The sequence below is a fragment of the Polaribacter tangerinus genome (assembly GCF_038024095.1).
In the GTDB taxonomy this organism is placed as follows: domain Bacteria; phylum Bacteroidota; class Bacteroidia; order Flavobacteriales; family Flavobacteriaceae; genus Polaribacter; species Polaribacter tangerinus.
On sequence record NZ_CP150668.1, the window covers coordinates 1,038,087 to 1,153,429 of the forward strand.

The window sequence follows — 115,343 nt, forward strand, 5'->3', positions numbered from 1 at the left end:
TTGTAGAAGCCTTTTGTTTTGGTAGCATGTCTTTAAATGAATTACTCATATACAATTTATTAAAGTGACTCGTATGCTTTTACAAGTTTTTCTTTAGCTCTTTTAACTCGCATTTTTACGGCGCTTTCTCCAATCTCTAAAATATCCTGAATATCTTTAATACTTCTGTCATCTTGATATTTCATTAATAAAATCATTTTATCAGCTGGAGAAATTAGTGTTAATGCCTCTTTAAGTTTTGCCGTTTTTAAGGCCAAAAAGTAAGAATCTTCAACATCGCTATAAGTGCTTACTTCTCTAATATCATCTGTAATTACAGTTTGTTTCTCTTGCTTTTTATAACTATTTCTTTGTACATAATTTACACAAAAATTGTAAGTAAAAGAATACAACCAAGTAGAAAATTTAGCAGTTCCTTTAAAGGTATTCAATTTTAAAAATAATCTTACAAAAACATCATGCATTAAATCTTCAGCCTCTTCCTTACTCTTAGAAAAACTATAACATTTATTATAAACTACCTTAGAAAACCTGTCGTAAAGAGTTGCAAATAACTCGGTATTGTTTGTCTTAACAATTTCAAAAACCAACTCTTCATCTGAAATTTTAACTGCTACTGTGTTCACGATAACTTAATTTATATGACACAAAAGAACTAAAGAAGTCACAGAATAAAATTTTAAAAAGTCAAACTGCTTAATAGTATCGTTAAATGGTAGATAAATATCTTTTTTAAAAAAAAGATTATTTTTTGTAACATTTTATTCAAATAGAACGTATAACTATATGCAGCAAAGCAATTATAATAAAACGTCATAGTATACAATGAGACAACTTAAAATTACAAAACAAGTAACCAATAGAGAAACTGCTTCTTTAGACAAATATTTACAAGAAATTGGTAAAGTAGACCTAATTACAGCAGACGAAGAAGTAGAATTGGCACAATTAATTAAAGCTGGCGACCAAAGAGCGCTAGAAAAATTAACGAAAGCCAATTTAAGATTTGTGGTTTCTGTTGCTAAACAATATCAAAACCAAGGCTTAACACTACCAGACTTAATAAACGAAGGCAATTTAGGCTTAATTAAGGCAGCCAAACGTTTTGATGAAACTAGAGGTTTTAAATTTATCTCCTATGCCGTTTGGTGGATTCGTCAATCTATTTTGCAAGCGCTAGCAGAACAATCTAGAATTGTACGCTTACCGTTAAATAAAATTGGTTCTATCAACAAAATTAACAAAATGTATGCTTTCTTAGAGCAAGAAAATGAACGTCCGCCAAGTGCAGAAGAAATTGCAAAAAAATTAGATATGACGGTTAATGACGTTAAAGAATCTATGAAAAATTCTGGCCGTCACGTATCTATGGACGCTCCTCTTATAGAAGGCGAAGACTCAAATTTATATGATGTCTTAAACTCCGGAGAATCTCCAAATCCAGACAAACAACTTTTACACGAATCTTTAAGAATAGAAATAAACAGAGCTTTAGAAACACTTACTCCTAGAGAAGCAGATGTAGTAAAATTATACTTTGGCTTGGGTGAACATCAACCAATGACACTCGAAGAAATTGGAGAAACTTTCGATTTAACACGTGAGCGTGTTCGTCAAATAAAAGAAAAAGCGATTAGAAGATTAAAGCATACCTCCAGATCTAAAATTTTAATGACCTACCTTGGTTAGTAATTTTACTTTTCTGAATAAGAATATTTTAAAACTCTCGATTTATTCGAGAGTTTTTTTTTGAAGCCAATACCTGCTTTTCACTATATCTTTTTGTAAAAAACAAAAAGGATGCCGTTTCAATCAGGGCTAAAAATACTTGTTAACTTTTTTAACGCAGAACAGATACACACTTATTAAATTAATTATCTTTGTAAAACATAAAAAAACATACCACTAAACAATGAAAAATTTAATTGCTCCCTCTATTTTAGCCGCAGACTTTGCCAATTTACAAAGAGACATCGAAATGGTAAACAATAGTGATGCCGACTGGTTTCACATAGATATTATGGATGGAGTTTTCGTACCAAATATTTCATTTGGTATGCCGGTTTTAAAAGCTATTACCAAACATGCTACAAAAACAATAGATGCGCATTTAATGATTGTAAATCCAGACCAATACATAGAAACATTTGCAAAATTGGGTGTAGATATTCTTACTGTACATTACGAAGCGTGTACGCATTTACACAGAACCATACAAGCCATTAAAGCTGCCGGTATGAAAGCCGGTGTTGCCCTAAACCCACACACACCAATTGCTGTATTAGAAGATATAATTATCGATTTAGATGTTGTTTGTATTATGAGTGTAAACCCAGGATTTGGTGGACAATCATTTATAGAAAATACTTACAAAAAAGTAACACAACTAAAACATTTAATAGAGTTTTCTAATTCGAATTGTCAAATAGAAATAGATGGCGGTGTTACCAATAAAAATGCCAATCAATTAATAGAAGCTGGAGCCAATGTGTTAGTAGCCGGTAGCTATGTTTTTGGGGCAGAAAATCCGACAGAGACAATTGCAGATTTAAAAAATATAATTCAATAATTTGTATGCTGTTGTAGACATAGAAACTACAGGAAACGGATATAAAGGTCAGAAAATTACAGAAATATCCGCACTTATTTTCGATGGAGAAAAAATTGTTAACGAATTTACCTCTCTTGTAAATCCAGAGCAAAACATTCCAGCATTTATTACCAATCTTACTGGTATTACCAATGCCATGGTAAGAAATGCACCTAAATTTTATGAAATTGCAAGAGAAATAGAACAAATAACTCAAAATACAATTTTTGTTGCCCATAACGTAAACTTCGACTATAATATTATAAGAGATGAATTTAAAAACCTTGGATTCGATTTTAAACGCAAAAAACTGTGTACCGTTCGCCTTACAAGAAAAATAATGCCCGGTTTGCCTTCTTATAGTTTAGGCAATATTTGTTCTAGAGAAAACATTCCTATAAATGGCAGGCATAGAGCAAAAGGAGATGCCGAAGCAACGGTAGAATTATTTAAAAGATTAATTGAAAGAGATTCAAATTTTACCATAAACTCTTTTTTAAACCCTCGTTCTCGTCAAGCAACTTTACCTCCATTATTAGATAAAAAAACAGTCGATAGCTTACCAGAAAATCATGGCGTTTATTATTTTAAAAATAATGCTAAAGAAATCATTTATATAGGAAAAGCAAATAATATTAAGCAACGAGTAATAAGTCACTTTTACGACAAAAAGAAAAAAGAGCAAAAAATGTGCTTAGAAATTGCAGATATCTCTTATACTGAGACAGGTAGCGAGCTTTTGGCATTATTACACGAATCTGAAGAAATTAAAAATAAGTACCCGAAATATAACAGAGCACAAAGAAAAAGCGGAGAAGCTGTTGGTCTTTTCACCTATGAAGACCAAAAAGGAATTATACATTTAGCATACAACAGACTAAAGCTAATTTCTAACCCATTACTTAAATATTATAGTGTATCAGAGGCTAGAAATCATCTAGAAAAATTATGCGCTAGTTTTAATTTATGCCCGAAATATTGCCACCTACAAACCAATGTTTCTAGTTGCTTTCATTATCAAATTAAAGAATGTAAAGGTATTTGTTGTGAAAAAGAATCTGTAGAAGAATATAATTTGCGTGTTAAAGAAGCTATTAATTCTATAGGTATTGGAGCAGAAAATCTGGTAATTGAAGAAACTGGGAGAAATAAAAATGAAATTGGATTTGCACTTATTATAGATAGTATTTACAAAGGTTTTGGTTATATAGACAAAACAAGAGCAACAACACTAAAAAATCCTGAAGACTATATTTTATTTACAACTCCCAAAAAAGATAATAGAGATATTCAACGAATTTTAAATGCATACTTAAGAAAAAAGAACAACGTAACAAGTTAGAAAATGAAGAAATCGGACTATAAAATACATATTATTGGTGCAGGTATTAGTGGTTTAATAGCTGCAAAAGTTTTAGAAGATAATGGCTACAAGCCAACAGTTATCGAAGCTTCTTACTCTGTTGGAGGTCGTGTAAAATCCGACTTAGTTAAAGGATATTTTCTAGATCATGGTTTTCAAGTATTATTAAGTGAATATCCAGCAGCAAAAAAATACCTAAACTTCAATTCGTTAAATTTACAACACCTTTTGCCAGGTGCAATCATTTATAAAAATGGTCATAAAACAATTATTGGAGATCCACTAAGAAATTTATCTTTATTGATGCCTACTTTAAAATCATCAATTGGAACTTTTTCAGACAAATTAAAAATTCTTAAGCTCAACAATACTCTTAAGAAAAAGGAAATTTCTGCAATATTTTCTACCCCAGAAAAAACAACATTACAGTATCTTAAAGACTTTGGATTCTCAGAATCTATCATTCAAAGTTTCTTCAAACCCTTTTTTACAGGTATATTCTTAGAATCTGACTTGGATACTTCTAGTAGGATGTTCGAATTTGTTTACAAAATGTTTGGTAAAGGTTATGCGATGATACCAAAAGAAGGAATTCAAGAAATACCTAACCAACTGAAAAAAAACTTAAAAAACACTTCTTTTAAATTTAATACATTAGCAAAAGAAATAAAGGACAACGAAATTGTTTTGTCAGACAATACTAGTCTAAAAACTCATATAACAATTATTGCTACCGAAGCTACTCAGTTGGTTTCTAATTTGAAAAATCAAGATATAGTATGGAAAAGTTGTGATACTTTATATTTTGAAACATCTGTAAATGCTATTGGTAAACCACTTATAGGTTTAATAGCAGATAAAAGTGCACTGATTAACAACATTTTTTTTCCTACAAGTGTTTCTAAAAATAAAGATGCTAAAAAAGAACTATTATCTGTTACTATTGTTAAAGAACATCACCTGACTGAAGAAGAACTTGTTTTAAAAGTTTCTGATGAATTAAAAAAACATTGTGCTATTAACGATGTTGCATTCCTAAAAAGATATCAAATTAAAAAAGCATTGCCGAAGTTAACTAACTTACAATATGAAATTGCAAGCACTGAAACCAAACTAAAATCGACCATATTTTTAGCAGGTGATCAATTATTAAACGGATCATTAAATGCCGCAATGATTTCAGGAGAAAGAGCAGCAATGGGAGTAATAGGTACTTTAGAAGACAATTTAATTGTAGATGAATTAACTTCTGAATATAAATAATAGTTCAAAAAAGTTTATAGTAAAAAACTATCTCTTTTCATTAAAAGACTAATTATTGGTTTTAAAAAGTGTTAAACTTGAAAAGAAAATGATGATTTAGTTATTTATAATTATTATAAATAATATATTTGCATGAAAAAAATTATTCTATTTTTTTTCTGTAAAAACGAAAGAATCATTGATAAAAAAAACAAAACATAGCCTTAAAAATTTTGTAAGAATTGCTCATTTATGGCTCGGATTTTCTTCTGGAATTATTGTATTTATCATTGCCATCACTGGCTGTATTTTTGTTTTTCAAGATGAAATTAAAGACAATATTTATGATTGGAGGTTTATCGAACCACAAGAAAAGATATTTGTTGGCCCTGCAACTATTTTCGATACTATTAAAAAAAAACACCCCAATAGTAAACCAACAATGGTGGTATATCATAACAAAACAAGGCCAGCAGTGGTGGAAATTCAAATTGATAACACACCCTTTAATATTCATCTAAATCCATTTACTGGAAAAATAATTCATGAACAAAATTTAGAAACAGACTTTTTTTTAGTGGTAGAAAGATTACATCGCTTTTTATTACTGCCCGAAAAAATTGGCAAACAAGTTACAGGAATTGCAACACTTATATTTATGGTTATGCTCATTTCTGGTTTGATACTTTGGTGGCCTAAAAAACTAAAAGGTGCCGCTAAACACTTTAAAATTAAGATGAACGCCAAATGGCGAAGAAAAAATTATGATTGGCATCGTATAATTGGGTTTTATCTAATTTTACCTTCTACAGTTATTGCAATAACAGGGCTAGCTTTTACCTACGAATGGGTAAATGAAGGTTTATTTAAAATCGGTAATATTACAAATAACAAGCCTACTTTTAAAGAACCATCTAGCTTTAAAAATATTAAAAGTGCTTCAGATATTGCGCTAGATACCTCTTTAATTGAAACACAAAATTTAATTCCCGAAAGCGGAATGCTTTTTGTTTGGAATCGAGGAAACGGAGAACCAATCGTAACAGGTTCATATCCTGATGCACTAGAATTCGACCATCAATCAAATTTTTATTTTCACCCAGAAAACGGACGTTTAATAGCTACTCAATATTATAATGATAAAAGCCCAGGAACTCGCCTACAAGAAATGAATTATGGCATACACACAGGTCAATATTTAAATCTATTTGGTAAAATAATGGCTTTTTTAACCAGCTTATTTATTGCTTCTTTGCCAGTAACGGGTACACTTATTTGGTGGGGTAGAAAACGTAAAAATAAAAACAAAAAAATCTCATATTAATCTTGCACAAACTAACATTGGTTTGTAGATTTGCATATTATTTATAATTAGTCTTAATAAATAGAAGATAATAATTACAATAAGATTTGAGAGAGATATTTACCATTTTATTAATTTTTATTATTGGGTGTTTTCATACAATAGCACAAAAAAAAATAACTGGATCTGTAACTGATACTTATGGGAACCCTCTTTTTGGAGTAAATATTGTTATAAGAGAAGTAAATACTGGTGTTGCCTCAGATATTTCTGGTAAATATGAAATTAAAGGCGATTTTAAGGGAAAATATACTATCGAATTTTCTTACCTAGGCTATAAAAAAGAGATAAAAAAAATAGATTTCTCATCAGTAAACCAGATATTGTTAAACACTACTCTATTAGAATTAGCCTCTGATTTAAATAACATAAAAATTGTTACAAAAGGTGCTCTTAGAAAAGCAAGAGAACAGGCATATGCTGTAACTGTTATTAAAGCAGAAGACTTATACAATACGGGATCAAACTTAAATGAAGTATTAAACAGCACTGCCGGGGTTAGAGTTAGGCAAGACGGTGGTTTGGGTTCTAGTTTTTCATTTTCTTTAAATGGTTTTTCTGGAAAACAAGTAAAATTTTTTCTAGATGGTATTCCTATGGATAATTTTGGTTCTTCTTTAACTCTTAATAATTTTCCAATAAATTTAGCAGAAAACATAGAAATATATAAAGGTGTAATACCGATAACTCTTGGTTCTGATGCTTTAGGTGGCGCAGTTAATATTATTACTCGAAAAGATGCTAATTATTTAGATGCCTCATACGGGTATGGATCTTTTAATACTCACAAAACAAACATAAATTATGCATTCACTTCACCAAAAACTGGATTTACCACTAGAGCTAAAGTTTTTTATAATTATTCAGATAACAACTTTAAAGTTAAAGTGGCTCCGATAGATTTACAAACTAATCAAAGATTACCGATTCAATATGTAGAACGTTTTCATGACAAATATCAATCTACTACTGCAAACCTAGAAATGGGTGTGGTAAACAAACCTTATGCAGATAAATTAATTGTGGGTTTAATAGCTTCTAAAAATGATAAAGAAATTCAAACTGGAGTTATTATGGATCAGGTTTTTGGAGCACGTACCACCAACTCAACTTCTCTAATTCCTACTATAAAATATTATAAAAAAGATATTTTTACAGACGGATTAGATATTAAATTAAATGTAGCTTATAATACCTCAAAAAATAAGTTTATAGACACCACAAAAGTTAAGTATAATTGGCTAAAAGATAAAATTAACACCACAAGCGCGGAAGCATATAGAACTCAATTGGAAAATAAGGAAAGTGAAACTATTGTAACTTCAAATATAGCCTACGAACTTACTAAACAACATCAAATATCACTAAACTATCAATTCTCTAATTTTAACAGAGAATCAAAAGACATAGAAAACCCGAATAATATTTCTCTAAAGTTTCCACAAGGTTTACAAAAACAAACTTATGGATTGGCATATCAAGCAAAATTAAAACAATTTAACGGAACTCTTTTTAGTAAATACTATCATCTAAAAGCAAACACATTCAAGCAAGTTTTAGGTTCAACAAATGTAGAGAGCTTAGAAATTGCTCTTAATAATTTTGGTCATGGAGTTGCTATGTCTTACTTTTTGGGTTCTAAAATTCAAATAAAAACTTCTTTAGAGAGAACTTTTAGGCTTCCAGAGGTTACAGACTTGTTAGGAGACGGTCTCTTTATTAGGAGAAATATAGACCTAAAACCAGAAAACAGCTTAAATTTTAATCTCGGTTTGTCTTATGAAAAGAATTTGAATGACCTAAACAAATTAAAAGTAGATGTAAATTATCTACTTCGAAAGTCAGAAAATTTTATTCGATTGGATCAATCTCAATCACAACCAGTAGACCGACAATTTGTAAATATTGGAAAAGTTAATACAACAGGTTATGAAATAAATTTAGAGTATGACTGGAAAAAAAGATTACATATTTCTTCAAACATAACATATCAAAATATCATAGACAAACAGCAGCTCTTATCGAGCACAAACTTATCGGGAACTTCTACTTCACCTAACTTTAACTATAACTTTCGGGTTCCAAATATTCCTTATTTATACGGAAACCTAAATTTGAATTATAATATTTCGAATATAAATTTAAAAAACAAGTTTCAAATAGGATATTCTTTAAATTATGTAAAAGAATATTTTTTTACACCCAATCAATTAGGTGCAAATAACCAAGATAATATACCAACTCAATTGTCTCATAATGCACTTATTTCGTATGCAATAGATAATGGAAAATTTAATATTTCATTTGAAGTCGACAACATAACAAATGAAAATTTGTTTGACAACTATTTATTACAAAAACCAGGTCGTTCCCTTTTTATCAATTTAAGATATTTTATAAGTAAAACAACACAATAATTAAAACTAAATACCATGACAAATAGCCAAAAATTTTACAAACACTTATTTCTAGGGCTTCTTTTAACTTCAATAATGAGTTGTAGTGATAAAAATGAGGATAACCCAACAAACCCTAACAACTCCCCACTCTATGTATTAGGTTTGGGTGTAACTACAACTACCGAAACAACAAACTTTTTATTAGAAGTAGATGATTTAATGACTGGAACAATATCTTTACAAGGCAGAGGAACTCTACAGGATGGATATCGCGATTATGCTTTTGGAGGAAATACTTTTTATAGTATTGGAGGTTTGGGTGTTACCGATGTGAATGCAGTAACAGCAGCAGAAGGAAATGCATTAAACATTTTATCGGGACTTACTTTTCCTTTTCAAATAGATGGTTTTATAGATATTGATGGTACGGGTAAAAAAATGCTTGGAATTTCTCAACCTCAAAGTCCTTCGACGAGTCAAAACATTACTTTTTATGAAGTAGATATTACAACAAACTCAATAACTAAATCTAATTCGATTCCATTAAGAAACGTGTATAGTGAAACCACAGACTGGGCTTTTACATCGGGTATGCAAGTTCGAGGTAATAAAATATTTCAAACATTTTACCCTATAGATAATACAACTTTTTCTACAAATAACACAGATACCCAGTATGTTGCTATTTATAATTATCCAGATTTTACATTAGATAAAGTAATTAGTGATACTCGTTTTGGTCCTGCAGGATCTTTTAATACCAGAAGCGGAATCTTTGCAACAGAAAATGGCGATATTTATACCGTTTCAAATAGTAACTTTGGCTACACTAAAGCTACTAAGCCAGCAGGAATTCTTAAAATAGCTACAGGTACAGAATCTTTTGATACTTCTTATACTTTTAACACAGAAAATGCAGCAAATGGAGGTAAAATAATTCATGCACTCTATATTGGAAACGATAAATTATTTGCCGCTATATCTACTAAAATTTTAGAAGAACCTAACGGATCTAACGGTTTTGGAAATGTATACACAGATTCAAACTTACATTTAGCTATAGTCGACTTAAAAGCTAAATCAATAACCAAAGTTTCTGGAGCACCAGAATTTACGGGAAATGGCGGACGTAGCTTTGCTGCTTTTCAAGACGGAGAAGTAGTATACTCTGCTATTAAAGATGAGAATACTGGAATTGTAAATATTTATCAAACTAACTTAACTACAGCTACTGCAAAAAAAGGAGCAGTTGTAGAAGCTTCATTTGTTGGAGGTATTGCACGATTGAGATAGAAGAAATAATAATATTATCAATGTTTGATATATTCAAAAACATTCAGAAAAAAATCCTTAATTAATTAAGGATTTTTTTTGTGAGTACAGGAAAAATTAAAGTTGGATAAAAACTACTACTATTTTACACAGATAATATTCAGTTTTATAAATCAACTAAGTAGACTATAGTATCAATTCTTTCATTGAAAACTATATATAGTATTAGCGCTTACACCTTAATGTTTTTATTAAAACCAATATAGCCATATTAAGTTCTAGCTAACAGTACTAAAAAAAAGCATGGTGTAAATTACATCTCAAATATTATAAAAGTATTCTTTACCCATATCAAAAATACTAGTATAAAGGTTTTCACTATTTGAAAAACAGGTCTTTGAAAACAAAGGATACAAAGTTGATAAAGGTGGATAAAATATTCCTCATCAGTCATAAATAAACAATAAAAACCATATATATAAGGTTTAAGAATACTTAAAAACTTTAAAAAATGAATTAAAAAAAAATGTGCTATGTAGTAATAACTACATAGCACAAAAATTTGATTATAATTTTCCTTTTCAGAGAATTTTTAAGTAAAAAGATACTTATCTATTAACTCTATACAAATATAGGCTTTTATATGATACGAATTACAAAAATGTTATAAACTGCAAAAAATTGTTATGAAATGCAATTTATACATTACAAAACATAGAAATCAATAAAATAATATTAAAAAAATGTACAGATAGTATAAATATGAATAAATAGATTAAATAAAATAATTAACTAAATACAATGATATAACTACTACGATGTAATTAAATTCATAATAACATAAGTATTTATATAAAAACAGTAATTCTATAAATTCATTAGTTATTGAGAAGTGTTAACAAAAAAAGCCTTGTATCATTTGATACAAGGCTTTTACATATTCTATATAAAGAATATAAGAAAGGCAGCGACCTACTCTCCCACAATAATGCAGTACCATCGGCGCTATTAGGCTTAACTTCTCTGTTCGGAATGGGAAGAGGTGAGCCCTAATGCTATAACCACCCTAAAATTTTCAGCTACGTGTTCACATAACTGTATAAAATTAACATATGGTAAAATAAGATCGTAAGCAACAAACTAAAAAAGAGTGGCTCCCGCCTTGCGGCGGGAAACGTACATAAGTCTATGGGTTATTAGTACTACTTGGCTATGACATTACTGCCTTTACACCTATAGCCTATCAACGTGGTCATCTTCCACGACCCTTTAAAGAAATCTCATCTTGTGGTGGGTTTCGCGCTTATATGCTTTCAGCGCTTATCCCTTCCCGACGTAGCTACCCTGCCATGCTTCTGGCGAAACAACAGGTACACTAGAGGTCAGTCCAACTCGGTCCTCTCGTACTAGAGTCAGATCCACGCAAATTTCTAACGCCCACAGCAGATAGAGACCGAACTGTCTCACGACGTTCTGAACCCAGCTCGCGTGCCACTTTAATGGGCGAACAGCCCAACCCTTGGGACCTTCTCCAGCCCCAGGATGTGACGAGCCGACATCGAGGTGCCAAACCCCCCCGTCGATATGAGCTCTTGGGGGAGATCAGCCTGTTATCCCCGGAGTACCTTTTATCCTTTGAGCGATGGCCCTTCCATGCGGAACCACCGGATCACTATGCTCTTGTTTCCAACCTGATCGACCTGTATGTCTCTCAGTCAAGCACCCTTATGCCATTGCACTCTACGCACGGTTACCAAGCGTGCTGAGGGTACCTTTAGAAGCCTCCGTTACTCTTTTGGAGGCGACCACCCCAGTCAAACTACCCACCAAGCACTGTCCTCATCTCTGAGTTAGACTCTAGATAAGCAAAGGGTGGTATTTCAAGGATGACTCCACAACGCCTAGCGACGCCGCTTCATAGTCTCCCACCTATCCTACACATTACTTATCCAAAGCCAATACTAAGCTATAGTAAAGGTTCACGGGGTCTTTTCGTCCCGCTGCGGGTAATCGGCATCTTCACCGATACTACAATTTCACCGAGCTCATGGCTGAGACAGTGTCCAGATCGTTGCACCATTCGTGCAGGTCGGAACTTACCCGACAAGGAATTTCGCTACCTTAGGACCGTTATAGTTACGGCCGCCGTTTACTGGGGCTTCATTTCACTGCTTCGCAAATGCTAACAACTCCACTTAACCTTCCAGCACCGGGCAGGTGTCAGGCCTTATACATCATCTTTCAATTTAGCAAAGCCCTGTGTTTTTGATAAACAGTCGCCTGGACCTTTTCACTGCGGCCACGCCAAAGGCGTGGCGACCCTTCTCCCGAAGTTACGGGTCTATTTTGCCTAGTTCCTTAGCCATGAATCTCTCGAGCACCTTAGAATTCTCATCCCAACTACCTGTGTCGGTTTACGGTACGGGTTCTTATAACCTGAAGCTTAGAGGTTTTTCTTGGAAGCCTTTAGGCACACTATCCACGCAGCCGAAGCCTTATGGTACTATCAACCTTCTCCAAAATCTGCGGATTTGCCTACAGATCCTATAGATACAGCCTTCAACGAACTATTCCGTCAGTTCGCGGTGCTTTCAATACTCCGTCACCCCATCGCAATTATAAGAAGTACGGGAATATTAACCCGTTGGCCATCGACTACTCCCTTCGGATTCGCCTTAGGACCCGACTAACCCTCAGCTGATTAGCATCGCTGAGGAAACCTTAGTCTTTCGGTGGGGGCGTTTCTCACACCCCTTATCGTTACTTATGCCTACATTTTCTTTTGTAAACACTCCAGCATATCTTACAATACACCTTCTACGCAGTTTACAATGCTCCCCTACCACTTGTATTAATACAAATCCATAGCTTCGGTAATATGTTTATGCCCGATTATTATCCATGCTCGTCCGCTCGACTAGTGAGCTGTTACGCACTCTTTAAATGAATGGCTGCTTCCAAGCCAACATCCTAGCTGTCTGGGCAGACAAACCTCGTTTTTTCAACTTAACATATATTTGGGGACCTTAGCTGATGGTCTGGGTTCTTTCCCTCTCGGACATGGACCTTAGCACCCATGCCCTCACTGCTGAGAAACATTTTATAGCATTCGGAGTTTGTCAGGAATTGGTAGGCGGTGAAGCCCCCGCATCCAATCAGTAGCTCTACCTCTATAAAACTTTTACTCAACGCTGCACCTAAATGCATTTCGGGGAGTACGAGCTATTTCCGAGTTTGATTGGCCTTTCACCCCTACCCACAGGTCATCCAAAGACTTTTCAACGTCAACTGGTTCGGTCCTCCACTATGTGTTACCACAGCTTCAACCTGCCCATGGGTAGATCACTCGGTTTCGCGTCTACTACTACTAACTAAAGCGCCCTATTCAGACTCGCTTTCGCTACGGCTCCAATTCTTAAAATCTTAACCTTGCTAGAAACAGTAACTCGTAGGCTCATTATGCAAAAGGCACGCCGTCACCACATAAATGCAGCTCCGACCGCTTGTAGGCGTACGGTTTCAGGTTCTATTTCACTCCCTTACTTAGGGTTCTTTTCACCTTTCCCTCACGGTACTAGTTCACTATCGGTCTCTCAGGAGTATTTAGCCTTACCGGATGGTCCCGGTGGATTCATACAGGATTACTCGTGTCCCGCACTACTCAGGATACCAATATCAATAACTTATCTTACTTATAAGGGACTATCACCCGCTATGGTCTGTCTTTCCAAACAGTTCTAATTCAATAAGCATCAAATGTCTTGGTCCTACAACCCCAATGCTGCCGTAACAACATTGGTTTGGGCTAATCCGCGTTCGCTCGCCACTACTAACGGAATCACTATTGTTTTCTCTTCCTCCGGTTACTTAGATGTTTCAGTTCACCGGGTTCACTTCTCTTGCGAGATGTCATGTCTTCAACATGACGGGTTGCCCCATTCGGAGATCTACGGATCAAAAGGTATGTGCCCCTCCCCGTAGCTTTTCGCAGCTTATCACGTCCTTCATCGCCTCTGAGAGCCTAGGCATCCGCCATACGCCCTTACTTAACTTATTGTACTTTTTGCTATAGTATCTCTACTACAACGAGCTCTTTTATATTTTTATAAAAAATCGCTTAAAATATTGCTATTCTAAACGCTCTATCTTTTTGATTCTTACGATATCATTTTACCAATATGTCAATGAACGTTACAAATCAAAACCGATAATAATATATCAATCTTGATCCTTACAATACCCTTAAGATAATATACATCATCTCTTGGCATTACCTAGTGGAGAATATCGGAGTCGAACCGATGACCTCTTGCGTGCAAGGCAAGCGCTCTAGCCAACTGAGCTAATCCCCCATTAATTGAAATTCAGAATTACGAATTCAGAATTGACAATGTAGAATTCTCTAGCTTCTAGAATTTCCTATAACTAATTACTTTATAAATTGTAGTCCCGGGCAGACTCGAACTGCCGACCTCTACATTATCAGTGTAGCGCTCTAACCAGCTGAGCTACGAGACTAGAATAGCTTGAATTAAGTAACTTGTTGTATAAAATTAACAGCAAAGAGTAAAAATCCCCTTTTGTAACTCACCATCTTTCTCTAGAAAGGAGGTGTTCCAGCCGCACCTTCCGGTACGGCTACCTTGTTACGACTTAGCCCTAGTTACCAGTTTTACCCTAGGCGGCTCCTCTCGGTGACCGACTTCAGGCACTCCCAGCTTCCATGGCTTGACGGGCGGTGTGTACAAGGCCCGGGAACGTATTCACCGGATCATGGCTGATATCCGATTACTAGCGATTCCAGCTTCACGGAGTCGAGTTGCAGACTCCGATCCGAACTGTGATATGGTTTATAGATTTGCTCTCTGTTGCCAGATGGCTGCTCATTGTCCATACCATTGTAGCACGTGTGTGGCCCAGGACGTAAGGGCCGTGATGATTTGACGTCATCCCCACCTTCCTCACGGTTTGCACCGGCAGTCTCGTTAGAGTCCCCATCTTTACATGCTGGCAACTAACGACAGGGGTTGCGCTCGTTATAGGACTTAACCTGACACCTCACGGCACGAGCTGACGACAACCATGCAGCACCTTGTAATATGTCCGAAGAAAAAACTATCTCTAGTCCTGTCATACTACATTTAAGCCCTGGTAAGGTTCCTCGCGTATCATCGAATTAAACCACATGCTCCACCGCTTGTGCGGGCCCCCGTCAATTCCTTTGAGTTTCAGTCTTGCGACCGTACTCCCCAGGTGGGATACTTATCACTTTCGCTTAGTCACTGAGGTAAACCCCAACAACTAGTATCCATCGTTTACGGCGTGGACTACCAGGGTATCTAATCCTGTTCGCTCCCCACGCTTTCGTCCATGAGCGTCAGTACATACGTAGTAGACTGCCTTCGCAATCGGTATTCTGTGTAATATCTATGCATTTCACCGCTACACTACACATTCTATCTACTTCCATATGACTCAAGTCAACCAGTATCAAAGGCAGTTCCATAGTTAAGCTATGGGATTTCACCTCTGACTTAATCGACCGCCTGCGGACCCTTTAAACCCAATGATTCCGGATAACGCTCGGACCCTCCGTATTACCGCGGCTGCTGGCACGGAGTTAGCCGGTCCTTATTCTTACAGTACCGTCAAGCTGGTATACATACCAGTGTTTCTTCCTGTATAAAAGCAGTTTACAACCCATAGGGCAGTCTTCCTGCACGCGGCATGGCTGGATCAGAGTTGCCTCCATTGTCCAATATTCCTCACTGCTGCCTCCCGTAGGAGTCTGGTCCGTGTCTCAGTACCAGTGTGGGGGATCTCCCTCTCAGGACCCCTACCTATCAAAGTCATGGTAAGCCGTTACCTTACCATCTAACTAATAGGACGCATAGCCATCTCTTACCAATAAATCTTTAAATTAATCCCGATGCCGAAACTAAATACTATAGAGCATTAATCTTCATTTCTAAAGGCTATTCTCTAGTAAAAGGTAGGTTCTATACGCGTTACGCACCCGTGCGCCGGTCGTCATCTGTGCAAGCACAATGTTACCCCTCGACTTGCATGTGTTAAGCCTGCCGCTAGCGTTCATCCTGAGCCAGGATCAAACTCTTCATTGTATATCTTTATAATATGAATGAATAAGTTTCAAAAGAATTTACACTATTATATAATAATGCGGTTATTCTACTCTTTGTTTACGCTGTCAATTTCAATATTTTCAATGAACTTATTTAGTATCCTAAAACACTAAAATTGTAGAAATGTTAGACTCGAACTAACTAACTTTACCTAAATAAAATTATTCCAAAATCCCTTAATGAACTATAGCCGTTTTCTTAGCGGGTGCAAACTTAAAACTTATTTCTTAATACCACAAGAAAAATTAAAAACTTTTTTTTTCGCAAAAAAAACAAACTAAGCAATGAACTTCACTAACCAAAATAAATTGACGTTAGCGGGTGCAAATATACACCCTATTTTAAACCTCACAACTATTTTTAAAGCGTTTTTTAGCCTTTTTTGAAAATAAAATGTAAATAGCTGGTAGGTAGCTTATTATGTTTATTGTTTTTTTTCAATACTAAAAATAATCAGAAAACCTTCTTATTACTGCTCAGGTTTTTGAATAGTTTTCGATACAAATCCTTCTGCTAAAGAAGCTCCCCTTAACTGAGGTACTATAAAAAAATGTTCTTTGTAGAAGTTCAACTGCTCTTTATTTAGCGCTGGCAAAGGTATATTTGAGGTGTACCAAAAATATACCCCTTTGCCTAGCGGAGAGTAATAGCCAAAATTACCTTCTTTTATATATTTGTATGAAAAGGAATATCTACTGTTGTTAGGTGGCTTGAAAATACTTTTTAAATGAAATGGTTCTTCTTGATTATTTACCTGACCATTATTACGGAACTGCATTGGGTTTATTGGAAATAACATCAAAAGGAAACAGCAAAACACCGAAAAATAAAGTAGAGCTTTTACAAGCCTATAACGTATATACATTGCCCTAGTTGCAATTATGCCAAACAACAACATTATCAAATGGAAGAAGAAGCGGTATTGTGGAGAAGTGATAAAAAGTATAAAAAACTGAAATGCAGCATATAAAATCACCAGAAATAGAGCTTTTTTCTTGATAAAAAAAGGAGATGTTAAAAGTAATAGCACCATAACTTTATTAAATAATCCATGAAAACTATCTAAAGTAAGCCACCTTATAAATTTATCGAAAAAACTTAATCTATTGAAAAAAGACTGATTATCAATAGAAAATGAATACATTCTTACAGCACTATAATAATGTTCTTGAACTTTTAAAGGTACTTGCCAATCTACATCTGTAAAGCTGAAAGTTAATGGATATAAAGGGAATCCTGATATGATGTAGTTTTTTAGCAAAAAAGAAATAAAAACAATAAATGCAAAGCTGATAATTACTAAGTTTAATCTTATACCTATTTGTTTATGATGCTTTAAAAAGATAAATACTGGCAAAATAAGTAAAACACACACAGTTACTTTTACAAGAATGAGTAAAAAAATACTTAAGATAAAAGTTAAATATAAGTCTTTATCAAAAGCGTTGTAAAGTTTGAAAAATAAAAAAAATACAAAATAAGAAATTACAAAAACTGGTAAATCTGGTGAAGGAGTGTTTAAAAATCGATATAGAAAGGGTGAGAAAACTGGTAACAAACCTAAGAATAGGTTGCTTTTTTTTCTAGTTACTGTAAAATGATGTAAACTTTTAACACTCATAAAAAAAATTACAACAAGTAAAAAACCATTAATATCATTTAAAGAGTCTGTTAAAAAGCTAAAATTGTAAGCACTTTGTAATATATGCCATCCGGATGTTTGACCAAGAAATAAATGTAGGTTAGCTAGTCCTTTTACCAAACCATATTCATTTAACCACTTAATTGTTTGAATATAGTAAGACTCATTATCTGGCATAAAAGGAATGGTAGCAGACTGCATTAGTGCTGTTAGAAAAATAAAAATGAGTAATAACTTTAACCCTATACTTAACGATGCAATTTCCTTAAATAAAAGTGTAATTAAAAAGAGTAATCTTTTATAATTTATTAGCAAAAGAAGTAATGTAAATAAGCTGTTAACAATATAAAACAGACTATTTATTGGTAAAAAAATTGCGTAGGAAGTGATGAGTAATAATTGAAACAAAAGACCAATTAGAAAATAATGTTCAATTTTTAGAGCTTTTTTTTGAGTAAAAAAATCAATTATTGATCCAAAAGAAGTACACACAAGAAAAATATAAAACCACGATAATAATATAAGTAGCATATTTTTATTTTTTTTTTGTAATGTAAATGTATCATTTTAAAAATAAATACTTCCTTACAAAGATTGTATTAGATATTGAAAATTCAATATCTTTGCATGCTTAAATTATAAGATTAAATGATTAAAATTACCTTACCAGACGGAACTATTAAGGATTTTGCTATAAATAGCACTCCTATGGATGTAGCAAAAAGTATAAGTGAAGGGTTTGCTAGAAATGTAATTTCGGCAAATTTTAATGGAAAAACAGTAGAAACTAAAACTCCATTAACCACAGATGGTTCTTTAATTTTATATACTTTTAATGATGAGGGAGGTAAAAAAGCCTTTTGGCATTCTTCGGCACACGTTTTAGCTGAAGCCATACTTTCCTTTTATCCGAAGGCAAAACTAACTATTGGACCAGCAATTGAAAATGGCTTTTACTACGATGTAGATTTAGGTGATGCAGTTATTTCTGATAAAGATTTTAAGCAACTAGAAGCTAAATTTTTAGAAATAGCAAGAGGTAAGCATGAATTTTCTTTACGAGCAGTTTCTAAAGATGAAGCTTTATCGCTCTACAAAAAAGAAAATAACGAATATAAGGTTGAATTGATTGAAAATTTGAATGATGGAGAAATAACTTTTTGTGATCATAGTAATTTTACCGATTTATGTCGAGGCGGCCACATACCAAATACCGGAATTATAAAAGCGGTAAAAATAATGAGTGTTGCAGGCGCATATTGGCGTGGAGATGAAAAAAATAATCAACTAACTAGAGTTTACGGAATTAGTTTTCCAAAACAAAAATTGCTTACTGAATATTTAGAGATACTAGAAGAAGCAAAAAAAAGAGACCATAGAAAGCTAGGTAAAGAGCTAGAATTATTTACTTTTTCTCAAAAAGTAGGTGCTGGACTGCCATTATGGCTACCGAAAGGTGCTGCATTAAGAGCACGTTTAGAAGACTTTTTGAAAGCTGCACAAAAAAAAGCAGGTTATGAAATGGTAATGACACCGCACATTGGTCAAAAAGAATTGTATGTAACATCTGGACACTATGAAAAATATGGTGAAGACAGTTTTCAGGCAATTAAAACGCCAAAAATGGATGAGGAGTTTTTATTAAAACCTATGAATTGTCCTCATCACTGTGAAGTTTACAACTTTAAACCCTACTCATATAAAGACCTACCAAAAAGATTTGCAGAATTTGGAACAGTATACAGATATGAACAAAGTGGAGAACTACACGGATTAACAAGAGTAAGAGGTTTTACACAAGATGATGCACATATATTTTGTACTCCAGAACAACTAGACCAAGAGTTTAAAGAAGTTATAGATTTAGTTTTGTATGTTTTTGGGTCTTTAGGATTTGAAGATTTTACAGCGCAAGTATCTGTTCGAGACAAAAATAATTTAGAAAAATATATTGGCGACTCACAAACATGGGAAATCGCAGAGCAAGCAATTATTAATGCTGCTACAGATAAAGGTTTAAATTTTGTTATTGAAGAAGGAGAAGCGGCTTTTTATGGACCTAAGTTAGACTTTATGGTAAAAGATGCTTTAGGAAGAAGTTGGCAATTAGGAACTATTCAAGTGGATTACAACCTACCAAAACGTTTCGATTTATCTTACACAGGCTCAGACAATCAATCTCACAGACCAGTAATGATACATAGAGCACCATTCGGATCTATGGAGCGATTTATAGCTGTATTGCTCGAACACACAGGAGGAAACTTTCCACTTTGGTTAACTCCAGATCAAGTTATCTTATTGCCAATCAGTGATAAATATCAAAAATATGCAGAAAAAGTTTTAGAATCGTTAGAAAATTCCGAAATTCGCGCCCTGGTAGATAACCGAAGCGAGAAAACTGGCCGCAAAATTCGTGATGCAGAAGTAAACAAGATTCCATTTATGGTTATTGTTGGAGAGAAAGAAGCAGAAGAAGGCACTGTATCTGTTAGGAAACATGGAGAGGGAGATTTAGGAACATTTACAATAAGTGAATTTGTAAAAATGCTTAAAGAAGAAGAAAACAAGACCTTAAAAACATTTGGTAAAAAATAGAAATCGTCAAATAATATAAATTTTATCTGCTAAAAGATAAAAATATTGATTATTTTTATAATATAAATAGCGTTGATAAACCAACAAATAAGTTAAATTTAAAAATTATTAGTCATAGCAATACGTAGAAGTAGGTCGAGAAGACCGTTGAGAGTAATCAAAGAAGATCAACATAGAATTAATGAAAAGATTAAATATGTTGATGAAGTTCGTCTGGTAGGCGATAATGTAGAAATTGGTGTATATTCTTTAGAAAAAGCTAAAGAATTAGCAGCTGAACAGGAATTAGATTTGGTAGAAATTTCGCCAAAAGCAAAACCTCCTGTTTGTAAAATTATTGATTACAAGAAATTCTTGTATGAGCAGAAGAAGCGAGAAAAAGCCCTAAAATCTAAAGCAACAAAAGTTACTATTAAAGAAATTAGATTTGGACCGCAAACAGATGAGCATGACTATGAATTTAAGAAAAAACATGCTATAAAATTCTTACAAGATGGCGCAAAACTAAAAGCATTTGTTTTTTTCAAAGGGCGTTCTATCATCTTTAAAGAGCAAGGACAAATACTGTTATTAAAACTTGCCCAAGAATTAGAAGAGTATGGTAAAGTAGAACAGTTACCTAAATTGGAGGGAAAACGTATGATTATGTTTATTGCTCCTAAAAAAGTAAAATAAAAAACATTTTAACAATCTTATAAGCAAGATTAAAACGAAGGGAAATGCCTAAAATGAAAACCAAGTCTAGTGCCAAAAAACGATTTAAAGTTACAGGTACTGGCAAAATCAAAAGAAAGCACGCGTTTAAAAGTCACATCTTAACAAAGAAGTCTAAAAAACGTAAATTAAGGTTAACTCATGATGGTTTGGTACACAAATCTGATGAAGCTAACATTATGCAACAATTAAACTTAAAATAAGTTTAAAAAGGGAATTTAATTATTAACCATGGAGTTAGGCAATTTATAAGAAGAATTTTGTTGTTTTACCCTTAATTAGGTAAAAAAACAAAATCGCCTACTACAAAAAACATTGAAATTATGCCAAGATCAGTAAATTCAGTAGCCTCAAGAAAAAGAAGAAAAAAAATCTTGAAGGCAGCAAAAGGTTACTTTGGACGTAGAAAAAACGTTTACACAGTAGCAAAAAATGCGGTTGAAAAAGGAATGCTTTATGCATACCGCGACCGTAAAAATAACAAGAGAAACTTTCGTTCTTTATGGATTGTACGTATTAATGCTGCAGCTCGTTTACACGGAATGTCTTACTCTCAGTTTATGGGAAAAGTTAAAGCCAACAATATCGAATTAAACCGTAAGGTTTTAGCAGATTTAGCGGTAAACAACCCAGAAGCTTTTAAGGCAGTTGTAGCAAAAATAAAATAATTATAAATTACTTGCTTATAATAAAAAACCCAAACGTTTTCGTTTGGGTTTTTTTAGTATTTTTATACTTCAAATACAAAAAACATAATAATGAAAAAAAATACCCTAATATTAATTGCCCTATTTTGTAGTTTTTTTATTCATGCACAAAAAAAACAAACTGAAAACAATACTATAGAAAATCAGTTCGATGCTATTTATAAAAGCTCCTCTACTTACCAGGTTTATAAAGTAATTAGTAAAGAAAAGTATTTAACCTTAAAAGCAAACGTTTTAGATACGATTTTAGAATCTGCCAAGAATATTGCAGATCAGAAAAAAACAATAGCAGAAGAAAAGGAAAAACATTCAAATACTCTAAAAAAATTATCTGAAACAGAAACCACTTTAAACAAACTTAAAGAACAAGAAAACACCATCTCTTTTTTTGGTAAAAATTTGAGTAAGCTAGTATACAAAATAGTTATATGGAGCATTATTATTATACTGTTACTTGCGTTGTCATTTTTTATATTTAAATTTTATAGAAGTAATATTTTAACAAAAAAAGCAGAGAAAAACTTAATTAGTGTAGAAAGAGAGTTTGATATCCACAGAAAAAAAGCACTAGAAAGAGAGCAAAAATTAAGGAGACAGCTACAAGACGAAATCAACAAGCAACGAAATTCGTAAAATTTTGTGGTAAATTAATTGTTTTCTTAAAAGTAAAACAACAGAATCTATTGTATCAATAAACATCTTGTAATAATAAAAATTGGAAGTGTAACTAAGAATAAATTTTGTAAATTTAGAAACTAATCTTCTAATTTTAAACTTTTGAAAATAGTTCATATAAGTGCAGAATGTTTTCCGATTGCAAAAATAGGTGGTTTGGCGGATGTTGTAGGATCGCTGCCAAAGTATCAAAATGAATTAGGTGCTAATAGCGCTGTTATCATGCCCTTTTACAAAGTTCCATTTTCAGATAATCAAGAATTTGATGTTATTTTAAAAGACACCCTTGCACTTGGTCACAACTACCATCAATTTAGAATTTTAAAATTAAAAAACAGCACATTAGGTTTCGAGTTATTTTGTGTAGACATACCAGGTTTATTAGACAAAGAATATGTTTACTCAGAAAATGATACCGAAAGATTTTTAGCATTTCAAATAGCTACTCTAGACTGGATAATAACATTAAAAGAAAAGCCTACTATTATTCATATACACGATCATCATACAGGACTTACTCCTTTTATGATTACACAGAGTTTTAAGTATAGTAAACTTAAAAACATACCCACTATTTTAACCATTCATAATGCTCAATATCAAGGATGGTTTTCTCATGAAAAATCACATTTAATACCACCTTTCAATTATGATAATGTTGGTCTTTTAGATTGGGATGGATCTATAAACCCGCTTGCTACAGCTATAAAATGTGCTTGGAAAGTTACTACAGTATCACCTTCATATATGAACGAGTTGAAAAAAAATGCAAACGGATTAGAACAATTACTTAGCAGTGAAAGCAAAAAATGTGTTGGCATACTTAATGGAATAGATTGGAGTGTTTGGAACACAGAAACCGACATAAAACTTGAAAAGAATTATACTAAGAACACCGTAATCTCAGGTAAAAAAGTACATAAAAAAATACTTTGCAATCAGTTTAAACTGAATACAAAAAAGCCACTATTTGTATTTATTGGAAGACTAGTAGGTGAAAAAGGAGCAGATTTATTTCCTGAAATATTTACAAAAGCCCTTGAAGAAAATGATATTTCAATACTTTTATTAGGTTCTGGACATAAAGAAATTGAAATTGCATTATCAAAAATTACAAATAATAACTACAATAATTACATTGGCTACAGTGAGAACCTAGCGCACACAATGTATGCTGGAGCCGATTTTATTTTAATGCCCTCTAGAGTTGAACCTTGTGGTCTCAATCAAATGTATGCTTTACGATATGGAACTGTTCCAATAGTTAACGAAATTGGCGGATTAAAAGATACTGTTACTGATATTGATAAAAATAATGGTTTTGGCATTACACATAAAGGAGTTACTATTCATAAAGTTGTTGATGCCATAAAAAGAGCCTCAATCTTTTATAAGGATACAGATAAGTTTAGAAAAAACCAAAAGCAAATAATGACAATAAATAACTCATGGACAAATTCTGCAAAAGAATACTTGAGTTTATATAAATCTCTAATTAACTAAACATGATAAACGACAAAGTACTCGGTATTATTTTAGGTGGTGGACAAGGCTCTAGGCTTTATCCATTAACAAAAGACAGGTCTAAACCAGCAGTACCAATTGCAGGAAAATACAGATTGGTAGATATTCCTATCTCAAACTGTATCAATTCTAACATAAAAAGAATGTATGTATTAACGCAGTTTAATTCTGCCTCTTTAAATGCTCACATAAAAAATACTTATCATTTTAGTTTTTTTAGTGATGCCTTTGTAGATGTATTAGCAGCTGAGCAAACTATTAATAGCGATAAATGGTTTCAAGGAACTGCAGATGCAGTAAGACAAAGTATGCATCATTTTTTACAAAATGACTTTGAATACGCATTGATACTTTCTGGAGACCAACTCTATAACATGGATTTTAAAGATATGATAGAGAAACACAAAGAAAGTGGTGCTAAAATTTCTATTGCAACCTACCCCGTTAATGCGAAAGATGCAACTTCTTTTGGTATTTTAAAAACAGATCATACACATAAAATAACTTCATTTATAGAAAAACCTGCAGCAGAATTGTTACCAAAATGGATTTCTGATGTAAGTGAAGAAATGAAAAAAGAAGATAGAAAATACCTTGCATCCATGGGAATCTATATTTTTAATAGAGACTTATTGGAAGAGCTAATGGCTAACCCTAATACTATTGATTTTGGAAAAGAGATAATTCCGCAAGCAATTAAAGAACACAAAACAGTTAGTTATCCTTATGAAGGATATTGGACAGATATTGGAAATATAGACTCTTTCTTTGAGGCAAACATTGGACTTACAGACGATTTACCTAAATTTAATTTATACGACGAAAACAGGGTATATACTAGGGCACGTATTTTACCCACTTCTAAGTTTTCGAACACCGTTTTAAACAAAGCCGTAATAGCAGATGGTTGTATTATTAATGCTAAAAAAATAGAAAAATCTGTTATTGGTATTCGCTCTAGAATAGGTAAAGACACTATTATTACTAATACATATATGATGGGTAGTGACTATTATGAATCTTTAGAGAAAATTAAAGCAGAAAAAATTATTAACCAAATAGGTGTGGGAGATAGGTGCATAATAAACAATTGCATTATCGATAAAAATTGTCGAATCGGAGACGACACAACAATTAATGGAGGCCTACATTTAAAAAATACAGAAACAGCTACTTATTTGGTAAAAGACGGAATTGTAGTTCTTAAAAAAGGCGCCGTTATTCCGAAAGGAACAGTTATTTAAAACAGTTTCACCACATAAAACTACTAAATGTCTAAAGTAATAGCACATAGTTTATTTTCAGATTTTGACATCAGCCTATTTAAAGCTGGTAAGCATTACAAATTGTATGAAAAAATGGGAGCTCACCTTCTTGTTAAAGATGGCATAGAAGGAACTTACTTTGCTGTTTGGGCTCCAAGCGCAAAAAAAGTTGCTGTTATAGGTGACTTTAATTATTGGAACTCAAACGAGCATCAACTTCATGTTCGTTGGGACTCTAGCGGAATTTGGGAAGGTTTTATACCATATGTACAAAAAGGAAATGTTTACAAATATCACATTCTAGGATCAGATGATATGGTTCAGGAAAAAGCAGATCCTTATGCCAAAAGATGCGAACATCCTCCAAAAACTGGTTCTATAATATGGGAAGATAACTACAATTGGAAAGATAGTAGCTGGATGAAGAATAGGAAAAAACACAATGCCCTAAATGCCCCTTTTTCAGTGTATGAAGTTCACTTGAGTTCTTGGAAACAAAAGACAGCAGAAAATCGTTTTATGAGCTACACAGAACTAGCCGATGAATTGGTTAATTATGTGGTAGATATGAACTTTACACATGTTGAATTGATGCCTATTATGGAATTCCCTTACGACCCAAGTTGGGGTTATCAAATTACGGGTTATTTTGCACCAACCTCAAGATTTGGCTACCCAGATGAATTGAAATTTTTAATAGATAAATTTCACGAAAATAATATTGGGGTTCTATTAGATTGGGTTCCATCTCATTTTCCGTCGGATGCTCATGGACTAGGAAATTTTGATGGCTCTTGTCTTTATGAACACCCAGATCCTAGAAAAGGATACCATCAAGATTGGAAAAGCCTTATTTTTAATTATGGTAGAAATGAAGTAAAATCTTTCTTGATTAGTAATGCCCTTTTTTGGCTAGACCAGTATCATGCAGACGGTTTACGTGTAGATGCTGTAGCCTCTATGCTATTTTTAGACTATTCAAGAAAAGATGGCGAATGGGAACCAAATGTATATGGCGGAAGAGAAAACCTAGAAGCTATCTCATTTTTACAAGAAATGAACATAGCTGTTTATGAAAACTTTCCTGATGTTCAAACTATTGCAGAAGAATCTACTTCTTTTCCAAAAGTTTCAAGTCCTGTTTTTGCCGGTGGCTTAGGCTTTGGAATGAAATGGATGATGGGCTGGATGCACGACAGTCTGGGATATTTTTCTAAAGAAACAATCTATAGAAAATACCATCAAAATGAAGTGACATTTAGTTTAAACTACGCATTTACAGAAAATTTTATGCTTCCTTTATCTCATGATGAAGTTGTATACGGAAAAAAATCTATAGTAGATAAAATGCCTGGAGATGAGTGGCAAAAATTTGCAAACATAAGATTACTTTACAGTTATATGTATACGCATCCTGGCGCAAAATTACTTTTTCAAGGTTGTGAATTCGGGCAAATATCTGAATGGAATTTTCAAAAAAGTTTAGACTGGTTTGTCTTAAAATATGATGTTCACAAAGGAGCAAAAAACTTTGTAAAAGATCTAAATATGTTTTACAAGACCGAAAAAGCCTTGTTTGAAAAACAGTTTTCAGAAGATGGTTTTGAGTGGATACATCATAATGACCATGAAAACTCTGTATTGTCTTATATCCGAAAAGGAAAATCTACAAAAGATAATATCATAATCATTTTAAATTTAACACAAATACCAAGAGAAAATTATAGAATTGGTATCCCAAAAAAAGGAAATCTAAAAGAAATTTTTAATAGCGACCTATCCAAATATAATGGCACAGAAAACTTTGTAAATGCTAGTATTTCTTCAGAAAATACTCCTTGGAACTCAAAAGCACAATCTGTTGTACTAAACTTACCTCCTCTGGCTATGATTGCTCTAAAGTATAAAAAAGATTAAAAATATTTAAGTAACAACTACCTAACAGAATGGCGTTATTGTTTTTTTTGTAACTATTTATACGAATTCGTTGTAGTAGAAAAGAGATTATTTAACTACTTTTTTTATATAATTTAACGATTTTTACCTCATAAATCTAACATAAATCATGATTGTAAATACAGAATTAGAACAAAAAGGAAATCTTTTTCCTGCTGAAATAACAGCCTATAAAAAAGATGTAGATACGTTATATTTTACAACAAAAAATAACGTTATTTTACAACTAACTGTAGTAAGAGACAGTGTTTTACGGTTTAGATATGCAACAAGCGGAAAGTTCGAAAAAGATTTTTCTTACGGTATTACCATGCACGCAAGCAGAGGGTATAATTTTTTAAACATATCCGAACAAGACAATTACTACATTGTAACCACTTCTAAATTAATTTGTAAAGTAAACAAAGAAAACTTACATATTTCTATTTTTGATGCAATTAGTAACAAGTTGATTAATGAAGATGAAATTGGTTTTCATTGGGAAGAAAGCTACGAATATGGTGGCGATATTGTAAAAATGAGTAAAACTTGCCAAAAAGCAGAAAGTTTTTATGGCTTGGGAGATAAACCAGTAGATGTAAATTTAAAAGGAAAACGTTTCGAAAACTGGGCTACAGACTCTTATGCCTTTGGTAAAAATACAGATCCTATTTACAAAGCTATTCCGTTTTACACTGCAATACAAGACGATATTTCTTACGGAATATTTTTTGACAATACTTTTAAAACTCATTTCGATTTCGGGCAAGAAAGACGAAATGTAACAAGTTTTTGGGCACAAGGTGGTGAAATGAATTATTACTTTATCTATGGTCCAAAAATGGAAGATGTTGTAGCAAATTACACAGATTTAACGGGTAAACCTCACGCCCTACCTCCTCTTTGGGCTTTAGGTTTTCACCAATGTAAATGGAGTTATTACCCAGAAAGTAATGTTAAAAAAATAACTAAAACATTTAGAGACCTTCAAATACCATGTGATGCTATTTACTTAGACATCGATTATATGGATGGTTTTCGATGTTTTACTTGGGATAAAAATCATTTTCCAGACCCTAAGAGAATGGTAAAAGAATTGGAAGGAGATGGTTTTAAAACCGTTGTAATTATAGATCCTGGTATTAAAATAGATTTGGATTATGAAGTTTTTAAAGAAGCATTAGACAAAGATTATTTCTGTAAACGTGCAGATGGGCCTTATATGAAAGGAAAAGTTTGGCCTGGAGAATGTTACTTTCCGGACTATACCAAACCAGAAGTAAGAGAATGGTGGTCTGGTTTATTTAAAGAATTGATTGAAGAAATTGGTGTAAAAGGTGTTTGGAATGACATGAACGAACCTGCCGTTATGGATGTACCAAATAAATCGTTTCCTGATGACGTTCGTCACGATTTTGATGGAAACCCTTGCTCTCACAGAAAAGCACATAATATTTATGGTACTCAAATGGCTAGAGCCACATATCATGGATTAAAAAAATATGCTTATCCTAAAAGACCTTTTGTAATTACAAGATCTGCCTATTCGGGAGCACAAAGATATACCTCAACTTGGATGGGAGACAATATTGCAAGTTGGGAACATTTGGCGATAGCCAACAACCAAGCACAAAGAATGGCAATGTCTGGTTTTTCTTTTGCAGGATCTGATATTGGTGGCTTTGCCGAGCAACCACAGGGAGAATTATTTGCAAGGTGGATTCAATTAGGTGTATTCCATGCTTTCTGTAGAGTACACTCTTCCGGAGATCATGGAGACCAAGAACCATGGGTGTTTGGCGATGAAATTACCGATATTGTTCGAAAGTTTGTGAATTTAAGGTACCAGTTACTGCCCTACTTATACACGGCATTCTGGAAATATTTAACAGAAGGAACTCCAATTTTAAAATCGTTAGTTCTTTTTGATCAAGAAGACCACCAAACTCATTATAGAAGTGATGAATTTGTATACGGTGAACAATTATTAATTTGTCCAATAACAGAGCCAAACGCTAGAGGAAGACGGATGTATATTCCTAGAGGGAAATGGTATAATTTCTGGACAGATGAATTATTAGAAGGTGGAAAAGAAATTTGGGTAGCTGCAGCATTAGATAGCATGCCAATATTTGTAAAAGAAGGTGCCATAATACCTAAATATCCTATTCAGCAATATGTGGGCGAAAAGGATTTTGATGAAATAACGTTGGATGTATATTTCAAAGAAGGAAAAGAAACATCTAAACTATATGACGATGCCCATGATGGGTATGACTACAAAAAAGGAAGGTTTAGCCTTAGAACTTTTAAGTTAACAGGTAAACAAAATGAACTTATAATTCAGCAACACAAAAGAGGAGATTTTAACGCACACTATAAAAATGTTACTCTTATTTTTCATAACTTACCTTTTAAGGTACACACTGTTCAGTTAGACAATGTTAACATCGATTTAGATAACTTTAACAGTAATAATAATGCTATAACTATTAATAAAGATTTTACAGAACTACACTTAATAGGAGCATAAAGAAAATTTAAAAAGCCATTAACGAAATTTCATTAATGGCTTTTATATATTAAAATGTTTGTACTATTTAAATACCGTCTCCTAAGCTTTTTAACTTTTCAGTGTTTTCTGCCAACATTAATTCATCAATAATTTTTTGAATATCACCATTCATAATATTTGGTAAGTCATACAAAGACAAGCCAATTCTGTGATCTGTAACCCTACCTTGTGCATAATTGTACGTTCTAATTTTTGCACTTCTGTCTCCAGAAGAAACCATTGAACCTCTTTTTAGCGCATCTTCTGCTTGTTTCTTTGCTAATTCCATGTCATACAAACGAGATCTTAACACTTTAAATGCTTTCTCTTTATTTTTATGCTGCGACTTTTGATCTTGACATTGAGCCACCAAACCAGTTGGAATGTGAGTTAAACGAACTGCAGAATAAGTGGTGTTTACCGATTGACCACCAGGACCCGAAGAACAGAAAAAATCTATCCTTACATCTTTCGGGTTTATTTCTACATCAAATTCTTCTGCCTCAGGAAAAACCATACATGTTGCTGCAGAAGTATGAACTCTACCTTGGGTTTCGGTTTGAGGTACTCTTTGTACTCGGTGTACGCCAGCCTCAAACTTTAATATTCCATAAACATCATCTCCGTTAACCTCAAATTGAATTTCTTTAAAACCTCCGTTGGTTCCTTCGGAATAATCTACTGTAGATACTTTCCAACCTTTACTTTCACAATATTTAGAGTACATTCTAAACAAATCTCCAGCAAAAATACTTGCCTCATCTCCACCAGCACCCGCTCGTAATTCTACTACTGCATTTTTACTATCTTCTGGATCTTTAGGAATAAGAAGAAATTTAATTTCATCTTCTAATTGTGGTATTCTGGCATTGGCTTCTTCTATTTCTAACTTTGCCATTTCAGTCATTTCTGCATCAGACCCGTCCGAAATTATTTCTTTTGCCTCTTCTATATTGCTCAATAGAGATTGGTATTCATCTCCTTTTTTTACAACACTCCCTAAATCTTTGTATTCTTTACTTAATTGTGCGTACCGTTTTTGATCCATGATAATTTCTGGCTGAATAATCAAATCAGAAACCTCATCATAACGTTGTTTTACAATTCTTAATTTATCTATCATTTGCTACGCTGTTCTTGGACTGCGAATTTACAATTTTTTATCGAAAAAAGTTTTTATTTTCGATTAACTATATTTGTAATAAACAGAGTTTTCTATGAAATTAATATGGTTTTATTTTTTGGGAACTGTAAAAAATAGGCTAGTATTCAAAAACACCAAACTCACTTTTTATAGTTAATTTTTTCTTTGATGATGCCTCTACACGACCTACAATTTGTGCATTTACGTTGTAAGATTTAGCAATAGCTATCATATCATTTGCAACTTCTGGTGAAACATATAGCTCCATTCTGTGTCCGCAATTAAAAACCTGATACATTTCTTTCCAATCTGTATTAGATTGTTCTTGAATTAGCTTAAACAAAGGCGGCACCGAAAACATATTATCTTTTACAATATGTAAATTATCTACAAAATGTAAAATTTTAGTTTGCGCGCCTCCAGAGCAATGAATCATTCCATGAATATTTTCAGCATTGTATTTGGAGAGTATTTCTTTAACAATTGGTGCATAAGTTCTGGTTGGAGAAAGTACTAATTTACCTGCATCTAAAGGAGATTCTTCTACAGTATCAGTTAGTTTTACATTGCCTGCATATACCAAATTTGAAGGCACAGATGCATCGAAACTCTCTGGATATTTTGTAGCTAAGTAATTATGAAAAACATCGTGTCGAGCAGATGTTAGCCCATTAGAACCCATACCACCGTTATACTCGGTTTCGTAGGTAGCTTGTCCGAAAGATTCTAAACCAACAATTACATCACCAGCTTTTATGTTGGCATTATCAATAACATCTTCTCGCTTTATTCTGGCTGTGACAGTAGAGTCTACAATTATAGTTCTTACCAAATCTCCAACATCAGCAGTTTCTCCACCTGTAGAATGTATTGTTACACCAAACTTTTTTAAATCTTTTATAAGTTCTTCTGTTCCGTTAATAATTGCTGATAAAACTTCGCCTGGTATTTTACTTTTATTACGACCTATTGTAGAAGACAGCATAATATTATCTGTAGCACCCACACATAATAAATCATCAATATTCATTATTAAAGCATCTTGTGCAATACCTTTCCAAACAGAAATATCTCCAGTTTCTTTCCAATACATATAGGCCAATGAAGATTTTGTACCTGCGCCATCTGCATGCATTACCAAACAATAATTGGCATCATTGGTTAGATAGTCTGGTACAATTTTACAAAACGCTTTAGGAAATAATCCTTTATCTATATTTTTAATAGCATTGTGCACATCTTCTTTAGATGCAGAAACACCTCTTTGTGCGTATCTTTTGGAAACTTCTTGACTCATTTTGGCTGTGAATGATGGTTTTTTATTGCAAGCAAAGATATTTATAATAAAAAAAATACCATTGTAATTACCAATAATTATTTTATAAATTTAAAGTTAATTCTTTATATTTGGTTTTTTTCAAACTTTTAAATCCCTAAATATGAAAAGTAACATCTCTTTTTTAACACTCTTTTTGATTTCAATTTTTAGCTTAAATGCTCAAGTAACTGCAGAAAAATTTATCGATTTTATTCCTATTCCTCCTGTTCAATTAAAGTCGGATATTGTGTCTACATCTTCCGATAATAAAATAATAAAAATATCTACTACAGAAATGTCTTTAGATAAAAAAGCGGTTATTAATTTTATGCCAAACGAATCTATGCAAACTACTATTCAGCAATTAACAGATGATGGTAATGTGGCCTATTTTTACTCTGGTCGGTCTGTAAAAAAAGGAACCTATCGACTTACAGTAGATTACAACAAATATATAATTCAAAATACAGAAAATTTCTCTGAAGAGGGATGTTTAGGATATGCTAAAATAGGTGTTGGCCTAAGAATTGTTGCCAACATAAATGCTTTAAAAAACAATATAGATATTAGCAGTCTTGTAGCAATTGGTAATGCAGCAAAGAAAGGTATTATTTCTGGGACTGTCGGCTATGAAGTTATTGGTATAGAATCTAAAGAGATAACTGCAATACTACCCATAAATTCAGAAATTACTTCATCATTAAATCAGGTTTTTTTACAAGCTATTGGCGTAGTAAAAGGTAAGATTTATGATACTAAAACAAGGTTACACCCACAAATTATTGCCATTAAACATACCGGTTGCGATGTTACAAAATTTGTAAGAGCTTTCATGAAAAAATACGCTACTGAAAGCGCTATTAACTCAACTGAATTATTTGTGAAAAACTAATAACGAAAAGCCATACATTTAAATGTATGGCTTTTTTTTTAGAACTTATCTAGTAAATAAAAGCTCTCTGTATTTGGTTAAAGGCCATAAATTATCATCTACCATAGTTTCTAATTTATCACAATGATATCTTATTTGTTTTAAGAAAGGTTTCACCTTAGAATCATAGTCAGCAGCAGATTTTTCGATAACTTTTGTGTTTGCTATTTTACGTGCTTCTGTCATTTGAGATACAAGTGCATTAATTTCTGTTATATGCTTAGAAATAGTCATAATTAACTCTATTTGTTCTTTGGCTATATTTTTATACTCTTCTCCAAAAATTTCTTTTAAATTTTTAGTATTTTCTAGAAGTGTATTTTGATAAATAATAGCTGTTGGCACTACATGATTTCTTGCAATATCGGCTAAAACCCTACTTTCAATTTGTATTTTTTTGGTATATGCCTCTAATTCAATTTCGTAGCGAGCGTTAATTTCTACCTCACTCATTACTTCCATTTCTTCAAAAAGAGAAACTACAGATTTGGCAACTTTTATCTTTAAAGCCGCTGGAGTTGTTTTATTATTTGAAAGACCGCGCTTTTTAGCCTCCTTTTCCCATGCAATTCCATACCCATCTCCTTCGAATCGAATTTTTTTTGAGGCTTTGATATATTCTCTTAAAACATTAAAAATGGCTTCATCTTTCTTAAGGTTTTTAATATCAATAAGCTTATCAACCTCAATTTTAAACTCTTTTAATTGTTTGGCAACTATAGTATTTAAAACAGTCATAGGAGTTGCACAATTAGACCAAGAACCTACGGCTCTGAACTCGAATTTATTTCCTGTAAAAGCAAAAGGAGATGTTCTATTTCTATCGGTATTATCCAATAATATTTCTGGTATTTTACCAATAATATTTAGCTTTAAATCTGTTTTTTCTTGTGGCGATAATTTCCCCTTAGTAACATTCTCTAATTCATCTAAAACTGCAGAAAGTTGGCTACCAATAAAAACAGACATAATTGCAGGCGGTGCTTCATTAGCTCCTAACCTATGATCGTTACTAGCAGAAGCTATTGCAGCTCTTAATAACTCTTCATTTTCAAATACTGCTTTAATAGTATTTACAAAAAAAGTTAAAAATTGTAAGTTCTTCATAGGGGTTTTTCCAGGACTTAATAAATTGGTGCCCGAAGCAGTTTCTAAAGACCAGTTGTTATGTTTTCCAGAACCATTAATTCCCTCAAAAGGCTTTTCATGAAAGAGTACTTTAAATTTATGCCTTTTAGATACTTTTTCCATTACATCCATTAATAAAGAGTTGTGGTCTACTGCCAAATTTGCCTCTTCAAAAATAGGTGCTAACTCAAATTGATTTGGTGCCACTTCGTTATGCCTTGTTTTTACAGGAATCCCAAGCAACATACATTCTTGCTCTAAATCTTGCATAAAACTCATAGCTCTTTTAGGTATGGTTCCAAAATAATGATCGTCTAACTGTTGTCCTTTTGCTGGAGAATGCCCAAGCAAGGTTCTACCCGTCATTAATATATCTGGTCTAGAAATTGCCAAAGCCTCATCAATCAAGAAATATTCTTGTTCCCAGCCAAGTGTTGCACTTACTTTACTGGCATTTTTATCAAAATATTTACAAACAGCCGTTGCATGCGTATCTACAGCTTGTAATGCTCTTAACAAAGGTGTTTTATTGTCTAAAGCTTCTCCTGTGTAAGACACAAAAATTGTTGGAATACAGAGTGTTGTTTCATATACAAAAGCTGGCGATGTTGGATCCCAAGCTGTATAACCTCTAGCTTCAAAAGTATTTCTAATACCTCCGTTTGGAAAACTAGAAGCATCTGGCTCTTGCTGCACAAGTTGCTCTCCGTCAAATTTTTCTACCGCAATACCACCGTTAATCGATTCAAAAAACGCATCATGCTTTTCGGCTGTAGCACCAGTTAGTGGTTGAAACCAATGCGTATAATGAGTTGCCCCCTTAGACATGGCCCAATCTTTCATACTAACCGCTACTTGATCTGCTATTTTTCTATCAATCTTTTTACCATGCAAAATGGCGTCCATTACACTTTCATATGCAGCACTTGTTAAATACTGCTGCATGGCATTTCTGTTAAATACATTTTTTCCAAATATGGTAGACCTTTTTTCTGTCTCTTTAATATTGATAGATTTTCTATGAAGCGCTTCATTTAAAGCATTAAAACGAATCTTTGACATATTACTAAATTTTAATAGATATAATTTTAATTTTACAAATATACCCTTTAAAATTTAGGGATTAAATTATTTTTATAACATTTTTAATTTTTTTACCCCTATTTTTTGGGTAGGTCATTAAAAAATTACATTTTTGCATTGTTATTATCATAAACACAATTATCTATTATGGCAAAAATTAAATTAGAATACATTTGGTTAGACGGTTACTACCCTACTCAAAACATGAGAAGTAAAACTAAAGTAGAGGAACATGAAAATTTTCAGGGTACTTTAGAAGAGATTGGCAATTGGTCTTTTGATGGTTCTTCGACTAGACAAGCATCTGGAGGAGCTTCGGATTGCTTATTAAAACCAGTAGCAATTTACCCAGATCCTGCAAGGAGAAATGGATATTTGGTAATGACGGAGGTATTAAATGCAGATGGAACACCTCATGTATCTAATGGTAGAGCTACTATAGAAGACGAAGATGATGATTTTTGGTTCGGTTTTGAGCAAGAATACTTTATTATGGACACAAAAACTCAACTTCCGCTAGGATTTCCTATTGGTGGTTATCCTGCTCCGCAAGGTATGTATTATTGTTCTGTAGGTGGTAAAAATACACACGGTAGACTTTTAGTTGAAGAACATGCAGATTTATGTATAGATGCAGGATTAAACTTTGAAGGTATTAACCAAGAAGTAGCTTCTGGTCAATGGGAGTTCCAATTGTTTGCCAAAGGTGCAAAAAAAGCTGGTGATGAAATTTGGATTGCAAGATACCTTCTAGATAGATTAACAGAAAGACATGGCTACTATATAGAGTATCACCCAAAACCATTAGGAAAAGATATGGACTGGAATGGTTCTGGTATGCATGCAAACTTTTCTAACAGTGTTTTAAGAAATTGTGGTTCTAAAGAAACCTATGAAAAAATATGTGAAGCTTTTAGACCTGTAGTTAAAGAGCATATAGAAGTTTATGGAGAATTTAATGACCAACGTTTAACTGGTGATCATGAAACTGCCTCTATTCACGATTTTTCATACGGAGTTTCAGACAGAGGTGCTTCTATTAGAATACCAATTATTACTGTAGAAAAAGGATGGAAAGGATGGCTAGAAGACAGAAGACCTGCTTCAAACGGAGATCCTTACAAAATTGCTGGTAGAATTATTAAAACTGTAAAGTCGGCTAATATCAACTAGAATTTTAATATTAATATATAATCCCGAAACAATGTTTCGGGATTTTTTTTTGCTTCAAATACAACAGAATCTATATAGTTATAAAAACAAAAGTTACGTATAAAGTTAAGAGCAAGATTCCTGATTTCCAATTCAGTCGCATTTTTTTAGGCATAAAAACCAACGGTAATAGTAAAAATGAAACTCCTAACATCCAAAAAATATCATTTGTTAGCAACTCCATATCTTTAACTGCAACAGGGGTTATTATAGAAGTTATTCCTAAAACAGCTAAAATATTAAATACATTAGAACCTATTAAATTACCAAGTGATATTGCTTTCTCTTTCTTTAAAACTGCAATTATAGAAGCAGCCAATTCAGGTATACTTGTACCAATAGATACTACAGTTACTCCAATAACACGTTCGCTTACACCAAACTCTAACGCTAAAGAAGTTGCCCCTTTTATTAACAACTCAGAACCACCCCACAAACCTAGCCCACCTAAAATAAGAAAAAGAGCTACTTTATATATTGGTAATATAGCGTCTTCTTCTGGCAACTCATCTATAACTGGTGCCTTTTGAAAACGTAAAAGGAAAATTAAAAAAACAATTAAAAAAGAAACCATTATAATGCCTTCGTATCTATTAATAACTGTATCACCTTGCATAAAAACAAATAACAATACAGACGCCAACATCATTACAGGCCAATCTATTTTATAAAAACTTTCTTGAATTTGCATTGACCCAAAAAGCAATGTAATACCCAATACCAAACCAAGGTTAGCAATATTAGAGCCAATTACATTGCCCAATGCTAAATCTGATGCGCCACTTAACGCTGCATTTATACTTACAATTAACTCAGGTGCTGAGGTTGCAAAAGACACCACAGTCATTCCAATAACTATTTTTGGAATATGCAACTTTAAAGACAACGCAACTGCCGACTTTAAAAGCCAATTACCTCCTAAAACCAATAAAGCTAACCCTCCGATTATAAATAAAAAATTCATGTATCTTATTTTTTTACGAAGATACATTTTTATAAGATTTTGCAGATATATTCCTTTATAAAAGGTCGTTTAATTTAGTAAAAACTAAAAACAACTCATCTGGTTAATTTTTAGTAAATTTGAAATAGAAACAAAAAAATGAAACAAACTTTTTTTATATTCTTAGCAAGAGTAAATAAGGTGATTTTGCCTTCTTTTACAAAAAAAGGTATAGATATTAGTAAAGCCTCTAAGTTTCAGCTTGCCATTATTGGCTGGAGAGCTTTTGTAACCCTTAACTCACTTAAATAATTTTTATGGAAAATAAACATTTTACCATTTTTTCTGGTTCATCTATCATTGTAAAAGGTTTGCAAATTCGTCTTGAAGAAAGTAACATTACTAGCATTATAAAAGACAGAGTAGAATCGGCTCGACTTGGCGGTTTTGGTGAGCACAGAACAGCTGTAGAATTATTAATTTTAGAGAGCGATCGAGAAAAAGCAGCAGCAATAACTAAAGAGTATGAAAAAGAAATTAATTCTTAAAAAGTTGATTATAGATTTCTTAGATTAAAAAAATACTTTATATTTGCACCCTCAAAATGGCCATGTGGCGCAACTGAATAGCGCACTTGATTACGGCTCAAGAGGTTCTAGGTTTGAATCCTAGCATGGTCACTACAAAAATCTTTAGTTTCTTTATTTTTTAAGAAATTGAAGATTTTTTTTTATTTACATAAAAACTTGCTTCACAAAAATGCTCTACACTATATTTAAAGTTGATAAAATACCGGAAGAAGATGAGCATCACTCTACACCTTAAACAACATCGAAATCACCTTTAATTATACCTTTGGTACTAATATCAAATTCGTTATCTCCCCAACAGATTCTAGCTGTTTCATCAAGATAAAACTGTGTAAAAAAAACTAAATTTTGTGTTTTTTAATTAATGGATGTAGACTAGAAGTAATAAATTTCTCCAAATCCATTTCTTTATATGTGTTATTACTAAAATAAATTAGTAACTGATATTTTTTAAAGCAATTTGCAGAAATTATTTTCGTAAAAAGTTAATAAAAAGCAACCAAACCGATTGTTGCTTTCATATAACAATCGGTTTGATGGTATGATTTAGGAGCTACTTTTTTAACTCTAACTTTTCAGCAAAATAGTCACAAAAATCTCTCATAGTGGCGCTCATTTTAAGATCATCGGTAGCGCGCTCGAAACTATCTGCCATAGAAACCAATGTTTGATGATAAAACTGTTTCATTTCATCAACTGGCATATCTTTAGTCCATAAATCCATTCGCAAAGTATCTTTCTTTTTATAATCCCAAACAGATAGCATTATTGCCTTGGATGCCTCATTGTCGATACCGCCATCTTGAGCAGACCAAGAAATTTCTTCAGGAACTTTATTTTCATCTAAACCAACATTAAATTCAATTTTTGAGGTATGTTTTATTGCCATTATTTTTTAGGTTTGTATTTCGATTTATTTAATAATTCGATGCTATTTATTTTTAATAACTCTTGCAAAGATACAGTATTATGACTCATATACGAACGTACAATTTGCCAACCAATCCAAACCCCAATTCTTCCAGGTGAAAGAGTATCATGCTCTAAATAGAATTTAGAAAAAGGAGCTACTTCTATAAAACGTTTGTACAATTTTGTATCTGTACTAAAAAGCAATTCTCTATCTACAAAATAACGCCAAATATCTTCTTCATTAAATTGAGCCCAAGCTAATTTTTGTTGCTCATAACCCATTTTTTCTTTGTCAGAAATAGTTGGCAAATACCTATCTAATAAATACATTTTTTTTCCTTCATAAATTATTTTACCTAGAAAGCTTCTATCGATAGAAGGCGGCATTTGCTTATCTATAATAGCGTTTGCTACTGCAACTATTAGGTGTTCTTTTGAATTATTTTCTTTTATATATTTTGGGTAATCAGCATAAAAAGGATGTTCTTTTCCTAGAAAAACATCTAATGATATTAGCAACAAACTATCGGCATAAATTACACGACTATCGTAGTCTATGTTAGTAAGTAACGTAACTACATCTGGTGAATTAAAATTACTATTATAATATTTAACGTGCTTAAAAAGCTTGGTCAACTGTTTTTTTGATTCAGAAAAATCTTTAAATACTTTTTGAGTTTCGTTAAATAATTCTTGCTCATCTTTATCATTTATTTTTAATAACGATATACTATCTGTCATTGAAACAGGAAACAAATATTGATATTTCTGCTTTAAAGCCGGAAATTTATTTTTAGATGATGTGTAAAAGTCAATATCGAATCTTTTTATATCAAAATTTACAGATACTTCAGAAACATCTACCAAATGTTTGTTTGAATTATTACATCCAAAAAAACTAAATAAAACCATTAAAATCAATAGAAAAAATCTCATAAACTTTGTATCTTGCTTGTAGAATATTTAAGCGTTAAAAATACTAAAATAGTTTGTAAAATGAATGCAGAAAAAGTAACAACTTATATAGTTAACTGGTTAAAAACATATGCAGAAAATGCAGGCGTTAAAGGTTTTGTTATTGGAATTTCTGGTGGTATTGACTCTGCTGTAACCTCTACTTTATGTGCCCAAACTGGCTTTCCTACTTTGTGTGTAGAAATGCCAATTCATCAAGCAGAAAGTCAGGTATCACGTGCAGAAGAACATATTAAACAGTTAAAAAATCGGTTTGCTAATGTTAGCGAAATTCGCACAAATCTTACTAGTACTTTTGAAAATTTTAAAACGGTAGTACCAAGTTCAGAAAATTCTGATACATTAAATTTAACGTTGGCAAATACAAGAGCCAGATTACGGATGACTACCTTGTACTATTTTGCAGGTTTGCACGGATATTTAGTTGCTGGAACAGGGAATAAAATTGAAGATTTTGGCGTTGGATTCTACACTAAATATGGAGATGGCGGTGTTGATTTGAGTCCGATTGCAGATTTATTAAAATCTGAAGTATATGAACTGGCAAGTTTTTTAAAAGTACCTATATCTATACAAAAAGCAGCACCAACAGATGGTTTATTTGGAGATAGCAGAACCGATGAAGACCAAATAGGTGCTTCATATGATGAATTAGAATGGGCCATGAAAGTTCATGATGCTGGTAAAAATGCTGATAACTTTACCGATAGAAAAAAAGAAGTATTTAAAATTTATGACCGATTACATAAAATAAATCAGCATAAAATGAACCCAATACCAGTATGTAAAATACCCGAAAACTTAAAATAATATCAACAAAAAAGCCGTAAAACTTTATGTTTTACGGCTTTTTTCTTCTTTTTCTTCTCTACTTTAAAGCAGATTTGCAGCAATCATCATTTTTTTTATTCTTAAATAAGCTCTTTTTTTAGAACCTTTAGATATTTCAAATGGGAGAAAAATAAACAATTGTACAATTTTTAGTATTTGTAACGTTCTTTTCATTTTTGTGGTATTTTCTTTTAGCACTCGCAATATACAAAAAAAGAATTTTTGGTTACTAAAATTGGTTTGGGGAAAATCCCCCCTTTTTAAATAACCTTATTATACAACTCTATTTAATTTACCAAAAAGCCTGATTCTTAAACCCGTATAGTTTTTGATAGCATCCAAATCTACTGTATTATTTTCTGCTGCTTCTGCTACTAACGCCTCTATTTTTTTTGCTATTAAAACTCTGCGTAAATTAAAAATAGCATCTGTAACTAATTTTGGCAATACCTCTAAAGAGGATTTTACTTCTATATTTTTACTCTGCCAATTGCTTAATTGATGCTTTTCTTCATCCATAATAATAGAAGTAACAGTTGCAGATATTTCTGAATTAGAATGATTAACTAAAGCGTCTACTTCTAGTTGCTCAGACTGATTTAATTGATGTATAATTTCGGTATATATTTCTTGAAAAACAGGATTTGTAAATTCAATTTCATCTTCTTGTAAATGCACATATATTTCAGCAGAAACATTGTTACTATATTTTCTTTGTGAAATAGTAATTTTACCATCTTCGTCCTCACTTTCTACCTCTTCTATAAAATCTGCATCTTCATTACCAAAAACCAATAAAATTCTTATAATTTCTTTTTCTAAAATCGATAGCTGATCTACTTTTCCTGCAGTTACACCACCTTTTACCAAGCCCATTTGTGCTTGTTCTTGCTCTAAAAAATATTCTGGTGGCGGCTCGTTTGGATCTTGTGTTCTGGCGCTTTGTTGTTTGTTTGCTTTGCTCTTTTCTTGCAAACCTTTTTTTAATAATTGTGCCAATTCACTAAACAGAACACGTTCAGATATGTCCATGATTCGAGCACATTCTTGCACGTAAATTTCTCGCTGAATGCCATCAGGAATCTTAGAAATACTACTTACAATATCTCTAATTACACCCGCCTTTTTTACAGGATCATTTTTAGATTCTTGTAATAAAAGAGAAACCTTAAAGTTGATAAAATCTTGTGCAGAATCTTCTAAATATTCTTTTAAAGCTGTTTGAGAATGAGATTTTGCAAAGCTATCCGGATCTTCCCCATCGGGAAATTGAACAACTTTAACATTCATACCTTGCTCTAAAATTAAATCGATTCCTCTGATAGAGGCTCTAATACCTGCAGCATCACCATCAAACAGAACAGTAATATTTTTAGTAAGCCTATTTACCAATCTAATTTGGTCTGAAGTAAGTGCAGTTCCAGAGGATGCAACAACATTTTCTATTCCAGATTGATGAAAAGAAATTACATCTGTATAGCCTTCTACCAAGTAGCAATTATCTTGTTTTGCTATTTCTTTTTTAGCTTGGTATAACCCGTATAATATTTTACCTTTATGGTAAATATCGCTCTCTGGCGAGTTTAAATACTTTGCCGCTTTCTTATCTGCAGTTAAAATTCTACCACCAAACCCTAAAATTCTACCCGACATAGAATGTATCGGAAACATAACACGACCTTTAAAACGATCGAACTGTCTGTTTTCTTTTACAATCGTTAAACCTGTTGCCGATAAATATTTTAAATCGTATCCTTTTTCTAGTGCTCGCTTGGTAAAAGCATCCCATTCATCTAAACAATAACCAAGTTCGAAAGTTTTTATTGTAGCTTCTGTAAAGCCTCTTTCTTTAAAATAAGAAAGTCCTATTGCTTTGCCTTTACTAGAATTAAGCATTGTGTCCTGAAAATAATCTTTTGCAAATTTAGATACCAAAAACATGCTTTCACGTTCATTCATCTGCGCTTTTTCTTCGCTAGATTGTTCGGTTTCTTCAATTTCTATATTGTACTTTTTGGCCAGCCATTTTATTGCCTCTGGATAAGAGTAATGCTCATGTTCCATTAAAAAAGAGATGGCGTTTCCTCCTTTTCCTGTAGAAAAATCTTTCCAGATTTGTTTTACTGGAGACACCATAAACGAGGGTGATTTCTCATCTACAAACGGACTTAATCCTTTAAAGTTACTACCCGCTTTTTTAAGTTGTACAAATTCGCCAATAACTTCCTCTACTCTTGCAGTTTCGAAAACTCGGTCTATAGTACTTCTAGATATCATTTTTATTCAGATTATTTTCTCAGACAAAGATAGTAATTAGAAATCTATCTCTTTTTGTTCCGAAATTAAAAAACCTTTTAAACTTAAATGTCTAAAAGGTCTTTCTAATTATAAGATTCTAAAAATTACGATGCAGCGCGTAACTTCTTTAAAGTCGAATTGGAAAGTTTTGCCTCTGCATATTCTTTAGTTACATTAAATGTTTTTTCGTCTAAACTTGGTAAATCGAACATGGCATCTGTAAAAATCGCTTCACATAAAGAACGTAATCCTCTGGCGCCAAGCTTGTATTCTACTGCCTTTTCTACAATATAGTTTAAAGCTTCTTCTTCAATAGTAAAAGCAACATCATCCATGGTAAACAATTTAGAATATTGTTTTATAATCGAGTTTTTAGGTTCAGTTAAAATTGCTCTTAATGTTTTAGCATCTAACGGATTCATGTAGCTTAAAACTGGTAAACGACCTATAATTTCTGGTATCAAACCAAAAGATTTTAAGTCTGAAGGAATAATATATTGTAATAAATTCTCTTCATCTACCTTATCTTCATCTAATGAGGCGCTGTAACCAACAGCTTGCATATTTAAACGCTTGCTTATTATTCTGTCGATACCAGAAAATGCACCACCGGCAATAAATAAAATTTCTTTGGTATCTACCTCTACAAACTTTTGTTCTGGATGTTTTCTACCTCCTTTTGGCGCAACGTTTACTACAGTTCCTTCTAATAATTTTAATAAGGCTTGTTGTACTCCTTCACCAGAAACATCTCTTGTAATAGAAGGATTATCGCCTTTTCGGGCAATTTTATCAATTTCATCAATAAAAACAATACCTCTTTGTGCTTTTTCTACATCATAATCTGCTGCTTGTAAAAGTCGGCTTAATATACTTTCTACATCTTCACCAACATAACCAGCCTGTGTTAACACAGTTGCATCTACAATAGAAAAAGGAACATTTAACATTTTTGCAATGGTTTTTGCTACCAATGTTTTTCCAGTACCTGTTTCTCCCACTAAAACAATATTAGATTTTTCAATTTCTACTTCATCATCATCATCTTTAGTTTGTAACAACCTTTTGTAGTGATTGTAAACAGCAACCGACATAGCTCTTTTGGTTTCGTACTGACCAATAATATATTGGTCTAAAAACTCTTTTATTTCTTTCGGTTTTTTTAGCGTTAAGTCTTTTGATAAACTACTCGATTTTGCCTCAGAAACTTCTTCCTCTACAATACCATGCGCTTGTTCTATACATTTATCACATATATGAGCATCCATTCCTGCAATTAACAAATCTGTTTCTGCCTTTTTACGTCCGCAAAACGAACACTCTAAGTTTTCTTCTTTTGACATTCTATATTGTTTTTGGTTTATAATTGATGCTTATTGGTAGTGTGTACAAACAAACATAAATTAGAAACTAAATACGTGTTATTTCTTTCTTGATAAAATTTCGTCAATCATACCATATTCTAAAGCTTCATTGGCTTTCATCCAATAATCTCTATCAGAATCGTTATGAACTTTTTCTATAGTTTGCCCAGAATGGTTAGCAATAATTGCATACAATTCGTCTTTTAATTTTAAAATTTCTCTTGCAGTAATTTCTATATCTGAAGCCTGACCTTGTGCACCTCCTAAAGGTTGATGAATCATGATTCTAGAGTGTGGCAATGCAGAACGTTTTCCTTTTTCTCCTGCACACATTAAAACAGCTCCCATAGAGGCTGCCATACCAGTACAAATAGTAGCAACATCTGGCTTTATAAATTGCATAGTATCGTAAATTCCCAAACCTGCATACACTCCGCCACCTGGCGAATTTATATAAATAGAAATGTCTTTATTGGCATCTACACTCTCTAAAAACAGTAATTGTGCTTGTATAATATTTGCTACTTGATCGTTAATTCCGGTTCCTAAAAAGATAATTCTATCCATCATTAAACGAGAAAAAACATCCATTTGAGTAATGTTCATTTGACGCTCTTCCATTATGTAAGGCGTTAAACTACTTGTTATTTTTGTATAATTGGTGCTACTTATTCCGTGGTGTTTTGTAGCATATTTTTCGAATTCTTTTCCGTAATCCATTGTATAAATCTTTTAATATTTGTACTGTAAAGATAAGAACTATTTCTTTATGAAATAGTTCGGTTTGTTGGCTAAAAAAACCTGAACTGTTAATTCAGGTTTTTAAAATTTATAAGATGTAAACAAGGCAACATTTAACAAATATTAAACGATTGCTTGTTACTAAATCTTATTTATATACTTCTTTTACAAAATCTTCATAAGAAACTTCTTTCGACTTAAAAGTCATATTTTCCTTATAAAAAGTCAATAATTTTTGACTAATTAATTGAGATTGTAATTTTTGTGCTTCGTCTTGATTTTGTAAAATTCTGCCAGCAATATCATCCAACTCTTTTTCTTCTGGATTCATATTACCAAATTGTGCCATTTGAGTTCTAATAAATCCTTTGGCATAATCTACCAATTCTTTATAATCTATTTTGATGTCGTTATCTTTCATAATCTTACCTTCTATAAGTTGATAACGCAATCCTTTTTCTGATCTTTCAAATTCTGCAGCTGCCTCTTCTGCTGTTAATGGTTTTTCTCCTGCTGTTTGTAACCATTTTTTTAAAAAATCTGCCGGTAAATCAAACTTTGTATTTTCTACCAAATGTTCTGTAACAGCGTTTAATAATTGCTGATCTCCTTGCTGATTAAATTGCTTTTCTGCATCTTCTTTAATCTTTTCTTTTAACTCAGAAACTGATTTTACACTTCCATCAGAAAATAATTTATCGAACAGTTCCTGGTCTAAATCTGCAGGGTCTGTTTTGGTAATTTCTTCGATTGTAAAAGTAACTTTAATGTCTAACCCTTTTACATCTTCTTCAGAAACTCCTAAAAGGTGTTGCAACTTATTTTCGTCTTCAAAAAGTTTTTTTGTTTCTAAAGTTAATACATCGCCAACTTTTGCACCTAATACTAACTTCTCGTTCTTTTTACCTTTTAAATCGCTTACTAAAAAAGTACCTTTTTTATTAATTTCTTTTTCTTCATTTACAAAAGTTCCTGTAATATTTGCCTCTCTAGTTGCTTCATCTAAACTAGACATTTTACCGTAACGCTTCTGAATATTTTTTACCTCTTCCTCGAGTAAATCGTCGGTTGCAATAATATTGTATGCTGTAACTTTTTTCTTAGACTTTAAATCTACGGTAAATTCTGGAGCAAGACCTAATTCAAATTCAAAAGAAAATTTATCGGCATCCCAGTTAAAATCGTCTTTAATTCTTGGTAACGGATTTCCTAAGATATCTAACTTTTCTTCTGTTAAAAACTTATTTAAAGATTCTTGTAAAAGCTTATTTACTTCGTCTATCATAATTGATTTTCCGTATTGCTTTTTTATCATTCCCATTGGAACATGCCCTTTTCTAAAACCAGGAATATCTGCTTTTTTATGGTAATCTGTAAGTAACTTATCTACTTTTTCTTGATAGTCTTCTGCAACAATATCAACTTTTACCACTGCGTTTAACGCATCTATGTTCTCTTTTGTAATATTCATTTCTTTGTATATTAATCTTAAAAAATCGAGTGCAAAATTAAGCTTTTTAATTGATTGCACAAATGTTTAAACAGTTCAATTTCAGTAATATCTTTAAATTTTGTAAGTCTAAAAATTGCCTGTTTTATTATATGAATTAACAAAGCGGTAGTTACACCTAATATCTAAAAGTAACTGAATATATATTTTTATTTGTAAGTATCTATATTACAATTGCTTAACTAGTAAAATGCTATTTATTTGTTTGATTCTCTTCTTTTAAGAGAGAAAACAAGGCAGATCTAAAGATAGATAGTAGAATACTAAACAATAAAGCCGCAAAAAAACCACTTACAGCAAAACCATCTACTAAATTATCTGCTAACATTATAATTATTGCATTAATTACAAAAATAAAAAGACCAAAAGTTACCAAAGTAGCAGGAAGTGTAAAAAAGATAAGTAACGGTCTTACCACCATATTTAAAAGAGCTATTACTGCTGCAACAATTATAGCAGATAAATACCCCGAAACCTCTACACCCGGTAAAATTGTAGCTAAAACAACAACAGCTAATGCTGTTAGTAATATTTTTAAAAAAGTTTTCATTGTTATTATTTTCGTTATGAAAGCACCAAAATTATACCAAAATAGATTTACTGCATATTTGTCAGTCATTATGCTTAACTATACATACTCTCACCAAGTTTGCAGCAGCGTTATGAAACAAACCACACTATTGTTTGGAGTCTAACATTTTTAATTCTAAAGCTGCCTGAAACTCTTCCATTACTGGCTTTACAGTACTTTCGGGAATATCTGAAACCTTAATATACATGAGGCCATCTACAGCATTATTAAATTTAGGATCTACATTAAAAGCCACCAAACGCGCATTTTGTTTTACATATTTTTTTAATAAAACAGGTATTCTTAAAGCTCCTGGTTCAATTTCATCTATAATTTTATCGAATTTTTGCATATCAGCTTTTGTGGCATCAAAAACAAAATCTTTATCTGCATCTTTTAGCATGACTTTATACTCTTTTTTGGGATGTATGTATTGAGCAACATACGGATCGTAATAATGTGAACGCATAAACTCAATCATTAAAGACTTCGAAAAATCGGAAAACTGATTACTAATTGAAACTCCTCCCATTAAATATTTGTAATCTGGGTAGCGCAAAGTAACATGAACAATACCTTTCCAAAGAAGAAATAAAGGCATGGGTTTTTGTTGGTAATCATCAATTATAAAAGCCCTTCCCATTTCTATGGTATTATTCATCATTTGATGCAACTCTGGTTCTATTCGAAACAATGTTTGCACGTAGAAACCATTAATACCGTATTTCTTAAATATTTCTTTACCCAATCCCATTCTGTAAGCACCTACCAAACAATTTGCATCGTTATCCCAAAGAAATAAATGATAATAATATTTATCGTAATTATCTAAATCTATAGCTTTATTGGTTCCTTCACCAACTCCTCTAAAAGTAATTTCTCGCAGTCTTCCTATTTCATGAAGTAAATTCGGAATTTCTTTGGCGTGTGCAAAAAACACCTCATAATTTTTACTTTCTAACAACTTACCCTCTTTTTCTCTTAACGCGTTTACTTCTTTTACAAATAAATCGGTATTTCTTTGAGATGTAATTTTTTTAGGTGCTTTTTTTATTTTTAAATTTTGAGCATAAATAAACTTATGGGCTTTTTCAAATGGATTGGCCAACATATATGTTTTTTTTCTGATAAAATCTGCAAAAGCTGGCATGTCTGTAAACTCATTTTGATCTGCCACAGAAATTGGTTTACCTACACGCACTCGAATTACTCTACCTCCTTGAGAGATAACTTCTGAAGGCAATTTTGCAGTTCTTAGCGTTCCAGATATTTTTGATAAAAAGTAAAATAAACGACTATTTTTTGCGTGAAAATATATGGGAATAACTGGTACATTTGCCTTTTTTATTAGACGAACTGCTCCATCTTCCCATGGTTTGTCTATTTTTAATTTTCCATCTTTATAAGTAGAAACTTCACCTGCTGGAAAAATACCCAACGGTTTCCCTTCTCGTAAATGCAATAACGCATTTTTTATACCTGCAACACTAGATTTTGCATCCTTTCTGTTTTCGAAAGGATTTACAGGCATTACATACGGTTTTAAAGGGGCAACCCTATGAAGTAAAAAATTGGCAATAATTTTATAATCAGCTCTTTTTTCTATGAGTAGTTTTAACAACAAAACACCATCTATACCTCCTAACGGATGATTTGAAACAGTAATAAAAGGGCCTTCTTTTGGAATTCTCTTTAAATCTTCATTCGGAATTTCGAACTTAATTTTACAATCTTCTAAAACACCATTTAAAAAATCTAAATCTGTTTTATTTTTATTTTTTTCATAGATTTTATTGATAGCAGAAATGCGCAATATTTTTAATAAAATCCATCCTATAAAAGTTCCTAGAAATCTAAATTTTTTTAAACCAAGTACTTCTGAAATTTCCCTAGAGGTAACTAACGACATTTAATTTAAGGTTTTGCGTAAGGGCAAAAATAGTAAAAAAGATATTTAGATGATTATTTTTTATCTTTAAAACAAGCTACTAATTACTTTCCAATACAATTTGTAAAGTTTCTTTATTTACTTGTCTTAGCAAAGAATTTCCTTTTTCTTCGATACTTTTTACTGCAGCATCGTTAAAGTGCCTTACTGTAAATAAATCAACATTTTTTTGGACTTCAATTCTAAACTCAGTTTTTAAATCGTTATAAAATGCGTCGAAATTATTAAATTTATTATCAATACACACAGAGAAACTAATAGCTGAGTTCTGAATTAAATTTACTTTCAGCTGATAATCGTGAAGTTTTTTAAAGATAAAACTGATATTATCCTCTACCATAAAAGAGAAATCTAAGGCAGATATTGAAACTAATATTTGAGCCTTTTTTACAATAAAGCAAGGAATTAAAGGCTCTAAATCTACACCTTTAGAAATTTTTGTTCCTGGTTCTTGTGGGTTTACAAAAGAACGAACTAGTAACGGAATTTCCTTATTTTGAAGTGGTTGTAATGTTTTTGGGTGAATTACAGAAGCACCATAAAATGCCATTTCAATAGCTTCTTCGTATGAAATTTGAGATAAAAGCGTCGTTTCATCGAACACTCTCGGATCTGCATTTAAAACCCCAGGAACATCTTTCCAGATAGTTACATTTTCTGCATTTAAACAATATGCAAAAATTCCTGCAGTATAATCGGAACCTTCTCTACCTAGTGTAGTGGTGTTTTCGGTATCATTTGCAGCAATAAAACCTTGTGTAATGTTTAATTTAGAGGTATCTAATTTATTAGAAATAATTTTTTGCGTTAGCTCCCAATCCACTTTGGCATCTCTGTAACTACTATCTGTCTTTATAAAATTACGCACATCGAACCAATTGTTTTCTACACCAATTTTTGTTAAATACGCACTTACTATTTTTGTTGATAAGAGTTCTCCAAAACAAATTATTTGATCGTACACATAATTAAATCTCTGAGAGGTATTTCTGGCAAGAAACCAACTAAGTTCTCCTAAAAGAATATCTATCTCTTTGTATATTGAATCATCAGCATCAAAAAGAGCATTCATTAAATTTTTATGAAAATCTTCTATAACACCTAATTTTTCTGATAATAAATCGGTTTTATTGTAATAAGCATCAATTACTTCTTCAAAGGCATTGGTAATTTTTCCCATTGCAGATATAACTACAACAGTATTTTCGGTACCCTCATTTTTTAATATTTGTGTAATATTTTTTACACTCTCTGCATCTTTTACAGAAGCTCCACCAAACTTAAAAATCTTCATTATAATTACTTATTATTAACAAATTTTGCTAAATTCTCTTTATTCATTTGAACCACAGACCAACCATCTAAATAGGTGGCGCCAGTACTCTTATAAAAATTTATAGCATTTGTATTCCAATCTATAACTTCCCAAGCAACTCTGTTAAAATTATGCTCATAAGCATATTTTAAAACTGCTGTATACAAAGCTTTTCCTGCTCCAATTTTCTGTTTCGATTTTGTAACTATTAAATCTTCTAAATGAATTGTTCTACCTTTCCATGTAGAAAAACGTTCGTAAAATAAAGCTATACCTATAATTACATTATCTTGTTCTGCTACATAAACTTTAAACTTCGGAACATCAGAAAAGCCATCTCTCACCAAATCATCAACTGTTATTTCGACAGCATCTGGCTCTTTTTCGAAAACAGCTAACTCTGTTATTAAATCGAAAACCGATTGCATGTCTTTTGCTTCTCCTAATCGAATATTAAAACTCATTTTTTGTAAATTTTTGGGCAAAGATAGCTTTTTTGAAAAGCTCGAAAAATATTTAGCTATTTTACACACTTCTTTACGATTTGTTTAAAAATTTTAATCAAATAGCTAATAATACCTTTTTAAAGGACAGTAAAGGATAGAATAATACAAAAATAAATGGCATCTTTGTAGCACAAACACAACACAAACTATGGTATCTAAAAAACAAACTTTAGGAGAATTTATTATAGAAAACCAACACGCTTTTAAATATAGTTCGGGGGAACTTTCTAGCTTACTACACTCTATACGATTGGCTGCAAAAGTGGTAAATCACGAAGTTAATAAAGCGGGTTTGGTAGATATTATTGGTGCTTTTGGAGATACAAATGTGCAAGGCGAAGATCAACAAAAATTAGATATTTATGCAAATGAAAAGTTTATTCAAACACTCACAAAAAGAAACATTGTATGTGGTATTGCCAGTGAAGAGGAAGATAGTTTTATAAGCATTAATAGTATTGATGAAAATCATCAAAATAAATATGTAGTTTTAATTGATCCGTTAGATGGTTCTTCTAATATTGATGTAAATGTTTCTGTTGGCACAATTTTTTCTATTTACAGAAGAATTACTCCTATTGGAAAACCTGTGGAGTTAAAAGATTTTTTGCAAAAAGGAAGTGAGCAAGTAGCAGCTGGTTATGTTGTATACGGCACCTCTACAATGTTGGTTTATACAACCGGAGACGGCGTAAATGGTTTTACCTTAAACCCTGCAATTGGCTCTTTTTACCTATCTCACCCAAACATGACGTTTCCAGAAACCGGAAATATTTACTCTGTAAATGAAGGCAATTATTTCGATTTTCCTGAAGGGATAAAAAAATACATCAAATATTGCCAAGAAGAAAAAGACGATAGACCATATACTAGCAGATATATTGGATCTTTGGTTTCCGATTTTCACAGAAATATGATTAAAGGCGGAATTTACATGTATCCAAAAGGCTCTAGAAATCCGCAAGGAAAACTTCGTTTGCTATACGAATGTAATCCTATGGCTTTTATTGCAGAACAGGCAAATGGCAAATGTTCAGATGGTTACACCAGAACTATGGATGTTCAACCAACCGAACTTCATCAAAGAGTTCCTTTTATTTGTGGAAGCAAAAAAATGGTAGAAAAGGTAGAAGAATTTATGCAAAAATATGGCGAATAAATGATGTCTATACTGTTATAAGTTAACAAAAGTATAATGTTTTGGGAATTTATAACATATTGTTTAGTTTTACATTAATAAAATAATACGAACTTTAAAAAAGATAAAAATGGCTTTTAAATTACCAGAGTTAGGTTATGCATATGATGCATTAGAACCAAATATAGATGCAAGAACTATGGAAATTCACCATACTAAACATCATAACGGATATACAACTAAATTAAATGCCGCTATTGAAGGCACTTCTTTAGAAGGAAAATCTATTGAAGATATTTTAACAAATTTAGATATGAGTAACGGTGCTGTTAGAAATAATGGTGGTGGTTTTTACAATCATTCATTATTCTGGACTGTTTTAAACCCGGAAGATAGAGGGTATTTGTCTGGAGAATTAAAAGACGCAATAGAAGATGCTTTTGGCTCTAAAGAGGCATTTATAGAAGCTTTCTCAAACGCCGCTGCAACTCAGTTTGGTTCTGGTTGGGCTTGGTTGTGTGTTCACCCAGGTGGTAAAGTAGAAGTATGTTCTACACCTAACCAAGACAATCCACTAATGCCAGGTGTTTCTTGCGGAGGAACTCCAATTTTAGGATTAGATGTTTGGGAACATGCTTATTATTTAAACTACCAAAACAGAAGACCAGACTATATAGATGCTTTCTTTAAAGTAATTAACTGGAACGAGGTAGAAAGACGTTATGCAGCTTCAAAATAAAGTATAAACATAAATTTTGTACCAAAAAAAAGCATCCAAATTATTGGATGCTTTTTTAATATACATATAAACTATATCTAATACGCTCTTTTATTGTTTCCTTCATAATAATTTATAAACGCCTCATTTACAACTCTATGTCCGCCTGGCGTAGGATAATCTCCGGTGAAATACCAATCTCCTAAATTATCCGGACAAGCAACATGTAGATTTTCTACAGATTGATAAATTACCTCAACCTCTGCTTTAATTTCTTCTGTTTTTAACATTTTTGCAATCTTCTCAGAAATTTCTACGCGGGTAAATGGCGCATAAATTTCTTTCACAAAATTTGTAATAGACACATCTTCCTTTCCTCTTTGAGCAATGGACTTTTTGTACACTTGGTCAATTATATGAGAAAGTCCGTTTTCTTTTAATAATTCTATTGCAGCTTTAAAAGCAATAAAATCTCCAATTCTAGCCATATCAATACCATAACAATCTGGATAACGAATTTGTGGCGCCGATGATACTACAATAATTTTTTTAGGGCTTAGTCTATCTAAAATTTTAATAATACTTTTCTTAAGCGTTGTTCCTCTAACGATACTGTCGTCTATAATAACTAGGTTGTCGGTTGGTTTTACCACACCATATGTTATGTCATAAACATGCTCTACCAAGTCGTCTCTACTGCTATCATCTGCAATAAAGGTTCTTAATTTTGCATCTTTGATAGCAATTTTTTCGAAACGTGCTCTTTCAGATAGTATTTCTGTTACTTTTTTGGCAGATAACTTTGTTCCGCCTGCAAGTATTTTTGCAGTTTTCTGCTGATTTAATAAATCTTCTGCAGCCTCCGTCATTCCGTAGAAAGAAGTTTCTGCAGTGTTTGGAATGTATGAAAAAACAGTATTTGAAATATCAGAATTTATTGCCGTTAGTATTTGAGGAAATACTAGTTTCCCTAAATTTTTTCTTTCTTCGTAAATTCCGGCATCACTTCCTCTAGAAAAATAAATACGCTCAAAAGAACAAGACTTTTTTTCTTTTTGTTCTAATACAGACTCTATAGAAGTTAATCCGTTTTTCTTTATGATTAAAGCATGACCGCGTTCTAATTCTTTTACTTGATTTATGTTTACATTAAATACAGTTTGAATTACTGGCCTTTCTGAAGCCACCACGACTACTTCTTCATCTTCATAAAAATAAGTAGGCCTTATCCCGTTCGGATCGCGTAAAACAAACGCATCTCCATGACCTACCAAACCTGCCATGGCATAGCCTCCGTCCCAGTTTTTTGCAGATCTTTTGAGTATTTTAGTAAGGTTTAAATTTTCTTCTATGTATGGTGAGGCGTCTTTTTTGTTAAAACCTGCTTCTTTTGCTTTTAAGTATAAATTGGCAACTTCATCTTCTAAAAAGTGCCCTATTTTTTCCATTACAGTAACCGTATCGGTAAACTCTTTAGGATGCTGCCCCAGCTCTATCAATTCTTCTAAAAGCTGTTTAGAATTGGTCATATTAAAATTACCTGCAACAATTAAATTTTGATGACGCCAATTACTCTGACGCAAAAATGGATGCACACTCTCAATACTATTTTTTCCAAAAGTTCCGTAACGAACGTGTCCTAAAAATAAGTTACCAATGTATGGCATGTTTTCTTCTTGCCAATCTACATCGTCTTTTTTATCAGGATGTTGCTCTAAAACACCATTTAAACGGTCGTTTATTTGGGCAAAAATATCTTGAATTGGCTGTGATTTGTTAGAGCGAACTCTACTTACATATCTTGTTCCTGGCGATACGTTAAATTTTACACTAGCAAAACCAGCTCCATCCTGACCACGGTTGTGCTGCTTTTCCATTAATAAGTACATTTTATTAATGCCATAAAATGCAGAACCATATTTGTCTTTGTAAAATTGTAGGGGTTTCTTTAGTCGAACAAGTGCAATTCCACATTCATGCTTAATAGCGTCACTCATTTTAGTTGTATTTTAGTTCTTTAGTTGTTGGTTTTGTTTGTTGTTTTACTATCTAAAAGTAATAAAAAATCCGCAGTTAAAAACCACGGATTTAAATTAAGATATATTTATGTCGAATTGTGTTAAATCTTTAAACGCTTGTAAACGATTATTTACATCATTTTTAGTTAAATTTTGCATGCGTTCTGTACCAAATTTTTCTACGCAAAATGAGGCTAAATTAGAACCGTAAATAATAGCATTTTTCATGTTTTCGAAAGAGACATCTTGTGTTTTTGTTAAATATCCACAGAAACCTCCTGCAAAAGTATCACCAGCCCCTGTTGGGTCAAAAACCTCTGCCAATGGCAATGCAGGTGCAAAAAACATGTTTCCATCATTAAAAAGTAAGGCACCGTGCTCTCCCTTTTTTATAACAACGTATTTTGGGCCCATTTGATGAATTTTCTTTGCGGCGTTTACCAAAGAGTATTCTCCAGAAAGTTGTCGTGCTTCTTCATCATTTATAGTAATTACATCTACTCTTTTAAGGACTGCGTGTAAGTCTGCCAACGCAATATCCATCCAAAAATTCATGGTATCTAAAACGACTAATTTCGGCGTTACTTCCATTTGGTCGAGAACAGAAGCTTGTGTTAAAGGATGTAAATTACCTAAAATTACAATGCTTGCGTCTTTAAAATTTGCTGGCACTACTGGCGTAAAAGTTTCCAATACATTTAGCTCTGTAACCAAGGTATCTCTAGAGTTCATATCGTTATGATATTTTCCACTCCAAAAAAAAGTTTTTCCGTTTTTATCTATTTCAATTCCATCGGTATTAATTCCTTTAGAATTCATCATTTCTAAATATGATGCTGGAAAATCTGCTCCTACTACAGAAACTACTCCTGTTTGAACACCAAACTGAGAAGCTGCCAAACCTACATAAGTTCCAGAACCTCCTAATATTTTATCTGTTTTACCAAATGGAGTTTCAATAGCATCAAAAGCTACCGTACCTACTGCCAATAATTTGCTCATTTCTTATATTTTATACGTAATTTTGTATTTTATAAAATTACCTTTTTTGAAGGTGCAAAAATAAGTTTTAAAAATGACTATCAAAGAAATACAAGAAGAAATTATTGATGAGTTTTCTATGTTTGATGATTGGATGGAGCGCTATGAATACATCATAGAATTAGGAAAATCATTACCTATTATAGCAGATTCTTATAAATTAGATGAAAATTTAATAAAAGGATGTCAGTCTAAAGTTTGGTTATATTCTGAACTTAATGAAGATAAAGTAACTTTTACTGCAGATAGTGATGCCATTTTAACCAAAGGAATTGTCGCTCTTTTACTTCGTGTATTTTCTGGACAAAAACCTGCTGATATTTTAGCAGCAGAAACTGACTTTATTGATGAAATTGGCCTTAAAGAACATTTAAGTCCAACCAGAGCAAACGGATTAGTTTCTATGATTAAACAGATAAAAATGTATGCAATTGCGCAACAATCTAAACTAACAAACTAAAACAACAACATGACAGACAAAGAACTTGAAGAAATTGGAGATAAAATTGTAAGAGTTTTAAAAACTATCTATGACCCAGAAATTCCGGTTGATATTTATGAATTAGGGTTAATTTATGATGTTTTTGTTTCTGAAGAAAATAATGCTAAAATATTGATGACTCTTACCTCTCCTAACTGCCCAGTTGCAGAAAGTTTACCAAGAGATGTAGAGGAAAAAGTAAAATCTCTAAAAGAAATAAACGATTGTGAAGTAGAAATTACATTCGATCCTACCTGGACTTCTGAAATGATGAGTGAAGAAGCAAAATTAGAGTTAGGAATGCTTTAAAATAAATCCTGTAACAATTCAACTTTTTTAAAGAAAAGAGTACTAAAATGGCAGATGAAATTATAAATAGAGTAGCCAATAGCAATCTAAAAACCTTCGATCTCGAAGAGATATATCCAGAAGGAAAAAGAGTGTTGTTTGATATTAAAGAATGGCTTTTTCAAGAAATTATATTAAAAGAAAAAGACTTTAGAGCTCATGTAAAAAATCATGATTGGTCTCAGTACAAAAATACTTTTGTAGCGGTAACTTGTTCCGTAGACGCCATTATACCTTCTTGGGCTTATATGCTTGTTGCAGCAGAACTAAATGCTTTTGCTAATAAGGTAGTTATTGGAAATTTAGAACTATTAGAAACAGTTATATACCAAGAACTTTTAAACTTTATAGATTTTAGTAATTTTACAGAAAAACCTGTTATTATTAAAGGATGCGCAGAAAAACCAATTCCTACTTCGGCATACTCTTTGTTAATTGAAAAGCTAGCACCAATAGCAAAATCTATTATGTTTGGCGAGGCCTGTTCTACAGTACCTATTTATAAAAGGAAAAAATAATTTTGCCCTTTGTGAGATAATAGTATTTTTGCCTTTTAAAAAATTAATAATGAGACTGTTACTTTTTTTATTTGTATTAATTACAACTACACTAACTTTTAGTCAAGAGAAAACAAAAGAAATTAAAAAAACACCTAAATGGAAAATTCATGGACGGTTCGCTTTTATCTTTAACCAATCTTCATTTACAAATTGGGCCTCTGGTGGACAAAATACTGTAGCTGGTAACATTAATGTTAATTATGACTTTAACTACAAAAAGAAAAATGTAAACTGGGATACTCGTATTATTACTGGATATGGTTTAAGTTACATTAGCGAAAAAGGATATCGTAAAACCGACGACCGTTTTGAGCTAAACACCTTATTCGGATTAAAAACAAAAGGAAATTGGTTCTTTTCTTTTATTGGAAACTTTAGAACACAATATACCGAAGGTTATAATTATAAAGCAGAACCAAAAATTTTGGTATCAGACTTTCTTTCTCCCGCATTTTTAAGTTTAGGACCCGGAATGTTATGGAAAAAGTCGGATGATTTAAGCTTAAACATTGCACCTTCTACCGCAAGATATACTTTTGTTAGCGATTTTTTTTCAGGTAAATTCGGTGTCAAAGAAGGTAGAAATACAGCATTCAGTTTAGGTTTTAACCTTTCTGGATACTTTAAATTTACCATCATGGAAAATGTAGAAATGGAAAATATTTTAACCATGTATACCGATTACCTAGCAAATGTTGGAAACATAGATACAGATTATCAAACAAATATTCGGTTTAAAGTAAACGAAAATATAAAAATGCACATGACATTTCATACCATTATGGATGATGATACCTCTACAAGAATTCAGTTTAGACAACTTTTTGGGTTAGGTCTAAACTATAGTTTTCACGAAAAAGTGACTTATTAAAAATAAATTGTCTAAAAAAGACGTAATAACAAATTATTAAAATTTAAAAATGAAAAAAATATCAATACTATTCGTATGTATGTTTATCGGTTTAACTGTAAACGCACAAACTGAAGAAGAATTAAAAAAAGAACAAGCGCCTAAAAAAGCTCAAATAGCAAAATTACAAAGTGAAGTAGATGCGCTTCAATCTAAAATAGATGCATTACCAGGATGGAGAATTGGTGCTTTTGGTACTATTGGGGCAAGTTTATCTGGTTTTAACAATTGGTATGCAAGAACGGCTCCAAATACTTCTGCCGGTAATATTGGAATTACAGTAAATGCCTATGCAAACTTAATTAAAGAAGATTATTTCTGGAGAAACTCTGGAACAGTAAATTTAGGTTGGGTAAAAATAGACAATAAAGATATTGCTACAGACAGCGATAAATTTGAATCTGCAACCGATGTATTTTCTATAACCTCTTTATATGGTAAAAGGTTAAATAAAAAATGGGCACTTTCTGCTTTGGGAGAATATAGAACCACCATTTTAGATAATTTTAATGACCCTGGTTATTTAGATTTAGGTGCCGGTTTAACTTGGACACCAACAGAAAGGCTAGTTGTTGTGATGCATCCTGGAAACTACAACTTTGTTTTTAGTAACAATAGCACAGCTTTTAACTCTTCTGTAGGTGCAAAAATAGTAGCAGATTACACTGCTAGCTATCACAAACTAAGTGTAAAATCGAACCTTTCTATTTTTCAAAGTTACGAAGACAGTAACCTATCTAACTGGACTTGGACAAATTCTTTCGGATACACAATTTGGAAAGGAATAGGTGTTGGTTTTGAGTTTGGCTTAAGAAACAACAAACAAGAGGCGCTAAACAATGCGCTTGTAAATTTTGACTCTAGCACAGTATTCCCTGCACCTGCAGCACCAACATTTGATACCGTAGATAATAAATTACAAACATACTGGGTATTTGGTTTAAACTATAACCTGTAAGAATTAGGTAACTAATATAGAAAGCCTCAAGTACCAATTCTTGAGGCTTTTTTTTGTATATTTAAACTGTTTTTACGAACTCTTAATTATAAGAAATCAATATTACAATGATAAAATTATCATATTCAAATTTTACCTATTTTTGTAAACTAAATCATACTTCATGACACTTCTAGTAATTTTTGCTACTGTATCAATATTTTTTTCCTTTCTATGCTCTATTTTAGAAGCTGTTCTTTTAAGCATTTCTCCAACTTTTATCAACCTAAAAAAAAGTGAGGGTTTAGAGTATGCGCATCAGTTAGAAACTTTTAAAAAAGATGTAGACAAACCACTTATTGCTATTTTAACAATTAATACAATTGCACACACCGTAGGTGCAATTCTTGTGGGTGTACAAGCAAAAGTTGCCTATGCAGAAATGTATGGTAGTACAGAACAAACCATATTTGGTTTTCGAATTACCGAAGATGTAATGGTTGGGTTGGTTTCTACAATTATGACTGTTTTAATATTGGTAGCCTCAGAAATTATTCCAAAAACCATTGGTGCTACTTATTGGAAACAATTAGCTCATTTTACAGCAAAAGCATTAAAAATTATGATTTTCCCTTTAAAATACTCTGGTATTTTATGGCTTTTACAGTTAACCACTAAACTTATTGGTGGCAAAGGTCATGGAAGTATTTTAAGTAGAGAAAGTTTTTTAGTAATGGCAGATATGGCTGAAAAAGAAGGCGTATTTCAAAAAAATGAAAGTAAGGTTATTAGAAATTTACTAGGCTTTAAAGAAGTAAAAGTTATTGATGTAATGACACCTCGGTCTGTATTAGAAATTGCAAATGAACAAGAAACAATTACCAACTTTTATAACAATCATAAAAACCTCAGATACTCAAGAATTCCTGTATTTGCAGACAATCCTGATAATATTACCGGTTATTTTTTAAAAGCTAATTTATTAGAAGCGATTATAAATGGTAAAGGAGAAGAATGCCTTGCTACCATAAAAAGAAATATAGTAGTAACTGATAGAGAATTATCGATACCCGATTTGTTTGACAAACTTATTCAAGAAAAAGAACACATTGCTTTGGTGGTAGATGAATACGGTTCGGTGAGTGGTATTGTTTCTCAAGAAGACGTAATTGAAACGCTATTAGGATTAGAAATAATGGATGAAAGTGATACTGTTGCAGACTTGCAGGCATTGGCAAGAAAATCTTGGAAAAAAAGAGCCGAGAAAATGGGCGTAATAGACGATAAAAAGGAAGAGTAATTAGTATTAAACTTTTTTAAGTTTATATTCTAAAAAGGCTAAAGTTTTACAACTTTAGCCTTTTTATTATTCTTCTGGGGTATATTCATAATACAAAAAGTCGTTATAAGGAAAACGCTGAATATGAATTTTCTTAACCTCTTGATAAGTAGTTTCTTTAAAATCTTCTAAGTTCTCTTTATTTAAGGCCGATATAAAAATTGCGTTTTGATCTTTGTCATTCATCCATGTTTTTTTCCAATCTTGTAAGGTGTAATGTGCTTTTGTTTTTTCTGTAAGCACATCATCATCAGAAATTGTCTCGTGCTTGTAAGCATCAATCTTATTAAAAACCATTAAAGTTGGCTTGTCTACACATTTTATATCTGTTAAAATAGTGTTCACAGAAGCAATATGGTCTTCAAAATTTGGATGTGAAATATCCACTACATGCAATAACAAATCGGCTTCTCTTACTTCATCTAATGTCGATTTAAACGATTCTACCAATTGTGTAGGTAGTTTTCTAATAAAACCAACTGTATCGGTCATTAAAAAAGGGATGTTTTTAATAACTACCTTTCTAACGGTAGTATCTAAGGTTGCAAAAAGTTTATTTTCAGCAAAAACATCACTCTTACTAATTACATTCATCAATGTAGACTTTCCCACATTTGTGTATCCAACCAATGCCACTCGAACCATTTTGCCACGGTTTTTTCGCTGAACCGCCATTTGCTTGTCTATGGTTACAAGCTTCTTTTTTAAAACATCTATTTTGTCTCGAATAATACGTCTATCTGTTTCAATTTCCGTTTCTCCAGGACCACGCATTCCTATACCTCCTTTTTGCTTATCGAGGTGCGTCCAAAGTCTAGTTAATCTCGGAAGTAAATATTGACATTGTGCCAATTCTACCTGAGTTTTCGCAGAACTAGTTTGAGCTCTTTGAGCAAAAATATCTAGAATTAAATTTGTTCTATCTAAAATTTTACAATCTAAAATTTTCTCTATGTTTCTTAACTGAGCCGGAGAAAGTTCATCATCAAAAATAGCTGTTCCAATATGGTTAGTGGCTATAAATGCTTTTACCTCTTCTAGCTTACCAGTTCCTAAAAAAGTTTTAGGATTTGGCCTTTCCATTTTTTGCACAAAACGTTTTACAGGAACACCTCCCGCAGTAGCAGTTAAAAATTCTAGCTCATCTAAATATTCTTCAGACTTAGCTTCGTCTTGCTGCTGAGTAATAATTCCTATTAATACAGCTTTCTCTGAAATGGCTTCTATTGCGTCTATCATAGACTACAAAAATACAAAGTTTTGAATTGTAAATAGCATATAGAACAGGAACAAATTTTAAAAATTGTAATATAAAAATCTACTTAATTCAGTAAAATTAAATTTAAATTGGTTACAAATTGAAAACAAAAAAAAGAGTACTAATTTGCATTAATACTCTTTAAAAAATTAAATTAAACAGCTAAAATTTATTTGAAATTTACTTTTCCTGTTTCCATATCATAAACTGCAGCAACTATTTTTATTTTACCTTCTTTTTCTAAACTTGCCATTTTAGGTGATGCTAGTCTAATATCTTCGACAGTTTTTAAGGCATTATTATGAATAACACTGTTTGTAAAAGCAACATTTTTAGAAGAAACTTCGCCATTTTTTTCTGTCATTGCTACAGATGGCTGTATTTCATTTAATAAATTTTGTAGAGAGTTCATTTCCATAGATGCTGCATCTGTATTATCTATAGCATGTTTTACTGCACCACAAGCAGTATGGCCCATTATAATAACTACTTTAGAACCTGCTACTGCAGTTGCAAATTCCATTGAGCCAACAATATCTGCATTTTCTATATTACCAGCTACCCTTGCTACAAAAATATCTCCAATTCCTAAGTCAAAAACATCTTCTACAGGAACTCTACTATCTACACATGAGAGTACAATTGCCTTAGGGTACTGACCAATAGTAGCCATTCGTCGTTGAGAAGAATGATCTCTTTGTGTAAGATTATTACTTACAAAATTTTCATTCCCTTTTTTTAATCTGCCGATAATCTCATCGGGTGTCATATTCTTTTGTTCTTCAGCAGTTAAAATACTTTTTACTGGTGTTTGTTTCACACTAATTGGTGATTTACTTTCGGATGATGATTTTTGATTGCCGTTACATGCTATCAAAGAAATAGACATCGCTAAAATTGATACATACTTGTAAATGTTTGTCATGATATATTAGGGTTAAAATTAAAATTAAAAATTATGATGCATACTAAACTGCAACTGACCTTTAGACCAATTATTGGTGGTTTGAATCATATAACCAACCTGAAATCTAAGCTGTTTTCGTAGTGCGTAACCAAGACCAAAATAACTTCTATTCCTATCAAATATTTCTACAGAATTGGTTTTAGATACTTGTTTTTGACCATTTATAAATAGCTCATTATAAAATGCGCCATAAATTGTTTTTGCACTTAAATTTTTACTATTAAATGGTATATTTAAAAAGAGGTTATAACGATAACGGGTTCTAAAATCTTGATTTTCTACAAATCTTTGCTCAAATCGAAAACGATGTGAAATAAAAATTTGTCTTCCTATTTTTTGAGGAATAAGTGCTTCTTGATAAATTCTATTTTCATTAGTAGAATCATCTGAACTCCCAAAAACACCTGAAGTAATATTTGCAAAACCAGCCGTAAATAGTATGTTTGTATTTGTGGGCCTATAGGTAATTCCCGAACGCAATAACAACTGCTCTTTGTCTCCGAGAACTTGCCAATCTCTGTATTGAAAATCACCTTGAATACCCCATTGAGAATTGTTAAATTGATGATTATAAAAATACATATACCAAGCACCCAGTTTGTTCTCATCTACCTGAGAAAAAATGTGAAATGAACCCATTAAAAAAATTAAAGCTGCTAATTGATGTTTCATATAAATAATTTTAAAGTTTCTAATGTTTATTTATTTGTAAACATTACTTAGGTATTATTAATAATCAAATCATTTAGTTGGGGAGTGTGAAAAAAGGTTTTTTTTTAAGTAATTTACTATTTTTTTTGTTTTAAAAAAATTGGTGCCAAACGAATTTGACACCAAAAAAATCAATCAACCAAATTAACTTAATGAAAAAACTCAATGTTTCTCATGCAAATATAATAGTAATACTTTTATTAATGAGTGTAAAACAAATTTTTAACGTATTTTTATTAAAAATTAACAAAACCTTTAGAGAAAACATTACTGATAAATAATTGTGTATTTTTACTAAAAATGAACATATGTTTTCTTTCTTTAATTCAACTAAAAAGGCAAACTCAATCGTAACTATTGCCTTTTATAATGTAGAAAATCTTTTCGACACCAAAGATGACCCTACTACTTTTGATGATCATTTTACCACTCATGGAAAGAACAAGTGGAACTTACAACGTTACTCGCTAAAAATAAAAAAATTAGGAAGTGTTATTTCTCAATTGGGAATTAAACACAGTAAAAAAATGCCTGCCATTATTGGCCTGGTAGAAGTTGAAAACATTAAAGTTATGCGAGATTTAACGAACTCAAAAGCGTTGAGAAGACATCATCTAGGAATTGTTCATTACGATTCTCCAGACGAAAGAGGTATTGATGTTGCTTTGCTTTATAATAAGCAACTTTTTGAATTAATAAGCTCAGAAACGCACCCAGTACTTTTAGAAAATGAAAAAGGAGATAGAGATTACACAAGAGATATTTTAAAAGTTACTGGGAAGTTACAAGGAGAATTAGTTCATGTATTAGTAAACCATTGGCCCTCTAGAAGAGAAGGAGTGAAAGAAAGTGCTCCTAAAAGAGGTATAGCAGCAGTAACTGTAAATAAAATAGTAGAAAATATTAGAGACAAACATTATAACGCCAAAATAATTATTATGGGCGATTTTAATGATAATCCTGAGAGTAAAAGTATACAGTTATTAATAAAAGAAGGTTTTTTTAACCCTATGAAATCTTTGTTAGATAAAAATAAAAAAGGAAGTGTAACGTACGAGGGAAAATGGAATTTATTTGACCAAATATTATTCTCTAATAATTTTTTAGAGAAAGATTATGGAAAATTCTATTTTAAGCACGCCGAAGTATTTAATAAAAAATGGCTAAAAGTGTACAAAGGAAAACTAAAGGGCAGCCCGTTTAGAACCTATATTGGACCTTGGTATCAGGGCGGATTTTCAGATCACTTTCCTGTATATGCTTATCTTAAAAAAAATAATTAATCTTTATCTTGTTGTTTAAAAGCTTTTCTTATTTTTTCGTCATTTAAAATATACTTTTTATACTTTCCATCTTTATACCTGTAATAAATAAATAAAGGCATACATATAAACGAAAAATATAAAATACAGAGTCCCATAATAACTTCTGCATTTTCTTTAGTAGTATTTACAAAATAAATACCCATAGCAATCCAAATAAAAAAAATAGCAAATAAAATTTTTAATAATATCTTCATAAAACAAAATTACAAAAAGTATATCTTTATAGAATATACAAATAGTAATTTCATTTAAAAAATAGCAATGAGTTGTAAAAACTATCCTTTATTTTTATGGTTATTATCTCTCATAATAATATCATGCAAACCAGTAAATAAAACCACCACTATGACAAAAAAAATAGTAATTGCACATAGAGGTGCTTCTGGTTATTTACCAGAACACACTTTAGAATCTAAAGCAATGGCATTTGGGATGAATGTAAATTATATAGAACAAGATTTGGTTTTAAGTAAAGATAATATACCCATTGTAATACACGATATTTATTTAGATGATGTAACTAATGTAGCCGAAAAATACCCGGAACGAAAAAGAGTAGATAATCGTTTTTATGTAATCGATTTTACATACAACGAGTTAAAAGAGCTAAAAGTTGTTGAAAGATTTAATCCTATAACGGGAGAACAAGTCTATCCGAATCGCTTTCCAAAAAATAAAGGAACTTTTAGATTGCATTCTTTGTCTGAAGAGATTGAACTTATTAAAGGGTTAAACAAAAGCACTGGAAAAAATATAGGAATATATCCAGAGATTAAAGCGCCAAAATTTCATCAAAAAGAAGGAAAAGATATCAGTAAAATTGTGCTTAACATACTCTCTAAATACGGTTATACTTCTAAAGCAGATAATTGTATTTTACAATGCTTTAACGCCAAAGAACTAGAGAGAATTCGTAAAGAATTTACATCAAATTTATTTCTTGTACAACTAATTGAGCACCCAGAAGAGACAAAAAAATTAACTCATTTTGCAACATATGCAGATGGTATAGGCCCATGGTACAAACAAGTTGTTTTAAAAAACAAACAACAAAAATGGGAACCGACTTCATTAGTAGCAGCTGCTCACGAATTGGGTTTAAAAGTGCATCCGTATACTTTAAGAGCAGATGATTTTGGTGATTTTAAAAGTTTTAATGAAATGATGGAAACGCTTCTTATAACTGCAAATGTAGATGGAGTGTTTACAGATTTTCCTGACTTAGTAGTTCAGTTCTTAAAAAAAACAGATTAATGTGTTACTTCTATTAATTTGTTCCTGTAAGCTGTTAGTAATTTAGACTTAGAAATAAATCCTAAATATACACCTTCTTTTACAACGGGTAAATTCCATGCATCACTCTCTTTAAATTTTTTCATAACCATTTCTACAGAATCATCATCAAAAATAATAGCTGGTGCAGACTTCATAAAATTAGAAACATACGTTTCGTTGTATTGAGATTGGTCGAACATCATTGGCCGAATATCATCTAACAAAACAATTCCTAAAAAATTTTTATCTGCATCAAGTACCGGAAAAATATTTCTTTTAGACTTAGCAACTGCTTTTTTTAACATTTCACCAAAAGTCATTTCTGGTTGTATAATTTTAAAATTTGTTTCAATTAATGCATCTATTCGCATTAACATCAGTACATTTTTATCTTTGTTATGAGTAATTAATTGTCCTTTTTTTGCTAATTCAACGGTATAAATAGAATTAGAGACAAAATATTTAGTAAAGGCGAATGATATAGCCGCTACCAACATAAGAGGTACAAATAATTCGTAACCTCCTGTAATTTCTGCAATCAAGAAAATAGCAGTTAAAGGTGCATGTAATACTCCTGCCATTAAACCGGTCATTCCTATTAAAGTGAAGTTAGATTCTGAAACAGAAAAGCCTAACTGATTTATAATTTTTGAAGTGGCATTTCCTAAAGCTGCACCCATAAAAATAGTGGGTATAAAAATACCACCAACTCCACCTGCTGCAAAAGTAGTAGTCATAGCAATAGCTTTAAAAATAGCAATTATTAACAACATTAAAACTACCAAATAAGCATTATTAAAGTCAATATTATACGGTATATCTTTTAAAGCTAATGCAGTGTTTCCATTTAATAAGTTATTAATTAACCCGTATCCTTCTCCATACAAGGGAGGAATTAAATACAACATAATGCCGATGGCAAAACCACCAATTACCAACCTTTTAAACGGACTTTCGAAACGTTCAAAAAAAGTAGTAATTGCAAAATACATTTTAGAAAAATAAACAGATGCAACACCTGTTAAGAAAGCCAAAAATATATAAAACGGAATATCTTCTACCTGAAAAACATCTACTAACTTAAAACCAAACAATACATCGGTTCCTGTAAAAAAATAAGAGGTTATTACTGCAGAAACCGATGCTAAAAGTAACGGAACTAAGCTTGCAAATGCTAAGTCTAAACTAAAAATTTCTACTGCAAAAATAATAGCCGCAATTGGCGCTTGAAACATAGAAGACATTGCACCTGCTGTTGCACAGCCTATTAGTAGCATTCTAGTTTTGGCATTCATATGAAATAACTGAGCAACGTTAGAACCCAATGCTGCTCCAGTACTTACAGCCGGACCTTGCAAACCTGCAGAGCCACCAAAACCAACTGTAATTGGTGCTGTAATTAAAGAGGTAATAATTTTATACCTTTTTATAATTCCGTTTCTTCTAGAAATAGCATGTAAGGTGGTTGAAATTCCATGTCCTATTTCTTTTTTAATAATAAATTTTTTTATAGAAAATACCAGAATTAATCCAATAATAGGAAAAATAAAGTAAAGGCTATAATGGTATTGCTTTATAAACTTTCCCTCTAATAATGCCTCAATTAAAAAAGTTAAATCTTTTAAAATAAAGGTACCAACACCTGCTAAAAAACCTACTAAAACACTTAATACATAAACAAATTGTCTTTCAGAAATATGTTTATATCTCCAAATTAACAGTTTCTTTAATAACTTGTAGTTGTTTGGCATTCTATTAAATGAAGAGTCTAAATAAATTTTAAATATTAAATTTATGCATAAAAGTACTTAAAAAAAACCTAAAACCTCAATAGTATTTTACTGATATTTAAAAGATTATAAACTATGAAGGTGTCTAAATAAATTAAAATATTTTTATGTAGGTTCTTTAACATTTAATTTTAGATGCAACTCTTGTAGCTGCTCATTATGTATATAAGCCGGTGCATCTATCATCACATCTCTACCCGAGTTGTTTTTTGGAAAAGCAATAAAATCTCTAATCGTTTCATGACCTCCTAAAATGGCTACTAATCTATCTAATCCGAAAGCCAAGCCTCCATGAGGTGGTGCTCCGTATTCAAAAGCATCCATTAAAAAACCAAATTGTGCTTTGGCTTCTTCTTCAGAAAAACCAAGGTGCTTCAGCATGGTTGCTTGTGTTTTCTTGTCATGAATTCTAATAGAACCTCCGCCAATTTCATTTCCATTTAAAACCAAATCATAAGCATTAGCCTTTACTGCTCCTGGATTTGTATCTAACAATTCTATTTGACCTGGCTTAGGTGATGTAAACGGATGATGCATAGCATGGTAATTTCCTGTTTCTTCGTCGAGCTCTAATAACGGAAAATCAATTACCCACAACGGTGCAAATACTTTTGGGTCTCGCAATCCTAAACGTTCTGCTAATTCCATTCTTAAAGCAGACAATTGCGCACGAACTTTATTAGTTTCGCCAGATAACACACAAATTAAATCGCCCGTTTTTGCACCAGTTTTTGCAGCCCATTTAGCCAAATCTTCTTGATCGTAAAATTTATCTACAGAAGATTTAAAAGAACCATCTTCTTGCACACGACAATATATCATACCAAGTGCTCCAACTTGTGGTCTCTTAACCCATTTTATTAAATTATCTATCTCTTTTCTAGTGTATGCATTTCCACCAGGAACTGCAATTCCAATCACTAATTCTGCCGAATTAAATACTCCAAAATCTTTATGCTGGGTTACCTCATTTAACTCGGCAAACTCCATTCCGAAACGAATATCTGGTTTGTCATTTCCGTACAAACGCATGGCATCATCATACAACATTCTTGGAAACTTTTCTACCTCTACATTGTTTACTTCTTTTAGTAAATGACGTGTTAAGCCCTCAAAAATATTTAAAATATCTTCTTGCTCTACAAAAGCCATTTCACAATCTATCTGTGTAAATTCTGGTTGTCTATCTGCTCGTAAATCTTCATCTCTAAAACATTTAACAATCTGAAAATACTTATCCATTCCACCTACCATTAATAGTTGCTTAAATGTTTGAGGTGACTGTGGCAAAGCGTAAAACTGACCTTCATTCATACGAGAAGGCACCACAAAGTCTCTTGCTCCTTCTGGTGTAGATTTTATTAAATAAGGTGTTTCTACTTCTATAAAATCTTGATCAGACAAATATTTTCGTACTTCCATAGCTACTTTATGACGAAAAATAAGGCTATTCTTAACCGGGTTTCTTCGAATATCTAAGTATCGGTATTTCATACGAATATCATCTCCACCATCGGTGTTATCTTCAATGGTAAAAGGAGGCGTTACAGAAGCATTTAAAATTTCTAGTTTAGATACCAAAACCTCTACATTTCCAGTGGGTAATTTGTCATTTTTAGACTCACGCTCTATAACAGTTCCCGTAACTTGAATTACAAATTCCCTTCCTAAAGATTTTGCTTTGTCCATCATCTCTTTTGGTGTTCTCTCTTCATCAAACATCAACTGGGTAACGCCGTATCTATCTCTCAAATCTACCCAAATAATAAACCCTTTATCTCGAGATTTTTGCACCCAACCTGCCAATGTTACTTCTGTATTTACATGCGAACTTCTTAACTCGCCACAAGAATGACTTCTATACATTTTTCTATAATTTAATTCTATCTACAATTGTTCCCACAGAGGCAGGAATTTAGAAATTTTAAGTCGCAAAATTAGTCAATTTCATTTAAATAATAATGTTTTGGGCGTTCATTTCTGAAATAGAAATGTCCCGCTTTTCGCTATATCTTTTTAATTTTGTTCTCGATATAATGCTGCAAAAAAGCAGCATTACTCGAACAAGCCATTAAAAAGGATGTCACTACAATCGGTAACGCAAAATAGTTTTGTAAATTTGTATTTATGAGCGTAATTAACATTCAAGAAAAATTCAATTTATTTTCAGACTATTGGTCTCCAAAGAAAATAGGAGAATTAAACGGGCAACAAATACTTTTAGCCAAAATAAAAGGTGAATTTGTTTTTCATAAACACGATGATGAAGACGAACTTTTTATGGTAAAAAAAGGGACTTTAGAAATGCACTTGAGAGATAAAGTAGTTACTATTAAAGAAGGCGAATTTTATATTGTTCCTAAAAAAGTAGAACATAAACCAGTTGCCAAAGAAGAAGTGCATATTTTATTATTTGAACCACTTTCAACAAAACACACTGGCAATATTATGGCAGATATTACAGTAAATGAATACGAATCCATTTAAAAATAAGTAGTAATTTTTACTTCACAAAAAAACTATTGATCTATACACAACACAAAAATTAATGAGTAAATTATATATTGTTCCAACGCCTATTGGCAATTTAGAAGACATTACTTTAAGAGCAATTAAAGTTTTAAAAGAAGTAGATTTTATTTTAGCAGAAGATACTAGAACTAGCGGAAAGTTGTTAAAACACTTCGATATTGAAACCCAAATGCACAGCCATCATATGCACAACGAACATAAGTCTGTGAACGGAATTGTGCAAAGAATTAAAAATGGAGAAACATGCGCATTAATTTCCGATGCCGGAACCCCAGCAATATCAGACCCTGGTTTTTTATTAACCAGAGCTTGTGTAGAAAACAATATAAATGTAGACTGCCTTCCTGGGGCAACTGCATTTGTACCTGCGTTGGTAAACTCTGGCTTACCAAATGATAAGTTTGTATTTGAAGGTTTTTTACCTGTTAAAAAAGGAAGACAAACAAGACTTTTACTTTTATCTGAAGAAAAAAGAACCATGATTTTTTATGAGTCGCCACATAAGTTGGTAAAAACTTTAGGCCATTTTGAAGCATATTTTGGAGAAAAAAGACAAATTTCTGTTTCTAGAGAGCTTACAAAAATGTTTGAAGAAACAATACGTGGTACTACAACAGAAGTGCTAGCACACTATACGGCTAAGCCTCCAAAAGGCGAAATTGTAATTATTGTTGAAGGTAAAAAATAAACCCTTAAAAAGCTAAAAAATGACTATTCATAAATTTATTAAAAAAGTTAAAGCAACTCCACAAATGGTTACCTTTTCAGAAACAATGCAAGTTATTGAAACTAATTACCACTTCACTCCTACAGGCTTTACTAACGGAAAAATAAAAAACAGTGTTGGAGAAAATGCTGGATCTTGTAAGTTATTCGCTTTTGCAAAACTTCAAAAACTAACAAAAGAAGAAACCTTAGCTTGTTTTGGAGAACATTATAAAAGCGTTTTAGAGGATGAAAATGGAGATTCTCATCAAAACATAAGAAATTTTATGAAAACTGGTTTTTACGGATTGTCATTTGACAATGAAGCTTTAGCTTTGAAATAAGGCTATTCTGTTGAATTTTTACGAACTGTATTTCAAAAAGAAACTCTTGTATCGTGCTAACAGAAATGGCTTATAACACAGAAAAAAATTGTTTTTTAGAGAGTGTGTGATGCTTTTAAAAAGTAAGTAAACACCAATACTTAGTTTGGAGGAAATTCCTACCATACTAATTAAAATAATTTGTGTTTTTAAAAAATGTCATAATCGTATTATAAGCTCTAATATTTAGTACCATTATGCTTGCCAACTTCAAAACCATGCTTGCCTAAAAACTGATCTCCACTATCAATAGCTGGGGTTTCTAAGGTAGTTCCCATAGAATCGTTCCACCTATTTAAATAACCAAATAACGAAATTACTCCTAACATCTCTACAATTTCTCCTTCATCCCAATACGTGTATAGTGTATCCTTTATTTTCTTGTCTACTGCATTTGGAACTACAGATGCTGCCAATGAAAAATCTAAAGCAGCTCTCTCGGCCTCAGAAAAAGCAGGATGTGTTTTGTACTCCCAAATATGGTTTAATTGTGCTTCGTTTGCACCATATCGTTCTGCAGCTCTTATGGCGTGTGCCTGACAATATCTACAACCAGCGGCATTACTAGAAACCCATGCAATCATCCTTTTTAATGCAGCCGTTACACGACCTTCATTTGCCATTACAGCTTTGTTTAAATTTATAAATGCTTTTGATATTGCAGGTCGATGCTGCATGGTTAAAACCGAATTCGGACAAAAACCCAAAGTTTCATTAAAAAAAGTAGCTAATTCTTTTGTTTCTAAATCGTGTGATGCATCTAAAGGGTTTACTAATGGCATATTATTATTTTCTTATTAAACTAAAACTTCCTATTTCCTCTGTAGTATTTCCATTGATATCGGTTAATTTTACCTTGTACCAATAGGTATTTGACGGCATTTTTTTCCCTTCATAAGTTCCATTCCAACCTTCGCTATCTATCTGTACTACATGCAATAAAACACCAAATCTATTAAAAATCTGAATTATTGCCTCTGTATAAAAAGAAGTATCGAAACCATTAATTTTCCAAAAATCATTTAAACCATCATTATTTGGAGTAAAAAATAGCGGATAATCAATGATAGAAAAACGATATGAAACAATACCACAACCACCTTTATCTCTTATGTAAAATGTATGAGTTCCAGGAGAAATATTTTCGAAAAAACCATCATTTTTATAAACTCCAAATTCGTCATCTAATGAAAACTCATAAGAACCAACTCCTAAATTGGTGTTCAACAATTTAATAGAATTATTTAGCTGATTACTTGTTATTAAAAAATCGTCTTTCGTTATGGTTGCTATCTCAGAACCAGATACAGTAATTTCTTGAAAATCCGACTCGCATCCTGCCAAAGAAATAGCTTTAACTTTGTAAAGTCCGGTTTCATTAACTGTAATTTCTGTTTCTGTACCTGGCAATAGTGCATTTTCTCTATACCAATAGTAATTGAACTTTCCAGAAGGATTGTTAATTTTTAAAGTTACCTCTCCTTTGTCTTTACATAAAACTACTCTAGGTTCTTCGATAGTAAAACGAGGTATATCAGTATCTAACGTTGCTGTAACAGCAGTTCTATTATCAGAAACACAATTAAAAGAACTTGCTGCAACATAATAAGTAGTGGTAGCAGTTAAGTTTGGAATTTCTAACGTAGTTCCTGTAAAAAAAGGTGTTGTACTACTCAAAGAAGTGTACCAAAAAACACTTCCAGAAGAAGCAAACGCTTTTAAGGTTGCAGCACCAGAACAAACAATATCATTCATTGTATTGGTAATAGTTGGTTTGGTAATAACTTCTACCTCTACAGGAATTCTTGTACTTTTTACACAACCATTAACCGAAGTTGCCACAAAATAAGTTTGTGAAACAGACAAAACTGGTGTTGTAAAATTATTTCCTTTTGCTAGTTCATTTCCTCCGGTAGCTGCATCGTACCAAATAATATCTCCCTCACTAGAAGTTGCCGAAAGGGTTGCCGCACCATTTTGGCATATAGTAGCAGCTGTAGTATTGGTTACTTTTGGTATGTATATACTTGTAGTTGCAGCAATATTTAATGTAGGGTCTCCAGGAGCACCATATTCTACAATATATCCTTTTGGCTTATATAACCCTTCAGAACCTGCATTTGGCAAATCGTTCCAAGCACCTCTTACACCAATAGACGGATCGGTAATATGTGCATAATCTTCTTCTACATTTCCAAAATTATTAGGCTCATTATCGTTCCATTTGGCAAAATTTGGTGTGGTTCCACTTACTTGTCCTATCCAGAAAATAGTACCAGCTTCAGGGCCAGTTACCCATTTCCAAACACCTTCTGTTTCTTCATCAGAACCACCAATCCAGCCAGGGGAAGGTGCTTGCTTTCCTGCAAAATCGGCTTCTACTTCACTTGTTAAAGTAGCTAAATAACCTGTTCTTCCAAAATATGTTCTTGCCTCAGCAGCTACTTTTGCTTGTTTCCAAGAAATACCCTCTGCTGCTACAAACTCATAAAAGTGATCTGTTTCGGGCAAGTAATTTTTATCGTTTATTGTAATTGAAAAAGTTTTATCTGCTATATTTTCGGTTGCAGTGGTTTTAAAAACAACTTCCTTAACAGCGTTTTCTAACGTTAAAAAAGGAATTTCTGAACCCGAAACTATAGCAGAAAGTGTTAACTTACCTTCATTGGCATTCCAAGATTGATTGATATTAGGGAAATTGCCCACCAATTCTAAACTATCGAAACCATTTTGATACCCTTTAGATATTTGAATAAATAATTGAGGAACTCCAACATCATCAGCATCTGAAATTGAAAAGTCAGTTACTATTTTTATGGAACTTCCTGGACAAAAGGGTTGATTTCCACTGGCTGATATTACGACTGGTGCTTCTTGCGACAAAAAAATATTACTATTAAATAAACAGCAAAAGAATATAACGCTAAAAAAGACTGATCTATATTTACTCATTTTAACCTTTAACTTAATAGGGTTTTCTTATTTTTGTAAGAATGCACAATTTAATACATCATTCTTAAAAAACATCAAATATGGACAAAAATAAAACGACTACCGTTTGGACTCAAAAAGAACAATTTGAATCGGACAACCCAAGCGGACATAAATTAACCATGTATGCAACAGCAAATGAGGAAAATAAAGATACCGTCGGTTATGGTCCAAAAGCACTTATGCTATCTTCTTTGGCTGGTTGTTCTGCATTAGATGTTATCTCTTTATTAGAGAAAATGAGAGCAAAACCTAAAGATTTAAAAATAGAGGTTACGGGAGAATTAACAGATGAACATCCAAGATATTATAAAAACGTAAAAGTAGATTATCATTTTTATGGAAATGATTTACAATTAGATAAAATTGAAAAAGCAGTAAACTTATCTGTTACCAAATATTGCGGAGTTATGGAAATGTTTAGACAATTTGCAACGGTAACTACAGAAATTCATCACCATACTAGTTAAAAGAAAATACTATGAGATGGACGCTAAAAAATGCACCAGAAAAAGAAAAAGTAGCAATACTTGCCAGTGAACTTCAAGTAGATACTACCATTGCCAAAATTTTATATCAGCGAAACATCACTACTTTTAATGAAGCTAAAAAATATTTTAGACCCAGCTTAAAGGATATTCACAATCCGTTTTTACTAAAAGACATGGATCTTGCAGTTCAAAGAATAGAAACTGCAATCGCAAACCAAGAAAACATATTAATTTATGGAGATTATGATGTAGATGGAACTACAGCTGTTTCGTTAGTTGCCTCTTATTTAAAAACAATTTATAACAATATTGCAACCTATATTCCAGACAGATATGCCGAAGGTTATGGCATCTCTTTTAAAGGAATTGACTTTGCAGAAGACAACAATTTCTCTTTAATTATTGCGCTAGACTGCGGTATAAAAGCCCTTGAAAAAGTAGCCTATGCTAAAGAAAAAAATATTGATTTTATTATTTGCGACCATCATAAACCAGGAAAAGAATTACCAAGAGCAGTAGCTGTTTTAAATGCTAAAAGAGAAGATTGCAATTACCCTTTCGATGAACTTTGTGGCTGTGGTGTTGGTTTTAAATTAATACAAGCTTTAGGTGTTTCTAGAAACCAAACAATAGAATATTTTGTACCGTATTTAGATTTAGTAGCCACCGCCATTGCGGCTGACATTGTACCTTTAACAGGAGAAAACAGGGCACTTGCGTATTTTGGTTTGCAAGTAATAAATAAAAAACCAAGAAATGGTATTAAAGCGATTATAGAACAAGTTAAAAAAGAGTTTCTAACCATAACAGATGTGGTGTTTATAATTGCTCCAAGAATTAACGCTGCTGGTAGAATAAAGCATGGTAATTATGCCGTCGAATTGCTAACTGAAATGGAACTAGAAGCAGCAAAAGAGTTTGCTAGTGCTATTGAAGTTTTTAATGCTGATAGAAAAAATTTAGATAAAAAAATAACCGCAGAAGCACTTCTTCAAATCAAAGAAAATAACGAAGAAGAACGATTTTCAACTGTTGTATATAAAGAAGATTGGCATAAAGGTGTAATTGGTATTGTTGCTTCTCGTTTGATAGAAAAATATTACAAACCTACTTTAGTATTTACAAAAAGTGGAGATAAACTAGCAGCTTCTGCACGTTCTGTAAATAATTTTGATGTTTATAATGCTTTAGAAGCTTGCAGCGAATATATAGAGCAGTTTGGGGGACATAAATATGCTGCCGGACTCACTTTACTTCCAGAAAATTATAAAAAATTTAAAAATAAGTTTGAAGAGGTAGTCTCTAAAACTCTAGAAAAAGAATCCTTAACTCCAGAAATAGTAATTGATTCTGAATTAGAATTAACAGAGATAACCCCAAAATTTTTCAGAATTATTCAACAAATGGCACCATTTGGTCCGGGTAACTTAAAACCCATTTTTAAATCTACCTGTGTTAGAGATAATGGTTATGGAAAACAAGTAGGAGCAGAAAAAACACATTTAAAGTTGCATATTTTTCAGGGCGATAACAAGGTTACTTTTAATAGTATTGGTTTTAATCTCGGCGACAAAATAGCTTTAATTAAAGATAGCTTCGATATTATTTATGCATTAGATGAAAACGAATGGAATGGCGTAAAATCTATACAGTTATTATTAAAAGATTTAAAATCTACCGGTAAATAATAAATCTATTAGAATAAAAAGCTAATAATTAATTTTCCATAGACAATAAAACCATTTTTAACTCCATATACGTAATATCTGAAGATACTTTTTCTTTTAATGCAGTTAATCCTTTTACTTTGCCTGCTTGCTCAATTTCATTTCGCACTTTTTTATATCTTTTAATATCTATTATTTCTAGTACATCTATATCTCCAGTAACTATATAATTTGCCAAATGATTTTCTATTGTTGCAGGAGTCAATTTTCTTTCTTTTGCAATTTCTTTAATAGATAAACCTGCTGTAAACAACTCGAAAGTTATTTGTTTTGTTGGTTTTTTATCCTCTTTTTTTTGTTCATTAAATTTATTTATTCCATTTTCTTTGCAATAATTTTCTATTACTCCTAAAATTTCATCACCATATTTAGAAACTCTTGTTTTACCCATTCCTGCAATTTTTAATAGTGCAGATGTAGATCTTGGTAAAGCATCGCAAATGGCATATAACGTTTCTTGCGTAAATATTTGAAAATGCGGAATTGCCAATTCTATAGAAATATTATCTCTTAACTCTCGTAATTTTAAAGCTAAAATAGGATCTCTTTTAGAAATAACTTTTTTCTTTTTTGTTGGAACTTGGTTTTGTAAAACAGCCTTTGCTCTTACCTCTAAATACAATTTTGTAGCAAAGCCAGTACTCATTTTTTCTAAGACAAATAACTTTTCTTCTAACTTCTCTTGTAAAGCATCAAAATGTTTTACAAAGTCTGTTTTTACTGTTTTATTGTCTGTAGAAAACTGAATTGCATCTAACGGCTTTTGAATATTACTTTTTGTATTTACTAAAAAATAATCCATTGCTTTTTTAAAACGTTCTTGAACAATTGAACTATTTTCAGGTAATACATTGTCTTGTGCCAAGACTTCTAATTGTTTTTTAAAAGCATTAGAAACTTTCATTAATGCAACAATTCCATCATTTTTTGTAGTTTCTAAATGATCAATTACATCTCCTTTAATACTATTTCTATTTTTGTAATAAATATCTATGAGTCTAGTAATTGGATATAAAAAAGGCTGATAATCTAAAAGTTCTGTTATCAAGTTTAATTGAAATTGTTGCTCAGAAGCAATTAAGATTGCTTCATCTGGATGATTTTCTTCTACACTTTCATTAAAAGTTTTAACAGTTGCATCATTAATAATTGCATCGTTAGAAATTTTTGTTTTCAAAACCAACCCTTCTAAAGAAGTACATCTACTTAAGGCCACATAAGTTTGGCCGTGAGCAAAAGAAGCTTCTGCATCTATTATTGCTTTTTCGAACGTTAAACCCTGACTTTTATGGATGGTTATAGCCCAAGCTAAACGAAGTGGAATTTGAGAAAAAGCACCAATTAAATTTTCTTTAATAGCTTTTGTTTCTTCATTTATAGCGTAACTTATATTGGACCATATTTCTTTTTCTACCTCAATTTCTTCCACATCACCGGTACATTTTACCATTACCGAACTTTTGGTAAAACCTGTAATTATTCCAATTTTACCATTATAATATCTTTTCTCTTGAGAAGAATCATTTTTAACAAAAAGTACTTGTGCTCCAATTTTTAATTCTAAATTTTCTGCATTTGGGTATGCACTCTCACTAAATTTACCTGAAATATCTGCTTTAAAAAAAACACTCTTAGTAGTTAACTTATGTAATTCAGAATTATTAATTAAGTTGGCTCTATTATTATGAGTCGTTAAAGTAATATAACCGTCCTCTTTTGAAGGTGAAAAACTAGGGTTGTATTTTTGATTTAAAATTGCTGCAGATTCTTTACTTAAAGTGTCGGTTCTAACTTCGTTTAATATTTTAATAAAATCTTCATTTTTCTGTCTATAAATATGTTTTAATTCAATAGAAACTACATTTGCAGATTTATAGGACGAAGCACTAAAAAAATATACGGTATTGTAATATTGCTGCAACAAACTCCATTCATTTGGTTTCACAACAGGTGCCAACTGTTGTAAATCTCCAATCATTAATACCTGAGCACCACCAAAAACTTTATCTCTATTTTTATACCTCCGCATTACTTGGTCTATGCCATCTAACAAGTCTGCTCTCACCATAGAAATTTCGTCTATAATTATTAAATCTAACGACTTTATAATATCTATTTTTGTTTTTGAAAACCTACGTTGTTGGTTATTCTGAGGCTGATTGGGAAGTATTGGGCCGAATGGCATTTGAAAAAAAGAGTGAATTGTAACTCCTTTTGCATTGATGGCTGCAACACCAGTTGGGGCTACAATTACCATTCTTTTTTTCGATTCTCTTTTAATTTGGTGTAAAAAAGTAGTTTTACCTGTTCCTGCCTTTCCTGTTATAAAAAGGTTTCTATCGGTTTTTTCAATAAAATTTAAGGCTAATGTAAGTTCAGGATTTTTCGACATTTCTGCTTTTTATTGCAAGATAAACAATAGATGAATTTCAAAAAGAAAAATTACCTATTTTTATACAAATCTGTAACTATATGAAAGCTATATTACCAAAAAAACCTTTCTGGTATTAGAAAGGTTTTTTTGATGTTTTAAAAGTAAAAACAATTTATATCGCTACTTTTTAATTACATTTCTAATGCTTTAGCTGGGTTGTTATCCATTAATAAAGCTACCGGGTTTTCTAAAGCTTCTTTAACCGCTACTAAAAAACCTACAGATTCTCTACCATCAATAATTCTATGGTCATAAGAAAGTGCAACATACATAATAGGCTGTATAACAACTTGCCCGTTCACCGCCATTGGTCGGTTTACAATATTGTGCATTCCTAAAATTCCACTTTGAGGTGGATTTATTATTGGAGTCGATAACATTGAGCCAAAAACACCACCGTTGGTAATGGTAAAAGTTCCTCCTGTCATTTCGTCTACCGTAATTTGGCCATCTCTTGCTCTAATTGCCAAACGTTTTACTTCACTTTCTACTCCTCTAAAAGACAAATTTTCTGCATTTCTAATTACTGGAACCATCAAACCTTTCGGACCAGAAACAGCAATTGAAATGTCTTGAAAATCGTGTTTTACTTGAAAATCTCCATCTATCATAGAATTTACGTCAGGGTACATTTTTAAAGCCCTTACAACTGCCAAGGTAAAGAACGACATAAAGCCTAATCCTACACCATGTTTAGCTTTAAAAGCCTCTTTATACTCATTTCGTAAATCGAAAATTGGCTGCATATTTACTTCGTTAAAAGTAGTTAACATAGCCGTTTCATTTTTTACACTTACTAGTCGCTCGGCAACCTTTCTACGCAACATAGACATTTTCTTACGTTCTGTGCCACGAGTACCATTTGCTGGTTGAGACCCCATAGAAGGTACTGCTTTTACAGCATCTTCTTTTGTAATTCTACCATCTTTTCCTGTTCCTTTAACAGAAGAAGCATCTATCCCCTTTTCTGCTAATACTTTTTTAGCTGCTGGAGAAGCTGCTCCAGTTGCATACGTTGCAGCTGGTGCTTGTTTAGGAGTTTCTTCCTTTTTCTGTTCAACAGGCGCTGCAGCAGTTTTTTCTTGAGAATCTCCAGCTGGTTTTGCAGCACTTGTATCTATCAAACAGACCACTGCACCAACCTCTACCGCATCGCCTTCTTCTGCTTTTAAGGTAATAATTCCGCTTTCTTCTGCAGGCAATTCTAGGGTAGCTTTGTCTGAATCTACCTCTGCAATTGGTTGATCTTTTTCTACATAATCTCCATCTTCAACTAACCAAGTTGCAATTTCTACTTCTGTAATTGATTCTCCTGGAGAAGGAACTTTCATTTCTAAAACACTCATGGTTTCTTATTTTTTAAATGCTATACAAATATAACATCTCTTGTTTATTAGTTTACTTTTTTATTATTTGGGCGTTTAAACAGGCTTTTCACTGTATCTTTTAATGGTGTTTAAACACACATTAAAAGGATGTCGTTTCAATCCTTAACGCATTATTCATTATCGTTAAAAACACTATCTATTACTGCTTTATGACGTTTTTTAAATCGAGTGCTAGAACCTGCTGCTGGTACTGCATAATATTTACGAGAACGTACATTTAATTTTACCAAATCTAATCGCTCAAGCATAAAACTCCACGCACCCATATTTCTTGGTTCTTCTTGTGCCCAAATATAATTCTCTACATTCGGATACCTGTCTATAACTTGTTGTATTTTGTCTAGATGCAATGGAAATAATTGCTCTATACGCACCAAGGCAACATCGTCTCTTTCTAATTGTTCTCTCTCTTCTAATAAATCATAATAGAATTTCCCCATACAGAAAACTAGTTTCTTAACATTTTCTGGTGCTAGAGTGTCGTCTATTACTTCTTGGAACTCTCCTGTTGCCAAATCTTCGATAGAGCTAACAACTTTTGGGTGACGCAACAAACTTTTTGGTGTAAATACTATTAATGGTTTTCTATAATCTCTTTTCATTTGTCTACGTAACAAATGATAAAAATTAGCTGGTGTTGTACAATTGGCAACTGTCATATTATCTACAGCACATAATTGTAAATAACGTTCAATTCTTGCAGATGAATGCTCCGAGCCTTGTCCTTCATATCCATGAGGAAGTAAAACTACTATACCGTTTTGCAATTTCCATTTATCTTCGGCTGCAGAAATATATTGGTCGAACATAATTTGTGCACCGTTAGAAAAATCTCCAAATTGGGCTTCCCAAATAGTTAATGTATTTGGGTTTGCCATAGCATAACCATAGTCGAAACCTAAAACACCATATTCAGACAATAAAGAGTTGTAAATATACATTTGCCCTTTATTGGCAGGATTGGTATTTAATAAGTTAATTCTTTCTTCGGTTAATTCATCTCTAAGAATGGCATGTCGGTGAGAGAACGTACCTCTTTCTACATCTTGCCCAGATATACGAACATTAAAACCTTCTTCCATTAATGAGCCATAAGCAAGATTTTCTGCCATTCCCCAATCTAACTCATTGGTTTCGAATGCCATTTTTGCTCTACCTTGTAAAATACGTTCTGCTTTCCTTAAGAATTTAACACCCTCAGGAACTGTAGAAACTACTTTTGCAATGTTTTTTAAATGATTTGCATCATAACTTGTGTTTACAGGCTCTAACATTGTTTCTAAATCTTCACGTTCAAAACCTTCCCATGTAGACTCCATAAACTCTTTTACTTTCGACTTTTCTACTTTTTTAGATTCATCAAACTCATGCTCTAGCATTTCTTTAAACTCCGTTGTTATTTGAGTTAAGTAATTTTTATCAATACTTCCTTCATTTAACAACTTCTCTGCATATAAATCTTTTACATTTTTATGTTTCGAGATTGTTTTGTATAATTTTGGTTGAGTAAAACGTGGCTCATCACCTTCGTTATGCCCATATTTTCTATACCCTAAGAGATCTATAAAAATATCGGTATGGAAACGCATTCTAAACTCCAAAGCCATTTGCATTGCATGGCAAACCGCCTCAGTGTCATCTGCATTTACGTGTAGTACAGGAGACAAAGTTACTTTACCAACATCTGTACAATAGGTACTAGAACGTGCATCTAAATAATTGGTTGTAAAACCAACCTGATTGTTTACTACTATATGTATGGTTCCGCCTGTTTTGTAGCCATTTAACTTTGCCATTTGAACTACTTCGTAAGCAATTCCTTGTCCGGCAATAGCGGCATCACCATGAATAACTATTGGCAATATCTTACTAGCATCGCCATTATATTTTCTATCAATTTTAGCTCTTGTAATTCCTACGGCAACAGCAGCAACAGTTTCTAGGTGAGATGGATTGGGAACCAAATTCATCTTTATTTCGTTACCATCTCTGTACGTTTTACTTAATGTTAAACCCAAGTGGTATTTTACATCACCATCTATATCTTCATCCTCAAAATCTTTGCCCTCAAACTCACTAAATAAATCTCTTACTGGCTTTTTAAAAATATTAACTAAGGTATTTAAACGACCTCTATGCGCCATTCCTAACACACATTCTTTAACACCAAAGTTTTCTGCAGCTTCTCTTAAAATAACCGCCATACCTGGTATTAGTGTTTCACCACCTTCTAAAGAAAAACGTTTCTGACCTACATATTTAGTTTGTAAAAAACTTTCGAAAGTTACTGCTTGGTTCAATTTACCAAGAATATATTTTTTTGCTTCTACCGAATATTTAGGATGATTGTCGTTGTCATTTAATCGATTTTGCCACCATTTTAGCTTCTCTGGATTTCTCATATACATATATTCTACTCCGATAGAATCACAGTAAATATTTTGTAAATGAGATATGATAGTTGCTAAGGTTACTTTTCCGATACCTAGAACATCACCAGCCGAAAACTCTGTTTCTAAATCGTTTTCTGATAAACCAAAATTATCTAACGCTAGGGTTGGTTGATACTGTCTTCTTTCTCTAACAGGGTTTGTTTTTGTAAATAAGTGTCCTCGAGTTCTGTAGCCGTTAATAAGGTCTACTACTAAAAACTCTTTTTGCACTTCTACAGGCACCTCTATAGAAACCTCATCATCGGTTAAGGAATAATTTTGATTTGCCAAATCGTATCCTTGAAAAAAGCTTCGCCAACTTGGCTCTACAGAATCTGGATTGATTAAATATTGATCGTATAAATCGGCTATAAAACCGGTATGTGCTGCGTTTAAGAACGAGAATTTGTCCATATAATAGTTTGTGCTTTTTAAGATAAGCGTATTATTTAAGCAAAAATACAATATTTGAAATTAATCAAAAACATATTTGTGTTATAAAAAGAGTGAAAAAAAAATATTTTTTTTTAATTTTTATTTGCGGATATCTAAAAAAGATATATATTTGCACTCGCTAAACACAAAAGGTGTTGCAAACTCCTCTTTAGCTCAGTTGGTTAGAGCATCTGACTGTTAATCAGAGGGTCCAAGGTTCGAGTCCTTGAAGAGGAGCAAGTTCATAATACATTGACTGCGAAAGTAGCTCAGGGGTAGAGCATCACCTTGCCAAGGTGAGGGTCGCGGGTTCAAATCCCGTCTTTCGCTCTATTATGAAACGATACCAATGCTGAAGTGGTGGAATTGGTAGACACGCTGGACTTAAAATCCAGTGAGCAGTAATGCTCGTATGGGTTCAAGTCCCATCTTCAGTACTAAACGGGATATATCATTATTTTTTGATATATCCCGTTTTTTATTTCCTCTAAAACCCTTATTAATACTGGAAATTTCAAGTAATATCGGAATGGTATCTGCGGTTCGAACTTTTTATTTTTCAAATTCTAATTTACATTCTATAGACAATATTAAATTGTGATAAAAGCTTTTTTTAACGAGTAAATAACTTTCAGTAAAAAACAAAAAAACTACTTTAAAAACATAGATACTAACTTTTGAAAGCGAAAAAAACATCTACAATAAAAACACTTATTTCTTAGAAAATTTCTGAGTAAAAAATTGTTGTGGAGTCACTTTTAAACGACTTTTAAATACTCTAAAAAAAGTACTTTCAGACTTAAAGCCATACTCCTTAGACAATCCTGTAATCGATTTTTTCTCATAAGCCTCTTTATTTACTTCGGCAATCATATTATTAATTCTAATAGTATTTATAAAATCTCTAAAATTATTGTGAGAAGAAGTATTAATTGCTTCGGTAATATCTTGGGCTTTAACGTTTAATGCATCTGCTAAATCAGCCAATGTTAAATTGGCATCTTTATAAATTTTACTGTCATTAATGCTCGTTTTAATAATAGAAATATCTAATACTGGCTCTTTTACCTCTGTTGGCATATGCTGCAGAACTGTTATAAATAGTTTAGGCCTTAATAATAAATAAATAGAAAGGATAAAGAAAATTAGAGACGTTATTAGAAAAACAATTTCTCTTTGGTAGTTTGAAAAAAAATTATTTTTCCCTATCAAATAAACACCTATATATATAAGTGGTAATAAAATGTAATAAACTGTTTTAAGGGTAAGAAAAACCTTGAGCCAATTATAAATTTTAAGAGCGTTTCTACTCTCATCTGCTAATTCACTACCTTTTTTTCTAAAAATTTGCCAAGAAAGAAAAACATATATCCAAGATTGTATTATTCTTAAAGTAAAAACCATCCATTCTTCTAAAAAACCATTGTAGTCTATAGATACAATATTTTGTAAATTACTGGTTACAGCATTAATTATTTCTTGCTTCTCTTGGGTACCAGTTAAAAAGAAGGGTAGATAATTAATAGTAATAAAAAGCGCTGGTATAAAGTGAAGAAAGTCTTTGCGCAACCAATAATCTTCCTTTTTTATGGTTTTATAAATATAAAAATACCCTAGAACAGGAATTACAAAAGAAATGGGCATGAGTGTTTTAAAAAGGTGAGGCACATAAGAAATAAGGCCATACTTTACCACAAAGAAAAAACCATTAGACAGTACTATCAATATAAAAAAGAGGGCAAGAATTCTTAAGTAAAATTTAGAGCCAGACTTTGAGGAAAAACACAAGTTTACTGCTGTTAAAGTCATAAAAAGTATTCCCGTAAAGTATATAATATCTACTATCATTTGCTATCAAAAACTGTTTTTGATAGTTATACAATTAAAAATAACCATCAATTTCTATTTTATTTGTAGGGACATTCAAAATTAATACAATTTACTAGAAAATTAAGTTTAATCCCCAACAAATAATAAACAATCTAATGAAAAGAGTTTACATTACCCTAACCGTACTATTTATAAGCATTACATTATTCTCTCAAGGTATTGCCGTACAAGGTATTGCCAGAGATGCAGACAAATCTGCTATTACCAATGAAAATTTAAATTTCGATTTTAGAATACTAGACAGCGAAAACCAAGTACAATACAGAGAAACACAACAAATAAGAACAGACAATTTTGGTCTGTTTTCTCATGTGCTAAGTTCTGGAACCGCAGCAGACAATACTATTTTTAACAATGTCGATTTTAGCAAAAAAGGACTAAAATTGGTAGTTTGGATTAACTATAACAGTACCAATGTAGAGGTGTACAACCAAGAATTACAGTATGTACCTTATGCACATTTTGCTAAAAAATCTGAAAGCTCAGAAATTGCCTCAAACGGTGTACCACCAGGTACTATTGTAGCTTTTATTGGCAATGACTCTAAAATACCAGAGGGTTGGGTAAAATGTACAGGACAAGATATTTCTAGCGGCAAACAATACGAAGCTTTAAGAGCCATTGTAGGTAGTAAACTACCAGATTTACGAGGCCGATTTTTAAAGGGTGATGGTAGAGGTACTGTACCAGAAGGCCAAATAGATGATAGTACTCCTATTGGTGACACCCAAGACCAAACAGTGTTACTTCATAACCATTATATTCGTTTTTGGAGTAAATTTAATGGTGAACATGCTCACAGAATTACACACTTGCCTCAAGATAGAAAAGGTAATGTGTTTATGGGGTCACTTGTTGGGTCTCCAGGAACTAATGATGGTTGGGCGTATTTTGAAGGAAGCCCAAGAGAAGCTACATCAAGAGAAGGTAATCATGATCATTTGATAGAAGGATCTACACATAATAATGGCTCTAATGAAAACAAGCCATGGACTGTAATTGTCAACTACATTATTAAGTTATAAACCATTAAACACTTTTTCTGATGAAAAAAATACTACTCGTGGTGGTGTGTTTAATAGGCTACTATATAAACGCACAAAACCAACAAAGCGAAAATATAATTTTTACGGGTACAGGTGCTGTACAAAATGTACAACATTCAAATAATTTAGAGCTCAACATTCAAGTTGGTAGTCCCCTTTTATTTTACTCAAACACAGTAGCAGAAAAAACTTCTTTTAGCTACCCTTATTCTATTTTATATGTACCCAACACTTTTGTAAATGATAAATATGAAATTTCTAAGGGATATTATTCCGATAGAATTCGGTTAAGTTGGGAAATTGGCGCTAATAAAGATGAAATTACCAATATTCAAATATTTAGAACTGAATTGGGCAGTAATTATCCCGAACAATTAATAGCTTCTGTCGCAAAAGATGTTTTTGAATACAATGATTATGAAGCACAAAGTGGTCAGCTTTATAAATATAAAATTAAAGCCCAAGGTGTTTCTGATATAAAAGAGGAAGAGTTTTTTAATTTTGTAGAAGGAATTGGGTTTCGAAACCCAACTGCTACAGTTTCTGGTAATATTAGTTTCGAGGGAGGCACCCCTGTAAAAGATGTAACTGTATTTGCAGATGCCCAAGATGCCACCAATGCTGTTGGCAGTAGTATTTATCTAAACGGTGGTTATGTGTCTACCGAGAACTTAAATAAGCTCATAAAAGCGCAAGAAGTTACTTTACAAACATGGGTAACTTTTAAAAAAGGAGAAGCTGTACCTGATAAACTTTTTTCGTTTCTCACAAATTCTGGAGACAAATATAGCATTCAATCTTCTATAAACACCGCCAATACATTAGACATAGTGGTGCTCTTAAACGGTAAAAAGTTGTATGGTGTTTCTGTAGCGGGTGCGATACCCACAGGAAAAATAGACCCACAAGGAAACGATATTTACCAAAATATAAGTGCCTTTACATCCAACGATTTTTACCACATCTCGATAGCGTTAGAAGATAGTCATCATCCAAAAATATATATTAATTCTGTAGAAATTAACGCGCAAACTACAGATAATATGATTGCGCAAGAAGGTACAGAAACCCCTGTTGTTACAGAAGAAAAAAATACGGTATACAGTGTGTCTAGCGAAGAAAAACTACAACAAATATATATTGGTTTAGAAGCAACAGATACCTATTTTGATGAAATAAGAGTTTGGGAACGAATTTTAAACGACAACCAAATAAGAAGAGATTACAGGCGGTATTTAAATGGTGGTGAATCGGGATTAAAACTCTATTTAAGAGCCGACGAAAAAGCAGGAGAGTTTTTATACGACCTCTCTAAATTAGGGTATTCTCAAAATGAAAATCATGCTAAAATACTTAGAGTTACCAATAATGACGCCCGTTTTTCTAACAAAACACCAGAAAGCGATCAGTTAGGGGTTTTTGGTGTTACCGATAAAAACGGTAGTTACATTATAGCTGCCATACCTTATGCGGGTGTAGGAGAAAGCTTTCAAATTACTCCCTCGTTAGGTGTTCATAAATTTGAACCTGCTAGTCAAACATTATTTTTAGGAAAAGATGAGCCAGTGGTAAATCAGGTAAACTTTAAAGATGTTTCTTCTTTTAACTTTAATGGTAGAGTAGTATATAATGTACAAGGTGTTTTTAAGCCGTTAGAAATTACCACGCCAGTTGACTTAAAAGAATCTGAAAATTACAATCAATATGTATTAGGCGACGCACTTATAAACAAAGGGCAATATTACTACGAGGGCGGAAGCTTAGATACTACATCAGGGTTATATATAGGTGGTGAATTAAAAAAATACCCTGTTATTCCGGTTAATGGCGCTACCATTTTAATTGATGGAAACATCGTTTTAGATGCAGACAACCAACCTGTACTTTCTGATGAAGAGGGTAATTTTAGCATTCAAGTGCCTATAGGAAACCATAAAATAGAAGTACAAAAAGAAGGACATACCTTTGAATTGGCTGGGCGTTTTCCTGCAAAAGATACTTATACTTTTTTTGAAGACCAGATAGAAACACGCTATTTTATAGACAATACCAGAGTTACTTTAGTAGGGAAGGTAGTAGGTGGTAAAAAAGAATTTGAAAAGCCCACAGGTTTTGGTTATAACGGTAAATTTACCCATACAAACTTCGAAAATACCGAAAACCAAGCAACAGAATTAATATCTTCTAACAACAATATTGGTGTTGCACAAATAACATTTAAAGGAGATGTAAACTCTAGCGACTTAGATAAAATTATTACTACAAATACCGATACCGGAGAGTACAAAGTAGCACTTATTCCGTATCAATATCAAATTTTAAAAACAGGTATAACCATTCCGTCAAATACAGAAATAAATATTTTAGACGCTGCAGAAACGCTAGACCTAAGAGAAATACCTGTATTAGAAACATCTGAAGCCACAGCAATAGATGGTACCGTTTTTACTTCTGATGAATACCATTATGAAAAAAGTTTTAGATACAATTCTAAAGTATCTTTAAAACTAATAAGTCAGACATTTGAAAAAAGTATTACTATCGAAAATGTAGCATATGATATTTCTAGTTTAGATACCCCACTATACAATCAATCTAAAGACTACGAAATAGTATTTGAAGTTTCTCAAAACTATGTTAACAAAGACTCCTCTGAAGAAATATTAACAAAAGAATATTACACAGAAGGTGCGTTTAATATTACCAACAACTTAGCTGCTGCTAATTCTGATACCGTTGTGTATGACAAAGCTAAAAACAGATACAAATATTCGTTTAAAGGTGGAGATCCTAACACCTCTATTTCTGATGGTTTTAAGAAAGGAATGACCATAGAGTATGTTATAGAAGGACAAAATCCTATAACAATTGCCAATAACAACGAATTTAAAAATACAGGAATTATAAGAGGACTCTCTGATGCTGGTGGAACCGCTTTTTCTACCATTGCCCCTCAAGTACCAGATATTATACTAAGAGACCCGCCTGGTTCTAACAGTTTTACCAAAATAGAAGCAGGTACAACCATTAGCTTTCAACGAAATAATAAAAATGAATTAAACAACAAAATAGGTATTGGAGTTACTATGATTTCAGGCCCGTCGCAAGAAATTCTCATGGGTAGTCCTGGCCTTATGAAAAGTTTTACCACTGAAGTTGTAAATAATAGTTCTAGAAGTATTTCTATGGGCATGCAAAAAATTGACGATTCTAAAACATTAATTTCTTATACGTTTAATCAAGAAATAACTACAAGTAACGATGTTGACTATGTAGGTGCAGATGGAGATTTATATATTGGAAATGCTACAAATATTTACTACGGTATTGTAAATAATATGTTTGTTACTAGCGTTATACCAAAAGATAACAATGGCGAAACAATAGAACATATTACTGTTACAGTAAACACAGAAGAGGGCGAAAAAACCTTATACATTTCTAGCTCTAAAGACTACGTTATAGTTGAGCAACCTACCAACACCTTTTTTACTTATTCGCAAAAATATATTTTAGAAACGCTTATTCCTGATTTAGAAAATCTGGCAGCAAGAATAGATAGTGGTACCGTACCAGACGAAACAAAAGAGTACCAGTCTGCCAGCTATTATACAAAGCAAATAGAGCTTTGGAAAAAAGTAGTGCAAGACAATGAAAAATCAAAATATGAAGCGTTGCACAATAAAGAAAACCTTAGAAATGAAATACTTGCAAATGTTTCTGGAAAATATGGTGATTTTGAGCTGGACCTTAAAAACTTAATTTCTTCTAATTTTTTATCCAATAAATCATTTGATGCGGGTGTAGGAGAATTAACAAATAGCGTTAGTACCCTAAAAGTAAACGAAAAAACATATGAAAGAACGATTGATGTAAGTGACGATTTTTTACGAGAAGCTGGTTTTCTATTAGACGGAAATGGAGCTATCGTTAATGTTTATGCATCAAGTTCAGATGTAAATACCAATACATCAAACTCTTTAAAAGAAAATAGTACTACTATTTCATATACCTTAAAAGACAACGACAAATCTAACGTACTTAGTGTAGATGTTGTAAATTTATTTGATGGAAACGGACCTGTTTTTGTAACAAAAGGTGGAGCTACTTCTTGCCCTTATGAGGGTGAAATAGTGTCGAACTTTTACAACCATAAATTGTACAACCCGTTACAAGTAGGTAATGGTGGCGAAAAACTTTCGACACCTACAAATAGAGTTTACAATTCTGAACTTAGTGTACAAAAGAATTTAATTACCAATGTACCCGAGTCTGATGCTGCTATTTTTATGTTACAACTAAAAAACACCAGTGAAACACAAACAGACTTAGAGTTTATTTTAGATATAGACCAACTAACTTTAAATGGCGCAGAAACAAATATCGAAACCAATGGTGTTTCTGTTTTCTTACCATTTAATGAAACTGTAGAGTTTCCTTTAGAAATATCTAAAACCTCTTCTTCGAGCAGGTATAAGTATGAAAACATAAAGGTAATGCTTTACAACCCTTGTGCTTCTGCTAATGAAAAAGATAAAACTTCTATTGAGCTTACGGCAGAATTTAAAAAATCGTGTTCTAAAGTAACCATATCTGCTCCAGAAAACAACTGGATTTTTAACGCTAATGCAGCGTTTTCTAAAGATATTAATGGAAACACAACCTTTAATGTACTTCCAATAACATTTACCGATTTTAATGCTGATTTTAATGGCTTTAAAAAGATAGATTTACAATACAGAAGCGCTAGTTCTTCTAATTGGACCAAACTACAAAGCTATTATGGTTCTGAGCAATTAAAACAAGAAGCTGGAGATACCGAAGGATTGATAATTAATAGTTCAGATGCTTCATTTACCTATAATTGGAACGTGGTACGAAACAATATTCCTGATGGAGAATACGAATTTAGAGCTATTTCTTATTGTACAGACAATATTACAACAGTTTCTAATATTAGTTCAGGTACTGTAAATTTAAATGCTCCTATGGTATTTGGAACACCAAAACCAACAGACGGTATTTTAAACGCTGGAGAAGATGTTACAGTTCGTTTTAATGAAAATATTTTCAAGAGAATTACTACAGATATTACAGTTACTGGTTTAAAAAATCAACAAGAAATAGACCATAATGTGTCTGTTTATTTATCTGGATTTAACGATGCAATTGAACTGCCAAATCAAACGCTTAAATCAGGTTCTTTTTCACTTCAATTTTGGTTTAAAGATGAGAATTCAGGAGATGGAAAGCTAGTAAGTCAAGAGAACGGAATTAATGTTCGATTACACAATAATCACTTAGATTTTGAAATTGGTGGAGAAAAAATTTCTACCACAGATTCTAATGGTGCTATAGATGCTTCGCAATACAACTTTTACTCGTTTGTTTACAAAGAGGCAACTACTAATAATGGTGCTAAAATGCAAATTTTAGAAAACGGAAAGGTACTTGTTGATAAAGAATTAGAGAAAGACTTAAACTTTAATACCAAAGCGTCTATTTTTATTGGAGGCAGATATATCTATGGAAACATACACGATATAAGACTCTGGAAAAAAGCATTTACTCCTGCAATGGCTACCGTAGCAAAAGATGTTACATTAACTGGTAGAGAGTTAGATTTACTTGGTTATTGGAAACTAGATGAAGGGCATGGTAATATTGGCTTGGATAAGGCTAGAAGAAAAAATGCAAAAGTAAATTTCGATTGGGCAATTTTTCCGAAAGGAACAGCCTATAAATTTGAAAACAATGAGTATTTAACATTCAATAAAGTTGGCTTTGTACAACCTACCGAGCAAGAAAATCTAACACTATCTTTTTGGGTAAAAGCAGATAACGGAAATTCAGGAACCATTTTTTCTAATGGTAATGGAGATGACTCAGAGCCAATTCAGAACAACGGATTTAGAAATAAATGGGCTGTTAATTTAAAAACAGATGGTCTTATAGAGCTCGTTACAGAAAACAATAACTACTTACTATCTACATCGAAAATAACAGATAATAAGTGGCATCATATTGCACTTGTTGTTAGAAGAGGCGGAACCTTAAATGCGTATGTAGATGGAAACGAAAATGCGTCTTTCTCTGCAGCAAAAATTGGTGGCTTTTTTGGAAGTAAAATTATTATAGGTGGTAGATTAACGCAAAAAATAGGAGAAGAAGATTCTGTAGACAACTACTTTACAGGTATTTTAGATGAACTTCGATTTTGGAATACTGCAAGGAGTATTACGCAAATTAAAAGAGACCGATACTTCGAAATAGATAAAAAAACTTCTGGCTTAATACTATATTCCGATTTTAATAGAAATGCAACTAATTTAAGTAATGGTCCTGAGTATCATCATTTGGCAGTAAACCAAACAATTGGTACAACATACGCATTACTAACGAGTACATTTCAAAAATATTCATTAGATTCTCCTACATTAAAGCCAAAACTTAAATTTACAAATATTCCTTTTAGCACCACAATTAATGGAGATGAAATGATTATTAAACCCGATTTAACTGCCGAAGAATGGTCTTTATTTGAAGGGGAAATTATAGACTTTTCTGTAACCAGATTATCGGACACTCATTTTAATCCACAACTATCTCCAGTTACTTGGTCTGCATTTGTAGATAGACAAGAGATAGAATGGTATACAGAAAACCAATCGAAGGAAATTGTGGCAGAAAAAAAGGTTGGAGAAACCTATCAATTTACAATGGATGTTGTAAATATTGGAGGAAGCAATCAACCGTTTACAATTTCTAGCTTACCAACTTGGTTAAAAGCATCTGTAAAGTCTGGAACTGTTTTTCCTAATTCTAATAAAAAAATAACCTTTACTGTAGACTCTAAATTGGCAATGGGCAATTATTCTGCAGATGTATATTTACAAACAAACAGTGGTTATAACGACAGGCTTTCTTTTAACTTACGTGTTTTAGAGGATGCACCCGACTGGTCTGTAGATGCAAATCAGTACGATTACGGAATGAACATTATAAGTAAAATAAAAATCAACACTACTTTTATAAGAGATGAATACACAAAAGTAGGAGCTTTTGTAGATGGACAAGCAAGAGGCGAAGCCTACTTAACTTATGATGAAATTTATGATTCTTATTTTGCCTATTTAACTATTTACAGCAATAAAGTAAACGACGAAACCGTAACTTTTAAAATTTGGGACGCTGTAAATGGAAAGGTAATTGTAGCGAATGCTAACGGTGTAGATTCTATTTCTTTTATGAACAACGAAGTTTTAGGTACAAAAACAAATCCTGTAATTTTTGGAAATACACTATTTGCAGAACAAAACGTATCTCTTAATAAAGGTTGGACATGGGTTTCTTTTTACACTAAAGACTCACGCTTTACCAACCTAAACTCGTTATTTTCTCAAATTAACCCAACATATGGAGATTATATTAAAAGTCAAACCCAATTTTCGATGTACGAATTTAACAATTGGAATGGTTCTTTAACAGAAATATCTTCATCTGTTGCCTATAAAATAAAACTAAATGAGGCAAAAGACATTCAATTAACGGGAGAAAAAGTAGCTGTTGAAGACACTAAGATTAGCATTAACAAAAACTGGAACTGGTTGCCTTTTCCTGTTCATAGAAATATGAGTATTGAAGATGCTATGGCTTTTTATGAGCCAACAGATGGAGATTTATTAAAAAATCAATATCAATTTGCAATCTATGACAATTCTTCTGGTTGGAGTGGCACACTTAAATACTTAGAAACAGGTACAGGATATATGATAAAATCTGGCAAAGAACAAGTATTTAACTACCCAAATAATAATGTAGCTTTTAAAACAGATACAAACAAAAACAGTAAAGAAACAAGTAGAAAATCTAATACCTCTGCAAACAATAACTTTGCTATGTACAGCAACACAATGAGTATTGTTTCAGAAATTGTAACTGACAAAAACTATACTAGTGTAATGGTTTTTGATGAAAACAAAGTACTCAGAGGAATTTCGGATATTGTAGAAATTCAAGGTAAAAAAATGAGTTTTATAACGGTATTTAGCAACAGCAATGATACATTAAATTATGTACTTGCTAATAATTCAGAAATTACTCCGCTAGCTATTAGTTTCCAGTTTAAAAACGACGGAATACTTGGTAATATGAGGCAACCAATATTACTTAGCACTAGTACGTTGGCTTTAAATGACGAAAATTTACCTAGTCTTGGCATTTATCCAAATCCTTTTTCTGATGAAATTATTATAAGCAGAGACAATACTAGTTTAGAATTGTTATCAATAGAAATTTATAATACTCTCGGAGCTAAAGTGTTTAATTTAGATACCATCACAACTAAAAGAACAGTTATTAATACTCAAAATTTAGCTAAAGGGGTTTATTTACTTCGAATTACTGATGCGAACGGAACAGCTACTAGCAGAAAAATAGTGAAAAGATAAATACAGATTTATGAAAAATTTCTTGTGTTATTTCTATTTTTTTATGGTATTCACAGGGGTATATGGACAAAACCCAGATTGGTCTGTAAACCCCAATGATTACCAATATAGCATGACTTTTACAAGTTTTTTAAAAATTGACGGCAGTACTCTATCTTCTGAAAAAGATAGGGTTGCTGCTTTTGTAGATAATAAAATTTGTGGCGTTGCAAGCTTAAAATTTATAGAAAATCTTCAAAAACATGTTGCTTACTTAACCGTTTATGGTAATACAAATGGAAAAACCATTACGTTTAAAATATACGATAGTACTAATGATAAAGTAATAGAAGCCTTAAATATTGAGAGTTTTAAAGCTGACTCAAACATTGGGAGTGCTTTTAAATCGTATGGAATTTCAAATTATTACCTACACAATGCTGCAGATTTTTTGATTTTTGATTTTGTAGGAATCAATGAAATTGAAACTACTATTTTAGATCATACAATTACAGTATTAGTGCCGAACAATACAGATATTACAAGTTTAACTGCTAACTTTTCATTAAGTAGTGGAGCAACTAGTTTTGTAAACAATGTAAAAAAAGGCAACAATTCAACTCCTTTAAATTATTCGGAACCAGTGATTTGGCAGATATTGTCTGAAGATGAAACATTATTAAAAGACTACGAGGTAACGGTTTTAAAAGAAGAAGTGGAAAATAATGAAGAGTTATTTGTAAATATTGATGTTAGTTTTTCTAAAAGCACAACCAAATTTAGAAACTTTGGAGTTCATTTATTACCAAGTGAGGAAATACAACAACTTGATAAAGATGAGATAATCATAGAAAATGCGTTCTTAGAAATAATTGATGTTATACACCCTAAACATCATACACTTATACTTACGGCAATAAATGAGGGTGAAATTTCAATAGAAATTCCTGCTGGCAAAATAACCTCTGTTAAAAATAAAAAAAACACAAAAACACTGAAGTTGAATTTTATATTTGATTCTAAGTCGCCTTATATAAAAAGTATTGCTAGAAAATATCCTTTAGAAGAAATTAACAATTCTAACGTACTAGAGTTTGAGGTAATTTTTAACGAAGAGGTTACCAATATTAGTGCAAATGATTTTGAAAGTTCGTGCACTACAAATATTGTATTGCAAAAAGTAAACAATACAACATTTATTATTCGACTAAATAACATTTCTAACTTTACTGGTTTGGCCACTTTAAATTTGAAAAAAGAAAATAATATTACAGACTGGGCAGGCAATAAAGTAAGAGTCACAAATTTTAAAAACTAACAATGAAAATATCGATAGCGCCATTGTTCTTTTTACTATTCCTACATATTCACTGCAGCAATAGTTTTGCTCAGGAACCAAGTTGGTCTGTAAATCCGTCTGACTTTCAATATAGCATGACAATTACTGCTTTTTTAAATATTGATGGAGAAAATTTAACAAATACGAATGATAAGGTTGCGGCATTTGTAGATGGAGAGATTAGAGGGATTGGTAATGTAAGCTATAATAAAACTAGCGATAAACACCTTGTATATTTAACCATATTTGGAAACAAAAACGGTGAAATCATCCAATTTAAAATATATGATAGTTCGAAAGATAGAATTGTAAATGCCTTACATACAGAGATTTTCGATATTGATGTTTCGTTAGGAACTGTTTTTCAATCGTATTGTATTGCAAATTCATCGTTGAGTGCTACCGCAAAATTATTGAATTTTGATTTTAAAAGCCTCAACACAAAAGTTCGAAAAGTAGACAATCAGTTATTTATTTCTGTACCATATAATACAGATGTTAGTGCTTTAACACCTGTTTTTTCTGTATCGGAGGGTGCTAATGTATTTGTAAATAAAGAAAAGCAATTTTCTGGGAGAACACAGCATAATTTTGAACAGCCTGTTGTTTTTGAAGTGGTATCTCAAAGTCAAAAAACCGTATCAGAATATTTAATAACCATAGAGTTTATTTCTTTTACCTCAAACATAAAAGCAACATTGAGTTTAGAGAACCCGAAAGAAAAAAATAAAATTCCTGTTGTAATTTCTGCGGTATTCGACAGTCCGCCTACAAATTTTACAAAAGAAAATATACTAGGTTCAAATTGGCTACTATATAAGTTTCATAAAATAACAGACACAGAATTTATCATTGAGGTACTTCCATATTTAGAGTCTGTACCAGAAATTAGCCTTTATTTATCTGAAAGCAAGCCTGATTTAGAACTTCCAGATTACCCTGTAATTTCTAATACTTTTAGACATCATATAGACACAACAGCTCCTATCATTAAAAATATAACTCTTAAAAAAGATACAAATAAAGAGTATTTTGAAATTGAATTTAATGAAGAGGTAAGGAATGTTAAAATAACCGATTTTAAATTAACAGGAACTTTAGCTAGTAACTACAGCATGCTAGAACTGATACCAATTACAGACAAAAAGTTCAACTTAATTGTAGAAACTACTTCCGATAAAAAAGGCACAATTAATCTAACAGTAAATGAAAATACCTCTATTTCTGATGTAAGTAACAACTTGCTTTTAAAGCAACATACAGATATGTATTATTTAGATATGACGCCTCCTACCCTTTTATTACAAGATATTTACTTAGAAATAAAAACCAATGAAAGCAAAACAATTTCTTTTAATGATATAGACAAAGGCTCTTTTGATAATCTAGAAATAGCTTCGATTATTATCGATAAAACTACATTTACAATAGCAGATTCAGGAACTAATAGCGTGTTAGTAACTGCTACGGATAGTGTTGGTAATACAACTAAAAAAACTATTAATGTAGTGGTTAATGAGAACAGTTTATCTATTAATGACAGTGAGTACTCCACCAAAATAAACGTCTACCCTAACCCAACAAAAAATAGTTTTACACTAAAAAGTAGCTCCATAAAAATACATGCTATTGAGATGTATAATAGTTTGGGGTTGAAAGTAAATATTCAATCTAAAAACTCGAATAATATTGAAATAGGTACTCTTAAAAATGGCGTTTATTTACTTAAAATACATACAGAGGAGCACGGAATTATTGTAAAAAAAATAATAAAAAAATAGCTATTACATTTCTAAGCACTTTCCATAACTTTAAAAAAACGATCTTTGTAAGACCTACCAATTGGCACTTTTTGAGTGTCTAAAAACACATGATTAGAGTTGTATTTTTCTACATTAAGTGTATTTACTAAATACGACTTTTGTACCTGAAAAATAGTATTGCTATTTACAATATGCAACAACTCTTTAAAGCTCATTCGTGTTAAATACTCGTTAGTTTTAGTAACAATCGATAAATAGTTCCCGTCAGATTTTACATACAATAAATCTTTAATATATATCTTTTTAAAATCACCAGCTACTTTAATAATAAAAAAATCTTTCTCTCTTAGTTCAGATTTCTGACTCTTCTCTACTCTAAAAGCCAATGCCAAGCTACTAAATAAATCTGCCTCTGTAAATGGTTTGGTAATGTATGCTTTAGGGGCAACTTTTATGGCTTTTTCTATAGTTTTTTTATCGGAATTAGAGGTTAAAAATAAAAATGGAATTTGATAATTTACACTTATAATCTCTGCCAAATCTATGCCGTTTAAAACTCCTTTTATAACAATGTCTATAATTACTATATCTACTGTGTTATTTTTTATTTCTAGCAATGCATGCTCGGCATTGTCAACCAAAGCAACTACGTTGTAATTGTTATTTTCTAGACAGATTTTTATATCTTCTGCAATAATTAAATTATCTTCTACAACTAGTACATTTTTTTTCATAAAAAGCGTTTAATTATTTTTTGTTATTGTATATAAAACTCCTTCATTTAATGCTGTTTCTAACCTTAGTTTTGCTCCTAACTGTTGTGTTAAAATTTCAATTAATCGAAGGCCTAACCCTTGGTTTTTTTCTTCATTTTTATTAAAACCAATACCTGTATCTTTTATTTTAAGAGTGTAACTACCTTTATCTTCCTCTCCATAAATACTAAAAGAAAAAGCATTTTCTTTGTTATGCTTTATAGCATTTGTTAGAATTTCATTTACTATTAAGCCCACCAACATTGCGTTGTCTATAGGCATTAAAAAAGGGGTTGCTATTTGATGCTTTACATTTTCTAGACGAGTAAAACTCTCAATTGTATTTCTAACAATTTCTGTAAGGTATATTTGTAATGAAATTGTACTATAATCTTCATTTTCATACAATTGTTGATGCACCAAAGACATCGTTTTTATTCTTCTTTTACTGTCGTTAAAAACCTCATTTAATTCAGGTACCTGTATGCTATTATTTTGCAGTGATAACAAACTAGATATCATTTGTAAATTATTTTTTACTCGATGATGTATTTCCTTCAGTAAAAATTCGTTTTTCTTACTTTCGCTCTCTATTCTTTTTGATGAATTGAGTAACTTTTGATTACTTAACTTTAATTTTTCTTTTGCGTTTTTTTGTAATCTTAAATTGGTGTAAACTAAAAAAACAACAAATAATAATGCAACAATAGCTAAAGAAGTAAAAAAGATAATTTTTTTCTTATTTACAGCCTCTAACTCTAAATTTAAAGATTTTGCTTTTTCTATTTGTAGCAGTTCCTTTTTCTGAGTTACATCAAACTTGGCCAACATTAATAAAGAGCGATTCTTCTGGTTTATAAAATCTATGGAATCTTTAAACTGAAAATAATGCTCCATATTGGTATTGTAAGCGGCAACATTTCCAGCAATTTTATTGGCAATTGCATATTGTTTAAACCAATCTAGCTCTAAATCTAAAATTCGCTTTTTTTGACTAGCCTGTTTTATCGAATCTAAATATGCTAAAGAAAAAGTACTACTTTTTAAGGCATTATAGGACTTGGCAATAGTCATCCATTTAAAAATTTTCTGATCTACTTCTTTAATTTCATCGCAATCTGGTAACACTGTTTTTAAAACTGGTATTGCTTCCTTGTATTTTTTATCTAAAAACAAACACTCTCCTTGCTGAGAAATTGCCAAATTTTTAAAATAACTTTTAACATATTCTGTGTAGGAGTTTTTGCCTTTATAGTTTTCATTTTTAATTATAAAGTCTGCCTGACTTTCCATTTTTTTAAAATAATAACGAGCACTATCTATCTGTTTATTATTTAAAAAAAGCATTCCTAATTTATTGTAGTAGGTAATTTTATTAAAGTCGTTTTCTATAGGAAATTTTTCAAATAACTTAAAGTCGTTTATGGCCTCGGCATGCATACCAACTACACTATATAGTTCCCAAAAGTTGTTTGAATTTTCGTTATTTACTCTTAATTTTCTAACTTCAACTGCTTCTCCAAAACTACCAATAGATCGGTAAGACAGCTCTAATCGTTGCAATACGTTGGCGTATTGTTCTGAAGAAATAAATTGTTTGTTTGTTAAAACAAAATTTAAATAAGGTATTGCCAACTCAAACTTTGTTTGCCTATGATATATAATTGCAAGCGCTAATGCCAATTGAGTAGTAAGCTTTTTTTGAGTAGTTTTTTTAGCTCCTAAAAATTGTACTTTTAATATTTTTGCCCATCTAAAGTGGCTTAAATAATTGTACATATTTGTCTTATCGTCGGGATATAAAGAGTTCCAATAAACAATAAGTTTTTCTGCAGATGATTTTGTATAACGATACTCTGCATTAGGAATTTTTAGGTCAATAAGTTTCTGCTTGTAATAAATGGTGTCTGAAGTATTAGACAACACACTATTACTAAAAAGCAAGAATAAAAAAGTAATAAAAATAGAATATAATCTACATTTCATTAGTATTAGGTAAGGGGATTGTTCTTAACAAAAGTAAATAAATAATACTTAAATTACTTTTTAAAATACCAAAGTATAAAACCGAAATTTGTAAAAAGGACAAATATTGATGCTAAAGCTTAGTTTTTTGAATGAGTTTAGAAGTGTAATAACCAAAAAAAATCATATGTATGCATATGATTTTTTAAATATTATCTAAAAATTGATTACTAATTTATTTTTTGATAATATTTAAAAAATCTGGTAATTTTTCTAGTGTCTCATTTCCTTTAACAAATTTACCTTCTTTTAAAACTTGAAAAACACCTTCCTCTAACTTTAAAATTTTAGAAGATCCTTTATAATCTTTAAAAGCGTCTTTGGCTTTTGAAACTTTTGTTCCGTTTTGATTAATCCAAGAAACTTTACCTGCTTTAATTGCTTGGTATTTGTTGCCATGAAAAGCTCCTATATAATCGAAATTAGTTGCAGTGTACAAAACCTTACCATCAATGGCACATAAATAGGCAAATACTTTGTAGTCGTTTTCTAAATATAATGGGTGAATTCCGCCCCCTAAATGTCCGCCAAATTTATACCAATCTTTATCAATCTTTACCTCGTCATCTTTGTTATATTTTCTAATTCTGTCGTTCTTTTTTAAATCTCTTAAGACTTCTTCTAAATTTCCAATCTTTACTATTTTATGTTGTTTTAAATCATAAACCATTGGTTTAAAAGAATTGTTTGGGTAGGTTACCAGGCGGCCGTTTTCTCTTGGTAGTGAAACATAACCGTAATTCGTAGACAGTGTATTAAAATCATTTGGACTCGGCATTAAAGCTCCTTTACCTGTGCTAGTATCGAAATAGAAAATTTTGGTTGGAGTAACTTTTTTGTCTAACAATAATATAAAACCTTCAAAACTTATACCTGCTTTGTATTCATCTGCAACCGCTTCAACTTCAGCTTTATCATTTACTATTCCGAAATAGGTGTCCTTAGAAAATAATGCATATCCTTTTTTGTTAAATGCATAAATACTATCGGCATTAACACCAAGTTTTCTTGCTTTATTTGTCCAAATAGTTTTTAAAGAATCAATTCGTTTTAGCTCATTTTCTTTAGCTATTCGTAGTCTTTCTTCTTCTTCTTTAGCTAGTCTTCTTGCCTCAATTTCATCTCTAACTGTTACTAGAAACTCTACTTGTTCTAAATACTGTTCTGTTTTTTTATTCTTAACAACTAAAAAATACTGCTTTAAATAACGGTGAGCTTCCTCTAAATCGTCTCTTTCGAAAGCGATACTTGCACCAAGTTTAGCAACTCTAGGAGAGGTTATGGTATCCATAAAACTCAACGCCTTTTGAAAATCTGTAAAGGCCTGCTCCCATTCTAAATTACCTGCCTTGGCCTCTGAACGATTTATATAAACTGCTGCAATATCTTTGTTAGATTGCGCATAGAATGAGCTGTATGCAATAATGCATAAAAATGTTAGTAGTTTTTTCATGTTATTTTTTTTTACCCCTTAAATTGCAATATAGCAAAAATATTATTTATTGCAATAATAGCACATACCTAAAAGTGGGTATATGTAGTGTATTCATTAATAGCACCATTAGTATCAGCATAAATTAAAATAACATCTAAATGTGGGTTTTTAAGAACAAAATTTTTTGTTTTTTCTAAACCCATGGCCATAAACGCAGTTGCATAAGCATCTACATCTGCACAATCTAAACTAGCAATTACCGACACACTAAGTAAATTACTTTCATATGCAAAACCCGTTTTAGGATTTATAGTATGTACATATTTTTCTCCAGTTTTAGAGTATCGGTATTTTCTATAATTGCCAGATGTTGCCATCGATTTATTTTTTAAAGTAATATTTTTAAATCCTGAATTTGTATCACTTTTTACAGGATCTACCACTTTAATTGCCCATAAGCTCCCATCTTTTTTATTCCCTTTTACTCTAATTTCACCGCCAATTTCAACTAAATAATTGGCAATCTTTTCTTGTTCTAAAAAACGTGCAATTACATCAATTCCATATCCTTTTGCAATAGAATTAAAATCGAAATATATTTCTGGAAATTGTTTTTTTATTTTACCCTCTACCAAAGAAACTTTATTCAAACCTACAAATCTCATTTGATCTGCTACTTGCTGTTTGGTTAAATCTACTTTAGTGTTTTTAGGTCCGAAACCCCAAGCATTTACTAAATTACCTACTGTAGGATCGAAGTAACCATCGGTTTCTTTGTAAATTTTTTTTGATTTATAAAAAACTTCCTCAAAGTAACTATCTACTGAAATACTAGTATCTCCTTGATTAATTTTACTAATATCTGACGTTGGAATATAGGTAGACAAAGAGGCATTTATAGCGTTAAAAAGTTGGTTTATTTCTGGCTGATAATTCTTTTTTCCCTCTAGATATACAATTTTATAAGTAGTACCAAAAACAGTTCCTTCTAACACATAATCTTTTGTTGCTATCTGTGAAGAACATGAAAAAAAAATAAGACAAATGGTTAATAATGAGGTGATTCTGAGTAGTTTCATAGATAAAAGTTATTAAAAACAAAAATAGTGTATAAAATTTTCACAAAAAATGATAATTCATTCTTTTTATAAATCGTTTTTGTTAAATTTGTATCAACCATTTAATTATTAAGTTTATAAATAATGAAGAAAATATCATTTATCTTATTATCAGCAGTTTTGCTTAGTTCATGTGTTTCTAAAAAAGAATTTGTAGCACTTCAAACAGCTAAAGAAAAAACTGAAGAAGAGTTACTAGCCGTTAAAACGAATTTACAGAAATGTTTAATTGAAAAAGAAAAAGAAGATGCAAAAGTATTTGCATTAACAGAGCAGGTTAAATACTTACAAGAAGATAAAAAAACAGCTTTAAAACAAGTAGAAAACTTAACTGTTTTAACTCAATCTTCTTCTGATAATATTAAAAATGTAATTTCTCAATTGAGCGAGAAAGACAAATATATTAATGGTATAAGAGAAGCAATGACTCAAAAAGATTCTTTGAATTTAGCTATTAAATACCATTTAACTAAAAATCTTACCGATGGTATTCAGGATAAAGATATAGAAGTTAATGTAGAAAAAACAGTTGTTTTTATTTCTATTTCCGACAAGTTATTATTTAAAAGTGGTAGCTACAATGTAACTGATGGTGCCTACACTGTTTTAGAAAAAATAGCTAAGGTTATTAATGACCAACCAACTATGGAAGTGATGATAGAAGGACACACAGATTCTACGCCAATAAAACGAACTATTATTCAAGACAACTGGGACTTATCTGCTTTAAGAGCAACTTCTATTACTCGAATTTTACAATATAAATATGGTGTTCAGCCAGCTAGATTAATTGCAGCAGCAAGAAGCCAATATGTTCCTTTGGTTGCAAATGATTCTCCTGCAAACAAAGCAAAAAACAGAAGAACTAAAATTATTATCATGCCTAAGTTAAATCAGTTTTTCGATTTATTAGAGCAAGATGCTAAATAATTTTAAATCGAAAATTTATACAACCACTCTTTATAGAGTGGTTTTTTTTAATCTTAAATCAGCTATTTTTGCCAAAAAATAGTCTTAATTCTGTGAAGCACTTTCTAACATTTAAAACAAACATTGCAAACGAAACGCTGCCAGAAAAATTTACTTTTCCGTTTTACTACGAGCCCAGTAGTATTGCTAGAATTGCTGCTAAAGAACTTCAAGAGTATTTAATTTCTCAAAAAGACTTTAAACACAATTTTGGTTTACAAAAAGAAGCAGAAAAAAATACTGCTATTGGTAAAATGTTTGGTGTTTTAGTAGTAGAAAATCAGCAAAAAGAAATTGGCTATTTAGCTGCTTTTTCTGGAAAATTAGCTGATAAAAGTCTCCCAGAAAAATTTGTTCCTCCAGTTTTTAACATGAGAACTACAGGAAGTTTTTATATAAAAGGCGAACAAGAAATAGATGAAATAAATAGGCAATTGTGGTTGCTTAAAAACGATGAATATTATTGCTCTCAAAAAAAAATTATTAAAAAGGAAACCAAAAAAAGTAATACGCAACTTGAGCTACAACGCAAAAAAATGAAACTTGCAAAAATAGCCAGAAAAAAAAAAAAAAAAGAGGGTGAAAAAAATTTACAACCTAAAGATTTTAATAACTTATTAGAAACCTTAAAACAAGAAAGTTACAACGATCAATTTTTGTATAAAGAGCTACAAGAATACTATCAACAAAAAATAGAAGATCTTACATCAAAAATAACATCCACACAATTAGAGATAGAGAGACTAAAAAAAGTTAGAAAAGAAAAATCTGTTTACTTACAACAAACCTTATTTAGTAAATATGCCTTTTTAAATCAACAAAAAGAACTAAAAAGCTTATTAGATATTTTTAATGAACCTACAGTAAAGCCTCCTGCTGGCTCAGGAGAATGTGCAGCGCCTAAGCTTTTACAATATGCTTTTGCTAATAATTTAAAACCAATAAGTATGGCAGAGTTTTGGTGGGGAAAATCGCCTAATGAAGCTGTAAGAAAACACAAAAACTTTTATCCTGCATGCCAAAGTAGATGTAAGCCTATTCTTACACACATGCTAAAAGGAATAAAAATGGATGCAAATTTATTGGTAGAAAATTTAAAAAAACCAGTTAATTTAGAGATTCTTTATGAGGATGATGCAATTATTGTAGTAAACAAACCTAGTGAATTTTTAACGGTTCCTGGCAAAGAAATTAAAGATGCTGTTTACACAAGAATCAAAGAAAAATACCCTACAGCTACAGGCCCATTAATTGTGCATCGATTAGACATGTCTACCTCTGGTATTTTAATACTTACAAAAACAAAAGAGGCTAATAAAATACTACAAAGTCAGTTTATTAATAGAAGTGTAAAGAAACGTTATGTAGCCTTATTAAATGGAACTTTACCAAAAAAAGAGGGCGTTATAGAGTTGCCTTTGAGGGTAGATTTAGACGATAGACCAAAACAATTAGTCGATTTTAAATATGGTAAAGAAGCTAAAACAAAATGGAAAGTAGTACAGTTGGAGAAAAATAAAACTAGAATTCACTTCTTTCCGATAACTGGTAGAACTCATCAATTAAGAGTTCATGCAGCTCATAAATTAGGCCTTAATTGTCCTATCATAGGCGATGATTTATATGGAAAAAAAGAGCAAAGACTTCATTTACATGCCGAATTTATTTCATTTACACACCCAACAACTCACAAAAAAGTAACATTTACAATTCCAGCACCTTTTTAAATAATTACTAATTAAGCTATTATCTTTATAAAGTCGTTAAACGCAACATAGTACGGTTGGTCTTTAAAAACCGGACTCTCTACACTCTCTGCATTGGCAATTCCTATTCCTGCAAACCATACTTTTGCATTTTGTTTGATGGCGTGATTTTTAAAAGTTTCCATCCAAACGGTATCATAACTATCTGGGTTTTGAATGTTATTTGAAACTTTAACCAAAACAAAAATTGTTGGTTCCCCTTTTTTAAATAAAACAAATTGTGGATGCCTTTTTAATTGACTATTTATTGCCTGAAATTCATAGCCCATTTCTTCTAACTTTTTACCGACTATGTTCATTCCTAAATTATGCAATTCTTGCGCTGTTAAAATCTGCATTATTACTTCTTTTTCTTATTGCGTTTGTTATAGTTTTTATCTCCTCTAGTTTTTGGCTTTTTATATTTAGCCGCAATTTCTCTTCTGTACGAACCTCCTTTATTTACCTTACTATTTTTTTCACTTTTTTCATGAAATGCTGGCCCTGGAACGTACTCTAATGAGGTTCTATTTTTAGAAATTCCTTGGTCTTCCTTTGGCCTTTCATCTTCGGTTAATATTGTAGCGATTTCTATAGCTTCTGGAAGTTCTAAAACAGGAATTTCATACTGCATTAATGCTTCAATTGCCATCTTACTTTCTTGCTCTTTTGGCGTAGAAAATAATATCGTTTTTCCTTCTTTTTCTGCTCTTCCTGTTCTACCAATTCGATGCATATAGTTTTCGGGAAAATCTGGCGTATCAAAATTTATTACATGAGATACATTGTCGAAATCTAAACCACGGGCCATTACATCTGTTGCTAACAAAATTCTATTTTTACCCTCGTCGAACTGTCTAATAGAACGGATTCTGTAGTTTTGAGTTTTATTTGAGTGAATAATACACATTTCATCATTATAAACCTCTTCTAAATGCTTAAACAACAAATCTGCAGTTCTTTTAAAACCAACAAATATGAGCACTTTACTAAATGTTTCTTTGTCTTTTAAAAGATAGTTGAGCAAATTAACTTTAGTAAAAAAATTAGGTACGTTATACGAAACTTGGGCAATATTTTCTAATGGAGTTCCGCTTACCGCAATTGAAATTTTTTCTGGATTTTTAAAGAAATCATAAATTAAAGCGTTTACATCTTCCGTCATGGTAGCAGAAAACAATACATTTTGTCTGCGCTCTGGTAAAATGTCAAAAATATTCATCAACTGAAAACGAAATCCTAAATCTAACATTACATCTACCTCATCAATTACTAATTTCTGAATCGATTTTAACTTTAAAGCATTACTCAAACCGAGGTCATAGAGCCTACCAGGCGTTGCCACTATAATATCTTGACCTTGTAAAATAGCTTGTTTCTGCGTGTTTATATTAGTGCCTCCATAAACACCTAACACTCGCACATTTATATATTTGGCTAATTTTTCAATTTCATCTACTACTTGTAAAACCAACTCTCTAGTTGGAACTAATACTAAAACTCTAGGATGCTTTTGTTTAGAAAATTTTAAGTCTCTTAAAATTGGCATCATGTAGGCAAATGTTTTTCCGGTTCCGGTTTGCGCTATTCCAACAACATCTTTACCCGATCTTACTACAGAAAATGCCTGCTCTTGAATTGGCGTTGGTGTCTCGAAACCTAAATCTTCGATACCATATTGTAGTTGATTTGATAAATCTAAATCTTTAAAAGTCATTTCTAAAATTTTATGCAAAGGTACGTTTTATAAAATGTTTTACAACTGCACATAAAGACTCTATTTATTTGTAGTTTTGCTAAAATTTTTTGATTAAAATGATTACAGATACGCACACACATTTATACTCTAGCCAATATAATGAAGATCAAGATTTAATGATGCAACGTGCAAAAGACGCAGGTGTATCTCGTTTTTTTGTACCTGCAATAGATTCTTCTTACACAGAAAAAATGCTCTCTTTAGAAAAAAATTATCCTGGAGATGTTTTTTTAATGATGGGGCTTCACCCAACTTATGTAAAGGAAAATTACCTTGATGAACTGGCACACGTAAAAAAGTGGATTGATCAAAAAGACTTTTTTGCCATTGGCGAAATTGGTATCGATTTATATTGGGATAAAAGCTTTTTAACACAACAACAAGAAGCATTTAGTACTCAAATAAAATGGGCTAAAGAAAAAAAACTACCTATTGTAATTCATTGTAGAGATGCCTTTGATGAAATTTTTGAAATACTAGAAGCAGAAAAAGGAGATAATTTGAAAGGTATATTTCACTGTTTTACTGGTACTAAAGAACAAGCATTAAAAGCAATTTCTTACAACATGAAACTTGGCATAGGTGGTGTTGTAACTTTTAAAAATGGAAAAATAGACACATTTTTAAATGAAATATCTTTACAAAATATTGTTGTAGAAACAGACGCACCATATTTAGCGCCCAAACCTTTTAGAGGTAAAAGAAATGAGAGTAGTTACATTACGTATGTTATCGAAAAATTATCGGATATTTACCAACTTCCAGTTGATGAAATTGCCAAAATAACAACTCAAAATTCTAAAGACGTATTTGGCATTTAAAAATTAAAAACACATTGAAAACTGCTACTACTTTTTACAAAACACCCATAGGAATAGCCAAAATTGTTGGTGATAAAAACGGAATTCAACAAGTAGCTGTTTTAGATGAAAATGAAGTAGACAACTCTCTTCTAAAACAATCGGTGCCGAATTGTTTGCAAGAGTGTGTAATTCAGTTAGAGGAGTATTTTAGTGGCAAAAGAACACAGTTTAACCTTACTGTAAACCCGAAGGGAACAGCGTTTCAACTAAAGGTCTGGAAGTCTTTATTAACCATAAAATTTGGTGAAACATGTACCTATTTGGCACAAAGTAAAAAGTTAGGAAACCCAAAAGCAATTAGAGCAGTTGCAAGTGCCAATGGTAAAAATCCGTTATGGATTATTATTCCATGTCACAGAATTATTGGTTCCGATGGTTCTTTAACAGGTTATGCAGGAGGTATTTGGCGAAAAAAATGGTTACTTGAACTAGAAAACCCTGTTAAACAACAGTCGCTTTTTTAATGTATGCCATTATATTAAAAATATATTTTTTGCGTTTATCTTATAACAGTTTATATGATAAATAAAATTCTTTTTAGCTTGTTTTTTTTGATTGGATTAACGGTATACTCTCAAAACTTTTCATCAGATTTTAGAACAAAAAAAATGCTGGTAAAAAACGACACGCTAAAATTTGACTTTGTAGCTATAAATCCAAAAAAAATTGAAATTTTTGATACTTCAGGTAAGCTCATTCCTTCCAAAGAATATCAAGTAGATTACAACAACGCAACGCTGTATATTTCTGCAAAAAAATATGCAGAAATTACCATAAAGTACTTCAGACTTCCAGAATTTTTAACAAAGACCTATAAAGGTTTAGATAAGAAATTAATTGTACCAAATGGAAATTATACCAGTCAACTTTATAGCCTTACCACCAATAAAAAAAGTGAAAATATAGCACTGTTTGAAGGATTAAAAACGAAAGGTTTTATTTCTAGAGGAATTACCTCTGGAAACAATCAAAATGCTGTAACAAATGCTGCACTAGATTTAGAAATAGAGGGAAAACTTTCGGATAAAGTTTCTTTAAAAGCGAGCATTTGGGATACAAATATTCCTATTCAAGAGAACGGATATTCACAAAACATTACCGACTTTGATAGAATATTTATAGAGATGTATACCGAAAATTGGCGGGTAAAAGCTGGAGACATATCACTAGAAAACAACACAAGTTTTTTTGCTCCTTTTAAAAAGCAAGCCGCAGGTTTACAAGTACAAGCAAAAATTAATAAAAAGCTACAATTAAGCGCCTCTGGAGCAGTAGTTCGAGGTAAATTTAACAATTTTAGAATTGTGGGTGTAGAAGGAAATCAGGGTCCTTACAAAATTTTTGGTGCAAATAATGAGCCCGCAATTTTAATTATTGCCGGAAGCGAACAAGTATATGTAAACGGACTAAAAATTAATAGAGGCGAAAACAAAGACTATCTAATAGATTATAATTTGGGTGAAATTACTTTTAACACCACTTACCCCATTACAAACGATATGAGAATTACTATAGAGTTTCAGTATTCCGATAGAAATTATACGCGTTTTGTAACCTACGAAGAAGCAAAGTACGAAAGTGAAAAACTAAAAGTTAGTAGCTTTTTTTACAGTGAAAAAGATGCCAAAAACCAACCTTTACAACAAGTATTAACGGAAAAACAAATAGAGAACCTTAAAAATGCCGGAAACAATAAAGACTTAATGGTTTTTGAAAGTGCCTTTTTAGATAGTTTTGATGAAAATAAAATACTGTATAAAAAAACGCTAAATGGGGCTGTAGAAATTTTCGAGTACAGTAAAAATCCGAGTGATATCTTGTATTTTGTTACTTTTACAAATGTTGGTAATAATAATGGTAATTATATTTTAGAGAGAAATACTGCCATAGGAAACATTTACAAATATGCTGGAGTAAACCTAGGAAATTACAGTCCGATAATTCGGTTAATTGCACCTACCAAAGCAGAAATTTTTGTTGTAAAATCTGACTTTAATCCACATAAAAACACAAAAATATCATCTGAAATAGCAATTAGTAATAACGATGCAAATTTATTTTCTAGTATTGATAATCAAGAAAATGCTGCTATCGCAGCAAAAGTTGGCTGGGAACAACATATTACTAACAAAAAGTGGCAGTTCACCACCAATATTAACCACGAGTATGCTCATAAAAATTTTAAAACGCTACAACGCTGGGAATCTATAGAGTTTAATAGAGATTGGAATTTATTAACCAACAACGCTACAAAAAACTATTTTCAATCATCATTTACAGTAAAAGACACACAGAATAATTTTTTAATGTATCGGTTTAATCATTTAAATTATTTAGATACATACAACGGAAATAAGCATGAAGTAACTGCTAAAATGGAATTTTCGAAAACGCTCTTAACTGCAGATGTATCTTATTTAAACAACAATTCAAGCACCGAAAAAAATTCTTTTTTGGTAGCAAAAACCAATATAGAACAGCAATTTGATGGTGGTTGGTTTGGAGCATTTACCAACATAGAGCGCAATAGCAGAGTAGACAATCTTACTAAAAAATTTGTGAATACGAGTCACCAGTTTCAAGAATATGAAGGCTATTTCGGAGTAGGAAATACCGCAGGAGTTTTTGCAAAATTAGGGTATAATTATCGAGATAATGATAGTATTAAACAAGAATCTTTCACAAAAATTAATACCCGTAAAACAGTGTATTTAACAAGTAAGATAGTACAGAATAAAAATTCCAATCTTTCTATTTTTGCTAATTATAGAACTACAGAAAATAGTTTTTCTGAAGATGAAAAATCACTAAACTCAAAGATAACTTTCAACCAAAAATTGTTTAACAATTTGGTAAACTCTTCGACAGTGTATGAAACATCTTCTGGCAATGTTGCACGGCAAGAATATATTTATATAAAAACGGCTCCTGGTTTAGGCTTTTATACTTGGTTAGATTATAACAATGATGGAGTGCAAGATTTTGATGAGTTTGAGGTAGCAGAATTTCAAGATCAAGCAAACTATTTAAGAGTTCCAAAACCAAATATTCGATTTATTGCCACTCAAAAAGCTACTTATAAACAAATTTTAAATTTTAATTTTTATCCTTGGAAAAAGAAAAAAGGAATAAAAAAATTAATATCTCATTTTAGTAGTGATCATTTTTTAAGCATCGAAAATGAACAAAGAAGAATAGGAGATTCCTTTAAGTTTAATCCTTTTAATTTTAACGAAAACAACTTACTTGGCTTAAATTTAAATATTAAAAATAGCTTATTTATAAATAGAAATCTTCAAAAATATAGCCTAACATATAGCTATGGAAAACTAAGAAATAAGCAACAATTTATCATAGGAACTCAAGAAAATAAATTAGAAAATCATCAAATAGATTTTGCTCATAAATTCGCTAACTTTTGGTTGTTCGAAGCAATGGTAAAAAAAGGTCGAAATAATTTAGATACCGAAAACTTTAATAATAGAAACTACAGGATAAAAACTGAAGAAATAACACCAAAAATAAGTTTCTTATACAATAAAAATAATCGTTTTTCTGCCTTTTATCACTTTAAGAATAAAGTAAATACATTAATTAATTTCGAAAAGCTACAACAACAAAAAGTAGGACTTGAATATTTTTATATGGGCCGAAAAAAAAATCAAGTTTCTGCAAATTTCAATTTATTTGTAAATAGCTTTAAGGGCAATACCAATACACCAGTGGCTTACCAAATGTTAGAGGGTTTACAAGCAGGTAATAATTACACTTGGAACTTACTGTTTAACAGAAAATTAAATGATTTTCTCCATTTAAATATTAGCTATTTAGGTAGAAAAAGTGAACTTTCGAAAGCAATACATACGGGTAGTGTTCAATTAAGAGCAACTTTTTAAGTGTAGGTTATTTTTTTTTGATATGTTTGTAAATATCTCTAAGTTTATGAAAAAATTACTCATCTCAATTGCACTCTTATTAAGTAGTTTACAGTTGATTGCACAAGAAAAAGAAACAAAAAAAATATATCCACAAGATATTGATAAAGATTATGAACTTAAACTAAACGCTTTTAGTTTAATAGTTTTTTCTTCGATAGATGTTAGTTACGAAAAACTCTTAAATAAAGACTCTTCATACGGAATTGCCATTTTTTACAATTTTGCAGATATTGAAAGCGAGCTTTATTTCCCTAAAAAATTCTCATTAACACCTTATTATCGATGGTTTTTTTCAGAAAAAAGATATGCAAGAGGTTATTTTGTTGAAGGTTTCGGAATGCTAAATCACTACAAAGAAAGGTACTACTACTATTCTGGCCCAACAAAAACTGAATCTGAAACAGATTTTGCATTAGGTATATCGGTGGGTGGAAAATTTATTATTAAATCTGGTTTTACTGCAGAAATTTTTCTTGGTGTAGGTAGAAATTTATTCCATAACTCCGACAATAGAATTTTAGATACCGGAATTATTACCAGAGGTGGAATTTCTCTTGGATATCGATTTTAAAAAATAAAAAAATGAAAAAAATAATCTTTTTAAGCTGTTTACTTCTTAGTTCTTTTAGCTATTCTCAGCAAGAAATAAAAATTGATATTGCAGATGCTTTAGCTATTAGAAGTTTAGAGTTTTCATATGAAAACTATATTACAGCAGAAAATTCTTTCGGTATTTCTGCACTATTTAATTTAGCAAATCAAGAGGTTGATTTTAGGTACAACGAAAACATGATGATTACTCCATATTTTCGTCATTATTTTACAACAGAAGCACAATGGAACTTTTTTGGTGAAGGCTTTGTAGGCATTAATAGTGGTAAAAAAGAAATAACAAGTAATTTAACAGAAAATACTTATAAAGAATACACCGACGGCGCTTTGGGCGTTGCTGTGGGATCTAAATATAGCTCAGAAAGTGGTCTTGTTATAGATGCTTATATTGGAGTTGGTAGAAATTTATTTGGTAGCGACTCTCCTGTTTTAGTTCCTCGTATAGGTTTAAATGTTGGTTGGAGATTTTAAATACATTTTTTACAAAAAATAAAAAAGCCAGCATATGCTGGCTTTTTCTATGTTTATCTATTTCTTTTTTTTATGAAGAAGCTGTTTCTACAGCTCTTACAGGAATATTCTCAATTAAATCGATGTATAAATTTACTTGCTTTTTTAAATCTTTACGTTCGTAAATTGCATCTAGAAAACCATGTTCTAAAACGAATTCAGATTTCTGAAAACCTTCTGGCAATTCTTTTCCGGTAGTATCTTTTACTACTCTTGGTCCTGCAAAAGCAATTAAAGCATTTGGCTCGGCAATATTAATATCTCCTAACATTGCATAAGATGCAGTTGTACCTCCAGTTGTAGGATCTGTACATAAAGAAATATAGGGTAATTTAGCCTCTGCCAATTGTGCTAATTTTGCAGACGTTTTTACCAATTGCATTAAAGATAATGAAGCTTCCATCATTCTTGCGCCTCCAGATTTAGAAATCATTAAAAAAGGAAGTTTGTTGGTGATAGCGTAATCAATAGCTCTTGCAATTTTTTCTCCAACTACAGAACCCATAGAGCCACCAATAAATGCAAAATCCATTGCAGCTATAACAATATCTTTCCCTAGAGATTTTCCAACGGCTGTTCTAACAGCATCGTTTAGTTTTGTTTTTTCTTGAGCTGCTTTTAAACGATCTGGATATTTTTTTGTATCCTCGAAGTTCAACGGGTCTTTCGATGTTAATTTTTCGTTTAGCTCGGTAAACTTATTATCGTCAAAAAATAATTCAAAGTACTCCTTACTTCCAATTCTTACATGATAACCGTCTTCCGGACTCACATATAAGTTTCTCTTTAACTCTTCTGTGTCTATAATTTTACCACTTGGAGTTTTATACCACAATCCTTTGGGAGTATCTTTCTTATCTTCTGTAGAAGTATGTATTCCTTTATCTGTTCTTTTAAACCAAGCCATATTGTTAGTTTCTTTTATAATTTAGGGCATCAAATATATTTTATTTGATAAAAAAATGAGCTACAAATGTAAAAGAATTTTTATAAAAAATACTTTGTTATTTGTGTGATTATTCTAAAAAAAGTAAGTAATTGTAAAAAAAGTGATAATCATACTATTAATATTACCGATAAAATCGGCCATAATTATATATAAATCATCAAAAAAAACTAAAAAATTTATCATTTTACAAAAAAAGCATCCTTACAAACGCAAGGATGCTTAGTCATAGTTTATTTAACTAAAATACTACAAGGTGTTTACGTTATTTAAATCTTCAAAAGCCTTTTTTAATCGCGCAGTAAAAGTTTGTTCACCTAAACGCAACCACTTTCGTGGGTCGTAATATTTTTTGTTAGGCAACTCTGCTCCTTCTGGATTTCCTATTTGTGTAGCTAAATAAAGTGCTTTTTCTTGCATATAGTCTCTAATTCCCTCAGAAAACGCGAACTGTAAATCGGTATCAATATTCATTTTTACAACTCCATAACCTATAGATTCTCTAATTTCTTCAAGTGTAGAACCAGATCCACCATGAAAAACAAAATCGATATGATTTTC

86 protein-coding genes, 6 tRNA genes and 3 rRNA genes (2 of these 95 cut by a window edge) are annotated in these 115,343 nt (G+C 31.8%); 51 read left to right on the forward strand and 44 right to left on the reverse strand.

Going from position 1 to position 115,343, the window contains the following annotated elements:
* Together WHD54_RS04615 and WHD54_RS04620 are read right to left on the reverse strand one after the other, a co-directional pair.
* On the reverse strand, positions 1–49 hold the beginning of the coding sequence (locus tag WHD54_RS04615) for a hypothetical protein (protein WP_158211823.1). The gene continues 116 nt to the left of window position 1, outside the view; only the first 49 of its 165 coding nucleotides appear in the window; its start codon is at positions 47–49; its stop codon lies beyond the left edge, outside the window.
* A gap of 10 nt (positions 50–59) precedes the next feature.
* On the reverse strand, positions 60–626 hold the full coding sequence (locus tag WHD54_RS04620) for an RNA polymerase sigma factor (protein WP_233131007.1): 567 nt from the start codon (positions 624–626) through the stop codon (positions 60–62).
* Between the two features lie 199 nt (positions 627–825).
* Between WHD54_RS04620 and WHD54_RS04625 the strand changes: the two genes are divergently transcribed.
* The 7 genes from WHD54_RS04625 (at position 826) to WHD54_RS04655 (ending at position 10,250) form a co-directional block, all read left to right on the forward strand.
* Positions 826–1,689 carry a sigma-70 family RNA polymerase sigma factor gene (locus tag WHD54_RS04625; protein ID WP_088324351.1) on the forward strand — a complete coding sequence of 288 codons (864 nt, stop codon included), beginning with the start codon at positions 826–828 and terminating at the stop codon, positions 1,687–1,689.
* Between the two features lie 223 nt (positions 1,690–1,912).
* A complete protein-coding gene (rpe, locus tag WHD54_RS04630) occupies positions 1,913–2,569 on the forward strand; it encodes a ribulose-phosphate 3-epimerase (RefSeq protein ID WP_088324350.1) in 657 nt (218 codons plus the stop codon).
* Between the two features lies 1 nt (position 2,570).
* Entirely contained in the window at positions 2,571–3,932 is a 1,362-nt protein-coding gene (locus tag WHD54_RS04635; protein ID WP_088324349.1) for an exonuclease domain-containing protein, read from the forward strand.
* 3 nt (positions 3,933–3,935) lie between these two features.
* Entirely contained in the window at positions 3,936–5,216 is a 1,281-nt protein-coding gene (locus WHD54_RS04640; protein WP_088324348.1) for an FAD-dependent oxidoreductase, read from the forward strand.
* 178 nt (positions 5,217–5,394) lie between these two features.
* Positions 5,395–6,519 (forward strand): PepSY-associated TM helix domain-containing protein, encoded by a 1,125-nt coding sequence (locus WHD54_RS04645; protein ID WP_088324347.1) that lies wholly within the window; start codon positions 5,395–5,397, stop codon positions 6,517–6,519.
* An 86-nt stretch (positions 6,520–6,605) separates the two neighbouring features.
* The gene (locus tag WHD54_RS04650) at positions 6,606–8,975 is read left to right on the forward strand and encodes a TonB-dependent receptor (RefSeq protein ID WP_088324346.1); all 2,370 of its coding nucleotides are present in this window, start codon (positions 6,606–6,608) and stop codon (positions 8,973–8,975) included.
* Between the two features lie 15 nt (positions 8,976–8,990).
* The gene (locus WHD54_RS04655; protein ID WP_088324345.1) at positions 8,991–10,250 is read left to right on the forward strand and encodes a DUF4374 domain-containing protein; all 1,260 of its coding nucleotides are present in this window, start codon (positions 8,991–8,993) and stop codon (positions 10,248–10,250) included.
* A gap of 938 nt (positions 10,251–11,188) precedes the next feature.
* On the opposite strand, the gene rrf is transcribed toward WHD54_RS04655, so the two are convergent.
* The 6 genes from rrf to WHD54_RS04685 form a co-directional block, all read right to left on the reverse strand.
* Positions 11,189–11,298 (reverse strand): 5S ribosomal RNA (gene rrf, locus WHD54_RS04660).
* A gap of 107 nt (positions 11,299–11,405) precedes the next feature.
* Positions 11,406–14,286, reverse strand: a 23S ribosomal RNA gene (locus tag WHD54_RS04665).
* A gap of 221 nt (positions 14,287–14,507) precedes the next feature.
* A tRNA-Ala gene (locus WHD54_RS04670) sits at positions 14,508–14,581 on the reverse strand.
* Positions 14,582–14,673: 92 nt separating this feature from the next.
* Positions 14,674–14,747: transfer RNA gene (locus tag WHD54_RS04675), tRNA-Ile, on the reverse strand.
* Positions 14,748–14,833: 86 nt separating this feature from the next.
* A 16S ribosomal RNA gene (locus WHD54_RS04680) occupies positions 14,834–16,351 on the reverse strand.
* Together the 16S, 23S and 5S rRNA genes with 2 tRNA genes alongside form the textbook arrangement of a ribosomal RNA operon.
* 490 nt (positions 16,352–16,841) lie before the next feature.
* Positions 16,842–18,545 carry an LIC_10190 family membrane protein gene (locus WHD54_RS04685; protein ID WP_088324134.1) on the reverse strand — a complete coding sequence of 568 codons (1,704 nt, stop codon included), beginning with the start codon at positions 18,543–18,545 and terminating at the stop codon, positions 16,842–16,844.
* Between the two features lie 117 nt (positions 18,546–18,662).
* Between WHD54_RS04685 and thrS the strand changes: the two genes are divergently transcribed.
* The 9 genes from thrS (at position 18,663) to WHD54_RS04730 (ending at position 29,965) form a co-directional block, all read left to right on the forward strand.
* On the forward strand, positions 18,663–20,612 hold the full coding sequence (gene thrS / locus WHD54_RS04690) for a threonine--tRNA ligase (RefSeq protein WP_088324133.1): 1,950 nt from the start codon (positions 18,663–18,665) through the stop codon (positions 20,610–20,612).
* A gap of 147 nt (positions 20,613–20,759) precedes the next feature.
* Positions 20,760–21,287 (forward strand): translation initiation factor IF-3, encoded by a 528-nt coding sequence (infC, locus tag WHD54_RS04695; protein WP_233131002.1) that lies wholly within the window; start codon positions 20,760–20,762, stop codon positions 21,285–21,287.
* Between the two features lie 44 nt (positions 21,288–21,331).
* Positions 21,332–21,529 (forward strand): 50S ribosomal protein L35, encoded by a 198-nt coding sequence (rpmI, locus tag WHD54_RS04700; RefSeq protein WP_088324132.1) that lies wholly within the window; start codon positions 21,332–21,334, stop codon positions 21,527–21,529.
* Positions 21,530–21,649: 120 nt separating this feature from the next.
* The gene (gene rplT / locus WHD54_RS04705) at positions 21,650–21,994 is read left to right on the forward strand and encodes a 50S ribosomal protein L20 (protein WP_088324131.1); all 345 of its coding nucleotides are present in this window, start codon (positions 21,650–21,652) and stop codon (positions 21,992–21,994) included.
* Positions 21,995–22,084: 90 nt separating this feature from the next.
* Positions 22,085–22,666 carry a hypothetical protein gene (locus WHD54_RS04710; protein ID WP_088324130.1) on the forward strand — a complete coding sequence of 194 codons (582 nt, stop codon included), beginning with the start codon at positions 22,085–22,087 and terminating at the stop codon, positions 22,664–22,666.
* 144 nt (positions 22,667–22,810) lie between these two features.
* Positions 22,811–24,211, forward strand: coding sequence for a glycogen synthase (locus WHD54_RS04715; protein ID WP_088324129.1), 1,401 nt, complete (start codon positions 22,811–22,813; stop codon positions 24,209–24,211).
* Between the two features lie 2 nt (positions 24,212–24,213).
* A complete protein-coding gene (locus WHD54_RS04720) occupies positions 24,214–25,476 on the forward strand; it encodes a glucose-1-phosphate adenylyltransferase (protein ID WP_088324128.1) in 1,263 nt (420 codons plus the stop codon).
* A 27-nt stretch (positions 25,477–25,503) separates the two neighbouring features.
* Entirely contained in the window at positions 25,504–27,414 is a 1,911-nt protein-coding gene (gene glgB / locus WHD54_RS04725; protein WP_088324127.1) for a 1,4-alpha-glucan branching protein GlgB, read from the forward strand.
* Positions 27,415–27,562: 148 nt separating this feature from the next.
* Positions 27,563–29,965: a glycoside hydrolase family 31 protein gene (locus WHD54_RS04730; protein ID WP_088324126.1), complete on the forward strand. Its 2,403-nt coding sequence runs from the start codon at positions 27,563–27,565 to the stop codon at positions 29,963–29,965.
* Between the two features lie 67 nt (positions 29,966–30,032).
* Here the strand turns inward: WHD54_RS04730 and prfA are convergent, their stop codons facing one another.
* Together prfA and WHD54_RS04740 are read right to left on the reverse strand one after the other, a co-directional pair.
* Positions 30,033–31,109 (reverse strand): peptide chain release factor 1, encoded by a 1,077-nt coding sequence (gene prfA / locus WHD54_RS04735; protein ID WP_088324125.1) that lies wholly within the window; start codon positions 31,107–31,109, stop codon positions 30,033–30,035.
* Between the two features lie 139 nt (positions 31,110–31,248).
* Positions 31,249–32,427, reverse strand: a complete 1,179-nt coding sequence (locus tag WHD54_RS04740; RefSeq protein ID WP_088324124.1) for an AIR synthase related protein — start codon at positions 32,425–32,427, stop codon at positions 31,249–31,251.
* 142 nt (positions 32,428–32,569) lie between these two features.
* Here WHD54_RS04740 and WHD54_RS04745 point away from each other — a divergent pair, with 142 nt between their 5' ends.
* Entirely contained in the window at positions 32,570–33,340 is a 771-nt protein-coding gene (locus WHD54_RS04745; RefSeq protein ID WP_088324123.1) for a hypothetical protein, read from the forward strand.
* A 45-nt stretch (positions 33,341–33,385) separates the two neighbouring features.
* Here the strand turns inward: WHD54_RS04745 and WHD54_RS04750 are convergent, their stop codons facing one another.
* Complete coding sequence (locus WHD54_RS04750) at positions 33,386–35,569, reverse strand: glutamine synthetase III (protein ID WP_088324122.1); 2,184 nt, start codon at positions 35,567–35,569, stop codon at positions 33,386–33,388.
* Between the two features lie 168 nt (positions 35,570–35,737).
* Here WHD54_RS04750 and WHD54_RS04755 point away from each other — a divergent pair, with 168 nt between their 5' ends.
* The gene (locus tag WHD54_RS04755) at positions 35,738–36,763 is read left to right on the forward strand and encodes a glutamine synthetase beta-grasp domain-containing protein (protein ID WP_088324121.1); all 1,026 of its coding nucleotides are present in this window, start codon (positions 35,738–35,740) and stop codon (positions 36,761–36,763) included.
* A gap of 70 nt (positions 36,764–36,833) precedes the next feature.
* Here the strand turns inward: WHD54_RS04755 and WHD54_RS04760 are convergent, their stop codons facing one another.
* Positions 36,834–37,766, reverse strand: coding sequence for a calcium/sodium antiporter (locus tag WHD54_RS04760; RefSeq protein WP_088324120.1), 933 nt, complete (start codon positions 37,764–37,766; stop codon positions 36,834–36,836).
* A gap of 138 nt (positions 37,767–37,904) precedes the next feature.
* On the opposite strand from WHD54_RS04760, the gene WHD54_RS04765 reads away from it, so the two are divergent.
* The 3 genes from WHD54_RS04765 (at position 37,905) to WHD54_RS04775 (ending at position 38,425) form a co-directional block, all read left to right on the forward strand.
* Complete coding sequence (locus tag WHD54_RS04765; protein WP_088324119.1) at positions 37,905–38,057, forward strand: SsrA-binding protein; 153 nt, start codon at positions 37,905–37,907, stop codon at positions 38,055–38,057.
* 5 nt (positions 38,058–38,062) lie between these two features.
* On the forward strand, positions 38,063–38,293 hold the full coding sequence (locus WHD54_RS04770) for a putative signal transducing protein (RefSeq protein WP_088324118.1): 231 nt from the start codon (positions 38,063–38,065) through the stop codon (positions 38,291–38,293).
* A gap of 58 nt (positions 38,294–38,351) precedes the next feature.
* A tRNA-Arg gene (locus WHD54_RS04775) sits at positions 38,352–38,425 on the forward strand.
* Between the two features lie 463 nt (positions 38,426–38,888).
* Here WHD54_RS04775 and gldC read toward each other — a convergent pair.
* Positions 38,889–39,224, reverse strand: a complete 336-nt coding sequence (gene gldC, locus WHD54_RS04780) for a gliding motility protein GldC (protein WP_088324117.1) — start codon at positions 39,222–39,224, stop codon at positions 38,889–38,891.
* Positions 39,224–40,183, reverse strand: coding sequence for a gliding motility lipoprotein GldB (gldB, locus tag WHD54_RS04785; protein WP_088324116.1), 960 nt, complete (start codon positions 40,181–40,183; stop codon positions 39,224–39,226). The genes gldC and gldB overlap by 1 nt, the downstream gene beginning before the upstream one ends.
* Positions 40,184–40,243: 60 nt before the next feature.
* On the opposite strand from gldB, the gene nadE reads away from it, so the two are divergent.
* Complete coding sequence (gene nadE / locus WHD54_RS04790) at positions 40,244–41,032, forward strand: NAD(+) synthase (protein ID WP_088324144.1); 789 nt, start codon at positions 40,244–40,246, stop codon at positions 41,030–41,032.
* Positions 41,033–41,326: 294 nt separating this feature from the next.
* On the opposite strand, the gene dnaG is transcribed toward nadE, so the two are convergent.
* From dnaG to WHD54_RS04830, 8 genes are all read right to left on the reverse strand, one after another.
* Positions 41,327–43,330 (reverse strand): DNA primase, encoded by a 2,004-nt coding sequence (gene dnaG / locus WHD54_RS04795; protein ID WP_088324115.1) that lies wholly within the window; start codon positions 43,328–43,330, stop codon positions 41,327–41,329.
* Positions 43,331–43,455: 125 nt separating this feature from the next.
* Positions 43,456–44,694 (reverse strand): ATP-dependent Clp protease ATP-binding subunit ClpX, encoded by a 1,239-nt coding sequence (gene clpX, locus WHD54_RS04800; protein WP_088324114.1) that lies wholly within the window; start codon positions 44,692–44,694, stop codon positions 43,456–43,458.
* A gap of 78 nt (positions 44,695–44,772) precedes the next feature.
* On the reverse strand, positions 44,773–45,435 hold the full coding sequence (clpP, locus tag WHD54_RS04805) for an ATP-dependent Clp endopeptidase proteolytic subunit ClpP (RefSeq protein WP_088324113.1): 663 nt from the start codon (positions 45,433–45,435) through the stop codon (positions 44,773–44,775).
* A 169-nt stretch (positions 45,436–45,604) separates the two neighbouring features.
* Positions 45,605–46,927: a trigger factor gene (gene tig, locus WHD54_RS04810; protein ID WP_088324112.1), complete on the reverse strand. Its 1,323-nt coding sequence runs from the start codon at positions 46,925–46,927 to the stop codon at positions 45,605–45,607.
* A 232-nt stretch (positions 46,928–47,159) separates the two neighbouring features.
* Entirely contained in the window at positions 47,160–47,516 is a 357-nt protein-coding gene (locus WHD54_RS04815; protein WP_088324111.1) for a phage holin family protein, read from the reverse strand.
* Between the two features lie 127 nt (positions 47,517–47,643).
* Entirely contained in the window at positions 47,644–49,446 is a 1,803-nt protein-coding gene (locus WHD54_RS04820; protein ID WP_088324110.1) for a GNAT family N-acyltransferase, read from the reverse strand.
* Positions 49,447–49,525: 79 nt separating this feature from the next.
* Entirely contained in the window at positions 49,526–50,779 is a 1,254-nt protein-coding gene (locus WHD54_RS04825) for an aspartate kinase (protein WP_088324109.1), read from the reverse strand.
* A 5-nt stretch (positions 50,780–50,784) separates the two neighbouring features.
* Complete coding sequence (locus tag WHD54_RS04830) at positions 50,785–51,264, reverse strand: GNAT family N-acetyltransferase (protein ID WP_088324108.1); 480 nt, start codon at positions 51,262–51,264, stop codon at positions 50,785–50,787.
* Positions 51,265–51,454: 190 nt separating this feature from the next.
* On the opposite strand from WHD54_RS04830, the gene fbp reads away from it, so the two are divergent.
* Entirely contained in the window at positions 51,455–52,465 is a 1,011-nt protein-coding gene (gene fbp / locus WHD54_RS04835) for a class 1 fructose-bisphosphatase (RefSeq protein ID WP_088324107.1), read from the forward strand.
* A gap of 109 nt (positions 52,466–52,574) precedes the next feature.
* Positions 52,575–53,183 (forward strand): superoxide dismutase, encoded by a 609-nt coding sequence (locus tag WHD54_RS04840; protein ID WP_088324106.1) that lies wholly within the window; start codon positions 52,575–52,577, stop codon positions 53,181–53,183.
* A 77-nt stretch (positions 53,184–53,260) separates the two neighbouring features.
* On the opposite strand, the gene WHD54_RS04845 is transcribed toward WHD54_RS04840, so the two are convergent.
* Positions 53,261–55,159, reverse strand: coding sequence for an amidophosphoribosyltransferase (locus tag WHD54_RS04845; RefSeq protein ID WP_088324105.1), 1,899 nt, complete (start codon positions 55,157–55,159; stop codon positions 53,261–53,263).
* Between the two features lie 96 nt (positions 55,160–55,255).
* Positions 55,256–56,182, reverse strand: a complete 927-nt coding sequence (locus WHD54_RS04850; RefSeq protein WP_088324104.1) for a PfkB family carbohydrate kinase — start codon at positions 56,180–56,182, stop codon at positions 55,256–55,258.
* A gap of 73 nt (positions 56,183–56,255) precedes the next feature.
* On the opposite strand from WHD54_RS04850, the gene WHD54_RS04855 reads away from it, so the two are divergent.
* The 6 genes from WHD54_RS04855 to WHD54_RS04880 all read left to right on the forward strand — a co-directional run bounded on the left by WHD54_RS04855 (position 56,256) and on the right by WHD54_RS04880 (position 60,757).
* Entirely contained in the window at positions 56,256–56,681 is a 426-nt protein-coding gene (locus WHD54_RS04855; RefSeq protein WP_088324103.1) for a SufE family protein, read from the forward strand.
* A gap of 9 nt (positions 56,682–56,690) precedes the next feature.
* Positions 56,691–57,011, forward strand: coding sequence for a DUF59 domain-containing protein (locus WHD54_RS04860; RefSeq protein ID WP_088324102.1), 321 nt, complete (start codon positions 56,691–56,693; stop codon positions 57,009–57,011).
* 47 nt (positions 57,012–57,058) lie between these two features.
* A complete protein-coding gene (locus WHD54_RS04865) occupies positions 57,059–57,568 on the forward strand; it encodes a DUF2480 family protein (RefSeq protein WP_088324101.1) in 510 nt (169 codons plus the stop codon).
* 49 nt (positions 57,569–57,617) lie between these two features.
* The gene (locus WHD54_RS04870; protein ID WP_088324100.1) at positions 57,618–58,481 is read left to right on the forward strand and encodes a DUF3078 domain-containing protein; all 864 of its coding nucleotides are present in this window, start codon (positions 57,618–57,620) and stop codon (positions 58,479–58,481) included.
* A 49-nt stretch (positions 58,482–58,530) separates the two neighbouring features.
* Positions 58,531–59,478 (forward strand): DUF3078 domain-containing protein, encoded by a 948-nt coding sequence (locus tag WHD54_RS04875; RefSeq protein WP_088324099.1) that lies wholly within the window; start codon positions 58,531–58,533, stop codon positions 59,476–59,478.
* 163 nt (positions 59,479–59,641) lie between these two features.
* Positions 59,642–60,757 (forward strand): CNNM domain-containing protein, encoded by a 1,116-nt coding sequence (locus WHD54_RS04880; RefSeq protein ID WP_088324098.1) that lies wholly within the window; start codon positions 59,642–59,644, stop codon positions 60,755–60,757.
* Between the two features lie 66 nt (positions 60,758–60,823).
* Here WHD54_RS04880 and hflX read toward each other — a convergent pair whose 3' ends face one another.
* From hflX to WHD54_RS04895, 3 genes are all read right to left on the reverse strand, one after another.
* Positions 60,824–62,035 carry a GTPase HflX gene (gene hflX / locus WHD54_RS04885; protein ID WP_088324097.1) on the reverse strand — a complete coding sequence of 404 codons (1,212 nt, stop codon included), beginning with the start codon at positions 62,033–62,035 and terminating at the stop codon, positions 60,824–60,826.
* A 188-nt stretch (positions 62,036–62,223) separates the two neighbouring features.
* Positions 62,224–62,979: a carbonic anhydrase family protein gene (locus tag WHD54_RS04890; protein ID WP_088324096.1), complete on the reverse strand. Its 756-nt coding sequence runs from the start codon at positions 62,977–62,979 to the stop codon at positions 62,224–62,226.
* A 24-nt stretch (positions 62,980–63,003) separates the two neighbouring features.
* Positions 63,004–63,693, reverse strand: coding sequence for a DUF2490 domain-containing protein (locus WHD54_RS04895; protein ID WP_088324095.1), 690 nt, complete (start codon positions 63,691–63,693; stop codon positions 63,004–63,006).
* Between the two features lie 347 nt (positions 63,694–64,040).
* On the opposite strand from WHD54_RS04895, the gene WHD54_RS04900 reads away from it, so the two are divergent.
* Entirely contained in the window at positions 64,041–65,015 is a 975-nt protein-coding gene (locus WHD54_RS04900; protein ID WP_088324094.1) for an endonuclease, read from the forward strand.
* Here WHD54_RS04900 and WHD54_RS04905 read toward each other — a convergent pair.
* Complete coding sequence (locus WHD54_RS04905; protein ID WP_088324093.1) at positions 65,012–65,251, reverse strand: hypothetical protein; 240 nt, start codon at positions 65,249–65,251, stop codon at positions 65,012–65,014. The two genes, WHD54_RS04900 and WHD54_RS04905, sit on opposite strands and share 4 nt — an antisense overlap.
* 67 nt (positions 65,252–65,318) lie before the next feature.
* Here WHD54_RS04905 and glpQ point away from each other — a divergent pair, with 67 nt between their 5' ends.
* A complete protein-coding gene (glpQ, locus tag WHD54_RS04910) occupies positions 65,319–66,311 on the forward strand; it encodes a glycerophosphodiester phosphodiesterase (RefSeq protein ID WP_088324092.1) in 993 nt (330 codons plus the stop codon).
* Here glpQ and WHD54_RS04915 read toward each other — a convergent pair.
* Together WHD54_RS04915 and aspS are read right to left on the reverse strand one after the other, a co-directional pair.
* The gene (locus WHD54_RS04915; protein WP_088324091.1) at positions 66,308–68,083 is read right to left on the reverse strand and encodes a chloride channel protein; all 1,776 of its coding nucleotides are present in this window, start codon (positions 68,081–68,083) and stop codon (positions 66,308–66,310) included. The genes glpQ and WHD54_RS04915 overlap by 4 nt on opposite strands.
* 144 nt (positions 68,084–68,227) lie before the next feature.
* Positions 68,228–69,988, reverse strand: coding sequence for an aspartate--tRNA ligase (gene aspS / locus WHD54_RS04920; RefSeq protein WP_088324090.1), 1,761 nt, complete (start codon positions 69,986–69,988; stop codon positions 68,228–68,230).
* 261 nt (positions 69,989–70,249) lie between these two features.
* Here aspS and WHD54_RS04925 point away from each other — a divergent pair, with 261 nt between their 5' ends.
* The 3 genes from WHD54_RS04925 (at position 70,250) to WHD54_RS04935 (ending at position 71,703) form a co-directional block, all read left to right on the forward strand.
* Entirely contained in the window at positions 70,250–70,609 is a 360-nt protein-coding gene (locus WHD54_RS04925) for a cupin domain-containing protein (RefSeq protein ID WP_088324089.1), read from the forward strand.
* Between the two features lie 61 nt (positions 70,610–70,670).
* A complete protein-coding gene (gene rsmI / locus WHD54_RS04930) occupies positions 70,671–71,342 on the forward strand; it encodes a 16S rRNA (cytidine(1402)-2'-O)-methyltransferase (protein ID WP_088324088.1) in 672 nt (223 codons plus the stop codon).
* A 19-nt stretch (positions 71,343–71,361) separates the two neighbouring features.
* Positions 71,362–71,703 carry a HopJ type III effector protein gene (locus WHD54_RS04935; protein ID WP_088324087.1) on the forward strand — a complete coding sequence of 114 codons (342 nt, stop codon included), beginning with the start codon at positions 71,362–71,364 and terminating at the stop codon, positions 71,701–71,703.
* A 218-nt stretch (positions 71,704–71,921) separates the two neighbouring features.
* On the opposite strand, the gene WHD54_RS04940 is transcribed toward WHD54_RS04935, so the two are convergent.
* Together WHD54_RS04940 and WHD54_RS04945 are read right to left on the reverse strand one after the other, a co-directional pair.
* Positions 71,922–72,524, reverse strand: a complete 603-nt coding sequence (locus WHD54_RS04940) for a carboxymuconolactone decarboxylase family protein (protein WP_088324086.1) — start codon at positions 72,522–72,524, stop codon at positions 71,922–71,924.
* Positions 72,525–72,528: 4 nt separating this feature from the next.
* Positions 72,529–74,625 carry a T9SS type B sorting domain-containing protein gene (locus WHD54_RS04945; RefSeq protein ID WP_233131000.1) on the reverse strand — a complete coding sequence of 699 codons (2,097 nt, stop codon included), beginning with the start codon at positions 74,623–74,625 and terminating at the stop codon, positions 72,529–72,531.
* Between the two features lie 149 nt (positions 74,626–74,774).
* Between WHD54_RS04945 and WHD54_RS04950 the strand changes: the two genes are divergently transcribed.
* Positions 74,775–75,203: an OsmC family protein gene (locus WHD54_RS04950; RefSeq protein ID WP_088324084.1), complete on the forward strand. Its 429-nt coding sequence runs from the start codon at positions 74,775–74,777 to the stop codon at positions 75,201–75,203.
* Between the two features lie 11 nt (positions 75,204–75,214).
* Positions 75,215–76,912, forward strand: coding sequence for a single-stranded-DNA-specific exonuclease RecJ (gene recJ / locus WHD54_RS04955; RefSeq protein WP_088324083.1), 1,698 nt, complete (start codon positions 75,215–75,217; stop codon positions 76,910–76,912).
* A gap of 28 nt (positions 76,913–76,940) precedes the next feature.
* Here the strand turns inward: recJ and WHD54_RS04960 are convergent, their stop codons facing one another.
* The 3 genes from WHD54_RS04960 to WHD54_RS04970 form a co-directional block, all read right to left on the reverse strand.
* Positions 76,941–79,343 (reverse strand): helix-turn-helix domain-containing protein, encoded by a 2,403-nt coding sequence (locus tag WHD54_RS04960; protein ID WP_088324082.1) that lies wholly within the window; start codon positions 79,341–79,343, stop codon positions 76,941–76,943.
* A gap of 173 nt (positions 79,344–79,516) precedes the next feature.
* A complete protein-coding gene (gene odhB, locus WHD54_RS04965; protein WP_088324081.1) occupies positions 79,517–80,731 on the reverse strand; it encodes a 2-oxoglutarate dehydrogenase complex dihydrolipoyllysine-residue succinyltransferase in 1,215 nt (404 codons plus the stop codon).
* Positions 80,732–80,883: 152 nt separating this feature from the next.
* Positions 80,884–83,619 carry a 2-oxoglutarate dehydrogenase E1 component gene (locus WHD54_RS04970; protein WP_088324080.1) on the reverse strand — a complete coding sequence of 912 codons (2,736 nt, stop codon included), beginning with the start codon at positions 83,617–83,619 and terminating at the stop codon, positions 80,884–80,886.
* Positions 83,620–83,803: 184 nt separating this feature from the next.
* Here WHD54_RS04970 and WHD54_RS04975 point away from each other — a divergent pair.
* The 3 genes from WHD54_RS04975 to WHD54_RS04985 all read left to right on the forward strand — a co-directional run bounded on the left by WHD54_RS04975 (position 83,804) and on the right by WHD54_RS04985 (position 84,077).
* A tRNA-Asn gene (locus WHD54_RS04975) sits at positions 83,804–83,877 on the forward strand.
* A gap of 21 nt (positions 83,878–83,898) precedes the next feature.
* A tRNA-Gly gene (locus WHD54_RS04980) sits at positions 83,899–83,970 on the forward strand.
* 21 nt (positions 83,971–83,991) lie between these two features.
* Positions 83,992–84,077 (forward strand) — tRNA-Leu (locus tag WHD54_RS04985).
* A gap of 274 nt (positions 84,078–84,351) precedes the next feature.
* Here WHD54_RS04985 and WHD54_RS04990 read toward each other — a convergent pair.
* On the reverse strand, positions 84,352–85,488 hold the full coding sequence (locus WHD54_RS04990; protein ID WP_143744260.1) for a helix-turn-helix domain-containing protein: 1,137 nt from the start codon (positions 85,486–85,488) through the stop codon (positions 84,352–84,354).
* A 137-nt stretch (positions 85,489–85,625) separates the two neighbouring features.
* Here WHD54_RS04990 and WHD54_RS04995 point away from each other — a divergent pair, with 137 nt between their 5' ends.
* From WHD54_RS04995 to WHD54_RS05010, 4 genes are read left to right on the forward strand one after another with little or no spacing between them, the layout of a single operon-like run.
* Positions 85,626–86,555 carry a phage tail protein gene (locus tag WHD54_RS04995; protein ID WP_088324078.1) on the forward strand — a complete coding sequence of 310 codons (930 nt, stop codon included), beginning with the start codon at positions 85,626–85,628 and terminating at the stop codon, positions 86,553–86,555.
* Between the two features lie 20 nt (positions 86,556–86,575).
* A complete protein-coding gene (locus WHD54_RS05000; protein WP_088324077.1) occupies positions 86,576–95,026 on the forward strand; it encodes a LamG-like jellyroll fold domain-containing protein in 8,451 nt (2,816 codons plus the stop codon).
* 43 nt (positions 95,027–95,069) lie between these two features.
* Complete coding sequence (locus tag WHD54_RS05005; protein ID WP_088324076.1) at positions 95,070–96,323, forward strand: hypothetical protein; 1,254 nt, start codon at positions 95,070–95,072, stop codon at positions 96,321–96,323.
* A gap of 2 nt (positions 96,324–96,325) precedes the next feature.
* Entirely contained in the window at positions 96,326–98,125 is a 1,800-nt protein-coding gene (locus WHD54_RS05010) for a T9SS type A sorting domain-containing protein (RefSeq protein ID WP_088324075.1), read from the forward strand.
* 11 nt (positions 98,126–98,136) lie between these two features.
* On the opposite strand, the gene WHD54_RS05015 is transcribed toward WHD54_RS05010, so the two are convergent.
* The 4 genes from WHD54_RS05015 to WHD54_RS05030 all read right to left on the reverse strand — a co-directional run bounded on the left by WHD54_RS05015 (position 98,137) and on the right by WHD54_RS05030 (position 103,401).
* Positions 98,137–98,841, reverse strand: coding sequence for a LytR/AlgR family response regulator transcription factor (locus WHD54_RS05015; protein WP_088324074.1), 705 nt, complete (start codon positions 98,839–98,841; stop codon positions 98,137–98,139).
* Positions 98,842–98,850: 9 nt separating this feature from the next.
* Positions 98,851–100,848, reverse strand: a complete 1,998-nt coding sequence (locus tag WHD54_RS05020) for a sensor histidine kinase (RefSeq protein ID WP_088324073.1) — start codon at positions 100,846–100,848, stop codon at positions 98,851–98,853.
* Positions 100,849–101,062: 214 nt separating this feature from the next.
* Entirely contained in the window at positions 101,063–102,340 is a 1,278-nt protein-coding gene (locus WHD54_RS05025) for a hypothetical protein (RefSeq protein ID WP_088324072.1), read from the reverse strand.
* Between the two features lie 68 nt (positions 102,341–102,408).
* On the reverse strand, positions 102,409–103,401 hold the full coding sequence (locus WHD54_RS05030) for an FAD:protein FMN transferase (protein ID WP_088324071.1): 993 nt from the start codon (positions 103,399–103,401) through the stop codon (positions 102,409–102,411).
* A gap of 123 nt (positions 103,402–103,524) precedes the next feature.
* Here WHD54_RS05030 and WHD54_RS05035 point away from each other — a divergent pair, with 123 nt between their 5' ends.
* Positions 103,525–104,370, forward strand: coding sequence for an OmpA/MotB family protein (locus WHD54_RS05035; RefSeq protein ID WP_088324070.1), 846 nt, complete (start codon positions 103,525–103,527; stop codon positions 104,368–104,370).
* A 92-nt stretch (positions 104,371–104,462) separates the two neighbouring features.
* Positions 104,463–106,136 (forward strand): RluA family pseudouridine synthase, encoded by a 1,674-nt coding sequence (locus WHD54_RS05040; protein WP_088324069.1) that lies wholly within the window; start codon positions 104,463–104,465, stop codon positions 106,134–106,136.
* A gap of 11 nt (positions 106,137–106,147) precedes the next feature.
* Here WHD54_RS05040 and WHD54_RS05045 read toward each other — a convergent pair whose 3' ends face one another.
* Complete coding sequence (locus WHD54_RS05045) at positions 106,148–106,513, reverse strand: Na(+)-translocating NADH-quinone reductase subunit F (protein WP_088324068.1); 366 nt, start codon at positions 106,511–106,513, stop codon at positions 106,148–106,150.
* 2 nt (positions 106,514–106,515) lie between these two features.
* Positions 106,516–107,871: a DEAD/DEAH box helicase gene (locus WHD54_RS05050; protein WP_088324067.1), complete on the reverse strand. Its 1,356-nt coding sequence runs from the start codon at positions 107,869–107,871 to the stop codon at positions 106,516–106,518.
* A 98-nt stretch (positions 107,872–107,969) separates the two neighbouring features.
* On the opposite strand from WHD54_RS05050, the gene WHD54_RS05055 reads away from it, so the two are divergent.
* The 5 genes from WHD54_RS05055 to WHD54_RS05075 are packed head-to-tail and all read left to right on the forward strand — an operon-like array spanning position 107,970 to position 113,797.
* On the forward strand, positions 107,970–108,734 hold the full coding sequence (locus tag WHD54_RS05055) for a TatD family hydrolase (RefSeq protein ID WP_088324066.1): 765 nt from the start codon (positions 107,970–107,972) through the stop codon (positions 108,732–108,734).
* 14 nt (positions 108,735–108,748) lie between these two features.
* Positions 108,749–109,240, forward strand: a complete 492-nt coding sequence (locus tag WHD54_RS05060; protein ID WP_088324065.1) for a methylated-DNA--[protein]-cysteine S-methyltransferase — start codon at positions 108,749–108,751, stop codon at positions 109,238–109,240.
* A 54-nt stretch (positions 109,241–109,294) separates the two neighbouring features.
* Positions 109,295–112,672, forward strand: a complete 3,378-nt coding sequence (locus WHD54_RS05065; protein WP_088324064.1) for a hypothetical protein — start codon at positions 109,295–109,297, stop codon at positions 112,670–112,672.
* Between the two features lie 46 nt (positions 112,673–112,718).
* Positions 112,719–113,285 (forward strand): DUF3575 domain-containing protein, encoded by a 567-nt coding sequence (locus WHD54_RS05070; protein WP_088324143.1) that lies wholly within the window; start codon positions 112,719–112,721, stop codon positions 113,283–113,285.
* Positions 113,286–113,296: 11 nt separating this feature from the next.
* Complete coding sequence (locus WHD54_RS05075) at positions 113,297–113,797, forward strand: DUF3575 domain-containing protein (RefSeq protein ID WP_088324063.1); 501 nt, start codon at positions 113,297–113,299, stop codon at positions 113,795–113,797.
* A gap of 70 nt (positions 113,798–113,867) precedes the next feature.
* Here the strand turns inward: WHD54_RS05075 and accD are convergent, their stop codons facing one another.
* Both accD and fbaA read right to left on the reverse strand, forming a co-directional pair.
* Positions 113,868–114,743 (reverse strand): acetyl-CoA carboxylase, carboxyltransferase subunit beta, encoded by an 876-nt coding sequence (gene accD / locus WHD54_RS05080; protein ID WP_088324062.1) that lies wholly within the window; start codon positions 114,741–114,743, stop codon positions 113,868–113,870.
* A gap of 288 nt (positions 114,744–115,031) precedes the next feature.
* Positions 115,032–115,343, reverse strand: partial view of a class II fructose-bisphosphate aldolase gene (fbaA, locus tag WHD54_RS05085; RefSeq protein ID WP_088324061.1) — the 3' portion only. It continues 756 nt past the right edge of the window; the window shows 312 of its 1,068 coding nt (coding positions 757–1,068); its start codon lies beyond the right edge, outside the window; its stop codon occupies positions 115,032–115,034.

Bases quoted from the DNA above. Each gene is read 5' to 3' on its own strand.
- clpX (WP_088324114.1), bottom strand. From the start codon at position 44,694: ATGTCAAAAGAAGAAAACTTAGAGTGTTCGTTTTGCGGACGTAAAAAG.
- WHD54_RS04895 (WP_088324095.1), bottom strand. From the start codon at position 63,693: ATGAAACATCAATTAGCAGCTTTAATTTTTTTAATGGGTTCATTTCAC.
- WHD54_RS04830 (WP_088324108.1), bottom strand. From the start codon at position 51,264: ATGAGTTTTAATATTCGATTAGGAGAAGCAAAAGACATGCAATCGGTT.
- WHD54_RS04970 (WP_088324080.1), bottom strand. From the start codon at position 83,619: ATGGACAAATTCTCGTTCTTAAACGCAGCACATACCGGTTTTATAGCC.
- WHD54_RS04625 (WP_088324351.1), top strand. From the start codon at position 826: ATGAGACAACTTAAAATTACAAAACAAGTAACCAATAGAGAAACTGCT.
- WHD54_RS04950 (WP_088324084.1), top strand. From the start codon at position 74,775: ATGGACAAAAATAAAACGACTACCGTTTGGACTCAAAAAGAACAATTT.
- clpP (WP_088324113.1), bottom strand. From the start codon at position 45,435: ATGGATTACGGAAAAGAATTCGAAAAATATGCTACAAAACACCACGGA.
- WHD54_RS04685 (WP_088324134.1), bottom strand. From the start codon at position 18,545: ATGCTACTTATATTATTATCGTGGTTTTATATTTTTCTTGTGTGTACT.
- WHD54_RS04870 (WP_088324100.1), top strand. From the start codon at position 57,618: ATGAGACTGTTACTTTTTTTATTTGTATTAATTACAACTACACTAACT.
- WHD54_RS04740 (WP_088324124.1), bottom strand. From the start codon at position 32,427: ATGAGTCAAGAAGTTTCCAAAAGATACGCACAAAGAGGTGTTTCTGCA.
- WHD54_RS04640 (WP_088324348.1), top strand. From the start codon at position 3,936: ATGAAGAAATCGGACTATAAAATACATATTATTGGTGCAGGTATTAGT.
- WHD54_RS04730 (WP_088324126.1), top strand. From the start codon at position 27,563: ATGATTGTAAATACAGAATTAGAACAAAAAGGAAATCTTTTTCCTGCT.
- WHD54_RS04940 (WP_088324086.1), bottom strand. From the start codon at position 72,524: ATGCCATTAGTAAACCCTTTAGATGCATCACACGATTTAGAAACAAAA.
- glpQ (WP_088324092.1), top strand. From the start codon at position 65,319: ATGAGTTGTAAAAACTATCCTTTATTTTTATGGTTATTATCTCTCATA.
- WHD54_RS05010 (WP_088324075.1), top strand. From the start codon at position 96,326: ATGAAAATATCGATAGCGCCATTGTTCTTTTTACTATTCCTACATATT.
- glgB (WP_088324127.1), top strand. From the start codon at position 25,504: ATGTCTAAAGTAATAGCACATAGTTTATTTTCAGATTTTGACATCAGC.
- WHD54_RS04845 (WP_088324105.1), bottom strand. From the start codon at position 55,159: ATGAGTGACGCTATTAAGCATGAATGTGGAATTGCACTTGTTCGACTA.
- WHD54_RS05065 (WP_088324064.1), top strand. From the start codon at position 109,295: ATGATAAATAAAATTCTTTTTAGCTTGTTTTTTTTGATTGGATTAACG.
- WHD54_RS04875 (WP_088324099.1), top strand. From the start codon at position 58,531: ATGAAAAAAATATCAATACTATTCGTATGTATGTTTATCGGTTTAACT.
- thrS (WP_088324133.1), top strand. From the start codon at position 18,663: ATGATTAAAATTACCTTACCAGACGGAACTATTAAGGATTTTGCTATA.
- rpe (WP_088324350.1), top strand. From the start codon at position 1,913: ATGAAAAATTTAATTGCTCCCTCTATTTTAGCCGCAGACTTTGCCAAT.
- WHD54_RS04755 (WP_088324121.1), top strand. From the start codon at position 35,738: ATGGCAAAAATTAAATTAGAATACATTTGGTTAGACGGTTACTACCCT.
- WHD54_RS05050 (WP_088324067.1), bottom strand. From the start codon at position 107,871: ATGACTTTTAAAGATTTAGATTTATCAAATCAACTACAATATGGTATC.
- rsmI (WP_088324088.1), top strand. From the start codon at position 70,671: ATGAGTAAATTATATATTGTTCCAACGCCTATTGGCAATTTAGAAGAC.
- WHD54_RS05045 (WP_088324068.1), bottom strand. From the start codon at position 106,513: ATGCAGATTTTAACAGCGCAAGAATTGCATAATTTAGGAATGAACATA.
- WHD54_RS05075 (WP_088324063.1), top strand. From the start codon at position 113,297: ATGAAAAAAATAATCTTTTTAAGCTGTTTACTTCTTAGTTCTTTTAGC.
- WHD54_RS04840 (WP_088324106.1), top strand. From the start codon at position 52,575: ATGGCTTTTAAATTACCAGAGTTAGGTTATGCATATGATGCATTAGAA.
- WHD54_RS04655 (WP_088324345.1), top strand. From the start codon at position 8,991: ATGACAAATAGCCAAAAATTTTACAAACACTTATTTCTAGGGCTTCTT.
- WHD54_RS04880 (WP_088324098.1), top strand. From the start codon at position 59,642: ATGACACTTCTAGTAATTTTTGCTACTGTATCAATATTTTTTTCCTTT.
- recJ (WP_088324083.1), top strand. From the start codon at position 75,215: ATGAGATGGACGCTAAAAAATGCACCAGAAAAAGAAAAAGTAGCAATA.
- WHD54_RS04865 (WP_088324101.1), top strand. From the start codon at position 57,059: ATGGCAGATGAAATTATAAATAGAGTAGCCAATAGCAATCTAAAAACC.
- WHD54_RS05020 (WP_088324073.1), bottom strand. From the start codon at position 100,848: ATGAAATGTAGATTATATTCTATTTTTATTACTTTTTTATTCTTGCTT.
- gldB (WP_088324116.1), bottom strand. From the start codon at position 40,183: ATGAGATTTTTTCTATTGATTTTAATGGTTTTATTTAGTTTTTTTGGA.
- dnaG (WP_088324115.1), bottom strand. From the start codon at position 43,330: ATGATATCTAGAAGTACTATAGACCGAGTTTTCGAAACTGCAAGAGTA.
- tig (WP_088324112.1), bottom strand. From the start codon at position 46,927: ATGAATATTACAAAAGAGAACATAGATGCGTTAAACGCAGTGGTAAAA.
- WHD54_RS04990 (WP_143744260.1), bottom strand. From the start codon at position 85,488: ATGATAGTAGATATTATATACTTTACGGGAATACTTTTTATGACTTTA.
- WHD54_RS04720 (WP_088324128.1), top strand. From the start codon at position 24,214: ATGATAAACGACAAAGTACTCGGTATTATTTTAGGTGGTGGACAAGGC.
- WHD54_RS04825 (WP_088324109.1), bottom strand. From the start codon at position 50,779: ATGAAGATTTTTAAGTTTGGTGGAGCTTCTGTAAAAGATGCAGAGAGT.
- WHD54_RS05005 (WP_088324076.1), top strand. From the start codon at position 95,070: ATGGTATTCACAGGGGTATATGGACAAAACCCAGATTGGTCTGTAAAC.
- aspS (WP_088324090.1), bottom strand. From the start codon at position 69,988: ATGTATAGAAGTCATTCTTGTGGCGAGTTAAGAAGTTCGCATGTAAAT.
- WHD54_RS04995 (WP_088324078.1), top strand. From the start codon at position 85,626: ATGAAAAGAGTTTACATTACCCTAACCGTACTATTTATAAGCATTACA.
- WHD54_RS04760 (WP_088324120.1), bottom strand. From the start codon at position 37,766: ATGAATTTTTTATTTATAATCGGAGGGTTAGCTTTATTGGTTTTAGGA.
- WHD54_RS04900 (WP_088324094.1), top strand. From the start codon at position 64,041: ATGTTTTCTTTCTTTAATTCAACTAAAAAGGCAAACTCAATCGTAACT.
- WHD54_RS05025 (WP_088324072.1), bottom strand. From the start codon at position 102,340: ATGAAAAAACTACTAACATTTTTATGCATTATTGCATACAGCTCATTC.
- WHD54_RS05000 (WP_088324077.1), top strand. From the start codon at position 86,576: ATGAAAAAAATACTACTCGTGGTGGTGTGTTTAATAGGCTACTATATA.
- WHD54_RS04915 (WP_088324091.1), bottom strand. From the start codon at position 68,083: ATGCCAAACAACTACAAGTTATTAAAGAAACTGTTAATTTGGAGATAT.
- odhB (WP_088324081.1), bottom strand. From the start codon at position 80,731: ATGAGTGTTTTAGAAATGAAAGTTCCTTCTCCAGGAGAATCAATTACA.
- fbp (WP_088324107.1), top strand. From the start codon at position 51,455: ATGGTATCTAAAAAACAAACTTTAGGAGAATTTATTATAGAAAACCAA.
- WHD54_RS04770 (WP_088324118.1), top strand. From the start codon at position 38,063: ATGGAAAATAAACATTTTACCATTTTTTCTGGTTCATCTATCATTGTA.
- WHD54_RS05030 (WP_088324071.1), bottom strand. From the start codon at position 103,401: ATGAAACTACTCAGAATCACCTCATTATTAACCATTTGTCTTATTTTT.
- WHD54_RS04820 (WP_088324110.1), bottom strand. From the start codon at position 49,446: ATGTCGTTAGTTACCTCTAGGGAAATTTCAGAAGTACTTGGTTTAAAA.
- nadE (WP_088324144.1), top strand. From the start codon at position 40,244: ATGAATGCAGAAAAAGTAACAACTTATATAGTTAACTGGTTAAAAACA.
- WHD54_RS04890 (WP_088324096.1), bottom strand. From the start codon at position 62,979: ATGACAAACATTTACAAGTATGTATCAATTTTAGCGATGTCTATTTCT.
- WHD54_RS04905 (WP_088324093.1), bottom strand. From the start codon at position 65,251: ATGAAGATATTATTAAAAATTTTATTTGCTATTTTTTTTATTTGGATT.
- WHD54_RS04710 (WP_088324130.1), top strand. From the start codon at position 22,085: ATGAAAAAAAATACCCTAATATTAATTGCCCTATTTTGTAGTTTTTTT.
- accD (WP_088324062.1), bottom strand. From the start codon at position 114,743: ATGGCTTGGTTTAAAAGAACAGATAAAGGAATACATACTTCTACAGAA.
- WHD54_RS05035 (WP_088324070.1), top strand. From the start codon at position 103,525: ATGAAGAAAATATCATTTATCTTATTATCAGCAGTTTTGCTTAGTTCA.
- WHD54_RS04745 (WP_088324123.1), top strand. From the start codon at position 32,570: ATGAAAAGTAACATCTCTTTTTTAACACTCTTTTTGATTTCAATTTTT.
- WHD54_RS04815 (WP_088324111.1), bottom strand. From the start codon at position 47,516: ATGAAAACTTTTTTAAAAATATTACTAACAGCATTAGCTGTTGTTGTT.
- WHD54_RS05055 (WP_088324066.1), top strand. From the start codon at position 107,970: ATGATTACAGATACGCACACACATTTATACTCTAGCCAATATAATGAA.
- WHD54_RS04860 (WP_088324102.1), top strand. From the start codon at position 56,691: ATGACAGACAAAGAACTTGAAGAAATTGGAGATAAAATTGTAAGAGTT.
- rplT (WP_088324131.1), top strand. From the start codon at position 21,650: ATGCCAAGATCAGTAAATTCAGTAGCCTCAAGAAAAAGAAGAAAAAAA.
- hflX (WP_088324097.1), bottom strand. From the start codon at position 62,035: ATGATAGACGCAATAGAAGCCATTTCAGAGAAAGCTGTATTAATAGGA.
- WHD54_RS04935 (WP_088324087.1), top strand. From the start codon at position 71,362: ATGACTATTCATAAATTTATTAAAAAAGTTAAAGCAACTCCACAAATG.
- WHD54_RS04850 (WP_088324104.1), bottom strand. From the start codon at position 56,182: ATGAGCAAATTATTGGCAGTAGGTACGGTAGCTTTTGATGCTATTGAA.
- WHD54_RS05070 (WP_088324143.1), top strand. From the start codon at position 112,719: ATGAAAAAATTACTCATCTCAATTGCACTCTTATTAAGTAGTTTACAG.
- WHD54_RS04960 (WP_088324082.1), bottom strand. From the start codon at position 79,343: ATGTCGAAAAATCCTGAACTTACATTAGCCTTAAATTTTATTGAAAAA.
- rpmI (WP_088324132.1), top strand. From the start codon at position 21,332: ATGCCTAAAATGAAAACCAAGTCTAGTGCCAAAAAACGATTTAAAGTT.
- WHD54_RS04855 (WP_088324103.1), top strand. From the start codon at position 56,256: ATGACTATCAAAGAAATACAAGAAGAAATTATTGATGAGTTTTCTATG.
- prfA (WP_088324125.1), bottom strand. From the start codon at position 31,109: ATGATAGATAAATTAAGAATTGTAAAACAACGTTATGATGAGGTTTCT.
- WHD54_RS04750 (WP_088324122.1), bottom strand. From the start codon at position 35,569: ATGTCAAAGATTCGTTTTAATGCTTTAAATGAAGCGCTTCATAGAAAA.
- WHD54_RS05015 (WP_088324074.1), bottom strand. From the start codon at position 98,841: ATGAAAAAAAATGTACTAGTTGTAGAAGATAATTTAATTATTGCAGAA.
- WHD54_RS04925 (WP_088324089.1), top strand. From the start codon at position 70,250: ATGAGCGTAATTAACATTCAAGAAAAATTCAATTTATTTTCAGACTAT.
- gldC (WP_088324117.1), bottom strand. From the start codon at position 39,224: ATGGCAATAAAACATACCTCAAAAATTGAATTTAATGTTGGTTTAGAT.
- WHD54_RS04765 (WP_088324119.1), top strand. From the start codon at position 37,905: ATGAAACAAACTTTTTTTATATTCTTAGCAAGAGTAAATAAGGTGATT.